Consider the following 115,343-nt stretch of genomic DNA (forward strand, 5'->3'; position numbering starts at 1 on the left):
ACGGTGTTCTGCAAGTGCGGCTCCAGGGCCACACCCTGACGGAACAGGCAATACAGCACGCCGCCGAGCATCCGGGCGGCATAGGCATCCAGCCAGTTCAGCGTGGCGTGCTCCATGCTCAAACCGGCGCGGTCGGCATAGCGCTGTACCTGCTCACGGCACACGCTGCGACCTTGCTGGTCCCAGGTGAACAGGGCCATTGCCACTTGCGGCTGATAGCGCTCGCGGTCAGCGGCGCTAAGGTTTTCCCGGTACACGATGCCGAAGCATTCTGTGACTTCCCGGGCCTGTTCAAGGGTGCCCAAAGCACTGAGGTCCAGGCTGGTGGCACTGGGTTCGGGCATCAGCCTGAAGCCAGGTTGCTGCGTCGCCAGCTCGTTCATGACAGGGCCGAGCAGCCGGGTCAGAGCGACGGCACTGTCCAGCTCATACCAGGCGTTCTTGCGCACGCAGTTGGTCAGCCGCACGTGCATCGAGAATTTCATGAAATACGGCAGCTGCGGATGATAGAGCGTGCGCACCGACGACGTCGGGTACATGGACTGGCCCAGAACGCCGAGGTAGGCAATCAGCCCCTGTTGCTGGGCCCGCTGAACCAGCGGATCGGCGAGAATGCGCGCGACTTCCCAGGGGTGGCATGGATAGGCGTCGTCGCGCCCCGACAGTTCGCGCAAGGTGCTGCGCGGGTCTTCGCCCTGATGCCTGATCAGCGCCGGATCGACCTTGAACCAGTGCAACTGAAAACGCGCACCGACTTCCGGCGAGCAGGCCAGCAAATCCTCATGGGAAATACCCTCGCGGCTCTTCGGGGTCGGGTGCAGTGCGTGGCCCCACAGCTGATGTTGCTCGGATGCCAGCAGGCTGTCGGCCGCTTGATTGGCAGGACGGGAATGGCGCAGAAAAGTACGGGTGATCTGCAGGCTGTTGGCGACTTGCTGCAACATCTCGCCGACGCGTTCGGCGCCACTTAGCGGGGTACACAGCAGGCGTGCCAGTTCATGGGCGTCCAGCGGGCGCCAGCTCTGGTTATTGCCTTTGAAATAAGGGGCGCTGGTGTAGTGACAACGACCCAGCAGGCTGGCGCGGTCGATGCGTACAACCAACCGGCCGCCTGACAGGCGAATGCTGATGCAACGGCCATTGCCCTGGCGCAGGCTCATCGGCAAGTCCTGTGCCTGATAGTCCAGGCTGGCTTCATTGCGTGGCAATGCGTATTCGCGCAAATAGCAATTGAGCAGGCACTCGATGGCATGTCGCTGCGCTTCGCCATCAAGGGCATGATCATGCAGGGATACGGTGTTCAGGGATGGGGGGCTGCTAGCGAACGTCATGCCGGAATCTCCCGGGAAGTCATCAATAGAGGTCGCGCCAGGACCATGGCCGTCATGGCCGCCAGGCACGCAACAAGAAACGGAGAAGCAATGCCGCAGGTCTGGCTGACCACGGCGGCGGTGACGCCGGCAGCGGTTCCGGCCCATTTGCCGCTGGAGTCGAACCAACCGAACAGGCGCCCTGCACTGCCCTGGCGGCTGCGCTGGCTCAGACAGCGGTGCAACCCGACAAAACTGAGCAACATGCCCGCCCCGCTGAGCAGTCGCAGGGCGAATAAAGGCTCGGCCTGCACACTCCAGAACTGCAGTGCGTTACTGATTGCCAGCAGCGCCAGCCCCGGCAACAGCAGGTTGCCCTGATGCCTGTGCACCCAGGGCAAGGCCAGCAAGTACACCAGGTGCGGCAGGCTGTAGAGCACGCCGATCAAGGTGTCGCTGCCAATTCCCAATTGCTCGCCGAACGGCATGAAGTAGGGAAAGGTGACGACCATCGCGAAGCTGAATAAAAACTGCACCGCCAGCAACCGCGCCATATCGGGCGGCAGCTCGCCCAACACCTCGGCTTTTTTGCTGTCCAGGGCCCGCCCGGGCTTGTCGTTGGGCAATGCCAGCACCAGCACAAAGGCCAGCAGCGGCAACCAGGCCAGATAGCTGTAAAGGCTCAACCCCAGACCTTTGGAGGTCATCAGCCCGAGCAAAATCGGACCACTGATCATCGCCAGGCGTGCGGAGTACTGCGTCCAGTTCAGGGCTCGGGACAGGTCCCCGCCCTTGAGCTGGGTCGACAGGTAGGCGTTGGACGCTGCCATCGCACCTCCGAAGGTGCCCTGGATGATCAACGCCAGGACGAACACGGTCAGGTTGGGACTAAAGCCTGCCAGCAGAAACCCCGCAAACAGCCCGGCATGAGCGCGCAGCAACGACAGGCGACAGCCGTTGCGGTCGGCCCAGCGCCCCCAGATCGGCGCTGCCAGTGCGGTGCAGAGTGTCGGCAATACAAACAGCACGCCAATGGCCCAGCCGGGGGTGTTGGGCGCCAGATCGGCGAGGATGCGCGGCAGGTACAGCGGAATCCCCAGCGCCGTAAACGCCGACAGGAAATGCCCCAGCAGGACGCTGATGATCAGACGGCGTTGCATGGCGCCTCCGCCAGCAGGAAGTTCGCCGCGCTGTAGCCATAGAACTTGTTGATGTCACTGGCACCGGAATGCGCCTTGCTGAACAGACTGCCTGCGCTGAGCAGGTATTTGACCGGCAGCCTAGGGCTGTCGAGCAGCCACAGGCGTGCATCGTCACAGTTGATGCCTTCTGCTTCGAGCTGCTCCAGACAGTGCGTCAGACGCTGACGCAACGCACCGTACAGGCTGGACCGGGAGGCCAGCCCCGCGACCGCAATGGCCTCGACAATGGCCACGATGTTCAACTGCAAGGTGATGGTGCAGAACATCTCGGCCAAGGGCTGGGTGCTGTCGACCCGAATGCGCTCATCCAGCAGCGTCGTCGGCAGGTCGGCGAGATCCGGACAGGCAGCAGCGAAGCGCAGAGGCCACAGGCGCGCGGCGTCGTTGTCCTTCATCAACAGACGCAATGGCTGACCTTCTTCGAAAATCAGCACGGCGTTCTGCTGATTGGCCTCCAGTGCGATGCCGTAGTGCAACCACAGCCTCAGATGGACCTGCAGCAGCAGGTCGAAATAATCGTTGAGCCAGTGGTGCAATGAACCTGCGTAGAAACCCTCGACCAGTTGTTCGAGAAACAGTCGCCCATCGGGTAGCGGACTGGCCAGCGCAGCGACAGGCACGAGCGTGGTGTTTTCCAGCCCCTCGGGGTAGCGGCGCACGATATAGGCCAGATGACGGCTCTGGTCGGCATGTCCGCCATGCTTTTCATCAACGTGCAGATACCGCGATGCAAGCGCCGTATCGCGCTCGGTCAAGCCCAGCAAGGTGGTTTGAAACCAGTGGCCGTCATACAGGGTGCTCGGTTTGATCAGGCGCAAATTGCGCGCCCCTAGGGTGCTGACCAGCAATGGCAGCTTGATGTGCCACTGCGGTTGGTCGATGCACACCACCGTTCGCACGGACAGCGTGGGCTCCACCTGCATGGCGGTGCGTGGAGCCTTGAGTGTGCCTTCAGGCAAGCCATGGTGCTCAAGCTCGGCCCAGGTCAGCGGATGAACCGGCAACAGTGAATGGCTGTTGTGCAAGGTCGGTGACAGGCCGACCTCCTCGAAGTCCGGCCAGTGCGGCGGTTGCGGGCTGGTGAGGGTCAGTGCCTGGTTGGGAATCGCCAGCCAGTTGAGTTCGAAACACGGTGCAAACTCCGGGGCGTAGCCTTTGAGCGCAGCCCCGTCGAAGCCGCTTTTGGCCCGCGCCGTCGGATAGAACGGGTGATCCAGATAGCTCGCCAGCTGGTCAATCTTCAGCAGCCGCCGGGACCAGTCCTTGAGTGCAATCACATGACCTAGCTCGGGTGCAAAGCGCAGGTAAGCCTGATTGCACAGGGTCCGATGTTCAGTGGCGCAATCCGCTTCTTTCAGATACGCCGCGAACAGCGTCAGGCTCTCTTCATCCAGCCCCTGGCTCAGATGCCCCAGCCAGAGCGAATAGCCGCGCTGGACCTCGACCGGGTGTTGCGACGAAACCTTGATCCAGGCGTCGCCTGTACCGATCCAGTCCTGCAACGGATAGGCCCTGACAACGGGCAGCCATAGCTCGTCGGCGCCCAAATGGGCGATACGCAGCCAGTGGGCGCCGGGCTGGTGATCCAGACAGGGGATCAACGCTTCGGGCAGCGGGCCAACCTGCCCCTGGCTGACAACCCCGCGAATGTCTTCGCGCAGGCAACAATCGATGATGCGCCGGGTGATGAAGCCCTGATCGGCGACCTCTGGTTGCAGGCTCATGCCACCACCCATTTCAGGTCATTCAGGGTCGAATTCAGTTGCGCATCGAGGCTGACATCATCCGGCGCGATCAGGCGCAGCACACCGACATAGTCCTTGTTGGAATGGCTGATGGTTACCGTATCCCCCGCATGCTGCAACGCCCGGTAATCACACCAGTGCCCTTCTCGCTCGACGTTGAAACTGGCGCTGGCCTGGTCCAGACGCCCGCTGCGGTCGGCTACCAGATAATGCACGGTGGCCTGGGCTTGCGCCGGTTGCGCAGCGCTCAGGGCGTGCCCCAAATGCACCGCGACAATACGATCGAACCACCCTTGCGGCAGCAGGCGGTCAAGCAGGAACTCCCGGCCATCCCCGATACTGCGATAGTTGATTTCAACCAGTACCGGACCTTGGGCGGTCAGAATGAACTCGCTGTGGCACACACCGAAATTGACCCCGAATGCAGCCACTTGTGCCAGCGCCGCAGAACGCTGCGCGCAACTGAGGTGGCCGTTCCAGCGTGCGGCGAGCTCCACAAAATGCGGCGGCGCAGATAGGGTCACGTCGAAGCCGCCAATGGCTTGCAGATGACGCCCGTCGCCCAGGGTTTCGAGGGTGAACAGCGGCCCCTCCATGTAGGCTTCAAGCAACAGCGCCCGGTCCGGTTGCTGTTGCCAGAACTGCTCGCAGTAAGCGCTTAGTTCGGCCGCGTTGTGACAGAGCCTGACGTCCAGGCTGGCGACGCCTTCACGAGGCTTGGCGACCACTGGCCATGGCGCATCGCTCGGCACCCGGGTGTTCGATGTCAGTACCTGAAACCACGGTCCGGGCAAACCCAGTCGCTGCATGCGCTCGCGCATGGCTGCCTTGTTCTTCGCCGCATAACACAGTCGCCAGTCCTTGCCCGGGCATTCGAACGCCTCGGCCACCACTGCCGTTGCGGTTTGCAGGTGATCACTGTTGGAGAACACGGCAACCGGGCGAAGACCCTGGGCGTTGAGCGTCTCGATCACAGCCAGCGGATTGAACACATCACACTCGATAACGTGCAGTTGGTCCGGTGCAATGGGCGAGGTGGCGAGCAGGCGCCGGTGTTCCTGGGCGTGGTCAGTGATCACCACGATCGGCAGCCCGCGCTTGTGGGCTGCAGGCAAGAAACCCTCGAGAATGGCTGGATGTGCGACGTGGGCAAGGATGACGAATGGACGTTGCATGGCAGTTTCCTGGAGGCAGCAGTTGCCCGTCCCTGAGGATCGGGCAACTGGTTGACGTAGGCGCGTGTGCGCGGTTTAGAAGCGGTAATTGACGCCTAGGGTGAGCGAACGCTCGGGCGCGGCTTGACGACCCCAAGGGGCGGTATCGATACCGCGGAAATAGTATTCGCGGTTGAACAGGTTGCTGATGCCCGCAGAAGCGGTCAGGACGCTCTTGTCTGCCAGCGGGAACTCGCGCTCCACGGCCGTGTTCCAGACCCAGTAAGCAGGCAGCTCACCCACACTGGCCGAGGCATTTTCATCGCGGGTATTCGCGGCATCGGTGTAGGCCTTGCTGATGTACAGGCCGTCAAGGTTGTAGGTCCAGTGCTCGGCAAAACGGTAGCGGGCGTCAACCATGAACTGGTTACGCGAGGAGTACGGTACTTCGTTGTCCTTGAATGTTCCGTTGCGTTGCTTGGCATCGAGGTAGGCATAACCGGCATGCAGGTCCAGATCACGCATGGCTTGCGGGGTCCAGAAGATATCGGTCTCGAAACCCTGGTGACGGGTGCTGCCAAGGTTGTCGAAGCGGTCGGTCGTGGCGTTGTAAGCGATCTGGTCATCAAAGTCGATGCGGTACAGGTTGAAGTCGACGCGCATGCCGTCCCACGGGGTATAGCGCACACCGGTCTCGTAGTTCCACGCCAGTTCGGCACCTACAGCACCTTCCTTGACGATCTGCGTGACCTGGGGCGGACGCAGGGACTTCTGGGCGTTGGCGTAGACATACCAGGCGTCGTTTGCCTGATACCCCACGGTCAGGCCCGGCAGCCATTCCTCGGATTTGTTCTCGCGCTCGAACCCGGTGATGCCGTCGCTGTAATTCATGCGGGCGTTTTCATAGCGCACGCCCGGCGTGATGGTCAGGCGGTGATCGAGCAGGCTGATGGCGTTGCTGATGTAGAAGGCACGGGCGTTGTCATCGAACTTCCAGTCGCGGAACGGCGCCGTCACGCCGGTCGCGAGGCTCTGGCGGTTGACCTTGTAATCGATGTCTTCGCTGACATAGCGGGCGCCGAGCAGCCAGGTCTGGCCGACGTTGTCGCCATCGACCGTGGCACTGATGCGCGGCTCCGTACCCCAGACCTTGAAGTCACGGGGACCGTCCTGTTTGGTGACTGCCGTTCCGTCCGGGGTGAACGGCAGGCCGACCACGAAGTTGCGGTAACTGTTGTGAGCGAAGTTGGTCCAGCTCACTTCCACGGAATCGAATGGCCCCATCGCACCCAGGCGCTGGGTGTAGGTGCCCCACACGCGATCGGTATCGCCTTCGAAGCGGTCCAGCGGACGCGTCGACTGGCGCGGATCAGCCTTGTAATCCTTCACGCTGAGTGCCCCGGCCAGGTCCATGTCGGCCTTGTAGTGCTGCACACCGAAACTCAGGTCACGATCGTCGTCGATGTTCCACTGGCCGCGCAGGCGGTAGTTCTGGACATCGGTGTCGGAGTGTTCGCGACCGTATTCGCCGCTCAGGGTGTTGATATCCAGTTGCAGGCCGAAGTTGTCGGTCAGGTAGCCGCCGGTGCCCAGATAGGTGTCCCACAACTGGCGCCCGCCAGGGTTGAAGGTGGTTTTCTCCTGCAACGTGGTTTCCCACTCGCGGGGAATCGGCTTGCTGATGAAGTTGATGACCCCGCCAACGTTGTTCGGGCCGTATTGCACCGCTGCGCCCCCGCGCACGATATCAATACGATCGACCGTGGCCATGGTCATCGGAAACAGCGAAAGACCGGTCTGGCCATAGGGCGCCAAGGCCAGGGGGATACCATCGGACAAGGCCTGGATCCGGCCGCTGCGGCTCTCATAGAGCCCGCGCACGGAAATCTGCGGCAAGGCGCCGGTGCCGGTCTCGTCAAAGATCTTGATTCCGGGTACCCGTTGCAGGGCGTCGTCCAGGCCACGGGCGCTGGCTTTTTTCAAGTCGCTTGCATCGACCACGCTGCGACTGCCGGCGTAAGTACGCACGTCCTGATCGCTGGCAGCACCGAGCACGTCACCCTGAATCGTCATGGGCGCCAGCTCCAGACTGCTGGCAGGGGGTTGATCGGCAGCCAGGGCGGCGTGGCAAATGCCAAGCGTGATGAGACTGAGTGAAAAGTGTAGGTATGTTGTTGTTTTCATTGATCTACGTCGACTCTTTATTGCTGTTGGAGAGAATGCAGGCGGGCTTTCAATGCGTTGTGCAATAAGCCGCGGTCTTCACCGGCCAGAAAACTGCGTACACCCCGGGCTCGCCAGAACGCGTTCTGTTCAGCGGTGCGGGGGTTTGCGCAAAAAGGCACTTCAGCGGCGAGGCAGGCGTCAGCCATGTCTTGCAGCATTTGCCAGACGTGAGGGTTGAGAGGGTCGGGCCCCAGACCGAGATCAAGGGACAGGTCCAGCGCGCCTTCCATGACCATGCCGACCCCCGGCAATTGCAGGATGTCGCCCAGGGCATCGACCCCGGCGCGGCTTTCGATCATGGGAATGATGGGAGTCTGGCGGTTGGCCAGTTCGATGTATTCGGGTAATGGCACACGACCGAATCCGGTGATGCGCCCGCCGGTGATTCCGCGCTTGCCCAAGGGCGGGAAACGGGCGGCTTCGATGGCGCGCTGAACGTGCGCTGCACTTTCGGTACGTGAAAGGACGATCCCTTCGATACCGGCATCCAGTGCCCTGCCGATCAGCTTTTCGTCAACCTGGGGCAGGCGCAGCCAGGGAGAAATACCGGCCGCCTCACACGCCCGAATGCAATGCATGAGGTCTTCTTCGGAGCGCAGCAAGTGCTCAAGATCGAGGATTAAAAAGTCATACCCGGCAAACGCGAGCATTTCACAGAGCATGGGTGAAGGCAGGGAGTTGAGCATGCCGTAGACGCTCTTCCCGTCTTGAAGTCGGGAAAATACCGGAGAAGTTCTGATCACTGACACAGGTCCTTTGAGCGAGCAAACACTGAAGCCAATAATAATCATTCTCAGATAGGTGTAAACGATTTTTATTATCGAATAGCGATATTCGTGATGGAGCGCATAAAAAAACGGTGCTGGCCGCAAATAGCTGGCTAAACGCCAGTGCTTTCTTGATACCCGGGAGCTTGAGCTATGGAGTGTTGAGGTGGGTGGCTGCTAGAAACATAAGGCCATTCTGGATCCTTGCGATCCAAAAGCCCTGCTGAGGGATATTGAGGGCGCGCATGAGAACAGTGGGCCGGGCTCAGCCTGAGGGGTATCTACCCCCCACACACCAAATTTCAGGCAAAAAAAAGCCGCTATCGCTAGCGGCTTTTTTACTATCTGGCTCCACGACCTGGACTCGAACCAGGGACCCAATGATTAACAGTCATTTGCTCTACCAACTGAGCTATCGCGGAATGGCGTCTATCTTACTGATATAAATAGAGAAGTCAACACTTTCGATGACTTCTCCATGGATTTTTCAGATGACCTGAACAATGGCGTCGGTTACGGCTTCAATGTTGCGCTGATTCAAGGAAGCAACGCAGATTCGGCCGGTGTCCAGGGCGTAGATGCCGAACTCGGTACGCAGGCGCGTCACTTGTTCAACAGTCAGGCCGGAGTACGAGAACATGCCGCGCTGACGCGCCACAAAGCTGAAATCATGCCCAGGGGCCTTTTTCGACAGCAGCTCCACCATTTGCAGACGCATGCCGCGAATGCGCAGGCGCATTTCGGCCAGTTCTTCTTCCCACATGGCACGCAGCTCTGGGCTGTTGAGCACTGCAGCGGCGATGGTTGCACCGTGGGTTGGCGGGTTGGAGTAGTTGGTGCGGATCACACGCTTGACCTGGGACAGAACGCGAGCGCTCTCTTCCTTGGACTCGGTGATGATCGACAGTGCGCCTACACGCTCGCCATACAGCGAGAACGACTTGGAGAACGAGCTGGAAACAAAGAAGCTCAGGCCCGACTCAGCGAACAGGCGCACTGCCGCGGCGTCTTCGTCGATGCCGTCGCCAAAGCCCTGGTACGCCATGTCCAGGAACGGGATCAGGCCCTTGGCCTTGACCACGTCCAGCACGTTCTGCCAGTCGGCCGGGGTCAGGTCGACACCGGTCGGGTTGTGGCAGCACGCGTGCAGCACAACGATGGAACCGGCTGGCAAGGCATTGAGGTCTTCGAGCATGCCGGCACGGTTGACGTCATGGCTGGCAGCGTCGTAGTAGCGATAGTTCTGAACCGGGAAGCCCGCGGTTTCGAACAGGGCACGGTGGTTTTCCCAGCTTGGATCGCTGATAGCGACCACAGCATTTGGCTGCAGTTGCTTGAGGAAGTCAGCACCGATTTTCAGCGCGCCAGTACCGCCCACGGCTTGAGTGGTGATCACCCGGCCAGCAGCCAGCAGTGGCGACTCGGCGCCAAACAGCAGTTTCTGAACAGCTTGGTCGTAGGCAGCAATACCGTCGATCGGCAAGTAGCCGCGCGACGCATGCTGAGCAACCCGAATCGTTTCGGCTTCGACAACGGCACGCAAGAGCGGAATTCGTCCCTCTTCGTTGCAGTAAACACCAACCCCCAGATTCACTTTGCTGGTACGGGTATCGGCGTTAAATGCTTCGTTGAGGCCCAGGATAGGATCGCGTGGTGCCATTTCGACAGCGGAGAACAGGCTCATTATTACGGCGGCTCTGAATGGAGAATGGAGGGGGTGACAACGCTCCAGCCGATTGCACTAGAGCGGTGCACAAACGGGGAGCAAGTATAAGCCCGATCACGATTCGGGCAACAGGCTATTACCGGTTTTGGCCAAGAATTTGAGTTTATTTTCAGGCCACTGGTCCAATTGCAATCTTTGCCAGGATGGCCGTGTCAGAGCAGCGCCTTGAAACAGTCAGGCATCACCTCCATATTTACCCATATCCTGTTTTTTCCTGCGGCTTGAGTCGCATGCGCTTATAAGGGCCACTGCCTTTATAGAAGCAAACCCCGAGGTCCTTCATGTCCGATTTCCAGCTTGTTACCCGCTTCGAGCCTGCGGGTGATCAACCCGAAGCCATTCGTCAGATGATCGAAGGCATCGAAGCCGGTCTGTCGCACCAGACCCTGCTCGGGGTAACGGGCTCAGGCAAAACCTTCAGCATCGCCAACGTGATCGCCCACGTGAATCGCCCCACGCTGGTACTGGCGCCCAACAAAACCCTGGCAGCTCAGCTGTATGGTGAGTTCAAGTCGTTCTTTCCGAACAACGCCGTGGAGTACTTCGTTTCGTACTACGACTACTACCAGCCCGAAGCCTACGTGCCCTCCTCCGATACCTTTATCGAGAAAGACGCCTCGATCAACGACCACATCGAACAGATGCGCCTGTCCGCGACCAAGGCGCTGCTGGAGCGCAAGGACGCGATTATCGTGACCACGGTGTCGTGCATTTATGGTTTGGGCAGCCCTGAAACCTATCTGAAGATGGTGTTGCACGTCGATCGCGGGGACAAACTGGACCAGCGCGAGCTGTTGCGCCGCCTGGCCGACCTGCAATACACCCGCAATGACATGGATTTCGCCCGCTCGACGTTTCGGGTGCGTGGCGATGTGATCGACATTTACCCGGCAGAGTCGGACCTGGAAGCCGTGCGCATCGAGCTGTTCGATGATGAAGTCGAAAGCATCAGCGCCTTTGACCCGCTGACCGGCGAAGTCATCCGCAAAATGCCGCGCTTTACCTTCTATCCCAAAAGCCACTATGTGACCCCGCGCGAAACCCTGCTGGACGCCGTCGAAGGCATCAAGGAGGAACTCAAGGAGCGTCTTGAGTACCTGCGCGCCAATAATAAGCTGGTTGAAGCCCAGCGACTGGAACAGCGCACCCGATTCGATCTGGAAATGATCATGGAGCTGGGTTACTGCAACGGTATCGAAAACTACTCGCGCTACCTTTCGGGCCGCGAATCCGGTGCGCCGCCACCGACCCTGTTCGACTACCTGCCGGCGGATGCCTTGCTGGTCATCGACGAGTCCCACGTCAGCGTGCCGCAGGTAGGCGCCATGTACAAAGGCGACCGCTCGCGTAAAGAGACTCTGGTGGAGTACGGCTTCCGCCTGCCTTCGGCACTGGACAACCGGCCGATGCGCTTTGATGAATGGGAGCGCATCAGCCCGCAAACGATTTTCGTCTCGGCCACCCCCGGCAATTACGAAGCTGAGCACGCGGGCCGTGTGGTCGAGCAAGTGGTGCGTCCGACCGGCCTGGTCGACCCGCAAATTGAAATTCGCCCTGCACTGACCCAGGTGGACGACTTGCTGTCCGAGATTGCCAAGCGGGTCGCGCTGGAAGAGCGGGTACTGGTCACCACGTTGACCAAACGCATGTCTGAAGACCTGACCGACTACCTGGCCGACCACGGCGTGCGCGTGCGTTACCTACACTCGGACATCGACACCGTGGAACGGGTCGAGATCATTCGCGACCTGCGCCTGGGCGTGTTTGATGTGCTGGTGGGCATCAACCTGCTGCGTGAAGGCCTGGACATGCCCGAAGTGTCGCTGGTAGCGATTCTCGATGCCGACAAGGAAGGCTTCCTGCGTTCAGAGCGCTCATTGATCCAGACCATTGGCCGCGCGGCGCGCAACCTCAATGGCCGGGCGATTCTCTATGCGGACCGGATCACCGGGTCGATGGAGCGGGCCATTGGCGAAACCGAGCGTCGTCGCGAGAAACAGATCGCCTTCAACCTCGCCAACGGCATCACCCCCAAAGGTGTGTTCAAGGACGTTGCCGACATTATGGAAGGTGCGGTCGTACCGGGTTCGCGCAGTAAAAAGCGCAAAGGTATGGCCAAAGCCGCCGAAGAAAACGCCAAGTACGAAAACGAACTGCGCTCGCCGAGCGAGATCAGCAAGCGCATACGCCAGCTGGAAGAAAAAATGTATGCCCTGGCCCGAGACCTGGAGTTCGAGGCCGCCGCGCAAATGCGCGATGAAATCGGCAAGCTCAGGGAGCGCTTGTTGCAGGTGTGACCCTCCTGCGGGAGCGGGCTTGGTGTACCTGAATCACCGAGGTGCTGCTATCACGAGCAAGCCCGCTCCCACATGTGAACATCTCACACGGCTACTGCCGCCACGGCCTCAACCTCGAACAACATCTCGTCCAGCGCCAACCGCGGCACCGGGATCAAGGTGCAGGCCGGTGCTGGCCGCGCGCCCCACACCCGCGCCACTTCAGCGCCCAGAATCTGCAACCTCTCCATGCTGTGATCCACGATCAGTACGGTGATCTTGGCCACGTCCTTGATCTGCGCATCAGCTGCTGCCAGGGCAATCTGCAGGTTGGCAAATGCCTGGCGCACCTGTTCGGCGAAGTCGGGTGACAACTGGCTGTCGGCGTTCTCACCACCCTGGCCTGCGGTGTACACCAGGCGCACATTGGGTGCCAGGCGGGCAACATGGGAATAGCCGTTGGGTGCAGGGTCATACAGGCCGGCCGGGTTGAGCAATTGCACTGCAGGGTTAGAGTTCTTATCCATAAAATACGCACCATAGGCAGTTGAGTGAGCAGCGCGCTATTCAACCACTCTCGCAAACCCCTGTGCCAGCGCCCTCGCGACACCGGCTGCAAATATGCAAGGATGTCACGCCGCACCGCACCACAGCCCGTATTCCAAGGATGACCATGACCGCCATCAACACCCAAATGCCCCTTGTGCCGGGGCGTCTCGAACAAATGTCGACCCGCATTGCCTTTTTTATCGCCGGTTTCGGGCTCGCGGCCTGGGCGCCACTGGTGCCCTATGCCAAAGCGCGGGCCGGGCTGGATGAGGCCACCCTGGGGCTGTTACTGCTGTGTCTGGGCGCAGGCTCCATCCTGGCCATGCCCATCGCCGGAATTCTGGCCACGCGCTTTGGCTGCAGGCGGGTATTGATCGGTGGAACCCTGCTGATCTGCCTCGCGCTGCCGCTCTTGGCGACTGCCAGTTCCCTGGCGCTGCTGATCGCGACGCTGTTTGTATTTGGTGCAGGGCTGGGCGCCGTCGACTCTACCGTCAACCTGCAGGCCGTAATCGTTGAACGCGCCAGCGGACGCAACATGATGTCTGGCTTTCATGGCTTGTTCAGTGTGGGCGGGATTGCCGGTGCTGCCGGTGTCAGCGCGCTGCTTGCGTTGGGCCTGTCACCCCTGTGGGCGATTGTCGTGGTGATTGTGCTGATCCTCGCAGCCCTGCTCAAAGCCGCCCCTCACCTGCTGGCGTATGGCAGCGAAAGCACCGGCCCGGCGTTTGCCGTGCCCCACGGCGTGGTGCTGTTTATCGGGTTGCTGTGCTTTACGGTGTTTCTGGCCGAAGGCGCAATGCTCGACTGGAGCGCGGTATTCCTGACCACCGAAAAAAACATCGGCGAAGCCTACGCCGGGCTCGGCTATGCCGCGTTCGCCCTGACCATGACCGCAGGTCGATTGATGGGCGACACCATCGTCAAGCGTCTGGGTGCCAGAAGGGTGATTGTGCTGGGCGGAATGTTCGCCGCAGCCGGCATGGCCCTGGCAACACTGGGGACCGGCTGGGAAGTGGCGCTGCTGGGGTATGCATTGGTGGGCGTGGGGTGTTCAAACATCGTCCCGGTGCTGTACACCGCCGTTGGCAAACAGACCGTGATGCCGGAAAACATCGCCGTGCCGGCCATCACCACCCTGGGTTATGCCGGGATTCTGGCAGGGCCTGCGGCCATCGGCTTTATAGCCCATGCCAGCAGCCTGAGCATTGCCTTTTTGCTGATCACCGCCATGCTGATGGCCGTGGCCATCAGCGGGCGGATCTTGCGCGTCTAGGTCAAGCATCCCCCCTGTACCGGCCTCTTAGAACCCTACACTCGCCTGCACGAAGAATGTACGCGGCTCACCCAGGTAGATGCCTGAGTTGTTGTCGCTGGAGCGGGTGTAGTACGTCTGGTTGAACAGGTTCTTGATGCCCGCACCGACCTTCAGGTTCGACGCCTCTGGCCCGAAGTCGTAGCCCACCCGGGTGCTCCAGGTGGCATAACCCGGAATATCACCGTACTGGCCATCCGGCGTCGGGTCAGTGATATATACCCCGCCCGTGCCGGGCGCGTGCTGCTGGGACTGGGCAAACATGTCCAGGTTGTAGGTCCAGCGGTTGACCACATAACGCGCCCCCAGGTTGACCACTTGACGCGAATACAGCGGCAGGTCACGGCCCTTGAAGTTCGGGATGTCACCCTCGGATGTCGCCTTGGTGTAGGTAAAGCCCGCATTCAGCGACAACCCGTCAAGGCGCGCGTCCAGTGCCGACATGTCGTAGTGGACCGAGGTTTCAAGGCCCTGGTGCTTGGTGGCCCCCAGGTTGGTCCAGCCCACATCGTTGCTGACGTATTGCAACTCGTCGGCAAAATCGATGTAGAACAGCGTCACTTCACCGCCCCACACGCCATTGTCGTAGCGCGTACCCAGTTCGTAGGTCTTGGCCTTTTCAGGGCGCAGGCCTGCCGCTGTCGCATCGCCGACACCGCCCTGCCCCAGCTGGAAGTATTGCAGGCTGCCGAACGAGGTTTCGTAGTTGGCAAACAGCTTCCAGGCGTCCGAGAGGTGATACATCACGCTCAGGGCCGGCAGGGCTTCGCTGCTGTCGATGCTGCGCTTCTTCTCAAGCACGGGCACACCGTTGTTACCCAGCACCGGGCGGTCGTGCCATTGGGTGCTGATGCGTTCGAAACGGATACCCGGAGTGACTGTCCAGTTACCCACATCGATCTTGTCATCGATATAGAAGGCGTTGGCCTCGGTGCCTCCGGTGCGATCCTGGTACACATGACCGTCAGCTCCCGGCCCCGGCACTGGCACGTTATTCACCAGCAAGACCTGGCTGGCCTCCTCGTGCATCGCCTCCTTGAGGTAGCGATAGCCCACACCCACTTCCTGTGTCACGGGCCCCAGCGTGAACACATGGGACACCCGCGGCTCGATGCCGAAGGTGTGGTAACTGCGCGGATACGAGGCCAGCGTCTGCAGGTTTCGTGCAGCAATCGTGCTGCCACGGAAGCTGTCGGTGTAATAGGTCAGGACTTCAAACTGGGTCTGGTCGTCAATCTGGCGCAGGTACTTGAAGGACACGTCCTTGCGCCGCCCGGTGAAGCTGTCGTAGTCGCGCAACGATTGGTACGGATCGGCATCGAACTGCTTCTGGGTCAGGCCGCCGGGCATGTCTGCGGTGGCATCGTAGTAGTGAAAGTTGAGCGTGAAGTCATCCTGATCAGTGGGCGCCCAGTGGGTTTTAAGCAACACATCATCGATATCGTTGTCATTGTTGCGCGCCCGGTAGCCATCGCCCTTGACCCCCGAGTACAGCAGCGCGGCACCCATGCCGTTGTCTGCCGTGCCGCCCAGAAACGCCGACTCAATGTGCTTCCAGCCACCGCGCTCGGACGTTTCCAGCGTCGTGCCCACTTCGCCCTGGAAAGTTTCAGGAATGGCCCGGGTGACAAAGTTGATCACCCCGCCCACGTTTTGCGGTCCATAGCGCACCGAACCGGCACCGCGCACCACATCGATGCTGTCCAGGTTGCCCGACGAGATCGGGGCCATCGACAACTGTGGCTGGCCATAGGGCGCAAACGCCGCCGGAATACCGTCGATCAACACGGTGGAGCGCGGCGACAGCCGTGAAGTCAAACCGCGTACGCCTACGTTCAGCGAGATATCGCTGCCGCCGGTACCGTTGGATGCCTGCACCTGCACCCCCGGAATACGCTTGAGCGCGTCACTGACGTTCATCGCGCCCTGCTCGACCATTGCCTCGCGACGCACCACCGTCCGGGCGCCCGGATGATTCTGCACCACCGCGTCATTGGCATCGCTCAGCCAGTTACCGACCACCTTCACATCCACCGGCCCCAGTTCCAGCGGGCCGGATGGTGCGGCACTGACCGTTGGTGCCACCCCCAGGGTCACCGCATCGCCATCCAGCGCGTAGCTCAAGCCACTGCCTTGCAGCAGCTGCGCCAGGGCCTGCTCGGGCGACAGGTTGCCATCGACTGCAGGCGCCTGCTTGCCCGCCACCAGTTGCGGGTTGAAAAACACCTGCAGCGAGGTCTGTTGAGCCAACTGGCTCAATGCGCCACCCAAGGGCTGGGACTGAATGTGGATGGCATTCGACCGGGATTGCCCGGCAAAGGCACCCGGCATCGCTGCGCTGACCGCCAGGGCCAACGCCAGCGGCAGCAAGCGCGTTCGGGGAACAGAAGCTGGAGTGCTCAAAGGTGTTTCAAGCGAAAAAAGTCGCCCACGAAGATTGTTGTTTTTCACGTCGAGTCTTGCCCTGTGGATCGCACTTGAGAGCGACTGTTAATGCAAACCAGTTGCAGTTGTTCAAGAAGACGAAGAACTCGAAAAAAACCTGAATCGATTGCCCAATTATTTTCTGGCAGTGATTTCCTGGCTGCCGTCTGCCCGCGCCCTGACAGCGACCGGCAGGATCTGTGGCAAGGCCTTGAGCAGCGCATCGGTGTCATCGGTTTTGAACACGCTGGACAACCTCAACCGGGCAATCGCCGGGGAACTCACGTGCACAGGCTTGTCGCGATAACGGGACACTTGCGCGGCCACTTCACCCAGGGTGGCGTCCTGAAACACCAGTTGCCCCCTGCGCCAGGCCGTCAGCGTTCGAGTGTTGACCGGCTGCACGGCAGCCACCTGCCCCTGTGCGTCGACGACCGTACCCAGCCCCGCCGTCAGGTTGACCGCTGCGTCCGGATTGGCACCCTGCACCCGCACATGCCCTGACTCCACCGCGATCCGAGCCTGGTCCCCCTCACGCAACACATCAAAACGGGTACCGGTCACCGTCACCTGCCCGGCTCCGGCCTGAACCACAAACGGCCTGTCGGCATCCCGGGCCACGCTGAACATTCCCTCGCCCTGTTGCAGCTCGACAGTGCGCTGGCGGCGTTCGAAATTGACCCGTATCTGGCTGCGGCCATTGAGTTCAATGGATGAACCATCGGGCAAGGTCACTGTGCGCCGCTCGCCCATCGCCGTGGCGAACTCTGCCTGGTAGCCCGCTGAGGAGTGCAGCTGCATCCAGAGACCCGCCCCGGCCACTGCTGCCACAACACTCGCGGCCAGCCCGTAAGCCAGGAACGAGCGACGCTCAAGCCTGGGTGCCGGCGCTTCGCACAACGCCTGCAGTCGGGCCTTGGGCAACAGGTCGGCAGCGGACCACAGGCGGGCCAGCCATTGGTATTCCACTTCATGGCTGGTGTGCTGAGCAAGCCAGGCCTCAAATTCGGCCTGCTCTGCCACGCTCAGGGTTTGCGCCTGCACCCGCGCAAACCAGGTCGCGGCAGCATCGCGCACGCTCGCGCTGTCACACGTACAGTTACGTGTATCCATCATGCAATCCTTTACCGATGTCATCACGCAGACCCCACACGTTCACGCAGATGGCGCAGGGTGCGGATCATATACTTTTCCACCATGTTCCTGGACAGCCCCAGGCGCTCGGCAATTTCGGCCTGGGTGAGGCCTTCGATCTTCTGCCAGACAAAGACTTTACGGCAATTGATCGGGAGTTCCTGCAGTGCCCTTTCGACCGACTCAGCCAACTGCAGGGCGCGCATGTACTGCTCCGGATCGCCCGTTTCGCCCGCCCCTGAAGCAGCACATGCCTGCTCCTTGGCGTCGCGCAGTTCTTCACGACGAAAACCGTCCACCGCGATATTGCGTGCTGTCTGGTGCAAATACGCACGCGGCTGCTCGACCGCATCCAGATTGGATTCGAGCACGCGGACAAAAGTGTCATGGGCGAGGTCTTGGGCCTGCTGTCGGTTGCGCAGGCGCCGGGTCCAGGTTCCGATCAACTCTTCGTAATGGTCAAAGAAGCCCGTTTTACGGGGCACTTTCTGAGTCATCGCAGGGGACTACACAGGTGGGGCGCGAAAAGTAATGCTTCCTATTAAAGCCAGCAATCACTGCGATGACAGAAGGTCAAAGCCTTACATCTCGGCCTTGGCCAACAAGCGCTGTTCGACCTGAGTGGCACCGCTGGAACCATAGCGCCGGGCCGTGAGCAACCCGACCACCCCCATCACCCCGCAGAACGCTACGCACACCCACGGACTCCACGGCATCAGCGCGATCAGCAGCAACGGCGTGGTGCTGGCCCAGAGTGCGTAGGCGATGTTGTAGGTAAATGAAATGCCCGAGACGCGGATCGGCGCAGGAAACAGGCCAACCATCACCGACGGCACCACCCCGACAATCCCGCAGGTCAAACCGGCGAATGCATAGGCCAGGCCTGGAAGTGCCCACTGATCTACCAGGCTGGCGTACAACAGGCCGATACCCAGTGGCAGCAAAACGCTGTACAGCGCAATGCTGCGCCAGACGCCGATACGGTCGACGATCAGACCGGCCAGCACACAGCCGATATTCAAAAACACAATGCCCAGGCTGCTCAACGCAAAGGTGTGACTGGCAGTCATGCCAAAGCGCTGCTGCATCACGGTCGGCGTGATCACCACAAACACCACCACGGCGCTGGTAAGGACGCAGGTCAGCAACGCCGCCGGCAGCAAAGACCCACGGTGATCACGTAAAACCGTGCGCAACGGGAACTCTGCCCGGCCTTCCTTGCGCTCGCGCAGGGCCAAAAACACCGGGGTTTCACTGAGCCAGCGACGCAGCCACACACCAATCACACCGAATACGCCACCGAGCAGGAAGGGAAAGCGCCAGGCGTAATCGAGGATTTCTGCTGGTGTGAACATCTGGGCGAGAAGCGTCGCGGTCAAGGCGCCAATCAAATAGCCAAAGGTCAGCCCGGCTTGCAGGAAACCCAGAGCAAAGCCCCGGCGACCGGCCGGAGCGTGCTCGGCCACAAATACCCAGGCACTGGGCACCTCCCCCCCTACCGCCGCGCCCTGAAGGATGCGCAGCGCCAACAGGATCAGCGGCGCGAAGTAACCGATATCCGCGTAAGTGGGCATGATCCCGATCAGCAGGCAGGGCAGCGCCATCATCAGGATGCTCAGGCTGAAGACCCGCTTGCGTCCCAGATGGTCGGCAAAGTGCGCCATCAGAATCCCGCCCAACGGACGCGCCAGATAACCGGTCACGAAAATCCCGAAGCTTTGCAGCAAACGCAGCCATTCGGGCATGTCCGGCGGAAAAAACAGCTGGCTGAGGGTCAGGGCGAAGAATACGAAAATGATGAAGTCGTAAATTTCCAGCGCCCCGCCCAGGGCGGCAAGGCCCAGGGTTCTGTAGTCGGAACGGGAAAAACGCACCGTTGTGGCTTGAGTATCAGCAGACATAAATAGGCTCAATGTGAACTGGACACGCCTATGTTGGCGCTTGCGGTCGAGGGCGCGAGCATAGCAAATCCTGTAGAAACCACTGCAAAACCTGTGGGCTGGCTCGCGATGGCACTCAGGCGAAGTCATAGCAAAGCCGCTAATTGAACACGATCTGAACTGATGTACGGGGCGTTGCTCGGCTTGACATAGGTGAGGTAAATACTAAAAATGTGTTTTGAGGACTGCAATCGCGCATTCGTCGGGACTGGGAACCCGCTTTATCCCCCCCGCATTTTGGCAGCAGAGAAAACGGGTTTCTCTGAAGTAGTGACGGTCAGCCTGCTGACCGGATTCTGAACCCAAGGCATTCGTGCCGGAGCTAAAGAATCGCTGCGACTACTCCTTGATAACATCTGAAAGGCGTCCACTGGACGCCTTTTTTTATTTCAGCGCGGGCTGTTGGGCACGCGTACCACCTGGCCCACAAGTGTCCCGCTGGCTTTACGCTTGGGGTACCAGGTCACAATGTAGTAGCCAAAGCCGCTGCGCTCTTCTCGTGGTTCCAGCACCAAGGAGCCTGCCGGTGTTTTCATGACCGTTAGCCGGTGATTGCCGCGCATCTCGCGAAACTCGCAATAAATCGGCGCTTTATGCACGATCATGTTCGCGATGTGGAACGCAACCCGATCGATGCTCACACAGCCGCACTTGGCCAGTTCCGCTTGGTGAGCCTCCCAGATATGGCGAATGCCAAACCCGCGGCCTTCGCCTTTGTGAACCCCCACACGCAAAAAGATCTCCCCGCCTTTCAAGCCGAAGGTGGGCATGCACGGGATGGTTCCAAAGCTGTATGAGCCTGAGGGGTGAGCAATCAAGACATTCTGTTTTAGATTCAGCAGTTCAGACAAAACACATACCTGGCCAAAGCAAGTGATAAGCGGGCCAGGTAATTGTGGCCTCTAAAATCAACGTCTGAACGACTGCTTATATACCAAGTAATACGGCAAACGAGATTGCTAAAGTCGCGGGGGTTTAGCAGCAACCTGTATCTGCCTCACTCCTGAACACCCAATAGCCTCATCAGGCAACTACCCCTGCCACCCTCCGCCCAATGCACCAAACACATCCACCAGCGACAGCGACACCTGCGCGGTGCTGTCTACCAGTGCAGCTTCGTTGGCCAGCAGCGCGTTTTGCACGGTCAACACGTTCAGGAAGTCCACCGTGCCCTGGGCATACTGTTGATGAACGCTATCCAGCGCACGCTGGCTGTGCATCACCGCCTGCTGCAGGCTGTCACGTCGACGCTGGCTGGCCTGGTACGCTACCAGCGCATCGTCCACCTCATGCCAGGCCCGCAACACGGTTTTTTGATAGGCAATGCCCGCCTCTTGCTGTCGCCCTTCCCGCAATTGCAAGGCCCCCTGCAAACGCCCACCCTCAAACACCGGTACGCTCAACCCCGGCCCGAACGCAAAGTTGCGCGCCCCCCAACTGCCCAGGTCCGATAGCTGCATGGCCTGCACTCCCAGGCTTCCAGACAAGGTAATACGGGGATAAAAGTCAGCCTTGGCCATGCCGATCGCTGCCGTCGCCGCATGCAGTTGCGCCTCGGCACGGCGGATATCGGGACGACGCCGGGCCAACTCGCTGGGCAAGCCAATCGGCACATCCGCGCCATAGGCCGGCACCGGCGCCACTGCGCTCAATTGCTGCTGCAAGGCCCGTGGCTCGCGGGCCAGCAGCAGGCTCAGGGCATTGATCAATTGCGCACTTTGCTGCTGCAACGGTGCCATGCGCGCTTCAATCTCGGCCACCTGGGCGGCGGCTTCCGAGACTTGCAGGTCGGTGGCCACTCCCTCCTTGAGCTGCAATCGGGTCAGCTCCAGGCTACGGCGGGCAATCTGCAGGTTTTGCTCCACCACCGCCAGTGCCTGCTGCGTACCGCGCAGCTGAATGTAGTGCTGCGCGGTCTGCACGATCACCAGCAACTGCACCCCGTGACGATCCTCTGCTGCCACTTGCACCGAAGCATCAGCCGCTTCGACCGAGCGCTTGACCCTGCCCCACAGATCAGCCTCCCAACTGAAACCCAGGCCACCATTCCACAGGTTGAACGCCTGCTTGCCGCTGTACCCCGAAGGATCACCCAAGCCCTGCTGGCTGTTACGGCTGCGACTGTAAGCAGCCGTACCGTCCACCTTGGGCAAGGTGTCGGCGTTAATCTGACGGCGAATCGCAAGGCTTTGCTCCAGACGGCTGGCCGCCAGCTGCACATCAAAGTTGCTGTGTTGCGCCTCGCGCACCAGGGCCGACAATTGACGATCGCCAAAGCGGTCCCACCAACGCGGGTCTATTGCCGACTCGACGGCCCGGCTATGTCCCGCCTGGGTGGCAACGGGCGCCCAGTTTTTTGCCAGCGCGGGCACGGGCGCCTCAAAATCCGGGCCCACCACGCAACCACTTAAAGTCAGCACGCTGTAACAGGCCACAGCCCAGGCCAATGCAGTGTTTTTCATCGTGTGCTGACCTGCTGGTCGTGCGCAGTCGCCGTATCGATGGACGCATTCACCGACATCCCGAGGCGCAATTGACTGGCCAGCAACTGCCCTTGATCCAGAGTCACTTTCACCGCAATGCGCTGCGCCACCTTGGTGAAGTTGCCCGTTGCGTTATCCGGGGCAATGGCGGAGAACGTCACACCGGTTGCCGGCGCAATACTGTCGACGGTGCCTTGCAAGGTCTGGCCGGGAAAACTGTCGACCTGGATCGTCACACGCTGCCCCGCCTGCATATTCGTAAGCTGATGCTCCAGAAAATTGGCAACCACGAAGGCATCCGCCAGCGGTACAACCGCCAGCACGGTATCGCCGGGTTTGACGTAGGCGCCAAGACGCACGCTGCGTCGTCCCACCACACCGTCAAAAGGGGCCGTCAGTTGGGTGTGGGACAGGTCCAGTTCGGCCCGCGCCTGCAAGGCCTCGGCATACTGAACCGACGCTTGCGCTGCGGTGGCCTGGGCGGCCAGCACGCGGGTTTGCTGGCGGGCGGCTTCCAGGGCGGCCTTGTGCTGGGCCAGCTCGGCCCGGGCGGTCAGCGAGCGGTTTTTTGCCTGCTGGGAATTTTGCAGCGTGCCTGCACCCTGTCCCGCCAGATGTTGATAGCGTTGCAACTCATGTTCGGCGAACTCGACCTGTGCCAGATCTGCATCGACCGTGGCCTTGGCCTGTTCGATCAGCGAACGCTGACGTTCCAGCATCGCCAGTGCATTGACCCGTTGTGCCTGCGCCGTCGCGACGCTGGCTTGCGCCGCCTGCACGGCAGCCTGGTAGTCCTGCGGATCGATCCGCGCCAGCAACTGCCCGGCCTTCACCGGCTGGTTGTCCTGCACCAGCACCTCGTCGATAAACCCCGCGACTTTTGGCGCAATCAGGGTGTAATCGGCGCTGACAAAGGCATCGTTGGTGTTCTGCACCGTGCCCGTGGCAAATACCAGCCGCCACAACCCGTACAGCACGATAAAGGCCGCCAGACCCGCGCCGGCCACGATCAAAGGCTTGCGCCCGCTTGCTGTACTCATTTCACTGCTCCAACAGGTGTGCCCGGCGCGTAGATCCGCGTGGGGCCAAAAGGGATTAACACAATCAATAAAAGCGCCAGGACGGCCATGTACAGATAAAGATCGGCAGACGTCAGCACCACCGCTTGCTGATGAACCCGGCGCGCCAGATCTGTCCCGGTACTGACCAGCGGCGAGTTGCCCAGGCGATCGAGCAACATCGTTGAATGGAAGTGCTCGCGATTGAGGGTCAACACGCCCAGCACACTGCTTGCTGCGACCGCTGAAAAGCCTTTGACGGTGTTGAACCAGGCCGATGCAAACGGGCCGTCTGCCGGATTCAGGCCACCCGTGGCCAGCATCAACAGAGGAATCACGGCCATTGGCTGGGCGATGATTTGAATCGCCTGCAACCCGTAAAAATTCTCGCGAGTCCACATCGAAGTCACCTGCGAACCAATCCCGCACGCCAGCGCCAGCAGCGCCAGACCAATGGCCAGCACCCAGCGGCAATCGACCCAGCGCAGGTTGCACAGCGCGACCACCAGCGGTAGGGCTATCAGTTGTGGCAACGCCACCATCAACATGACCGGCGCGGTTTCAAGGGGACGATAACCCTGCACCTGAGCCAGGTAACTGGACGGGATCTTGATCACCGCCAGCAACACAAACAGCACCCCGCCCAACGTCAGCAAGGCATGGGCAAGGTTGCGGATTTTCAGCAACTGCAACTTGAAAAACGGCAGCGGGTGCGACCATTCATTGATAAAAAACAACACCATCAGGGCCGAGCCCCCGACAATAAAAAACTGAATCATCGGCGATTCGAACCAGTTCATCCGCTGGCCCAGTTCCAGCCCCAGCACCAGCATGACCAGGCCCGGAAAACCCAGAAGCAGACCGCGCCAGTCAAACTGCTTGAAGCGCTCCAGCCGCAATGGGTCCTGGGGCAAACCCCAGGCCACGCAGGCCATCGCCAACAGGCCCAGCGGGATGATTTGCCAGAACGCCCATTGCCACCCGGCGTACTCCACCCACCAGGCAGACAGTGGCGTACCAAAACTGGGACCAAAGGTTGCCGTCAGCGCATAACTGCCCAGCCCGTACAGACGAATGCCCGGCGGCAAAAAACGCAGCGCCACCGACATCAGCATTGGCGGCAAGGCACCACCGGCAAAACCCTGCAAGGTGCGCAGCAGCATCAGCACATCAACATTGGGAGCCAACGGACAGAGGATGCCCAACAGCAAAAAGGCGCCTATGGCACACAGGGTAAAACGTCGCAAAGAGAAGGTTGCCGCACACCAGGGCGCAAAGGCCATGGCGCTGATGGACGTGGCCGAATACACCGCCAGCAACCAGGTACTTTCGTCAAAACCGATGCCCATTGCCCCACGAATATCGGGCATGGCCACCTTGGTGACATTCTCGTTGAACCCCGATACCAGCACCGCCAGCAAGACGCCCAACAGACCGGTAAAAATCCGCAGGCCAAATGCCGCACTGACAGCCGGGGACGGTGCCGGGGCCGCGACGCCTGCGACCAGCGCCGTCACACCCCTGCTCCAGGCGCCAGACTGCGCCCATGATCAAACCGCCAATACATGGCTCACTCCGTCGACTTGATAGATGACGGACAGTTTAATCAGGCGAAATAGCTATAAAAATTGATAAATAACTAACTCTGGAGTGCGCCAGACGCAACAATCTGCGCCTACGAGCATCCACCCTGTGGGAGCGGGCTTGCCCGAATCGCGAGCAAGCCCGCTCCCACAAGGGCGGCCAACTCCTAAGTCAGCGCATTGTCACAGAAGGTTTTGAGGGTGCGACGCAGCCAGCGATGGGCATGATCGTTGTCCAGGCGCGGGTGCCAGGCCTGGACGATATCGACCGGCTGCAACGTGAGCGGCAACTCGAACGGACGCAGTTTGAGGCCCAGTGGCTCAAGGGTTTTGAGCAACATCTGGGGCATCAAAGGCAAGATCAGATCACCCCCCGTCAAGGCAAAGATCGCCGAGTAAAACGTCGGCGTAGTGAACGACACCCGGCGCTCCAGCCCCAGCTCGGCCAGCAGCGTATCGATCGGTCCACGGGCATGTCCCCTGCGTGACACGCTGATATGGTCGAAACCGGCAAACCGCCCGGCCGTAATGGGCTCATCGAAAATCGGATGCCCCTCCCGGGCCAGCCCTACAAAGGGGCAGGTAAACAATCTTTGCACCTTGATATCCGAGCTGAAGCGGTTGGTGGCGCAGATGGTCAGGTCAATGCGGCCTTCATTCAACGCCTCATCATCGGTAAACCCCTCAGGCACGACCCGCAACGTAGCCTTGGGCATTTCCAGGGCCATTTGCTGACGCAACGCTGCGCCATAAACTCCAAAGAACACGTCATTGGCGCGAATGCTGAACGTGCGCTCCAGCTCACGTAAATCACTGTTCTGGCTTTGGGTGAACACCCCGTGCGCCAGCTCAACCACACCCCTCACCTGCTCACGCAACTCCAGTGCCCTGGGAGTGGGGACAAGCCCACGGCCTGAACGCACCAAAATAGGGTCATTCAAGACTTCACGAATTCGGGTCAAGGTGCGGCTCATGGCCGGAGCGCTCAGGTTCATGCGCCGGGCAGCGCCCACCACCGAGCCTTCTTCGAGCAAGACGTTCAAGGTCACAAGCAGATTCAAGTCAGGTATTTGCATGGCGCAAAGGGTATCGGGTAACGCTTGGCGTGCCTAGCCGGCTCGCCATGCACCATTGTTGCGCATCAGGTAAAACAGTTTCGCGCACACTTAGCTAGCTAACTAAGTTTGACCTTGATACATTGCCGCCCGTCAGGTTGATGCCTGACGCTCTCTTTGGTTGAGAATTTTTGGTCATTACCGGATCCCCATGAAGGTAATGGCCTTTTTTACGCCTGCCATTTCTCTGCGCCCCAAAGCAGAGCCATCCCAAGTGGTGGACCCTCCCATCCTGAACTACGCTGGCAGCCCAATCCATTACAACGATTGGGGACTCTATGCAGCTGGGTAAAAAGATTTCAAATCTGGAAAAACTGGCCTGCAAATACAACCACTGGATCCATGCCACCCGTATCAGCCTGGCGTTCCTGATTACTTTTGTTGTCATCCGTTACTTCAAACTCGACGGCGCCTCCTATGCCCTGATCACCATGCTCATTGTGATGGGGCCGCAGCCTTATTGGGGCAATGTGTCCTCCCGGGCCGTGCAACGTACCGGCGGCACCATCATTGGTGCGCTGTCGGGGCTGGTGGGGTTGTACCTGGAAACCTATTCGTTCTCCCTCATGCTGGTGTGGTCCGGCGTCATGATGTTCATCGCCGGCTACCTGACCCTCGGCAAACACCCTTACATGGCCCTGCTGATCGGCGCAACACTGGCGGTGGTCAGTTGCGCCCCGCCCAATGACATGGAGTCCGCACTCACCCGCAGTGGCTACGTACTGGCAGGTTCCTTGCTGGCCATGCTCTATACCAGCATTTACCCCCTGCGGGCCTACACCGACCTGCGGATCAAACTCAGCGAAAGCCTGGGCAAGATCAATGAGCTGTACGCGGCGTACTTCTCCCCCCGGATCGCCGAGCGCCCCGACCTGGAAGACCAGTTGAAGGATGAACTGGATGCGATTATCAAGTTACGCAACTACATCGCTCCCGCGAGCAAAGAAACCAACCTCAAGCCACAAGTGTTCGAGGCCGTGCAAACCCTGCACCGCAACATGCTGGCGACCATGAGCCTGATGATCGATGCGTACTGGTCTTCGCGCGAGAGCCATCTGCTGATTGAGAGCGAACCGGCGTTGAGTGACCTTCACCAACTGATTCCACAAGCCCTCGAATCACTCCAGAACAAATTGTGCCTGGGCATCGCAAACAATCAGATCAGTGGCGAACTGCGCCAGAAAACCCACGATTTGCATGAGCTTGTTCTCAAGAGCCTTGATGGCAAGATCAGCGAAACACCCTTTTACGCCTATGTCTGGCTGAGCCTGGAAATGCTCAGGCAACTGACTGAATTCAATGACCAACTACACAGCGCGCTCTATCAAAACACCCATAGGCACTTGTTTAAAAACGACAAACTTCCAAATGAAAAATAGCGTTTTGGCATCGACCTGAACGGTTCGTCGACCGGGCGCAGTGCAAAAGTCACCTGTGCTGCTCTCGCCATTCAGGTCCCTGCCTTGCGCGCTGAGGACAGCTATTAATCGAGCGCGCACATCAATTTCGATGACTTAAAGCACAAAAGATAAGGTTTTTTCGTACTCAGAAAACGCTTTTTTAGCTAAAAAACACGATTCAAGAACACACAAATAATCAAATAAGCCTTTGTTTTATAACGAAATATATCAAAAAACATTGATTTCAGCATGTGTCAACTCCCCCCGGTGTCAGGATAGTTGTCGCCTCTCCGATTTTTCCTGAAAAAGCATATCGGGGGCGGAAAGAGACTGGTCGTGCCGTATTATTCATCTGAACGTAGAGCCGCATTGCTCAAGATGCTGCTTCCCCCGCTGAGCCTGACGATGGCCGAGGTTTCCCGGCGCGAAGGGGTCAGCGAAATGTCTTTGTCCAACTGGCGCAAACAGTTCAGATCCGAAGGGAATGTAGTGTCCGAAACCAAGCCGTCATCCCAGAACTGGTCAGCCGAAACCAAGTTCGCCATTGTCCTTGAAGCCGCCGGTTTGGCCGAAATCGACCTGGGAGAATATTGCCGCCGCAAAGGACTTTATCCCGAACAGATCGCCACCTGGCGACAGTCATTTATCAGCGGCCAAAAGTCTGAAAAGTCCCAGCAAAAAGACGACCGCGAACAAGCGCGTAAAGACAAGAAACGCATCCAGGAACTTGAGCGTGAACTGCGCCGCAAAGACAAGGCGCTGGCCGAAACCGCCGCGCTGTTGGTGCTGCGAAAAAAGCTCAACGATTACTGGGGGATCGACAGCGAGGACAACTGACCTCTTTGCCGGAACGGCAGTTGCTCGTAGCTTGGCTGGTCGAAGCAGTGGTGGCCGGAGCCCGAAAAGTCCTGGCATGCCGAGAGGTAGGGCTGTCGCTCAGAACCTTGCAACGGTGGACCGAAACGCAGGTGCTTCAAGCCGATGCCCGCACGACCACCGTGCGGCCTACGCCGCGTAATGCCTTGAGCGAGATCGAGCGGCAAGCCATCGTGACGCTGTGCAACAGCCCGGCATACGCCCATCTGCCTCCGAGCCAGATCGTTCCGCGTCTGGCTGACGAAGCACGTTATCTGGCGTCGGAGGCCACGTTTTATCGCATCTTGCGAGCGGCGGGCCAGCAACAGCATCGAGGCCGTAGCCAGCGTCCCCGGCGCTACGCAGCACCGACAACGCACGCTGCGCAAGCGCCCAACCAGGTGTGGTCGTGGGACATCACGTACTTGCCGTCGCCGATACGGGGCAAGTATTACTACCTGTATTTGATCGAGGATATTTACAGCCGCAAGGCCGTGGGCTGGGAAGTTTACGAAGAAGAAAGCGGCGAAAAAGCCGCTGCGCTGCTGCAGCGCAGCGTGATCGGCGAGCAGTGTTTATACGAGCCGCTGGTGCTGCACTCGGACAATGGAGCACCGATGAAATCGCTGACGCTGTTGAGCAAGATGTACGACCTGGGCATTACGCCGTCCCGTGGTCGGCCGCGAGTGAGCAATGACAATCCGTACTCGGAGTCACTGTTTAGAACGCTGAAATATTGCCCGCAATGGCCGCAGGCAGGCTTCGCCAGCCTGGATGCCGCACGGGTCTGGGTGAGGGATTTTATGCGCTGGTATAACAACGAGCATCGGCATAGCCGGATCCGCTTCGTCACGCCGTCAGAGCGCCATCGTGGGTTGGATCATCAGATCCTGGCTCGGCGGCATGACCTGTACGAACGAGCTCGGAAGAAAAGCCCGGAACGCTGGTCAGGTCAGACGCGTAACTGGGAGCCAATAGGGACGGTGATGCTGAACCCGGATCGGGAGCAGCAGGCCGAGAAAAGAGCGGCATAGTTGGATGGTTGACGCGACAAGTACCTTGAAAAACGCCGACTCCCTCTTGGCCACCCTCCTGCTTCGCCTGGCCTGCTGGAAATTATGGTCTAGCCTCTGTCTCGCACCCGTATTAATGGATTTGAACGGTTGAGCCTATGAAACGACCACCTGCACCCAAAAACCACCCGAACCTCAACCCGCCTTTGCACGCTCCCGACGTGTGGAGTGTTGGGCATGCGCGCACGCCTGACCTGCACTCCAGAACTTTAATTCCTACCGCACTGTAAATAGGAGGGCTTATGCAGCTCACCCCCAGAGAAGTCGAAAAACTGATGGTTTACACCCTCTCGGACGTCGCATTCCGGCGCAAGGCTCGCGGCTTGAAATTGAACTATCCAGAGGCTGTTTCAATTATCACCGTGACCGCACTGGAAGGCGCGCGGGACGGCAAGTCGGTTGAAGATGTCATGACCGAGGCCAGCAAGGTGCTGACCAAAGATGACGTGATGGAAGGTGTCAGCGACCTGATTCCCAATGTTCAGGTTGAGGCGATTTTCACCGACGGCAGCCGTCTGGTCACGGTCCATGACCCGATCAAGTAACCGCTGTTCCACACCCGGTTAACGCAAAACTTCCACGTTTTGAGGAATCAGTCATGAGCACCAAAGAGACCGCAGGACCGCACCAGGATACCCATCCCAAGCACACTATCCCCCACGCCAAAAATCCAGGTGGCGTAAACAAGGGCAATGAGGCCGATGTACCCCTGGGCGGCACCGTTTACGCCAGCACACCGATCACCTTCAACGAAGACCGCCCTGTCACCAAAGTCAAAGTGCGTAACACCGGTGACCGTCCTATCCAGATCGGTTCTCACTTTCATTTCTTCGAAGTCAACCGTGCCCTTGAGTTCGATCGTGCCGCAGCTTTTGGCAAGCGCCTGAATATTTCAGCCACCACCGCTATCCGCTTCGAGCCGGGTGACGAAATTGAGGTGCCGCTGATCCCTTACGGTGGCAAGCAAACCCTTTACGGCTTCAACAACCTGGTGGATGGCTGGGCACCGGACAAAATGACCAGCAACCATGAACGCCCGGAAAAACTCCAGGCCATTCAGCGCGCAGTCGATCACGGGTTCAAGTTCTCCAAGCCTGCCAAGCCCGTCAACGACAAGTAACCACAGCATTTTCATATTTTGCACACGCGCCGTTGAGTCATTGACGCCCGCGCGGCATTAGAAAAGGAGCCACCGATGCCAACCATTTCACGCAAAGAATATGCAGGCCTGTTCGGCCCTACCACGGGCGACAAAATCCGCCTGGGTGACACCAACCTGTTTGTCGAGATTGAAAAGGACTTACGTGGTTACGGCGAAGAATCCGTCTACGGCGGCGGCAAATCCCTGCGAGACGGCATGGGGGCCGACAACACCCTGACCCGCGACAACGGTGTGCTGGATCTGGTGATCACCAACGTCACCATCATCGACGCGATCCAGGGCGTGATCAAAGCCGACGTGGGCGTGCGTGACGGCAAGATTGTCGGTATCGGCAAAAGCGGCAACCCGGGCACCATGAGCGGAGTGACCCCCGGCCTGGTGGTGGGTGTGAGCACCGACGCCATTTCCGGTGAGCACCTGATCCTGACCGCCGCCGGGATCGACACCCACGTTCACCTGATCTCGCCACAACAGGCCTACCACGCGCTGTCCAACGGCGTGACCACCTTCTTCGGCGGCGGCATCGGCCCTACCGACGGCACCAACGGCACCACCGTGACCGCAGGCCCGTGGAACATCCGCCAGATGCTGCGCTCGCTCGAAGGGCTGCCGGTCAACGTCGGCATGCTCGGCAAGGGCAACTCCTTCGGCCGCGACCCGCTGGCCGAGCAAATCATCGCCGGTGTCGCCGGTCTGAAGGTTCACGAGGACTGGGGCGCAACCTCAAACGCCATACGCCATGCGCTGCGTACTGCCGATGAAATGGACGTCCAGGTGTCGGTGCACACCGACAGTCTCAACGAATGTGGCTACGTCGAAGACACCATTGATGCCTTCGAAGGTCGTACCATCCACACCTTCCACACTGAAGGCGCCGGTGGCGGTCACGCCCCCGACATCATCAGGGTGGCAAGCCAGAACAACGTGCTGCCGAGCTCGACCAACCCGACCCTGCCCTATGGTGTCAACAGCCAGGCCGAGTTGTTCGACATGATCATGGTCTGTCACAACCTCAACCCGAACGTGCCGGCCGACGTGTCGTTTGCCGAAAGTCGGGTACGCCCGGAAACCATCGCCGCCGAAAACGTGCTGCAGGACATGGGCGTTATCTCCATGTTCTCCAGTGACTCCCAGGCCATGGGCCGTGTCGGTGAAAACTGGTTGCGCGTGATGCAGACCGCCCATGCGATGAAGGCTTCGCGCGGCAAACTGCCGGAAGACAGTGCCGACAACGACAACTTCCGTGTACTGCGGTACGTGGCCAAGATCACCATCAACCCGGCCCTGGCCCAAGGTATCAGCCACGTGCTGGGCTCGGTCGAAGTCGGCAAGATGGCCGACCTGGTGCTCTGGGATCCGCGCTTCTTCGGTGCCAAGCCGAAGATGGTGATCAAGGGCGGCATGATCAACTGGGCCGCAATGGGTGACCCGAACGCCTCCCTGCCAACCCCGCAGCCGGTGTTCTACCGTCCGATGTTTGGCGCGTTCGGCAAAACCGTGCAGGACACCTGCGTGACCTTCGTGTCGCAAGCGGCCCTTGAAGACGGCGTGAAAGAAAAAGCCGGGCTGGAACGTCAGGTCGTGGCAGTACGGGGCTGTCGCACCGTCTCCAAGAAAGACCTGGTACGCAACGACCAGACGCCGCATATCGAAGTTGACCCTGAAACCTTCGCCGTAAAAGTCGACGGTGTGCACGCCACGTGCAAACCCATCGACGTGGCCACCATGAACCAGCGTTATTTCTTTGGCTAAAGTCTGAACGGGCAGCCGCCGGGGACGCATTCATCCCCGGCGGCAAACGCCCGGCAAATGATTCGGGGAAGGAGTTTGCGACGTGATTTTGATTGAACACATTCTGGGCAACGCCAAGAAAGACCCGCACTGGAAACAGAAACTGGAAAGCGCCAATGTCGACCTTCTGGTACTGGACCAGCGTGAAGCGCAAAAAAGCCGCTGCCGGCGCACCAGTCTCGGCGGGCTGGACCTGGGTATCTCACTGGAGCGCAACGTCGTGCTGTCCGACGGTGATGTGCTGATGTGGGATGACGCCACCAACACCGCCGTCGTGGTGCAACTGAATCTGCGCGACGTGATGGTGATTGATCTCAAGGAACTCAAACAGCAACCCCTGGACGTCCTGATCAAGACCAGCTTCGAACTGGGCCATGCCCTGGGCAACCAGCACTGGAAAGCCGTGACCAAACACAACGAGGTGTACATCCCACTCACAGTCGAAACCAAAATGATGGATTCGGTGATGCGCACCCACGGTTTTCAACACTTGCCGTATGCCTTTGTCGGCGGTGCTGAAGTCCTGCCACTGCTGACCACTTCAGAGGCACGCCTGCTGTTTGGCGGCGCCGAAGAAACCGACACCCACGTTCACGTGGCCAGCCCGCAAGACAAGCTGGACGCGGCAGCCCTCAAGATCCAGGGCCTGCACAGTCACGACTCGCACAGTCACAGCCACGACAATGGCCATACGTTTCACAGCCATAAGCACTGAATCCGGCAAGAAGGCGCTTTGATGAACGCATCAGATCTAATTCGCATCATGCAGTTTGGCGATTCCGTATTGCCAGTGGGTGCCTTTTCGTTCTCGAACGGCGTGGAATCCGCCATTCAGAAAGGCATCGTTCACGATGTCGCGACCCTCAAGGGCTTTGTCCTCACGGCGCTCAAACAAGCGGCCAGTTGTGACGGCATGGGCGTCGTCGCCGCGCACCGGGCCTGCGTCGCGGAAGACCGCGACGGGATCCTGCGCGCGGACTGGGCGGTCAATAACCGCAAGCTCAACGAAGAAAGCCGGTTGATGGCGACGCGCATGGGTAAAAAACTGGCCGAAATGTCGATCCATGTCGTCGAAAAACCCTTGGTCCGCTGGTGGCTGGAGCAGATCAAGGCCGGCAACGCGGCGGGCACCTACCCCGTCACCCAGGCCGTGGTGATGTCGACGCAGGGCATTGGCGCCAGGGAAGTGGTGGTGATGCACCAGTACGGTGTCGCCATGACCATCCTCAGCGCCGCCATGCGCCTCATGCGGGTCACGCACCTGGACACCCAGCACATTCTGTTCGAACTCAACCACGACATTGAAGCCTTCTGCGACATCGCTGAAATCGGTGATATCGAACAGATGTCGTCCTATGTACCCATCGTCGATGTGCTCGCCGCCGCTCACGTCAAAGCACACGTGCGGCTGTTCATGAACTGATACCCCAGGATTGCGTTGACGTGGTCGACGCTCAATCAGCTCCCCTATCTGGTAAGGAAATAACCGTGAAAAAGATTACTCGTATTGGTATTGGCGGCCCGGTCGGTTCAGGTAAAACCGCGATCATCGAAGTGATCACTCCGATTCTGATCAACCGTGGCTACAAGCCATTGATCATCACCAACGACATCGTCACCACCGAAGACGCCAAGCAGGTAAAGCGCACCCTCAAAGGGATCCTGGACGAAGACAAGATCCTGGGTGTCGAGACCGGTGCCTGCCCGCACACCGCAGTGCGTGAAGATCCGAGCATGAACATTGCAGCGGTCGAGGAAATGGAAGAGAAGTTCCCCGACAGCGACCTGATCATGATCGAGAGCGGCGGCGACAACCTGACCCTGACCTTCAGCCCCGCTCTGGCCGACTTTTACATCTACGTGATCGACGTGGCTGAAGGCGAAAAAATTCCGCGTAAAAATGGCCCGGGCCTGGTGCAGGCAGACATTCTGATCATCAACAAGATCGACCTTGCACCCTATGTCGGCGCCAGCCTGGATGTCATGGAGAGCGACACCAAGGTGGTGCGCGGCAACCGTCCGTACATCCTCACCAACTGCAAGACCGGCCACGGCATTGAAGAACTGGTGGACATGATCGAGCACATGTTCCTGTTCGCCCAAAAACCGGCGGTCAAGAGCGAGGTCACTGCATGACAGCGCAGAGCCAGATCGTGAACACTCCGTCACGGCTGCGCGCTCACGCACTGGGCAATGATGCGCCGGAGCTGTCGCAGTACCAGGACGAACCTCCACAAATGCAAAGCGGTGCCGTGGGAAAAAGCGGCTACCTGCGACTGGGTTTTGAAAAGCGCGGCAATCGCAGCGTGCTGGCGGACATGGAGCGGCGCGTGCCGTCGCTGGTGCAGCGGGCCCTGTATTGGGACGAGGTGATGCCCGAGCTGCCCTGTGTGACCATGATCTCGACTTCTGGCTGCGTGCTGCAGGGCGACCGTCTGGCCACTGACGTCAATGTAGGGGTGGGTGCCTGCGGGCACGTCACCACCCAGTCAGCGACCAAAGTGCATTCAATGGATGCCAACTACGCCACGCAAATCCAGCACTTGCGAATCGAGGAAGGCGGTTATCTGGAGTTTATGCCAGACCCGCTGATCCCCCATCGCAATGCGCGGTTTATCACCAGCACCCAGATCAAGATCCACCCCACGGCAACGGCGATCTACTGCGAAGTGTTGATGTCGGGGCGCAAATACCACCATGTCGATGAGCGTTTCGGTTTTGACGTTTACTCCTCGCGAGTGAGCGCTGAAAACCTTGAGGGCCGCGAACTGTTTGTCGAGAAATACATTCTTGAACCGAAAAAGGAGAGCCTGGACGCCATTGGTGTCATGCAGACCTTCGACGTGTTCGGCAACGTGGTGCTGCTCACGCCCAAGGAGCATCACGACCGGATTGTGGAGCGCATCCCGGCGCTCTTCGACATGAGCGCAGGGCTGGCCAGCGGCGTTACCCGCCTGCCGAACGACTGCGGGCTGATTTTCAAGGTACTGGGCAACGACAGCGGTGAGGTCAAGGCGCAAATTCGCGAGTTCTGGAAAGTCGCCCGCGAAGAGATCCTGGGCCTGACACTTCAGCCGCAGTTTTTGTGGAAGTAGCTGTGTAGCAGCTGTCGAAGGAACGAGGCTGCGTCCGACGGCGCAGCCATCGTAATCCCTGAGGACAGGGTTTGACTGGCACACCGCAGTGCCTGATTTTGCGACGGCTGCGCCGCCAGACGCAGCCTCGTTCCTACGGCAGCTGCTACGTAATATCCGGACATATCAGGACGGCTCTTGGCCGAATGCACAATTGGGAGAGTCAATATGGAAACTGCATCCAAGTGGTCAAAAGTGGCGGATGGTAACGTCGTCCTTGAGTTTATCGACGTCACTCTGCGCGGTTGCGCTCAAGTCATGTTCCAGAACAACCCCCTGACCGGCTTGCTGTTCTTTGCCGCGATCTTTGTCGGGGCTTTTGCCGAAGGCAATCCGGCAGTGGCCTACGGCAGTGTACTGGGTACCGTGGTGGCAACCCTCACCGGCATGCACCTCAAGGACCACACCTCCTGGAAAGCTGGCCTGTACGGCTATAACGGCTGCCTGGTGGGTGTCGCCCTGCCGACCTTTCTTGCCGTCACCCCCATCCTGTGGCTGTGCATCATCCTGGGCAGCGCGGTCTCGGTGATCGTCACGATCTGCATCGCCGACATCCTGAAAACCTGGAAAGTCGCTGCGCTGACCGCCCCCTTCGTACTGGTGACTTGGACCATGCTGCTGGCCAGCTATGCCTTTGGCGGCCTGGAAAACAGCTCCCTGCCCGTGCCCAACCTGCCCCATGATCTGGTCGCCTACAACACCAGCCTGTTCGACGGCATCGACCTGTTCAAAAGTACGTTCTACGGTGTGTCTGAAGTGTTCCTGATCAGCACGGTGATTGGCAGCGTGCTATTTCTCGCAGGGCTGGCGGTGTCATCGTTGTGGGCCGCCGTGTTCGGCATTCTCGGATCGCTGCTGGCCGTCCTGACCGCCGTGGTCCTGCAGGCCGAACACAGCAGTATCAATAACGGCCTGTATGCATTCAGCGCCGTGCTGACGGCCATCGCCCTGGGTTCGACCTTCAACAAGCCAAGCTGGCGGGTACTGATCTACACCGTGATCGGGGTGATTTTCACTGTCTTTGTGCAAGGCGCCTTGAATACAGTATTGGGCCCGGCAGGCATCCCGACCCTGACCATGCCCTTTGTGCTGGCTTCCTGGTTGTTCCTGGTGCCCAACAAAGACGTCATGCCGGCCCACCGCCAATAATTTCCGATCCCTGCCGGAGCCTTCCCATGACCGTGATTGCCCAACCCCTGGTCAATGCCGAACCGTCGAACACCACGCGTCGTGCCATTTACCTGCTGGCCGGATTGATTCTGGCCAACCTCCTCGCCTGGGCCTGGGCCTTTATCGAGTTTGGCAACAACCCGGTACTGATGGGCACCGCATTACTGGCGTACGGCTTCGGCCTGCGCCACGCCGTGGATGCCGACCACATCGCAGCCATCGACAATGTCACCCGCAAACTGATGCAGCAGGGCAAACGACCGATTGCCGTAGGCACCTGGTTCTCCCTGGGGCATTCCACCATCGTGGTCCTGGCATCCTTTGCCATCGCCGTCACGGCGTTGGCTTTCAAGGACGACATGGAGTGGTTCCATGAAACCGGCGGATTGATCGGCACCCTGGTGTCATCGGTGTTCCTGCTGCTGTTCGGCGTGCTCAACCTGGTGATCCTGATCTCGGTGTACAAGAAGTTCAGGCTGGTCAAGGCCGGCCACAGCCTGCCACCCGAAGAGCTGGACCTGATCACCACCCACAAAGGTGGCCTGATGGCGCGCATCTTTGGCCGGGTGTTCAACCTGGTCAATAGAAGCTGGCACATGTACCCGGTGGGCTTTCTGTTCGGCCTGGGCTTTGACACCGCCACCGAAATCGGCCTGCTGGGCATCAGCGCCACCAGCGCATCCCACGGCATCAGTCTGTGGTCGATCATGGTCTTCCCGATACTGTTCGCCGTGGGCATGGCCCTGATCGATTCACTGGACAACTTCGTGATGATCGGTGCCTACGGCTGGGCGTTTTCCAAACCGGTGCGCAAGCTCTACTACAACATCACCATCACGGCCGCCTCGGTGGTGGTTGCGTTGTTCATTGGAGGCGTCGAGGCATTGGGACTGATTGCCGACAAACTTGAGCTAACCGGCGGAATATGGACGCCGATCAATGCCATCAGTGAAAACTTCGGCGAAATTGGCTACTGGATCATCGGCATGTTTGTGCTGTGCTGGTTGATCTCGGCTCTCAACTACTACCTGCGCGGTTATGACCAACTGGCAGCCAATACCTGAAAAAGCCCCAGCACCCGAGACCCCGTGTGGCAGCCAGGAAAACCTGGCCTACACTCCCTTCACCCCTTAACAGACGCGTCGTAGGTGCCATGACTTTATTACAGGACGTAAAAAATCGTATCTCCTTTGCCTATGGAGTCGCTTTGCTGGTGGCGATCAATGGCTTTCTATTATTTATGCCGGTGTTGCACCGTGGCATTGCTCACGCCAATACCGTCTCCGGCTCGTTTGACTCATGGAAGGAGGCCCTGAGCTTTTTAGCCTTGCTGGAAATCCCCGGTTTTGTAGTGGGTTTCGTACTGGTACTGATGTCACTGGGGCTGTTGATCAAGTCGCGTATCAGCTGGTTTTTTGCATTATTGCTGTTGGTAGCCACCGTCTGCGTTGATTTTTTCATCCTTAAAAAAACCGACGCAGTGACCTTTTTTTCACTCTTCACGATTGCGGTCCTGGTCTTCTACTGGCGCCGCTTTGACCACTACAGCCTGGCCACGGGCAGCTTCTTTGCAGTGGTCAGCATCGCCTCGCTGATCGTCTACAGCACCCTGGGCACACTCTACATCGGTGAAGGATTCGCTCCCCCCGTCACCGACCTGCCGTCAGCGTTCTACTTCGCCATTGTGGTGATGTCGACCGTTGGGTTTGGCGACATCGTGCCCCATACCACCGATGCGCGGTTTTTCACCCTGACGGTGATCATCCTGGGCATCACCATCTTCGCGATCTCGGTGGCGTCCATTGCCGGCCCGCTGATCAGCAACAACATCCAACGAATCGTTAAAGGCAGGATTACCCACATGGCCCGTAAAAATCACTACATCCTCGTCGGCGTCGGTTCACTGGCACAAAACGTCTACAAAGGCCTGACCGATCGCGGCGAGCACGTCACGGTCGTGTGCGCCACCGGCAGTCAGCACGACTTGCCCGAAAAGGCCGACATTATCGAAGGTGATCCATCGGCCGCTTCAACCCTGAAATTGGCCGGTGCCGAGGACGCCAAATACATCGTGACCCTGTGCGACAGCGACGCCGAAAACGTGTTCACCATTCTGGCGGCCAAGGAAGTTGCGGGGGATGACACCCAGATCATCGCGCTGGTCAACGAAACGCGGAACATGCCCAAGGTCAAACGCGTCAACCCGACCATGGTGCTGTCGCTGCCGTTGCTGGGCAGTGAGCTGCTGGTGCGCACATTGCAGGGTGATGAGATCAACAATGACCTGATCACCGAGATGTTCTTCGGCAAGTGTACATCACTGGCCTGAGCCTTTGGCCTGGATACAAAAAAAGCCCTCTGACGAGGGCTTTTTCATGGCCGTTGCAACCTTGGTTACGGGTTGTCTGATGCGGGTAGCGGCGTGACCTTTGCTCCGGCAACCAGGCCCAGCTCAACGGCGACAAAGCCGATTACCAGGCTGAGTACCAGATAGCAGAGGGAGACAAATACACCGCTTGGGTCTTTCATCATTTCGACGGCGCCGAACACGAAGCTGGAGAACGTGGACAACCCGCCCATGATCCCGGTGCCGACCATCACGTGTACGTATTGATTGATCCGGTTGCTCTTGAACAGCGACGTAGCCACTCCCAGCAGGAAGGCGGCGACGATATTGACGACAAAAATATCCATCGGAAAACCGTCGGCCAGGCGCGGCACCGACAGCATGACAAATTCGCGGCACATGGCGCCAAACGCGCCGCCGACGAAAATCAGAATAATCATGTTCAACATGGTGTTTGCTCCTGTGTCAGCGCGCCAGCCAGGCGCCGAATGCGGCGGCGGCCAGACCGACCAGTACCGAGATGATCAGATAACCTGCCGCCCATGCACGGTCCCTGGCCTTGGCCAGCTTGGAAGCATCGAGCTGCATGCTGCTGAACGTGGTGTAGCCGCCAAGAATACCGGTGAGCACGGCAGCACTCAGGAAGTCGCCATAGCGGTCACGCCAGTCCACGGTAAACAGGATGCTCAAGTAACCGATGACAAAGGCGCCGCTGACGTTGATCAAAAACGTGCCCAGGGGCAAGGAGCCCTTATACAACTGCCCCACCCGCAGTCCGATCCACCAGCGCAGCAACGACCCCAGCCCGCCCCCCAGCCCGACCCAAAAAACATCCAGCGCAGTCATGAAAGTCCCTCTCGTGTCTGTTGGTAAGTGAGGGGAACTCTAGTTCAGAAATACCAGGCGGCACGTGATTTGGAGCATGAGGGGCACCACACACTTTCTTGAACTTTGTGCCTGGCATTTACGGGAGTTGCTTGGTATTTGAATAGCCGCTTTGAAATGGAAGTCACTTGCTAAAGTCCCACCGGCAGAGTCGTTTTCAACATCAAAGGTAATGAGTATCGGCTCGTGGTCGCGGTGGCTTACCGCTTCAGCGCCCTTTACATCAAGTTCGTCGGCACCCATAAACAGTACGACGCCATTGATGCCGATACCGTTGAACTGGAGTAACCCATGAATATTCGCCCAATCCGTACTGAACAAGACTACCAGGACGCCCTGAAGGCTGTTTCCCCTCTGTTCGACAATGAGCCGGAACCAGGTACCCCGCAGGGCGACTACCTCGATGTCATTATTACCTTGATTGAAGCCTATGAAGCGAAGCACTTCCCGATGGACCTGCCCAACCCGATAGAGGCCATACGCTTCAGGATGGAGCAGTCCGGGCTGTCACCTGCCGACCTGGTGCCCGCTATCGGCAGGCAGAACCGGGTTTACGAGGTGCTCAATGGCAAGCGGGCGCTGACGCTGCCCATGATCTGGAAACTGCATGAGATGTTTGGCATCCCGGCAGAGAGTTTGATCAGGCCGGCAAAACCCTAGCCGCCAGGTATCCCGTCAGCCCGGTGGTTTAAATACAGGCGATTGCGATGAAAAGGAGTACCCTGCCCTCCGGCTTTATCCCCACGCTTATGGACCCCCTATGTTTCCCAACGCTGAACGCTACAACCACTCCACCGAATACGCCAACAAACTGGTAGACCGCATCGGCCAGACCCCGGCCTGGATTGCCCAGCGCATCGGCGTGACCGAAAAGCGCATGCGCTACATCCTCGCAGGCTCGCGCACGATCAAGGGTGATACCACAGAAATCATCATGAGCTACGCCGAGCAGTTCTGCCTGGAGTGCCTGGCCGCTGAAGCCAAGGCCGCCAAGGATCGCGCCAAATCCAAGGCCACCACACCCGCCAGCGACGCTTAAAACAACCCCATCTGCCCGCCCACCAGCGCGCTGAAGTCGTCGTCGACAAATACCAGAATCGCGTCCGCCACCGGTTGTAGCTGACGCGTCAGGTAGTGGTCGTAGTCCACCTGCGCGGTGCGGTTCTCCAACGGCTGGGGACCGGCCACGGTCATCACATAGCTGATGGTGCCGCCGTTCTGGTACTGCCGGGGCCGTCCCTGCTGGTCGTTGTACTCATCGGCCAGCCGCGCCGCCCGCACATGGGGCGGGACGTTGCGTTCGTAATCACTGAGTTGACGACGCAGGCGCTTGCGGTAAATCAGCAGCTCGTCATGCTCCCCAGCCAGGGTGCCGCGCACAAAATCCCGTACGTAGTCCTGATAGGGCTGGCGATTGAAGATACGCAGGTACAACGCCTGCTGAAACTGCTGGGCCAGCGGCGACCAGTCGCTGCGCACAGTCTCAAGCCCCTTGTAGACCATCTCCCGACGCCCGTCTGCATGGGCCACCAACCCTGCATAGCGCTTTTTACTGCCCTCTTCGGCGCCGCGGATCGTGGGCATCAGGAACCGGCTGTAATGGGTTTCGAACTGGAGTTCCAACGCACTGGTGAGCCCGTATTCGTCACGCACATGGGCCTGCCACCACTGGTTGACGTGCCGCACCAGGTCATGGCCGATACGGGCAGCGTCTTGTTCGCTGTGTTCACTGCGCAGCCAGACGAAGGTGGAGTCGGTGTCGCCATAGATCACGCTGTAACCCTTGGACTCGATCAATGCCCGGGTCTTGAGCATGATCTCGTGTCCCCGCAAGGTGATCGACGACGCCAGTCGCGTGTCGAAAAAACGGCAGCCACTGGAACCCAGTACCCCATAGAACGCATTCATGATGATCTTCAGGGCTTGGGACAAGGGTGCGTTTTTTTCCCGCTTGGCGACTTCGCGCCCATTGGCCACCCGCTCAATAATGGCAGGCAGACAATGCCGGGTTCGGGAAAAGCGCGCCCCGCGAAAGCCTGGCACCGAGGCCTCGTCACTCGGCTCGCGAAGCCCTTCCACCAGCCCCAGCGGATCGATCAGGAAGGTGCGGATAATCGACGGGTAAAGGCTTTTGTAATCGAGTACCAGCACCGACTCGTAAAGCCCCGGCTGGGACTCCATCACAAAGCCGCCGGGGCTGGCCTGGGGTGGCTTGTCGCCAAGATTGGGGGCGACAAAGCCCTGGCGGTGCATCAGTGGCATGTACAAATGGTAAAACGCTGCCACCGAACCACCGCTGCGGTCTGCCTCAAGGCCCGTGACCGAGGCCCGTTCCAGCAGAAAGGTCAGCAACTCGGTTTTCGCGAATATCCGCGTCACCAGCTCGCAGTCCTTGAGGTTGTAGCGCGCCAGCGCAGGCTTGTCATGGGCAAACATGCGGTTGATTTCGTCCATGCGCTGATACGGCGTGCTGATGTCCTTGCCTTCACCCAGCAGGGTCTGGGCGACGTTTTCCAGGCTGAAGGAGGGAAACGACCAGGTTGCCGAACGCAACGACTCAATGCCGTCGATGATCAGACGCCCCGCCGCGCTGGCGAAAAAATGGTTGTTTCGGGTGCCGTGCTCGCGCCACTGCATTTCACTACCACCACGTCCCAGCAGCAACGGGATACCCAGCCGGCGGGCATGCTCGTGCAATACCCGCAGGTCAAATTGCACAACGTTCCAGCCAATGATTGCATCGGGATCATGCAGCGCCAGCCACTGGTTCAGGCGCAGCAACAGGTCGCCCCGGGTCGCACAGAACTCAAGATCGAAATCGACCGCAGTGTCAGCCTCGGTGGCCTTGCCCAGCATATACACCTGACGCTGGCCACAGCCCTCCAGGGCAATGGAATACAGGTCACCCTGGGCGCTGGTCTCGATATCCAGCGAGACCAGTTTCAAGCGCGGCCGGTAATCGGGATGGGGCTTTAGCCGGGCATCCAGCAACGAACCATCGTCCTGGGCCCGGCCGCCGAAACTCACCGGGGCGGTGATAAAACGCTCCATCAGGAAACGCTCCGGCGGGCGCACATCAGCCTCATACACATCGACCCCGGCGCGCCGCAGACGCTGGGCAACGTCCATCAACTGGGTATGCTGGCGGCAGTAAAGGCCCGTGACCGGTCGCGATTGAAAATCGCAGAGTTGCAGCTCGCGAAACGCCACACCCCGTTCATCCTGCAACAGCGTCTGCGCCTGAGCGAGCTGCACCGTCGGGATGAACGCGGTCGAGGTCTGACAAGGCAGGCGCACGTGCTGCGGCCCGTCATCGGTCGCCAACCAGAAGTCGACTTCGATACCCGACGGCGTATCGCGCCAGTGCCGGGTCAGGACAAACCCCTGCCTCAATTCCACCGCCGCAGCCTCACGAATTTACAAGCATGTCGCCAGCATCGCCAAACGGCGCATGGCGCTAGCGTCGCCGGGTTGCTTGGCGTAATAGCTCACCGAAGTGCCCGTACCCTGGGGCACCAGATCGGCAAAGGACTCTGCGCCACGGGTATACACCGTCAGTGGGCCGGTCTTGTCGTTGTTGACATAGGCACTGGCATCCACCCCGAAGACGCTTTCGTCCTCCCAGGAAAACTTGATGCATTCGGCGACCAGCGCCGTGGCTTTATCCGAAGCCAGCACCCGGACCGGGGCTTTGCTACGGGCAGTGTCCATCGCAGGAGACACACAACCGGCCAGCAAGGCCAGGCTCAAAACGCCAATCAGCATTCGCATTGGAAATCCCCTTGATAAAGGCCAATACGATATCACGCAGCCAGCTCGAACAGGTGGCTAAATAACCAGTACTCAACCCCCAGGCCAGAGCCAGCAAAGTCTGCGGGGCAGATAACCGTTGGTCATTTAACAGTGACCCAGACCACAGAATCGGCAGTTTTAAGCAACCACGACAGCGAATCCCGGGGTTAGTGCTAGCGTCAATAAAAATAAATTCGCCGCGCATCGGACGATAGAGCGCCATGGGCTATTGAAGGAGCAATACGATGGGATCAAGCACCGCCCGCAAAGCCAGTGTCACGGCACTCACGCTGGCCCTGATGCCGCTGGCAAGCTGGGCCGACAATGCCCGCGACTGGCAAAACACGCCCACCGACCTGAACATGCTGTTCGGGTATTACAACCGCGTCGACAGCAACACCCCCATCGACACATCACTGCCCATCGACGGCCTGTCGCTCAATGCTGATGTCTACATCCTGCGCTATGCCCGATCGTTCTCCGTAGAAGGTCGCAACACCGCGATCCAGTTCCTGCAACCCTATGCCGACCTCTCGGCGTCTTTTGACAACGCCCGCTTTTTCACCGGCACCAAGCACAACGGCGGCATGGGCGACGCCCAAGTGGTGCTGGCGCATAACATCTTCGGCGGCCCGGCCCTGAGCAAGGAGGAATTTGCCACATGGACCCCGGAAACCTTTCTCACCGGCGCCCTGTGGGTAACGACGCCCACCGGTGACTACGACAAAAACCGGGTGATCAATATCGGTGCCAACCGCTGGGTCTTCAAACCGGAAATCGGCTTTGGCACGCCCATCGGCCCTACCTGGCTTGAACTCAACACCTGGGTTTCGCTGTTCGGTGACAACGACGAATACCAGGGCGACAGCAAGCTTGAGCAAAAGCCGCTGTATGCCATTGAAGGCCATTACAGCTACACCATCAATCGCGCCCTCTGGGCCTCGCTGGACGCCACTTACACCCGAGGCGGCGAGACCAAGATCGACGGCGACTGGCAGGACAACAAACAGGAGAGCACCCTGGCAGGCGCCAGTCTGGGCTTTATGCTCACGCCCCAGTTCGGCGGCCTGCTGGCTTACTCCGACACCGTGACCGAACGCAAAGGTTCGCCGGATATCACCACCTGGACCCTGCGCATGCAGTACGTCTGGTAGAGCCGCCAATCTGTAGCGGGGGGTGATCCCGCACCCTGGGCCATCGTACTCAAGCAAGGAATGCTTTATGACCGCGCTCAATGATCTGAACGCCCTGCAAGCCAGCATCGCCGAAGCGGTACTGGGCCAGGACGAGGTTATCCGCCAAATCATCGTCGGCCTGTTGGCCAATGGTCACCTGCTGCTCGAAAGCCTGCCGGGGCTGGCCAAGACCCGCACCGTCAAGGCGCTGGCCAGGCACCTGGATGCAAGGATGAGCCGTATCCAGTTCACCCCTGACCTGCTGCCCTCGGACATCACCGGCGCCGAAGTACTGCATCAGGTCGATGGGCAAAATCAGATCATGTTTCAGCCAGGCCCCCTCTTCGGCAACCTGATCCTGGCCGACGAGATCAACCGTGCGCCTGCCAAAGTCCAGGCCGCCTTGCTCGAAGCCATGGAAGAACGCCAGATCACCGTTGCCGGCAACAGCCATCAATTGCCCGGGCTGTTTATTGTTCTGGCCACCCAGAACCCTATCGAACAAGAAGGCACCTACCCGCTGCCCGAGGCGCAGATGGACCGCTTTCTGATGAAAGTGCTGCTCGACTACCCCAGCCCTGCAAACGAGTCTCAAGTGCTGCGCATGCTGCGCGCCGAAGAACAGACGCAACACGCAGCGATCGACAGCGAACCGGGGTTTGCCCTGGGTCAGGAGGCGATTTTTGCGGCCCGCGCAGAAGTCAGCGCGGTCACCGTCGCCCCCGCCATTGACCGCTACCTGATCGACCTGATCAACGCCACCCGGCATCCAGCCGACTACGACCCCGACCTGGCCCGCTGGATAACCATTGGCGCCAGCCCCCGGGGCGGTATCGGCCTGGACCGTTGCGCCCGCGCCGATGCCTGGCTGCGCGGTCAGGCATTCGTTTCACCCGATAATGTGCGCGCCATGGTCCATCCGGTACTGCGCCATCGACTGCAACTCAGCTACGACGCCGTGGCCGATGGCATCAATGCCGATCAGGTGCTCGACAGACTGCTCGACAAAGTCGCTTTCCCTGCCTGAGGAACTGGCCGATGCATGCTCCACAGCAGACCCCCGATGGGCGGGTGTACGTGTCTCTGGCGCAATTGATGGCGCTGGAGTTCAAGGCGCGGGCGTTGAGTTTTGTCGCGCGCCAGCCTCAGGGCAGCATCCTCTCGGGCAACCACGCGTCGCGCTTGCGCGGCCGTGGTCTGAATTTTGACGAGTTGCGCCGCTATCAGCCCGGTGACGACCTGCGCCACCTCGACTGGCGGGCCTCGTTGCGCACCGGCAAACCGGTGGTGCGCACATTTACCGAAGAGCGCGACCGCCCGGCATTAATCGTGGTCGATCAGCGCATGTCGATGTTTTTTGGTTCAAGCCGCAGTTTCAAATCCGCCACCGCCGCCGAGCTGGGCGCACTGGCAGCGTGGATGGTGTTCAACGCCGGCGACCGGGTCGGCGCCCTGGTGTTCAACGACCAGCGCATCGACAGCATCGCCCCGCTGCGCAGCCGCAAGCGGGTCGAAGCGCTGTGCAGCAAGATCGTGGGGCAAAACCATGAACTCAATGCCACGCAACCCGACTGCGAAGAGGCCACCCAGCTGGACAAGGTCCTGAAGCACTGCCTCGCCGTAGCCGGGCACGACCACCTGATTTGCCTGATCAGCGATTTCGCCGGGGCCGGAGCGCACACCCTGCAGTTGATGCGCCAACTGGCTGTCCACAACGATGTCATCGCGATGCAGGTCTACGATCCCTTGGCGCTCAACCTGCCAAAAGCCGGGCGCCTGCTGGTTACCCAAGGCCAGTTACAGGTTGAGTTGGCGGTACAGCACGCGTACGTGCGCCAGCCCCTGGGCGACTTCTTCAGCGGGCGCTTCAAGGACATCGCCAGCCTGCTGCGCCGCAGCCAGGTGCCGCTGATGATGTTCAGCACCGCGCTGGATGCCCACAGCCAATTGCGTACCGAGCTGGGCAAACTGGGTGGGGGGCGTCGATGACCACCCCTATCCCCAGCATTGACCAACTGCAAACCCTGGCCCTGCCTGCGCCCGTCAGCTACATGCCGCAGACTTGGGGCTGGTGGGCCTTGCTCGGGGTTGTGCTGACCGGCCTGGCGGCCTGGGGCGTACGCGCCGTCTGGCAGTGGCGACGCAACCGCTACCGGCGCGAGGCCTTGCAACGCCTGGCGCAACTGCGCGCGGCCAACGACCCGTTGGGCACCTTGCGCGAGCTGCCCACGCTGCTTAAACGGGTGGCCCTGTCCATGCCCGGCCCGCAGGTCGCAGGCCCGTTGCAGGGTGACGCCTGGCAGGATTTTTTGCGCAGCCACAGCCCCCGGCCCGTGCCCGAGGATTTCAGTCAGCAACTGGCGTTTCTGGCCTACGCCCCGGATGAACAACTGCTCGCCCTGCCCGACACACAACGCCAGCAGTTGGTCGAGACCTGCACTCGCTGGGTGGAGCAACACCATGTGGCAGTTTGATTACCCCTGGCTGCTGCTGTTGCTGCCCTTGCCGTGGTTCGGCTACCGCTGGTTGCCCGCCTATCGCGAAGCCCGCAGTGCCGTGCGCGTACCGTTTTTCAACGCCATGAGCCGCGCCGTCGACCAGACACCCCAGGTGTCAGGCGCGCAGAACAACCGCTGGCAATTGCTGCTCAACCTGCTGGTGTGGGCATTACTGGTGGTGGCCGTGGCCAGGCCGGTCTGGATCGAAAAACCCATCGAACGCCAGCAACCGGTGCGCGACCTGATGCTCGCCATCGACATCTCGCAGTCCATGGAAACCACGGATTTCACTGATGCCAGCGGGCAGAAAATCAACCGTCTGGAGGCAGTCAAGCAGGTGGTCCAGGACTTTATCCAGCGGCGCAAGGACGACCGCATCGGCCTGATCGTGTTTGGCAGCGGTGCCTACCCGCAAGCACCGCTGACCCTCGACCACGTCAGCCTGTCGCTGCTGCTGGACGACACCGCAATCGGCATGGCCGGGCCCAACACCGCCATAGGCGACGCCATTGGCTTGAGCCTCAAACTGCTCGACCAGGCCCATGAACCGGAAAAAGTGCTGATTCTGCTCACCGATGGCAACGACACCAGCAGCGCCATTCCCGTGAGCCGTGCAGCCTCGATGGCAGCGGCCAAAGGCGTGGTGATCCACACCATAGGGATTGGCGACCCGAGTGCCGAAGGCGAGGCCAAGGTCAACCTGACCGCACTGCAAGGCATCGCCAAAAGCACCGGTGGCCAGTACTTTCGCGCCGAAGATCGCGACAGCCTGAATCAGGTGTACGCCACCCTCGACAGCATCACCCCCCATCAGGTGAAAACGTTCAGCCACCAGCCAAAGCGTGATCTGTTCTGGCTGCCGGTGGCGGGCGCCATCAGCCTGTTGGCGCTGTATCACCTGTTTGCGCTACTGGCCTCTCGCTTCAACCAGCGCTCAGCACGGCAGGAGGCTTGAGATGGAAATCAACCTCGGCGACTTCCACTTTCTGCGCCCGGCCTGGCTGCTGCTGGCGGTTTTCGGCGCCCTGCTGCCGGTCGTGTGGCGACGCAGCCATGACCAGCAACGACGCCTGCGGGCGATCATTGCCCCGCACCTGTTGCCGCACCTGTTGATCACCCCCCGGGACCCGCACCGCCTGCGCCCTGTGCACTTGACCGGCGCCTTGCTGATCATCGGCGCCATGGCTGCGGCAGGCCCCACCTGGGAGCAGGACCGCCCGGCGTTCCTGCAAAACCGCGCCCCGTTGATCATCGCCCTCGACCTGTCACCGTCGATGGATGCCAGCGATGTGCAGCCCACCCGGTTGCAAGCGGCCAAACACAAACTCCATGACCTGATTGCCCGACGCAGCGGTGCCCGCACGGCCCTGATTGCCTATGCGGGCAGCGCCCATCTGGTATTACCCGCCACCGACGATCCGCAACTGCTCGACAGTTTTATCCAGGCCCTGGGCACGGATCTGATCGCACGACCCGGCAAGAACGTGGCAGCCGTGATCGAACAGGCCAGGCGCCTGTTGCAGGCTGAAAACGCCCCCGGCACCTTGTTGTTGATCACCGACGGTGCCGACACGGCACAGCTGGACAGCCTCAAACCCCTGCTGCAGGGCAGCGCCTTGCAAGTGCTGGTACTGGCGGCAGGCAGCACCCATGGCGGAATAATCCGCGATGCCAGCGGCCAGCCGCGCACGGACAGCAATGGCCGCCCGCAACTGGGCTCTTTCGACGGTGCCGCCCTCAAGCAATTGGCCACAGCGACCGACGCGCCACTGGGCAGTCTGACCCTCAACGATGATGACCTGGACTGGATCGAAGGCCACGCCCGTCAGCACTTTCAGGCCGCCAGCGATGAGCAGCGCGAACTGCAGTGGAAAGACGCGGGCTACTGGCTCTGCGGGCCACTGCTGTTGATAGCGTTTTTTTCCGTGCGTCGCGGCTGGAGCCTGAACTGGAACGCCGTGCTGGTGATCGGCGTGGGCATGGCCCTGCAGCCGGCACCGGCGCAAGCCAATGCCTTGACCGATGCGTTCTTCACCCGTGACCAGCAAGGACGCTGGGCCTTTGAACATCAGCACTATCCGGTGGCCGCCGACCTCTTCGTCGACCCCTGCTGGAAAGGCATCGCCGCCTATAACGCTGCCGACTTCGATCTGGCACTGGCCAGCTTCGCGCAGCTGAACACCCCCCAGGCGTACTTCTATCTGGGCAACATTTACGTGCGTCGCTTCAAGTTCGATCAGGCAATTGCTGCCTACCGCCAGGCGTTGATCCTGCAACCACAGTTCCCCGAAGCCAGTGCCAACCTGGCCCTGGCAATTGCACTGCAAAAAGACACTGACAGTGCCGAACAGAACACCCCCGAGGTCAAACCCGACGCCATCAAATTCGACAAGCAACCGGGCAAGGGTCAGAGCAAGCTGCTGCAAACCCGACAGGCTGCCAGCGATGAGCAATGGCTGGAAAACCTGACCACCTCCCCGGCCAATTTCTTGCGCCAAAAATTCAGCCTGCAAGACCAGAAGGTGGCGCCATGAAGCGCTATGCGTTGACGCTCATGCTGTTTACCGGTCTGGTGCTGGCCGATGAGCCTCAACTGCTGGTGCAAACCCGCCTGGTGCCGGGCGATACCGTCATGGTCGGCGAAGCGTTGCAGTTACAGGTCGATGTCCTGACCAACACCTGGTTCACCAGCGGTGCAACGCTGGCGCAATTGAGCCTTCCCGGCGCCGATATCACACAGCCCGATGGCGAAGCCGAACACCTCTCGCAAACCGTTCAAGGGCAGCCGTTCAGCGGCCTGCGCTACACCTACCGAATCACCCCGACGCTGGCCCAGAACTTCACTGTTGCGCCGCTGACCGTCCGCGCCACACCCGCCCAGGCCAGCCATGAGCTGTCGGGGCAAACCCCGGCACTGACTTTTCGCGCCAACCTGCCCGCGGGCTTCAGCCCCGGCGAACCGATACTGGTGGCCAGCGCCCTGCGCTTGAGTCAGACCTTCACTGCCCACAGCGGTCCGTTCAAGGTGGGTGACAGCCTCACCCGCACCCTGACGCTGCAGGCTGACGACACCCAGGGCCTGTCGCTGCCCGCCCCCAGCCTGATCGGCGTGGCAGGGCTCAGTGCCTACCCGCAAACCCCGCAGGTGAGCAATCGGGATGACGGTCGTGGCCGCTTCATCGGCGGACAACGCATCGATGCCGTGAGTTATCGGATTGAGCGCGAGGGCGACTTCAACCTGCCGGCGATCAGCGTCAAATGGTGGGACAGCGTCAAACGCACGGTGCACACCAGCCAGGTCCCGGCAATCACCTTCAAGGCCACCGCCAACAGTAGCTACACCCCGGTGTTTTCCGTCGTTGAAGACCTCAGGCAACTGGGGCAACCGACCCGGCTGTACCTGCCCGGATCCGTGCTGGCTGCGGGTTCGGTCCTGCTGCTGGCGGCCCTCGTCTATCTGAACCGGCGCAGGATGCAACAGGGCATCACCACGGCACGACACTGGCTACGCTCCCGCCCCCCGCGCAAAACCTGGGGCTTGCGGCCCCTTAACCCCGTTCATGAAAAGGACTTCCCGAAATGAACACATCCACACCTGCCTCCTCAGTGGCTACACGGACGGTAGCGGCGCTGTTGTTTGCCCTGCCCCTGTTCGCCCTGGCCGCCGATCCATTGCCGTCCTGGAACGAAGGCCCCACCAAAACAGGCATCCTGGAGTTCGTGCAGACGGTCACCACACCCGACAGCAAGGGGTTTGTAGCACCCGAAGCGCGCATCGCCGTATTCGACAACGATGGCACCTTGTGGAGCGAGCAGCCGGGCTATTTTGAAGCGCTGTACGCTTTCGACGAAATCAGGCGCATGGCCGACCAGCACCCGGAGTGGAAAGACCGGCAACCGTTCAAGGCAGTCATCGAAAACGACCACAAGGCCCTGGCCGAAGCAGGCATGGAGGGCCTGCTGGCAATTTTCATGGCCACCCACGCCGGGCTCACCACCGATGAGTTTCGCGACAACGTCCAGCGCTGGCTGAGCACTGCCCGCCACCCCACCAGCGGCAAGCCCTACACCGAGATGGTCTACCAGCCGATGCTGGAAGTACTTGCTTACCTGCGCAGCCAGGGCTTCAAACCCTACATCGTGTCCGGCGGTGACACCGGCTTTATGCGTGTGTTCGCCGAAGAGGTGTACGGCATCCCGCCTGAGCAGGTGATCGGCTCCTCATTCGTCACGCAGTACCAGGTCAAGGACGGCAAACCGTCCATTTTGCGCACCGCCAAAATCGCCCACAACGATGACGGCCCCGGCAAGCCGGTCAGCATCGACAGCGTGATTGGCCGTCGGCCGATCCTGGCGTTCGGCAACTCCGACGGCGACCTGCAAATGCTCCAGTGGACCGCTGCAGGCACAGGCCCGCGCTTTATGGGCCTGGTGCACCACACCGACGCCAAGCGCGAATGGGCTTATGACAGGGACTCAAAAATCGGCCGCCTGGACAAGGCGCTCGATCAGGCAAAACAGCAGAACTGGACTATCGTCGATATGGCGTCGCAATGGCGGCACATCTATCCATTCGAGTCCGGCGTGAACGAGCAACAGCCATAAGAAAAACAGCCGTCTGCAGTGCACTAACCCAGTCAACAAGGAGCAAGTTGCATGACTCGAATAGCCAAGTGGTTACCTCCGCTAGCCTTGGTGGCGGCTTCAGTGATGGCGCTGTCTGCCACCGCTGTTGGCGCTGAGAAGCCCAACATTCTGGTGATTTTTGGCGATGACATTGGCCAGTCCAATATCAGTGCCTATTCCATGGGTGTGGTGGGCTACAAGACCCCCAACATCGACCGGATTGCCAAAGAAGGCATGATGTTCACCGACTATTACGCGGAGAACAGCTGCACCGCCGGACGATCATCATTTATCACCGGCCAGACTCCGTTGCGAACCGGCCTGTCCAAGGTCGGCATACCGGGGGCGCCGGTGGGCCTGCAAAAACGCGATATCACCATCGCCCAAGCACTCAAGTCCCAGGGCTACGCCACTGCACAGTTCGGTAAAAACCACTTGGGCGACCGCGACGAATACTTGCCGACCAATCATGGTTTTGACGAGTTTTTCGGCAACCTGTACCACCTCAATGCCGAGGAAGAACCCGAGCGCCCATACTGGCCCAAAGATGATCCTGCCTTCGTCAAGGCCACCTCGCCACGGGGTGTGATCCACAGTTTCGCCGACGGCAAGATTGAAGACACCGGCGCCCTGACCGCCAAGCGCATGGAAACCATCGACGACGAAACCACCGCGGCGGCGCAAGCGTTCATCGAAAAGCAGGCCAAGGCCGACAAGCCTTTTTTTGTGTGGATGAACACCACCCGCATGCACGTCTTTACCCACGTGCGCGACTCGATGAAGGGCCAGAGTGGTATGCCCGGCAACGAGTACGCCGATGGCATGCTTGAGCATGACGGCGACGTCGGCAAACTGCTGAAAACCCTCGACGATCTCAAGCTCGCCGACAACACCATCGTGGTCTACACCACCGACAACGGGCCGAACCAGTTCTCCTGGCCCGACGCGGCTACCACGCCGTTCCGTAACGAGAAGAACTCCAACTGGGAAGGTGCATTCCGCGTCCCGGCGATCGTGCGCTGGCCGGGCAAGATCAAGGCCGGTGAAGTGAGCAACGAAATGTTCTCGGGACTGGACTGGTTCCCGACCCTGCTGGCAGTGGCGGGCGATGCCGATGTCAAAGACAAGTTGCTCAAGGGCTGGGCCCCGGTGGCAGGCGGCACCGACTTCAAGGTGCACCTGGACGGTTTCAACCAGCTGCCGTACCTGACCGGCCAGCAACCCAAGGGCAATCGCAACGAGTTCTACTACTTCAACGATGACGGCATGCTGGTCTCGATGCGTTTCGACAACTGGAAAGTAGTGTTCTGCGAACAGCGCGAACCGGGCGGTTTCAAGGTCTGGAGCGAGCCTTTCGTGTGCCTGCGGGTGCCGAAAATCTTCAACCTGCGCATGGACCCGTTCGAACGGGCTGACGTGGTCTCCGATCAGTATTACGACTGGAACACCAAAAACGTCTACTTGAACGAAGTGGCAATCATGAAGGCTGCCAACTTCCTCGAAACCTTCGTCGATTACCCGCCTAGCCAGAAGCCGCCCAGCTTCAGTATCGATCAGGTACGCGCAGCGGTAGACGCCAAGATTGCGGAAAAAATGAAACATCAGCCAGCACAGTAAACCTGCCTCTGTGGGAGCGGGCTTGCCCGCTCCCGCACGGGATCACGACTCATCCCCGAACTCCTTCCGCACAAGGCCCCCGCGCAATGCCGTCACCCTCCCCGACCCGCCGCACGACGCCGTTAATGCCTGCCTTGCTGCTCTTTATCTCTGGAACTGCAGCCCTGATTTACCAGGTGCTGTGGATCAAGCAACTGTCCCTGGTGATCGGTGTCGAGGTGTACGCGATCACCACCGGCATCAGTGCCTTCTTCGCAGGCCTGGCCCTGGGTGGGCTGCTGTTCGGGCGCTTTGCCGACCGGCTGGCCAAACCTTTGCTGCTCTATGCAGGGCTTGAGGTGGGCGTGGCGCTACTGGGGATTGCAACCACCCTGGGGCTGAGCCTTGCAGCAGCCCCCTTCGCCTGGCTTGAGCAAAAAGTCGGCCTGCTGGCCTGGCTGCTGCCCCTGTTGCTGGTAGGCCTGCCCGCATTGCTGATGGGCGGCACCCTGCCGGTACTGGTCCGCGCACTGGCGGCTGAGCCCCGGCATCTGGGCCAGGCCGGTGGCCGCCTGTACGCCGCCAATACCGCCGGGGCAATTGTCGGCACGCTGCTTACCGCCTTTGTGCTGATAGCCACCCTGGGCGTGCGGGGCAGTGCCTGTGCCGCTGCCTTGCTAAACGTGACAGCCGCCATTGGCGCATTGATCGTACAGCGTCGTTATCCGGCTCCCCTTGCCACCACCCCGTCGACGCAACCGTCACCGGCCCGGTTGGCGATGGTGCTGTACGCGATTGCAGGCGGTGTGGCGCTGGGCTACGAAGTGGTCTGGTCGCAATCGATCGTGCAATTCATGAGTACTCGCACCTACGCCTTTGCCGTGGTGCTGGCGACCTATCTGACCGGCTTGTTTGTCGGCAGCTGCCTGATGGCGCGCCGGGTCGATCGCCTGCGCGATCCCTGGGGCATTTTTGCCTTGCTGATCGCCGGGGCCGGGCTGGTCGCCCTGCTGGAAGTCGCCCTGCTCGGGCGCTGGCTGATCCTGCTGCAAACCCGGGTCGAAACCCTGGTGCTGGAGTTGGGCTTCACTGCGCTGGTGGGCATGAGCGCCCGTTTTGCGGTGGCGGCGCTGAGCATCGTGTTTGTCCCCACAGTGCTATTGGGCGCAGCCTTCCCGGTGGCGTTACGCCTGTGTGTGGGCCCGGACCGGGTCGGGCGAGATGTCGGCGCGGTCGTCGCCTTCAATACCCTGGGCGGGATTGTCGGCGTTGCACTCTGCGGCTTTGTGCTGATCCCTTTGCTGGGGCTGGTGCGTACGCTGGGCCTGCTGGCACTCATCGCTGCAGCGGTTGGGTTTATCGCGGTACGCCAGGGTCACGGGGTCAAAAAAGGTCATCGCCAAGGGGTCATTACGCTAAGCATGGCAGCGCTGCTGGTGGCCTGGCTGACCCCGGTCGACCGCATCGCCGATCTGTTGCCGGGAGCACGCAACGGCGCGCTGGCGTTTTATGAAGAAGGCCGTGGCGGCACCGTCGCCGTGGTGACTCAAGGTAAAGGCGAACGCCTCTTCCACCGCCTGTATATCCAGGGCGTATCCAACACCGGCGATGCCATGCCGTCCCTGCGCTACATGCGCATCCAGGCCCTGCTGCCATTACTGATCCACAACGGCGAGCCACGCTCGGCGCTGGTGATCGGTTTCGGCACAGGGATTACCGCCGGTGCCCTGCTGAGTTATCCGGCACTGGAACACCGGGTGGTGGCCGAGTTGCTGCCTTCGGTGGTCAACGCCTCTACGTTGTTCAAGGGCAACTTCGGTGCTGCTGCCAGCCCCGGCCTGCAGGTGCGTTTGCGCGACGGGCGCCAGGAACTCCTGCGCAGCAACCAGCGTTACGACCTGATCACCCTGGAGCCGCCACCACCGTCCGCTGCGGGGGTGGTCAACCTGTATTCCCGGGACTTCTATCAACTGGCCGCACAGCGCCTGGAACCTCAGGGGATCGTCGCGCAATGGCTGCCGCTGCCGACCCAGAACATAGAGGACTCGCGCTCGCTGGTGCGCAGTTTTCTTGACGTGTTCCCGTACGCGACGCTCTGGAGCAGCGAGTTTCACGAAATGCTGCTGGTCGGCTCCCTGCAGCCGATTGAACTGGACGCCGCACGCATCAACGCCCGCTTCGAGCAGCCAGGGGTGCGCAGCGCCCTGCAGGATGTGGGCGTCGCTTCGGCGGCGGCCCTGCTGGCGACCTGGGTGACAGATCGTCAGGGGCTGGAACGTTTTGCTGCAGATGCGCCTGCCGTCACGGACGATCAACCACGCATCGAGTACGCTCCCTGGGTACGCTCCAAGGAAATCAGCCGGGTACTCCCGGCGTTGCTCGATCTGCGTCGCCCCGCACTTTTGCTCAACGCCGAGCCCGGATTTGTCGCGCGCATGAATGACCATCAGCAACGTCTGATGCAGTTTTACCGCTCAAGCCTGCATGCCTACGATGGCGACCGCGAGGCATGGGCCAGGGACATCCGCGAAGTGATGCGCGGTGATGGCGCCAACCCCTATTACCGCTGGTTTGTCGGTGAACGCTAAAGCCATTTGGATACGGAAGTCGCAATGCCCAAAACTAAAACTATAAAAGCTGCAAACCAACCTGATTCGCGCCCTACCTTGATGAGCCGTTACCTGTTACCCGTCAGCGCGGTCCTGTTGCTGTTGGTGCTGGGCGGGCTGTGGTTTTATCTCAACCGCCCGGCCCCGGTCGTGACGCCGGTGCTTGAGCCCAAGGCGGTGGCCACGGCCCCCGTAGTCAGGCACATGCCCCCTGCGCAGATGGTCGACGAACAACAGTGCCAGGGCTGTCACAGCGCCCAGGCCAAGGACTGGCAAGGTTCCCATCACCAGTTGGCCATGCAGGGAGCCGACCCGCAGACCGTGCTGGCCGATTTCAACAATGCCACGTTCAAGGGCGAAGGCGAAAACACCCGGTTCTTTCGCAAGGGCGATGAGTTCTGGGTCAATACGCCGGGACCTGAAGGCAAGGCTGGCGACTTCAAGGTCGCCTACACCTTCGGCATTGCGCCGTTGCAGCAATATCTGATCGAAGTCAGCGACGGCAGGTTGCAAGCCCTGGGCGTGGCCTGGGATACCGAGAAAAACCGCTGGTTTCACCTTTATCCGGGCCAGGGGGTGGACTTCAAGAATCCATTGCACTGGAGCAAGCCCAGCCAGAACGCCAATTTTATGTGTGTGGAGTGCCACACCACCGGCTACAAGCGCAATTTTGACGCCGCGACCAACCGCTTCAACAGCCAGTGGAACAGCCTCGGCGTCGGTTGCCAGGCCTGCCACGGTCCGGCCTCCAATCACCTGCTGGCAGTGACTGACAACACCGGACTGCCCCACAGCGGGTTTGACGTCGACCTTAAAAACAAGGACGCCACCAGCGAGATCGAAACCTGCGCCCGCTGCCACGCCCGACGTGCCCCGCTGGGGGATGGTTTTACCGTGGGCAAACGCCTGATGGACGACTATCTGCCCAGCGTGTTGAACCGCGAACTGTATGCACTGGACGGCAAGATCAAGGATGAAGTGTTTGAACACGGCTCCTTCGCGCAAAGCAAAATGTTCGACAAGGGTGTGCGTTGCAGCAATTGCCACAACCCTCACAGCACTCAATTGAAAGCGCCGGGCAATGGCGTGTGCCTGCAATGTCACAACAGCGCAGGCAAGGCAGCGGTTGCCGGGATTGACGACAAGGGACTGCAAGCCAAGCGCTACGACTCGATCGAACACCATCGCCATACCGAAGGCCAGCCGGGCTCGCAGTGCGTGGATTGCCATATGCCCGGCAAGCTCTACATGGGCAACGATTTCAGGCATGACCACAGCTTCAGCATCCCCAACCCGGTACGGGCCAAAACCCTCGGCACCCCGGACGCCTGCCTGACCTGCCATCAGGGCAAAGTGCAAGACACGGTGACTGAACAATTCAAGCTCTGGACTGCCCATGAAGGGCCACAGGCCGCCCGTTACGACGAAAGTTTAGGATTGATTCGCGGCGGCAAGCCCGGTGCGGCACAAGCGTTGTACGAGCAATTGCGGCGCGGCAACCTGCCGGCCATTCAACGGGCAACCCTGTTGACAGAACTGGCTAACTACCCCAGTGAGTCCGCCTTGAAACTGGCCACCAGGGACTTGAACAACCCGGCACCTCAAGTGCGTGAAAGTGCAGTGCGGGCGGTCAGCGCCTTTTTGCCTGCAACCGAACGCGTCACCTTGCTCGGCCCGCTATTGAGTGACAGCGTGCGGGCGGTGCGCATCATCGCCGCCCGTAACGTACAAGGGGCGGCGCGTAACGGCCTGGGGGCATATCAAGGGGCCTGGGACAACGCCATCGCTGAATACGAAACGGTGCAATTGAGCCTGGCCGAACGGGCCGAGTCCAACCTCAACCTGGCCATGCTGTATCAGGCCAGTGGTCGCAATGCCGAGGTTGAACCCAAACTGCGCGCCGCGCTGCTGCGTGACCCTGACTTTTTCCCTGCGGTGGTCACGCTGGCCCAGTGGCTGGAAGCCAGTGGCCGCAGTGCCGAGGCGATGGCCTTGCTCAGCGACACGATCAAGACACACCCGCAAACAGCACTGCTGCAACACAGCCAGGGGCTGGCGTTGATTCGGGCGGGCCAGCCCAAGCAAGCCATGTCAGCCTTGCAGCAGGCCGTGACACTGGAACCTGACAACGCCCAATACCGTTATGTGCTGGCAGTGGCGTTGCACCAGAACGGTCAGGTCGGGCCGGCGTGTGAGCACATGGAAGAACTGCTCAAACGCCAACCGGCATTTCGCGATGCGCGGCTGGCGTTGATCCAGTTTTACCTCGACAGCGGCCAGGAGCCCAAGGCACAGGCGGTGCTGCAGGCATGGAAAAAGATCAACCCTGAGGACGTGGCGTTGAAATGAGTCGTCGTAAACTCAGGCGTTAAACCTGGCTATGTTCCTCAGCGGCTACAGTGCGCCAATCCTGTAGATACTCTGTTGCCAGCCGACCTGTTCAGAGAAATGTGCTTCGCTAAAGAGGTCGGCCTGAAGGTCGCCTCGGCGGGCAGTTGATCTTGTTTATGCACTGTTTTTTTGATCGGCCTGCCCTTCTTGGCGTCCGCTGCAAGGAGTCAGGTCCAGTTTTAGCGCCAACATACAAGATGGTTGTGACATGTTGAATGTGTTGGGTTGGCGATTGCAGCCTGCATAGAAAAACACCCCAGTGCAGGGTTTTACGACGGCTGCGTCTACAGGATTCGTCGTCCATCCCTCTACGTAGCAGTTGACGAGTAGAACGAGGCTACGTTCGATCGCGCAGCGGTCGCAAAACAGGTACACGCGCAGTGCCTGATTAACTGTGCAAGCTGATTTCACGACTGCTGCATCGCAGTGGCGCACCAAGCCGAACGCAGCCTCGCACGGCTCGTCAGCGACTACAGGACTCGCCAACAACTCCGTGTTGTAGCCGCTGACGAGTAGAACGAGGCTGCGATCGAGCGCGCAGCGGTCGCAAAACAGGTACACGCGCAGTACCTGATTAACCGTGCAAGCCGATTCCACGAGTGCTACGTCGCAGTGGCGCACCAAGCCGAACGCAGCCTCGCACGGCTCGTCAGCGACTACAGAATTCGCCAACAACTCGGTGTTGTAGCCGCTGACGAGTAGAACGAGGCTGCGTTCGAGCGCGCAGCAGTCGCAAAACAGGTACACGTGCAGTACCTGATTAACCGTGCAAGCCGATTCCACGAGTGCTACGTCGCAGTGGCTCACCAAACCCAACGCAGCCTCGCACGGCTCGTCAGCGACTACAGATCGTAAATGCAACCCACCAACCAGGTCGGCCGCCTCGGCGTGCACTGCTTTTGATCTGCCCGCCCCTTCGGGAGGCCGAGAGGAGGTTCTGCGCAGTGGGTCGACCGGCATGGATGCCGGGAGAACCGTGTTGGGCCATGGAGCGGGACCGGAGCGAAGGCCGTACGCAGGGGCGAAAGCGCTTTGGTTACTTTGCCGCTTTTGCAAAGTGACTCGCTGTAAGAGCGAAACCATCATTTCAGTTAACCGCGGATGCCGGATATGTACCCCGTGTGCCAGTTGTTTTGCGAAGCGCCCTTACGGCCGCCTAGCCCAGGCTCGGTGGTTCCCTCACTCCGGCACTGTCATGGGGGCACGCCGCGACGGCTACAGCATGTATGCATGATTCACCTCCCCGCCATCCGCTCCAGGCTGTTGCTCAAGTGCAGCAGCATGGCGGCGCGGGCGGCGTCGGGGTCCTGTCGGCGAATGGCACGCAAGATCGCCTCATGCTCCAGCACCGCCATTTGACCCAGTTTCATCAAATCGGTGTCGCCACGCTCCTCGGCGTCAATCCGTGTGCGGGGGATCACGGAACGCCCGAGCTGGGAAATGATGTCGGTGAAATAGGTATTGCCCGTGGCCTGGGCGATCAGGTTGTGAAATCGCTGATCGGGTTCGACGCTGCTGTCGTTATTGGCCAGTGAACTCTGGTAGTCATCCAGCGCCTGACGCATTTGCAGCAGTTGGCCCTCTGTTCGGCGCACGGCCGCCAACGCTGCAGCTTGTGTCTCCAGCCCCATGCGCAACTCGATGATGCCGCGCACGCTGTGCGCAGTATCGCGCTTGAGGTGAATGCCCTGGCGCTGATCGCGCTCCAGCACGAAGGTGCCGATCCCGTGCCGGGTTTCAACCAGTCCCGAAGCCTGCAATTTCGAGATCGCCTCGCGCACGACGGTGCGGCTGACACCATGCTCACGCACGATGATGGATTCGGAAGGCAGCTTCTCTCCGGGAGCCAGTTGGCCCAGCAGGATTCGCTGAGTGAGCTCGGCCACGATGTCGTGGGCCAGGCCAGGGGAACGCTTGCGGGTCGATGCGCCTTGCGGGTCTTGCATGGGAAACCCCCTTCAGAGATGGCAGCCTGATATTAGCAGGCTCACACACCTCAACATGTATGACAACCTATCTTTTGATCGGTAAATACCGCCACACAAAACCTAGCGTTTGCTTCGGTTCGCCTCAAAAAACCTCCAGCAAACAGCTCTAAAAGCGCTCTAAACAGGGAAAAAACCTGTTAAATGCATTTAAAACCTGTTTTTTATAACTTATCGGTTTGTTACGAGGCATTGCGATGACAAAAGTCAACTCGTATGATGTCCGTCAACCGAAGGCGCATCCTCCGGCACATATCACCCGCATAACAATAATCAGTGGGGCTTCGACTTGTGAACACTTCCAGCAATCCGTCTGCTGCGCACGCCAACGACCCCGTACTGGCGCGCGCGATCCAAAAGGTGAAGAGGCATGTGCTGCCGCTCTTCGTCATCATGTTTATCGTTAACTACATTGACCGCGTAAACATCGGCTTTGTGCGCACCCACATGGAGCACGACCTGGGTATTGGCGCAGCCGCCTATGGCTTCGGTGCCGGTCTGTTCTTCATCGGCTACGCGCTGTTTGAAGTGCCGTCCAACATGCTGCTGCAAAAAGTCGGCGCCCGTATCTGGCTGACCCGGATCATGTTCACCTGGGGCATCACCGCAACCCTGATGGCCTTTATCCAGAACGAAACCCACTTTTATATCCTGCGCTTTCTGCTCGGCGTGGCCGAAGCGGGATTCTTTCCAGGAGTGATTTACTACTTCACCCGCTGGCTGCCTGGCGCCGAGCGTGGCAAGGCGATTGCCATCTTCCTCAGCGGTTCGGCACTGGCGTCCCTGATCTCGGGCCCGTTGTCCGGCCTGCTATTGCAAATCACCGGCATGGGCCTGCATGGCTGGCAGTGGATGTACATCATCGAAGGCATGGCCTCGGTGTTTTTGTGCGGCTTTGTCTGGTACTGGCTGGACTCAAAGCCCCATGACGCCAAATGGCTCAGCCGTGAGGAACAAGATGCCCTGGTGAACGAGATTGACCGCGAGCAGCGCGAGCGGGATGCCGTCAACATCGTCAAACCGAGCATGCTCAAGCTGCTCAAGGACCGCCAGATCATGCTGTTCTGCGCGATCTATTTCTGCATCCAGCTGACCATTTACGCCGCGACCTTCTGGCTGCCCAGCATCATCAAGAAAATGGGTGACTTGAGCGACATGCAGGTGGGCTTTTTCAACTCGATCCCGTGGCTGATTTCCATTATTGCCATGTATGCGTTTGCGTCACTGGCCAGCCGCTTCAAATACCAGCAGGCCTGGATTGCGACGGCCCTGCTGATTGCTGCCCTGGGCATGTTCCTGTCGACCACCGGCGGCCCGATATTTGCGTTTATTGCCATCTGCTTCGCCGCCATCGGTTTCAAATCGGCATCGGCGCTGTTCTGGCCCATCCCCCAGGGTTATCTGGATGCACGCATCGCGGCAGCCGTGATCGCACTGATCAACTCCATCGGCAACCTCGGCGGATTCGTTGCGCCCACCACTTTCGGTTTCCTGGAGCAAACCACCGGTTCGATCCAGGGCGGGCTCTATGGCCTGGCCGGTACATCGATCATTGCGGCAATCATCGTGTTCTTTGCCAAGACCAAACCCACCCCCGCTGCTGCGACCCCCGCCGCCCTGCAACCTGCCTGACAAGGAACAGACAATGAACGCCGAACATCAACACCACGCCACAAAAGCCCCGATCGTCACCAGCCTGCAGGTTATCCCGGTGGCCGGTCATGACAGCATGCTGCTCAACCTCAGCGGCGCCCACGGCCCTTTCTTTACTCGCAATATCGTTATCCTCAAGGACAGCAGCGGCAATGTCGGCGTTGGCGAAGTGCCTGGCGGTGAACGCATCCGCGAGACCCTGGAAGACGCACGCAATCTGGTCGTGGGCCAGCCCATCGGCAACTACCAGAGCATTCTCAACGCCATGCGTACCACCTTCGCCGCCCGTGACTCGGCGGGTCGTGGCCTGCAGACTTTTGACCTGCGCATCACCATCCACGCCGTCACGGCAATGGAGGCAGCCCTGCTCGACTTGCTCGGTCAGTTCCTGGAAGTGCCAGTGGCAGCCCTGCTCGGCGAAGGCCAGCAACGGGATGCGGTAAAGATGCTCGGCTACCTGTTTTACATTGGCGATCGCCAGCAGACCGATCTGGCCTACCGCGATGAAGCCGAGGCTGATGACTGGTTCCGTCTGCGCCATGAAAAAGCCCTGACCCCGCAAGCCATCGTCCGCCTGGCAGAAGCGGCTCAGGCCAAATATGGCTTTAACGACTTCAAGCTTAAAGGCGGCGTGCTGCGCGGTGCCGAAGAGATCGAAGCGGTCACCGCACTGGCCGAACGCTTCCCCACTGCCCGCATCACCCTGGACCCCAATGGCGCCTGGTCACTCAAGGAGGCCGTGGCCCTGTGCCGCGATCAACACCGCGTACTGGCCTATGCCGAAGACCCCTGCGGTGCCGAAAACGGTTACTCGGGACGCGAGGTGATGGCCGAGTTCCGTCGCGCTACCGGGTTGCCCACCGCCACCAACATGATTGCCACGGACTGGCGCGAGATGGGTCACGCCATTCAATCCCAGGCCGTGGATATTCCCCTGGCCGACCCGCACTTCTGGACCATGCAAGGTTCGGTACGCGTCGCGCAAATGTGCCACGAGTGGGGCCTGACCTGGGGCTCGCACTCCAACAACCACTTTGATATTTCCCTGGCCATGTTCACCCAGGTCGCAGCCGCCGCACCGGGAGAAATCACCGCCATTGATACTCACTGGATCTGGCAGGATGGTCAGCGCCTGACCCGCGAGCCGCTGAAAATTGTCGACGGTCACATCAAGGTTCCGGCCAGACCCGGCCTGGGCGTGGACATCGACATGGACGCCGTGGCCAAGGCCCACGAACTGTACAAAGGCATGGGCCTTGGCGCACGGGATGATAGCGTCGCCATGCAGTACATTGTTCCGGGCTGGAAATACGACAACAAAAAACCCTGTCTTGTGCGCTGAGCACCCCACAGCGCATTTATCACTCTAGCGAGGATCGAAACGATGTCGACCGTAACTGGCCACAACTTTATCGGCGGCAGCCGCAGCGCTGCCGGAACCGTCACGGTACAAAGCCTGGATGCCAGCACCGGAGAAGCACTGCCAGTGCTCTTTTATCAGGCCACGCCAGAAGAAGTGGACCGTGCCGCCAACGCCGCCGCCGAGGCCTTTGTACCGTTTCGCCAACTGTCTCCTGAACGCCGCGCCGAATTCCTGGACGCCATTGCTGACGAAATAGATCAGCTGGGCGACGACTTTGTCGCCCTGGTGTGCAGGGAAACCGCCCTGCCCGCAGGACGCATTCAAGGTGAGCGCGGCCGTACCAGCGGGCAAATGCGCCTGTTCGCAACCGTGCTGCGCCGTGGCGACTTTTTAGGCGCACGAATCGATCTGGCCCTGCCGGATCGCAAACCGCTGCCACGGGTGGATCTGCGTCAGTACCGGATCGGCGTCGGGCCTGTGGCCGTCTTCGGTGCCAGCAACTTTCCACTGGCCTTTTCCACTGCCGGTGGCGACACCGCGGCCGCCTTTGCAGCGGGCTGCCCGGTGGTTTTCAAGGCACACAGCGGGCACATGGCAACCGCCGACCAGGTGGGCTGCGCAATTATTCGTGCGGCTGAAAAGACCGGCATGCCCAAGGGTGTGTTCAACATGATCTTCGGCGCCGGAGTCGGCGAACAGCTGGTCAAGCACCCGGCCATTCAGGCCGTGGGCTTTACCGGGTCGCTGCACGGCGGCAACGCACTGAGCAAAATGGCCGCCGAACGCGAGCAACCCATCCCGGTATTCGCCGAGATGTCGAGCATCAACCCGGTGATCCTGCTGCCTCAGGCCCTGGCCTCACGCAGCGAGGCTGTCGCCAAAGACCTGTCGGCATCGGTCACTCAGGGCGGCGGACAGTTCTGCACCAATCCCGGCCTGGTGATCGGCCTGCGTAGCGCCCAGTTCTCTGCCTTTGTCGAGCAACTGACCCGGCACATGGCCGAACAGGCGCCGCACACCCTGCTCAACGCAGGCGGGCTGCGCAACTACGCCAAGGGCGTGGAGCATCTGCTCAGCCATCCGGGCATCACCCACCTGGCCGGCCACACCCAGTCGGGATCGCAAGCGCAACCACAATTGTTCAAGGCCGATGTCAGCCTGCTGCTGGACAAGGATCCGCTGTTGCAGGAGGAGGTGTTTGGTCCCACGACCATCCTTATCGAAGTCGACAGCGATGCGCAGTTAAAAGCGGCCCTGCTGGCCTTGCGCGGCCAATTGACCGCCACCCTGATCGGCGAACAGGATGACCTTGCGCAGTATCAGTGGCTGGTGCCGATCCTTGAGCAAAAGGTCGGGCGGATTCTGGTCAATGGCTACCCTACCGGCGTCGAAGTGTGCGACGCGATGGTTCACGGCGGCCCATACCCGGCGACTTCCGACTCACGCGGTACGTCGGTTGGCTCATTGGCGATTGACCGTTTCCTGCGTCCGGTCTGCTACCAGAACTATCCCGACGCCCAACTGCCCGAAGCGTTGCAAAACAGCAACCCGTTGGGTTTGAAGCGTCTGGTGAACGGCGAGTGGAGTTCCCTGGCGATCAAATAGGGCTCGGTATTGGCCTGGAGGCGCCAGCATATGGCGCCTTTTTTATGCCTGCAAATTGGATCCAATATCAAATTTCAGACAAAAAAAAGCCCAAGTAGCTGATGGAAACTTGGGGCTTAAAAATGCATAAACCGTGGTAGGTGAACGCAGGGCGATCTTACCCTATCGTAACAATCAGTAACAAGTGATTCTGCACAATTTATTTCAAACCAATACTGACCTAAGTCATTAAATAGCCACGTTTTTTATTTGTTTTTTGGATCCAGTCTTATTCAAAATTGCTATCACCGCGCTATTTATGGGTATTTTTTACCCATATCTCGCAGCCCTGTGCTCAACCTGGAAAATTGCTTCGCAGCGCCGTCAGCCCGCCCTGATAGATGCCTGAAAACAGCTCTTGGGCCTCGTCATCGCTTACCCCGCTCGGGGTAAACCGCCCCGACCAGGTCACCCGGGCACCTGCGCCGTGGGCTTCCACACGCAGAGTGGCCAGGTAATCCGTCACCGGGAACGGCGCCTGAGTAATGGAGTAGCTGTAGGCCTTGCTCCCGTTGTCGAAGCTTTCAAGCCGTTCGACAATCACCGTACCGTCCTCGGTACGCAGAGTACGCAAGCGCCCGCCTTCACTCAGTTCGCTTTTTACAACAAACGACAACCAGTCCGGCAGCGAGCCAAAGCCGCCGATCAATTGCCAGACCTGATCGGCTGGAGCGGGAATATCGATAGTTGCGGATGCGGTTGCCATGTGGGGATTCTCCATCAGTCAGTGATTTGTCGTCGGCACTTGGTTTGCGGGTTGAACCAAACCGAAACGACGTGTGCCAACAGCAACGGCCCCTGTGAGACCCGCTCGGGTCACTCAAATACCGGTTTAAAGAAGCTTCGCTCGTAACTCAGGATGCAGCGATTGTCTTCAGCCAGTTTGAAGGCGGCAATGCATTCGGCATCGGTTTTTGAGCGCTCGCGGTAGTCTTCATAGGCCGCAAGGCTGGGGAAGGTAAACATGGCCAGGGCAATGTTGTTGGCGCCTTCCGAGGGCAGGAAGTAGCCGTGGTGCTGACCGCCGAATTTCTCGACCAGGGGTATCCAGATTCGCCCGTACGCTTCAAATTCGGCCAGCTTGTAAGGGTCAATGACATAACGCAGATAGCACGTGATCATGTGTTCACTCCATGAGGCGAAAGGAGATCGAGACTAGTCTCCAGCCGCCCCACGGGTCAACAGACTCAAAGAGGATGCAGACGATCATCCTCGGCATAGATCGCCGTGTGCAAACCACCCTCGGCATCGCGCCAGGCGCGGTACATGCCGGGCGTATTGAAGCTCAACACGGTCTCGCCGGACGGTGACACCGCCACCACGCCGCCGTTGCCTCCCAAGGTCTTGAGCTCGCCCTGCACAACCTGCTCACAGGCATCCGCAAGGGTTGATCCCACCAGCCGGATACGCGACGCAATATTGTGCGCCACCACGGTACGCATGAAGAATTCGCCGTGGCCGGTCGCCGAGATCGCGGCACTGCGGTCATCCGCCCAGGTGCCGGAGCCGATCAGCGGCGAGTCACCCACGCGTCCGTAGCGTTTGTTGGTAATGCCGCCGGTAGAGGTGGCCGCCGCAACATGCCCCTGTCGGTCCAGTGCCACGGCCCCCACGGTGCCAAACTTTTTCTCCACGCCTCCCGGTTCCAGCAGCACCGTCTCCGGTTGTTGCTGCTGGGCAGCCCACTGACGACGACGCAAGGGGGTGTCGTACCAGTCGTTGCTGACGTGCTCCAGGTCAGGTTGCTCGGACAGGAACAGATCCGCCCCCGCGCCTGCCAGCAGCACATGTTCGCTGTGTTCCAGGACTGCCCGGGCGCCGCAAATGGGGTTGCGCACGTGGTGCACCCCAGCCACCGCACCGGCTTCGAGGTTAGCGCCGTTCATGATCGCCGCGTCCAGTTCGTGGTCTCCGGCATGGGTAAATACCGCACCTTTACCCGCGTTGAACCACGGACACTCTTCCAGTTCGACTACGCTTGCCTGCACGGCGTCCAGGCTGCTGCCGCCCTGCTCCAGCACATCAACGCCGGCCCTGAGGGCCTGCAGCAGCGCGGCGTGGATTGCCTGTTCGTCATCCTGGGTCAATACACCGGGCATCAGGACACCGGCGCCGCCATGCAGGGCCATCGCTATGGATTGAGTCATTGCGCATGCACTCCGTGATTAATTATCTGGCTCAAAAAGCGTTGGGTACGCGGTGATTCCGGGGCCGAGAAAAACCGCTCGGGGGGGGCTTCTTCGACGATTTCGCCCTGGTCCATGAATACGATCCGGTCTGCGACCTTACGGGCAAAACCCATTTCATGGGTCACGCAAATCATGGTCATGCCTTCCTGGGCGAGGCTGGTCATCACGTCCAGTACTTCGGCGATCATTTCCGGGTCCAGGGCCGAAGTCGGTTCGTCGAACAGCATAACCTTGGGTTGCATGCACAATGCCCGGGCAATGGCGATACGTTGTTGCTGGCCACCGGACAACTGCGAGGGAAACTTGTTGGCGTGGTCGCGCATCTTGACCTTGTCCAGCAAGCCCAGCGCACGCTCGATGGCTTCAGCCTCGGGTACGCCCAGATTAGACGTCTGGGGCAAGGTGCAGTTTTTCAGTACCGTGAGGTGCGGGAACAGGTTGAAGTGCTGGAAACACATGCCCACCTGCCGGCGAATACGCTCCAGGCCCTTGACGCTGCCATTGAGCTCCTCGCCCAGCACTTCGACCAGGCCCTGCTGGTGTTGCTCAAGTTGATTGATGCAGCGGATCAGGGTCGATTTGCCGGAGCCCGACGGCCCGCAGATCACCACCTTTTCTCCGGCGTGCACATTCAGCGAGATGTTTTTCAGCACGTGGGCATTGCCGAACCACTTGTTCAATTGTTCGATACGCACCATCGCGGCGGCATCTGCCTTGGGTTTCATGATCATGAGCGGCTTTGCTCCATACGAAGTTCAAGATGTCGGGCATAGCGCGACAGTGCAAAACAGATGACAAAGAAATAGATCGCCAGGAAGACGTAAATTTCATGGCCGTACTCAACCCATTCAGGTGCGACGGCGGTGCTCATGGCGATGCCGACGATGTCCAGCACGCCGACGATCATCACCAGCGTGGTTTCCTTGAACAGGCCGATAAATTGCGTGAGCAACGGCGCAATGGACTGCTTGAGCACTTGCGGCAGGATGATCTGGCCCATGGTTTTCCAGTAGCCAAAACCCAGGGCCATTGCCGCTTCGTACTGCCCCTTGGGCAGGTTCTGCAGACCGCCGCGCAGGGTCTCGGCCATATAGGCGGCGGTAAACAGGATCAGCACCAGTTGCACCCGCAACAGGATGTCGAATGCCGAATCCGGCGGCAGAAACAGCTGGATCATCAGCGACGCCATAAACAGCAGCGAGATCACCGGCACCGAGCGCACCAGCTCGATGTAGAGCACGCACAGCATACGGACAACCGGCAGCTTTGAACGTCGGCCCAAGGCCAGCAGGATCCCCAGAGGCAAGGCGAAAATCATCCCTGCCGTACCCAGAAAGACCGTCACCAGCATCCCGGCAAACTTGGTCGAAGACACCTCGGGCAAACCGGCCCCACCCTTGAGCAGCCACCACATCACGATCGGCAGCAAGGCCAGGTACGCCAGCAGCAGGCGCCGGTCCAGACGCTTGAAAAACAGCAGGACAAACGCAGCGCCCGCCAGTATCAGCGACAGGGTCACCCGCCACTGCTCGGCTTGCGGGTAGAAGCCATACACAAACAGGTTCCAGCGCTGGGTGATCGGCAGCCAGCACGCCCCGCCGGGGTTGCAGTCCTTGGCGCTGTCGCCCACGAACGTCGCGTCAAACACCAGCCAGTTGAGTGCCGCAGGAATGCACCAGCACAACAGTGCAATCACGCTGAGCGTCAGCAGGCTGTGGCCCACACTGGGGAACAGCTGACTACGGCTCCAGGCCAGCGCCCGCTGTGCCCAGGGCAATCTTGGAGGTGCCAGCGGGATAGACAGTGATTGATTCATGGCGGTCATGTTCAGTGCCCCCTCTGGCCAATGCGGTGGTTGTAGATGTTCATTCCCAGGGAGATCACCAGACTGATCGCACAGTAAGTCCCCATGACCAGCGCGATGCATTCAATGGCCTGGCCCGTCTGGTTCAGGGTGGTGCCGCCGGTAGACGACACCAGCTCCATGAAGCCGATGACCACACCCAGCGAGGAGTTCTTGACGATGTTCAGGTACGTGTTGGTGATCTGCGGGATCATCGGGTAGATCGCTTGCGGCACGATCAGTTGGCGCAGGGTTGACCCGGATTTGAAGCCGAGCGCTTTGGCCGCTTCGTACTGGCCGCGATGCACCGACTCAATGGCGCCCCTGACGATTTCTGCAATGTAGCTTGCGCTGTAGAACGACAAGGCCAGGCACAGGGCAAGCATCTCCGGAACCAGGGTAATCCCGCCCTTGAACCCGAAACCGCGCTGCACGGGCACTTCCCATTGCAAATGGGCATCGCTCAGAACGTACACCAGCAACGGCAGCAACACCGCACCGGCCAACAGCAGAGGCCAGCGCCTGGAGGCAAAACCGCGCCACGGCGTTCGGGCTTCCCTGACGCGACAAAACACATAGGCCAGCAGCGTGCCCAGCAGCATCAGGGCCAGGCCCCAACCGACCTGACTGCCTTGGGCAAGCCACGGCAGGTTCAGGCCGTTGTTGTTCAAAAACACCACGCCAAACAGCGAAGCCGAATGCTTGACCCCTGGCAACGCCAGTACCAGGCCGTACCACCAGACCAGATGCACCACCAGCGGCACGTTGCGCAGGAACTCGATGCACGTCCCGCTCAGGCGCTTGATCAGCCAGTTGTCCGACACGCGAGCCATGCCCAGTGCGCCCCCCAGCAGGGTTGCCAGCACAATGCTCAATACCGACACCAGCAAGGTGTTGAGCAACCCCACCAGATAGGCCCGGGCATAGCTCGCGTCCGGGGTGTAATCGATCAGCGAAAAACTGATGTCGTAGCCAGCGCGCTGGGATAAAAACCCGAAGCCCGAGGCAATATTCAGATTTTTCAGGTTCAGCGCGGCGTTGCTGGAAAGCAGATAAAAGACCGCCGCAACCAGAGCCAGGACCAGCCCTTGCTGCAACACACTCGACAGGCGCAGGTTGTGCGAACGAAAAGTCGACATGACAGTAATTCCCTTAACGAATCGGCGGTGCGTACATCAAGCCATTGTCTTTCCAGCTGCGGTTCAGCCCGCGCGGGATGTTCAGTGCCGTCTGCTGGCCGAGGTTGCGGTCATAGATCTGCGCGTAGTTGCCGACTTGCTTGAGGGCGCGGTATGCCCAGTCACTGTCCAGTCCAAAGGACTTGCCGATCGTGCCTTCAGTGCCCAGCAAACGGGCGATATCGGTCGACGCCGTTTTGTCACTGTGCAGTTGGTCGACGTTTTCAGACGTCACCCCCAGTTCTTCGCCCGTCATCAGGGCATAGGCGGTCCAGGTCACGATATTGCGCCAGGTGGTGTCACCTTGGGCGACGAAGGCGCCCAGGGGCTCCTTGGAAATCACTTCCGGCAAAAGCACGTAGTCCTGAGGGTTGTTCATCAGCGCCAATCGGGCAGCCAGGCCGGAGGAGTCATTGGAGATGGCGTTGCAGCGCCCGCGCTGAAACGCGGCGTACAGCTCGGGGCTTTTCTCGATGACGACCGTCTTGTACGTCAGGCCGCGCCGACCGAAATAGTCTTCGAGGTTCTGCTCCGACGTGGTGCCCGGCGACAGGCAGAAAGTTGCACCGTCCAGATCCGTCAGCTTTTTGATGCCATCCGCGGCGTGGGTCATGAAACCCTGGCCGTCGTAAAACCAGACCGTGGTGAAGTCCACCCCCAGGTTGGCCACCCGCTCGGCGGTCCAGGATGCGGCCCGGGACAGAATGTCGATTTCCCCTGAAGCCAGGGCGGTAAAGCGGTTTTTTGCGGTGGTGGTCAGGTATTCGACCTTGTCCGCATCGCCCAGCACGGCGGCGGCAACGGCACGGCACAGATCAACGTCCATGCCGGTCCAGCGACCTTTGTCGTCGATCAGGGAAAACCCCGGCTTGTCGCCGGCCACACCGCAACGCACGCTGCCATGGGCCTTGACCTTGTCCAGCACACCTGCCTGGGCAACTTGAGCACCGGTCACCAGCAGCGCCAGCAGTGGTGCCCCAAGTAAAAGCTTCACCCTATTCAATTTGTGCATATCATTGCCCCTTCAAAATTCTTCTTGTTATGCCTGACAACCACAATCCAACGGCAGGTGGCGGTTGAGACGCACAATAAAGACAGAGGCATGGGCCGGATAGCGACTATTGATCCACTAAGCTGGACGCGCTATCGAATATTGGAATAACACGATGAACATCGACTGGTATGAAGACTTTCTCGCCCTGGCCGATACCGGCAAGTTCACGGCGGCGGCCAGCATGCGCGGCTCTTCGCAATCGGCGCTGAGCCGGCGAATTCAATTGCTGGAAGCGCACCTGGGAGCCACCCTGATCGACCGCGAACGCAACCCGGTACGCCTGACGGCCGCCGGTGAAGCCTTGCTGCCCAATGCCGTGGAATTGGTGCGCATGGCCCGCGACTGTGAACAGAGCGTAAAAGTGCTTAATCGGCCGTTGACCTTTGCCTCGTTGCACACCCTGGCGTGCAACTTCTTCCCGGACTGGATCAGCCAGTTGAACAGCGCGCGATCGCCGCTGTTCACCCGGATCGACACTGGCTATCGAAGCACCGACGATTACTACATGGCGCTGATGTCCGGGCGTTGCGATTTCATCCTGTTCTACCGTGATACCAAGACGGCGCCCTACTCGCGCCAGAGCGAATTCGAGGTCAAGTCCCTGGGCCATGACGAGCTGTACTGGGTGGCCACCCCGGCACTGGCGGCGCATTGCGCGCAGACCGATGAGCCGATCCCGCTGCTCAGTTACTCGCGCAGTGCCCAACTGCATGAATTGTCCCGTATCCAGATCAACCGTCACCCTCAACCCCATCGCCTGCTGCAAGTGTTTGAGGCCACCGTGTCCGAAGCCCTCAAGCCGATGGTTGCCAGCGGCCAGGGCGTGGCCTGCATGCCTCACAGCATGGTTGCGCCGCTGATTGAGCGCGGGGAACTGGTACGTTTGTATCCGGATATGGAGTCTGACCATCTGGAAGTGATTCTGGTGCGCTGGCGGGACAACCGTAACCCCCAGGCCGATGCCTTTTGGCAACGGTTGTAGACAAAGAACGTGTAAAGATCCCGGGACCGCTGCGCACCGGCGACAGGCGTACGCAGGGGCGAAAGCGCTTTGGTTACTTTGCCGTTTTTGCAAAGTGACTCGCTGTAAGAGCGAAACCCATATTCCAGTTAGACATGCATGCCGGATATCACCAAAGCCCCCCCATCGCGGCCCCGCACAACACCAGCCCCACTACGAACTTTCAGGATTTTTCGCACAGGTTTGCCAATTGCTGAGGTATCGGCACGACGCCTATAGTCAGCCCTCGCCGATAAGGCGACCGGGTTTGGCGACCTGGAACTTGAACAATGGTTACGTTGGGCTGTTGTGATATATGGCAGAGCGTGTATTTTGCATCGCGATGCTTTATGGCAGCTGTACGTGGGAGATCTTCGGGTCTGCCGGTGTTCCTTGTTCTACCGGTTCGCCAACCCGCGTACAACGGCCACCTGTTTTCGTTTGGCGACGTTAGCGTGTGGCTCCAACCAAGCAACAAGGAGCATCACTTATGACGCAACATCCATTTATTCCGCTAACCGCCATCGACTGCACCATCCCCGCCTTATTTATCGACCGCAATACGCCCCTCGATGTGCTTCACGCCAACGCCGTGGCCCGCATGCTGGCGGCAACCCAACTTATGGAAAGACTCTCCAGCCGCGAATTGCAGCAGGCAGATTCGGTTGATCTCAAACATCTGGCCACGGCTGCTGCGCTGCTACTGCGAGATGGTTGTGACGTGTTGAATGTGTTGGGTTGGCGATTGCAGCCTGCATAGAAAAACACCCCAGTGCAGGGTTTTACGACGGCTGCGTCTACAGGATTCGCCAACAACTCCGTGTTGTAGCCGCTGACGAGTAGAACGAGGCTGCGATCGAGCGCGCAGCGGTCGCAAAACCAGTACACGCGGTATGCCTGATTAACCGAGGAAGCTGACTTTACGACTGCTACGTCGCAGTGGCTCACCAAACCCAACGCAGCCTCGCACGGCTCGTCAGCGACTACAGATCGTGAATGCAACCCACCAACCAGGCCGGCCGGTCGGCCGCCTCGGCGTGCACTGTTTTTGATCTGCCCGCCCCTTCGGGAGGCCGAGAGGAGGTTCTGCGCAGTGGGTCGACCGGCATGGATGCCGGGAGAGCCGTGTTGGGCCAGGGATGGCCCGTCACGGCGGGCCCACGGAGCGGGACCGGAACGAGGGAACCTAAGCGCAGCGAAGGCCGTACGCAGGGGCGAAAGCGCTTTGGTTACTTTGCCGCTTTTGCAAAGTGACTCGCTGTAAGAGCGAAACCATCATTTCAGTTAACCGCGGATGCCGGATATGTACCCCGTGTGCCAGTTGTTTTGCGATGCGCCCGCACCTATGCCGAGTACATATCCATTCAATACGTCACGACTTTCTACGGGTTCCGCCCTCACTCCGGCACTGTCATGGGGGCACGCCGCGCTCGCAAACCCTGCACACCCGGTCTGTCTGAGAATGCGAGGGCTGCCCATCGCAGCCTCGCTGCGCTCCTCAGCGGCTACAGTTTGTCTGCGTCCAGCCCCGCCTGAATTTTTCCCACCACCTCCTGCATCGCCGGTAAAAAGCGCCGTGCAGCTTCCTCGACCGGCATGGCCTTGGCGATATACACCAGGTTCAGGCAACCCATCACACGCTCCTCGTGCATCACCGGGATCGCAATCGCCGCGATCTTGCGCTCTTCTCCCCAGTGCGCGTTGTTTTCGCCATAGCCCTTGCTGCGCGTGTGCTCCACCAGTCGCTCGACGAATCGGCGATCCGTCGCCAGCGCCGACTGCGAGTCGTCCCGACTGATCATCAACTCGATCAATTCTTCCCGCTCGGCCGGCGGGCAGAACGCAAAGTACGCCCGCCCGGTCGCCGTCATCAGCAAGGGCAAGCGGCGCCCCACCATCGAACGGTGAAACGACAGGCGACTGAAACGGTGAGTGGTTTCGCGAATCACCATCGCGTCGCCATCCAGGGTGCACAGGTCGGTGGGCCAGGCCACTTGCTGGAGCAACTGGCCAAGCAAGGGCGCTGCAATTGAAGAAATCCACTGCTCATCGCGAAAGCCTTCGCTCAGCTCACGCACCTTCAGGGTCAACCGGTAGCTGTCATCCGATTCACTGCGGCGCACGTAGCCTTCAGCCTGCAATGTCTCCAGCAAACGACGCACGGTCGTGCGGTGCAAACCGCTCTGCTCGGCCAACTGAGCGGTACTGGCGCCCCCGTCGAAACGGTTGAGACCGTTGATCAGTAATAGCCCGCGCATCAGGCCCCGCACGGCCTTGTATTCGGTTTCGCTCATGTGTTTTCCATTATTTTTATCGGTAAATCAACGATGTGCACTGAGTGCACCCTAACAAGGGTTGTCGTTGTTCACCAGCTTCGCGATTTCCATACTGCGCCCAACAAGAAATCCAAAAAAAGCGCTGTACGGAGATACCCATGAGTTCTGCACCCACTGCTTCCCCCTTGGACCTGAGCACCGATATCGCCATTGTCGGGGCTGGTCCTGTCGGGCTGATGATCGCCAATTACCTGGGCCAATGTGGTGTAAACGTCACCTTGGTGGAAAAGCTCGACAGCCTGATCGACTACCCGCGCGCCATTGGCCTGGACGACGAAAGCCTGCGCACATTCCAGGCCGTCGGCCTTGCCGATAACGTGCTGCCGCACACCACGCCCTGGCATGCGATGCGCTTCATGACACCCAAAGGTCGCTGCTTTGCAGACATCCAGCCCAAGACCGATGAGTTTGGCTGGTCCCGCCGTAACGCCTTTATTCAGCCGCTGGCTGACCGCGTGCTGTTCGAAGGCCTGCAACGCTTTGACAACGTCAAGGTGCTGTTCGGCCGCGAACTCGAAGGCTTCGAACAAAGCGACAGCGGTGTGCAACTCACACTGAAAAACGCCGAGGGTCGCAGCGAACGCCTGCAGGCCAAGTACCTGATTGGGTGCGATGGCGGCAACAGCCTGGTGCGCCGCAGCCTGGACATCAGTTTTGAGGGCAAGACCGCGCCCAATCAATGGATCGTGGTGGATATCGCCAACGACCCCCTGAGCACGCCCCATGTGTACCTGTGCTGCGACCCGGTGCGCCCGTACGTGTCCGCCGCCCTGCCCCACGGCGTGCGCCGCTTTGAGTTTATGGTGATGCCCGGCGAGACCGAAGCCGAGCTGAGCAAGCCCGAAAACATGCGCAAACTGCTGGCCAAGGTCCTGCCGGACCCGGACCGCATCGAGCTGATTCGCAGTCGCGTCTATACCCACAACGCCCGCCTCGCAGGCCGCTTCCGCCAGGGCCGGGTACTGCTGGCCGGGGATGCCGCGCATATCATGCCGGTCTGGCAAGGCCAGGGTTACAACAGCGGCATGCGCGATGCCTCCAACCTGGCCTGGAAACTGTCACTGGTGATCAAGGGCCTGGCCAGTGACCGCCTGCTCGACAGCTATGAGCTGGAGCGCCGGGATCACGCCAAGGCCATGATCGACCTCTCGGTACTGGCCGGCCACGTACTGGCCCCCCCCAAGCGCTGGCAGGGCACCCTGCGCGATGGCGTGTCGTGGCTGCTCAACTATGTGCCGCCGGTCAAACGCTACTTCGTCGAGATGCGCTTCAAGCCCATGCCGCAATACACCCGTGGCGCCCTGATCGTGCCGAGCGAAAAAGGCTCGCCGGTGGGCAAGATGTTCATTCAGCCCAAGGTGCTGACCGACGCCGGTGCGACCGTGCTCCTCGATGAAGTGATCGGCGAGAATTTCGCCATTATCGCCTGGGGCTGCGACCCGACCTGGGGCCTTACGGCGGCGCAGATTGCGCAATGGAAAACCCTGGGCACGCGGTTTATTCAAGTGCTGCCGGATGTCCAGCTCAGGGCTCCGAGCGACGCCGGCAACGACGTGATTCGGGTCGGCGACAGCACTGGCCGCCTGCGCGAGTGGTTCGCCCGCGGCTCATCGTCCATTGCCCTGCTGCGCCCTGATCGCTTCCTCGCCGGGCTGGCCACACCGCAAACCCTCGGCAAGGCCTGCAATGAACTGGCCCTGGCGCTCAACGCGCAACCACACATCCAGGTGACGCCAGCCGTCAGCAAGGTGGCTTGAGATGAGCGCCTATTTGCACTGTTTGTCACACACGCCGCTGGTGGGCTACGTCGACCCGGCCCCCGAAGTGCTGGCCGAAGTGGACAGCATGATCCGCGATGCCCGCGAGCGCATCGCCCGCTTCGACCCGCAGCTGATCGTGCTCCTGGGGCCCGATCACTACAACGGCTTTTTCTACGACGTCATGCCGCCCTTTTGCATTGGCATGGCCGCCGATGCCATTGGTGATTTCGATACCGCCGCCGGCCCTCTCGACGTACCCAAAGCCCTGGCCGAAGCCTGCGCCCAAGCCGTCATGGAGGCTGGTATCGACACCGCCGTGTCCTACCGAATGCAAGTCGATCATGCCTTTGCCCAACCGCTGGAACTGTTGCTGGGCGGGTTGCGCACCTGCCCGGTGATTCCGGTCTTCATCAATTCGGTGGCCGTGCCCCTGCCCGGCTTCAAGCGGGCACGACTGCTGGGCGAGGCCATCGGCCAGTGGGCCAGATCACTGGACCTGCGCGTGCTGTTCCTGGCCTCCGGAGGCCTGTCCCATCAGCCCCCGGTGCCAGAGCTGGCCAAGGTCGATGCCCGCATGGCCGACCGCTTGATGGGCAGCGGCCGCCAGTTGCCCGCCGATGAACGCGCCGCACGCCAGCAACGGGTCATCCAGGCCGCCCGGCACTTCGTCGAAGACCAGAACACCCTGCATCCCCTCAATCCGGTCTGGGACCAGCAGTTTCTCGACACGCTGGAGCAGGGCCGCTTGAGCGACCTCGATGCACTGGGCAATGACGCGCTGTCGGCGCTCGCCGGTAAATCGACCCATGAGGTGAAAACCTGGGTCGCCGCATTCGCCGCATTGTCCGCCTTTGGCCCCTACCAAACCGAAGGCCGCTACTACCGCCCGATTCCCGAATGGATTGCAGGCTTCGGCGCCCTTGGCGCGCAGCCGCTGACCCACCCCCTTTGAATTCAAGGAACTCTGCCATGACTGCCACTGCCAGCGTATTCACTGAAGCCTCGACCAGCCGCTTTGCCCGCATCAAGGAAGGCGACCTGGACCTGCAATTGCACTACAACGACGTCGGCCAGGGTGCCGAGACCGTGGTCATGCTCCACGGCTCCGGGCCCGGCGCCAGCGGCTGGGCCAACTTCAACCGCAACATCGAACCGCTGGTGACTGCCGGTTACCGGGTGATCCTGCTCGATTGCCCGGGCTGGAGCAAAAGCGACCCGGTGGTGAGCGAAGGCTCACGCTCCAACCTCAATGCGTCGGCGCTCAAGGGCCTGCTCGATGTGCTGGACCTTGACCGGGTGCACATCATCGGCAACTCGATGGGTGCCCACAGCACCGTGGCCTTCGCTCTGGAAAACCCCGAGCGCATCGGCAAACTGATCCTCATGGGCGGCGGCACCGGCGGCCCGAGCGCGTTTGTGCCCCAGCCCACCGAAGGCATCAAGCTGATCGGTGCGCTGTACCGCGAGCCGACCATCGAGAACCTGAAGAAGATGATGAGCGTCTTCGTTTTCGACACCAGCAGCCTGACCGAAGAACTGTTCCAGACCCGTCTGGATAACCTCCTGGCGCGCCGCGACCACCTGGAAAACTTCGTCAAAAGCAGCACCCTCAATCCCAAGCAGTTCCCCGACTTCAGCCATCGCCTGCACGAAATCAGCGCCGAAACCCTGCTGGTCTGGGGGCGCGAAGACCGCTTTGTACCGATGGACACCGGCTTGCGCCTGCTGGCAGGGCTGCCCAAGGCGCAGCTGCACGTGTTCAACCGCTGCGGCCACTGGGCGCAATGGGAACACGCCGACACCTTCAACCGCATGGTGCTGGACTTCCTGACCCACTGATGACCGAGACCGCCATGAACCCGACTCCCGAAACACTGGCCCGACTGGCCGCCGACCTGCGCCACGCCGAAACCCACGGCAGCGCCATCGCTCCCCTGCGCGAGCTGATCGGTGAAGACAACGCGACAGCCGCCTACACCATCCAGCAACTCAATGTCGCCCACGGCGTCGCCAACGGACGCCGGGTAGTGGGCCGAAAAATCGGCCTGACCAACCCCAAGGTGCAGGCGCAGCTGGGCGTGGACCAACCGGACTTCGGCACCCTGTTCGCCGACATGTGCTACGGCGACAACCAGACCGTACCCATCGATCGCGTGTTGCAACCCAAGATCGAGGCGGAAATCGCCTTGATCCTCAAACATGACCTGCCCCACTCCGACACCACCTTCGACGAAGTCATGGCCGCCACCGGCTGGGTGGTCCCGGCCCTGGAAATCGTCGGCAGCCGCGTGCAGCAGTGGAACATCCGCTTTGTCGACACGGTGGCCGATAACGCCTCCAGCGGCTGCTACGTACTCGGCGGCCCGGCCCGCAGCCTAGAGGGGCTGGACTTGCGCAATGCGGGCATGCGCATGACCCGCAATGGTGAAGAAGTTTCCAGTGGCAGCGGCGCGCAATGCCTGGGCCACCCGCTCAATGCGGCCGTGTGGCTGGCTTGCACCATGGCGCGCCTGGGCAATCCGCTGCAAGCGGGCGACATCATCCTGACCGGCGCACTGGGGCCGATGGTGGCCGTGGCCGCCGGTGATCGTTTCGACGCCCATATCGAAGGCATCGGCAGTGTCGGTGTGGACTTCTCGCAACACAGCAGCGCCGAGTAATCGGCGACTTGCGTGCAACTGAGGCAACAATAATGAACAAGAAACTCAAGGTCGCCATCATCGGCTCCGGCAATATCGGCACCGACCTGATGATCAAAATTCTGCGCAATGCCCGGCACCTGGAAATGGGCGCAATGGTCGGCATCGACCCGGCCTCCGACGGTCTGGCCCGTGCTGCCCGCATGGGTGTTGCAATCACCCACGAAGGGGTAGAAGGCCTGACGCGCATGGACGTGTTCAAGGACATCGACTTCGTGTTCGATGCCACCTCCGCCGGTGCCCATGTCAAGAACGACGCCTTTCTGCGGGCCATCAAACCCGGCATCCGCCTGATTGACCTCACCCCGGCCGCCATCGGTCCGTACTGCGTACCGGTGGTCAACCTGGAACAGAACCTCGACCAGCTCAACGTCAACATGGTGACCTGCGGCGGGCAGGCGACCATTCCGATGGTCGCCGCCGTGTCCCGTGTTGCCAAGGTGCATTACGCCGAAATCGTCGCGTCGATTGCCAGCAAATCTGCCGGGCCGGGCACCCGCGCCAATATTGACGAGTTCACCGAAACCACCTCCAGGGCCATCGAAGTGATTGGCGGAGCAACCAAGGGCAAGGCGATCATCGTGATGAACCCGGCCGAGCCGCCGCTGATGATGCGCGACACCGTTTTTGTGCTCAGCGAAGCCGCAGACCAGGCACTGGTCGAGGCGTCTGTCGTCGAAATGGCGGCAGCCGTGCAAGCCTATGTGCCGGGCTATCGCCTCAAGCAACGCGTGCAGTTTGACGTAATCCCTGAAGACAGGCCGCTGACCATTCCCGGACTGGGCAGGTTTTCCGGCCTCAAGACGTCGGTGTTTCTTGAAGTCGAAGGCGCCGCCCACTACCTGCCGGCCTACGCCGGAAATCTCGACATCATGACCTCCGCAGCCTTGGCCACCGCCGAGCGCATGGCGCTGTCGATGCTCAACGCCTGAGGGGAAAACCATGAACGGTAAAAAGATCTACATCAGCGACGTCACCCTGCGCGACGGCAGCCACGCGGTACGCCATCAGTACTCGTTGCAAAACGTGCAAGACATCGCCCGCGCCCTGGACAAGGCCCGCGTCGACGCCATCGAAGTGGCCCACGGCGACGGTCTGCAAGGTTCAAGCTTCAACTACGGCTTTGCCTCCCATACCGATCTGGAATGGATCGAAGCGGCGGCGGACGTGATCAGCCACGCAAAAATCACCACCCTGCTGCTACCCGGCATCGGCACGGTTCACGACCTCAAGGCCGCGTACAACGCCGGGGCCCGGGTGGTGCGCATTGCCACCCACTGCACCGAAGCCGACGTATCGAAGCAGCACATCGAATACGCCCGTGAACTGGGCATGGACACCGTGGGCTTCCTGATGATGAGCCACATGATCCCGGCCGAGCAGCTGGCGGCCCAGGCCAAACTGATGGAGAGCTACGGCGCGACCTGCGTGTACATGGCCGACTCGGGCGGAGCGATGAACATGCAGGACATTCGCGATCGCTTCCGCGCGTTCAAGGCCGTGCTCAAGCCTGAAACCGAAACCGGCATGCATGCCCACCACAACCTGTCGCTGGGCGTGGCCAACTCGATTACGGCGGTGGAAGAAGGCTGCGACCGGATCGATGCCAGCCTCGCAGGCATGGGGGCCGGGGCCGGCAATGCCCCGCTGGAAGTGTTTATCGCCGCCGCCGAGCGCCTGGGCTGGAACCACGGCACAGACCTTTACACGCTGATGGATGCCGCGGATGACATCGTCCGACCGTTGCAGGATCGCCCGGTGCGGGTTGACCGCGAGACCTTGGCGCTGGGTTATGCCGGGGTGTATTCGAGCTTCTTGCGCCACGCCGAAATCGCTGCGGCCAAGTACGGCCTCAAGACCCTGGACATCCTGGTTGAACTGGGCAAGCGGCGGATGGTGGGCGGTCAGGAAGACATGATCGTCGACGTGGCGCTGGACCTGCTCAAACGCTAAGGCCTTCCTTACCCCCTTGTGGGGGCGGGCTTGCTCGCGATGCAGGCAACGCGGTTTACCTGACGAACCGCATTGATCCGATCGCGAGCAAGCCCGCTCCCACAGAAACAGGGGTTATCGCTGCTTCATCCATAACAACAATAAAACGGGTACAGCCCATGACTTCACTCAATCTGCAAATGGCCCGCACCATCGGCCTGTGTTTTCTCGTTGCCCTCATGGAAGGCCTCGATCTACAGGCTGCAGGGATCGCTGCTCAAGGCATGGCTGCCGCGTTCGAACTGGATAAATTACACATGAGCTGGGTGTTCAGCGCCGGAATTTTCGGCCTGTTGCCCGGTGCGTTCGCGGGTGGATGGCTGGCTGACCGCATTGGCCGCAAACGCGTGCTGATGGCCTCGGTGGGGCTGTTCGGGGTGTTCTCCCTTGCCACCGCATTGGCCTGGGACTTTAACAGCCTGCTGGTCGCACGTTGCCTCACCGGCGTAGGCCTTGGCGCCGCCCTGCCCAACCTGATCGCCCTCACCAGCGAAGTGGCTGGCCCGCGCTTGCGCGGTACGGCGGTAAGCCTGATGTATTGCGGCGTGCCTTTGGGCGCCGCGCTGGCCGCCCTGATCGGCATCGCCGACCTGGCCGGTGGCTGGCAAGTGGTGTTCTACGTCGGTGGCGTGGTGCCGCTGTTGATCGTGCCGCTGCTGGGGCTCTACCTTCCCGAATCACAGCAGTTTCGCAACGTTCAGGGCGAAGCGCCCATCGGTGTGGTTCAGGGTTTGTTTCGCGAGGGCGCGGCACTGCCGACTGCGCTGATCTGGATCAGCTATTTCTTTACCTTGATGGTGGTCTACATCCTGATCAACTGGCTGCCCAGCCTGGTGATCGGCCAGGGTTTCACCGGGCGCCAGGCCAGCTGGGTGATGCTTGCCCTGCAAATTGGCGCAGCGGCCGGCACCCTGTTTCTGGGCTGGGTCATGGACCGCCTGCCCGCCTGGGCCCTGTCGGCACTGATCTATGTGGGCATCCTGGTGTCACTGACCGCCCTTGGGTTGGCGAGCCATCTGCCGGCCATGCTGGCGGCGGGCTTTATTGCCGGTTTTTTTGCCACTGGAGGCCAATGCGTGCTCTACGCCCTGGCACCGCATTTCTATCGCCCCTCGATACGCGCCACAGGCGTGGGCAGCGCGGTGGCCATCGGTCGCCTCGGAGCCATGAGCGGCCCCTTGGTGGCCGGCAAGATGCTCGCGCTGGGCACCGGCACCGCCGGGGTGATGCTGGCATCGGCGCCAGGCATCGTGATTGCGGCCGTGGCCATGTTTTACCTGTCGGTGCGGCGCAACGCAGCAGCACCAGACTGACAACCTGCGCGCCGAAAGGTGCGCAGTGCTCCACCCCCCCCCATAACAATAAAAGTGAACCTGCCATGCTCAAGACTGTTCTTCGGGCGCTCAGCGCCTGCACCTGCGTTTTATCCATGGGGCCTGCGTTGGCCAGCGGCTTTGTCGATGACAGCCACGCTGACCTGGTGATGCGCAACTATTACTTCGATCGCAACTACGTCAATGCAACGCCCCAGGCCGCTGCCCGGGAATGGGCACAGGGGTTTATCCTCAACCTGCGCTCGGGCTACACCGAAGGTCCGGTCGGGTTTGGCCTGGACGCCCAGGGCTTGCTCGGTGTGCGCCTGGACTCCTCACGCGCACGCACCGGCACCGGCCTGCTGCCCTACAACGCCACCACCCGCGAACCTGCCGATGAGTACTCGGAACTGGGGCTGACAGCCAAGGCCCGCGTCTCGAAAAGCGAGCTGCAACTGGGCACCATCAGCACCTTTTTGCCGATCGCATTCGCCAGCCCTACCCGCCTGCTGCCGCAAACGTTTCGCGGTGCGTATCTGAAGTCCCAGGAAATTGATCAACTGACGCTGCACGTCGGCTGGCTGGACCGCATCAACCTGCGCGACTCAACCGACTACCAGAAAATGTCGGTCGGTTCCCCCAATGGCCGCTTCAATGGTGCTGCCGAGTCGAACCGCTTCATGTTTATCGGCGGTGACTACGCCTGGTCACCGCACCTGACCCTCAAGTACTACCACGCTGAACTGGCGCAGCTGTACCGCAAGGATTTTTACGGCTTTGTCGACAATCGCCCGATGGGCCCCGGCAGCCTGAAAAGTGATTTTCGTTTGTTTATCACTGGCGAAGACGGCGCAGCCAAAGCCGGGACGGTGGACAACCGCAATGCGGCACTGATGCTGACCTACAGCCTGGGCGCCCATAAATTTGGCGCCGGTTACATGCAACTGACCGGCAAGACCGGCATGCCGTATCTGTTTGGCACCGAACCGCTGGTGATCACCGAAGGCACCCTGAGTTCGGAGTTCCTCAACCCCAAGGAACGCAGCTGGCAGGTGCGCTATGACTACAACTTTGCCGGGATGGGCGCGCCGGGCCTCAACGGCATGCTGCGCTACGTGAGTGGCGACAATATCGAGCTGGCCCGGTTCGGCGGTTCGAACCTGAGCGAGAGCGAAAAGGACATCGAGGTCTCTTACGTGCTGCAGAGCGGACCGCTCAAGGACCTCTCCCTGCGGTTGCGCAACGCCTGGTACCGCAACGATTTCACGGCACAGGCCAGCCACCGGGATGACAACGAGTTGCGGGTCAATATCGATTACACCTGGAAGCTGTGGTGACGATTTACGACAACAAATGCGACATGGGCTGGCTGAGCAGGCAGGACTTTAGATAAGCTCTGCCACCCCCATCAGCAACCAGCGGTAAGCGCATGATTGAAGTCACCGAGGTTTCCATAGCCCAACTGCGCGCCGCGCTCGAATCCGGCCAAACCACGGCGGTCGAACTGGTGCAGGCCTATCTCGCACGGATCGACGCCTACGACACCCCGAACACTCCCACCGCACTCAATGCGGTGGTAGTGCGCAACCCGCAGGTGCTGACCGAGGCCCGGGCATCCGATGCCCGCCGGGCCAAAGGCCAGACCCTTGGCCCGCTGGATGGCATCCCTTACACCGCCAAGGACAGTTACCTGGTCAAGGGCCTGACGGCGGCGTCGGGCAGCCCGGCCTTCAAGGACCTGGTGGCGTACCGCGATGCGTTCACCATTGAACGCCTGCGCGGCGCCGGTGCCATCTGCCTGGGCAAGACCAACATGCCGCCCATGGCCAACGGCGGGATGCAACGCGGTGTTTATGGCCGCGCCGAAAGCCCGTACAACGCTGACTACCTCACGGCCCCCTTCGCTTCCGGCTCGTCCAACGGCGCAGGCACTGCCACGGCGGCCAGCTTCTCGGCATTCGGCCTGGCAGAAGAAACCTGGTCGAGCGGACGCGGCCCGGCTTCCAACAATGGTTTGTGTGCCTACACCCCGTCACGGGGTGTGATCTCGGTGCGCGGCAACTGGCCACTGACACCGACCATGGACGTGGTGGTGCCGTTTGCCCGAACCATGGGTGATCTTCTGGAAGTGCTCGATGTGGTGGTGGCTGAAGACCCGGACACCCGCGGCGATTTGTGGCGCCTGCAACCCTGGGTGTCCATCCCGAGTGTCGCTTCGGTGCGCCCGGCTTCATATGCCGAGCTCAATGCCAATGGCGCCGCACTGGCGGGCAAGCGCTTTGGTGTGCCGCGCATGTACATCAATGCCGACCCTGAGGCCGGCACCAGCGAGTCACCGGGTATCGGCGGCCCTACGGGGCAGCGCATCATCACCCGCGCCTCGGTCATTGATCTGTGGCAAGCCGCGCGCAAGGCCATCGAAGCCCAGGGCGGAGAAGTGATCGAAGTCGACTTCCCGCTGGTATCCAACTGCGAGGGCGACCGCCCTGGTGCCCCGACAGTGTTTACCCGTGGGCTGGTGTCCAAAGCGTTTTTGCATGATGAGTTGTGGGAGTTGTCGGCCTGGGCGTTTGACGACTTCCTGCGGGCCAACGGCGATCCAAAACTGAACCGGTTGGCCGATGTCGATGGCCCGCAGATTTTCCCTCACGACCCGGGCACCCTGCCCAATCGCGAAGACGAACTGGCGGCGGGCATGGACGAATACGTGCGCATGGCCGAGCGCGGGATTACCCCGTGGGACCAGATCAGCACCGTTCCGGACGGCCTGCGCGGTCTTGAGCAGACACGTCGAATCGACCTGGAAGACTGGATGGACCGGTTGGGGCTCGATGCCGTGCTGTTCCCGACCGTGGCCGACGTGGGTCCGGCGGATGCGGATGTCAATCCGGCCTCGGCGGACATCGCCTGGAGCAATGGCGTGTGGGTGGCCAACGGCAACCTGGCGATTCGGCATTTGGGCGTGCCTACGGTCACGGTGCCAATGGGCGTAATGGCGGATATCGGCATGCCGGTGGGGCTGACCTTTGCGGGCCGTGCGTATGACGATTCGGCGTTACTGCGTTTTGCTTCGGCGTTTGAGGCTACGGGCTCCAAGCGAGTGATCCCGCCGCGTACACCGCCGTTGTCGGGTCGTTAACTGGAGGATCTCGTCAGCGGTCGTAAATCCGGAATACGCGGTATGCCTGATTAACCGTGGATGCTGATCTTACGACTGCTTCGCAGCCGATCGCAGCCTCGCACGGCTCGTCAGCGACTACAGTTCGCCATCTACCCTTGTAGTCGCTGACGAGTAGAACGAGGCTGCGATCGATCGCGAAGCGGTCGCAAATCCGGTAAACGCGGCATGCCTGATTAACCGTGAACGCTGATCTTACGACTGCTGCACAGCCGATCGCAGCCTCGCACGGCTCGTCAGCGACTACAGTTCGCCATCTACCCTTGTAGTCGCTGACGAGTAGAACGAGGCTGCGATCGATCGCGAAGCGGTCGCAAAACCGGTAAACGCGGTAAGCCTGATTAACCGTGGAAGCTGATCTTACGACTGCTTCGCAGCCGATCGCAGCCTCGCACGGCTCGTCAGCGACTACAGTTCGCCACCTACCTCTTGTAGTCGCTGACGAGTAGAACGAGGCTGCGATCGATCGCGAAGCGGTCGCAAATCCGGTACACGCAGTATGCCTGGTTAACCGTGAACGCTGATCTTACGACTGCTTCGCAGCCATCGCCGTCACTTCTACCCGCATCCCTTCAACCGCCAACGAGGCCACTCCCACCGCCGCACGCACCGGCCACGGCTTGGCAAAAAACCGTTTGTACACTTCGTTAAACGCTGCACGATCAGCCATGTCGGTCAGGTAGATAGTCAGGTGCAACACCCGGTCCATCGAACTGCCCGCCTTCTCCAGCGCTACCTTGAGCGCCTGCAGCGTGCATTCGCTCTGCTCGACAATCCCGCCCAGCTCAAGGCTGCCGTCAGCACGGGTCGGGATCTGGGTGGACATCAGGATGCCGCCGAAACCGGCAACATCCGATGAGATGGAGTCAGCATCAGGATCGGGAACAAACGTCAGGTCGTGATTACTCATGGGAGTCTCTTGTTTGAGTCAAACAAGGATTGTCGCGTGTGCCAGCACCGCCGACAACCCTTGCCAGGATCACACTCCCCCGACGCTACAACGGCCCGGGCTCCACACCCTTGAAGCTCAACCCCTGGCTGTCGCTCACTTGCCAGGGATTGGTCCCGCCCGTATCGGTAAACACCACCTCTGCAAACTGCGAGTCTTTCAAGCCGTCAATCCGCGCTTTGGCCGGGCCGCTGAAACGCACTCGCTCGAAGACCAACCCTTGGTGGTAAGCGTTGTTTTTACTGTCGCCCTTGACCTCGATAGCCGCTCCCCGGGCGTTCTCGACACTCACGTCGGTGACGCGAATATCCCGGAACTGCCCCGGCACCGTCGAGCGCCGGTAGTCGAGCTTGGCATTCGGGTCGTTGTAGTCGAGGGTGAAAATAAACGCCTGCTTGACGGTGTTGCGAATCGCAGAATCGCGGAAGGTGACGTTGCGCGCACCGCCATCCATAAAGTTGGTGCTCTTCATGCGCAGCCCCGCATCGGTGCCGTCCGAGACGTTGTCTTCTGCAAGGATGTTTTGAATCCAGGCGCCGGTATGGCTGCCCGCAACGACCATGCCGTGGCCCTTGCGGAAGAAGTTGTTGAAGATCCAGGCATCTTCCTGGGGCTTCTGATGCACCGCATCGGCCCCGGTGCCCGCGGCGAAGTTGACGCAGTCATCACCGGTGTCGAAAAAGTTGTTGAACACCATGGCGCCCTTGCTGTTCGCAAATTCGATGCCATCGCCATTGTTGGCGTCGTAGGTCTTGTGCGTGGTGTTGGCCAGCACCACGTTTTCGGTCTCCAGGTTCATGATCCCGTGGTAGGCCGGATTGAGCACGGTGAAGCCGCCATAAAACACATTCTTCACGTCACGCAAAGTGATCAATGAGGAACGCATCTGCCCATACGCATCCTTGACGTTCATGCCGCGAGCAACGGCTTGCTCCACCTGGGCCTTGGCCAAAACGCCGTCCAGCATGTAGCGGGTGTTATCGCTGGGCAGGTAGAACGGCAGCGCCTGACCCGTCTCGTCCTGCACATCGGCCTGGCGCTTCCAGCCATTGCCGTCAATGGTCCCCGGGCCGACGATGCGAATATTTTCGAAGCGCTGGTGCTGCTTCGGATCTCTGGGCAACGCGTTGATCAAGGACGCCGGCCGCACAGTGGTGGAATACGGATACTGGATATAACCCGCCAGCGGATAGTCTTCGGCCCGCTCGGAGCCCAGCAACGTGGCGCCTTCAGCCATTTGCAGGGTCATGTTGCTCTTGAGGTAAAGCGCCCCGCTTTTGTAGATGCCCTTGGGCAGCAGCACTTTGCAGCCGACGGTACAGGCGTCGATGGCGCTCTGGATGGCCTGCGTATCGAGGCTGCTGCCGTCACCCCTGGCGCCGTACTGCATGACGTCAAAGACCACAGGCACAGGGGTGGTGCGTTGCTCCACGGCCGGGCTGTCGACCGATTCCTGGCCATCAGCCCCTACCGAACGCACGGTAAAACGGTACGGGGTGTCCGGCTTGAGGCCCTGTGCGGTGTAGCTGTGGATGCCGATGCGGTGGTGAAAGTTGGCCTTGTCCTGCTCGTAGAAGCGGTTGATGTAAGGCTTGGCGGGCGACACCCGGTCATTGTTGGCGTTGCTGCTGCCCAGCAGCACGCCGTTGGCGTAAACCCGGTAATCCTTGACGGCAGCATGGTCTGCCGGTTTTTCCCAGACCAGAATGATCTCCTGATCATCAAAGGCCAGGGTCGGCACTTGCACCTTCACTGGCGCCTGCAACGCGGCCCACAGCGGCAGGCTGAACCCCAGCGCCAGGGTGGCCACCGCCGACCGGGTCAGCACCCGCCTGGGTAAAGCAGTCGTCGTGTTTTGATCCAACATATTGTCTTCCTTATTGTTGTGAATCGTCACGCCAGAGCCGTTTAAGCCGATGCCTGACTGAAATCGCGACTGGCCTGCACCAGCATTTGGGTATAGGCATGGACCGCCGAGTCCTGACTCAGGGCCTTGCTGTCCAGCAGTTCAACGATTTTGCCCTGCTGCATCACGGCCACCCGATCACACAGGTGCGTCACCACCCCCAGGTCGTGAGTCACCATCAAGTACGTGAGCTTTTCCTGCTCACGCAGGTCCGTGAGCAGGTTGAGGATTTCGGCTTGCACCGAAACATCCAGGGCCGAGGTCGGCTCATCCAGCAGCAGCACCCGTGGCTCCAGAATCAGGGCCCGGGCAATGGCCACCCGCTGACGCTGACCACCGGACAGTTGATGGGGATAGCGATAACGGAAACTGTCATTCAGACCGACCTTGAGCAGGATTTCATTGATCCGGTCATCCTTGTCCCCTACCCCGTGAATGATCAGCGGCTCGCGCAGGGCGGTGTCAATGGTGTGGCGCGGATGCAGGGAGCCGTAGGGGTCCTGGAAGACCATCTGCACCTTGCGAAAATGCTCCTTGGACAGTTTGTGCTGCAACGGCACGCCAGCAATGCTCAGCTCGCCACTCCAGTGCCGGTACTGGCCGGCCAGGCAGCGCAGGACCGTGGTCTTGCCCGAGCCGGACTCCCCCACCAGACCAAAGGATTCGCCATCGGCGACACTCAGATTGACATCCTGCAACACGTGGTTATGAGCCGCGCCTGCACCAAAGCTCAGGTTCAGCGAACGGGCTTGAATCATGGACATGACGGGTTTCCTCAGTGGGTCAGCCAAAGCGGGTCACGCTGCAGCACCGGCAGGCGCACACGGCGATTATCCATACTGGGCAGCGCAGCCAGCAGGCCACGGGTATAGGGGTGCTGGGCATTTTGCAGGTCGCAGGCAGCAAGAGACTCCACCACCCGCCCGGCATACATCACCAGCACACGGTCGCAGTAGTTGCGCACCAGATTCAGGTCGTGGCTGACAAAGATCAGTCCCATCTCCTGCTCCTCGACCAACTCCTCGAGCACGCTGAGTACCTGCTGGCGAACGGAAACATCAAGGGCGGAAGTCGGCTCGTCGGCGATGATCACTTCCGGTCGCGTGATGACCATCATCGCGATCATGATGCGTTGCCCCATGCCCCCGGACACTTCGTGGGGGTACAGGCCGTAGACCCTTTTTGGATCACGGATATGCACTTTTTCGAGCATTTCCATGACCCGTTCCCGGGCCTCGCTGCGGCTGGCCTTGTGATGGGCCAGGTAGGCTTCAGCGATCTGGTCGCCGACTTTGACCACCGGGTTCAACGAGTACTTGGGGTCTTGCATGACCATGGAAATGCGCTGCCCGCGAATCTTCTGCATGGCCTTTTCACTGGCACTGAGCAGATCGACTTCGCAGAATTGCAGGGTGTTGGCGGTGATCCGGGTGCTGCTCGGGTGCAACTTGAGCAGGCTGCGCCCGACCGTCGACTTGCCCGAACCGGACTCGCCGACAATGGCCAGCTTTTCCCGACCCAGGGTGAAGGACACATCGCGCACGGCATGGGTTTCTTTCTGGCCGTTGACGAAGCGCACATTGAGCCCTTCGACGACCAGTTTATGGGTGGACACGGTATTCGCAGACATAGGGCCTCCAGTTACTCGCTACGCGGATCGAGAATGTCCCGCAGGCCATCGCCCAACAGGTTGAATGCCAGGCTGACCAGCATGATCGCGGCCCCTGGAACTGCGACCAGCCACCAGCACTCGAGCATGTAGCGCCGACCCGTGGAGATCATCGCGCCCCACTCCGGCGACGGCGCCTGGGCCCCAAGCCCAAGGAAACCCAGGGCGGCGGCCGTGAGGATGATCCCGGCCATGTTCATGGTCAGGCGGATGATCACCGACGACAGGCACATCGGCACGATGTGACGCAGGATGATCCGCGCAGGCGAGGCGCCTTGCAGCTCGACGGCGACCACAAAGTCGGCCTTGCGCAAGGACAGGGTTTCAGCCCGCGCCAGCCGTGCGATAGGCGGCCAGGACGTCAGTGCAATAGCGACCACCGCGTGCTCCAGGCCAGGGCCCAGTGCCGCGATAAAGGCCAGTGCCAGTACCAGGCTTGGAAAGGAGATGAATATATCGGTCAGGCGCATGAACACCGTGTCGACGATGCCACCGAAATAACCGGAGACGGTGCCGATAAACAGGCCGATAGGCCCGACGATCACCGTCACCAGGGTGATGATGTACAGGGTGATGCGCGAGCCGTAGACAAGCCGGCTGAACACATCGCGGCCGTATTCATCGGTGCCGAACCAGTGGGCGGCACCCGGCGGCTGCAGGGCGTCGGCCAGGTTCTGCGCGACGGGGTCATGGGTGGCAATCCAGGGTGCGAACGTCGCCACCACAATCAGCAAGAGTGCGACCAGCAGCCCGGCCAGTGTCATGGGGTTGCGCAGCAGATGGCGCAGCACCCGCAGACCGTTCTTGCACAGGGCATCGAAGCTGGATGCCGGAGCATGGTGCAACGGCTGTTTGAGGCTGGAATCGGTAGAAGACATGGTGGGAATCATCGGCATGTTCTCGGATTGAAATCAGGTTCACCGGATACGCCCGCAGGCGCGTCCGGCAGCACTTCGCGGGTGAACACTCAGCGTTCCTTGTAGACCCCCAGATAACGGGTGGCCTCGGCGTCATCACCCGTAAACCCCTTGATATCGGAAGCGCTCACGACGGTGTCGGTCATCTGCGAAATCATCATGATCGGGCCCACTTCCTGGTCGTAGAGGTTCTGCGCCTGGTGGTACAGGCTCACCCGCTGGCTGGCGTCACGCTCCACCCCGGCCTTGTCGATCAGGCCATTGATCTGCGGGCTGAAAAACGAAGCACGCCAGCCCTGGAAATTCGGCAAGCCTGCGTCATCGCTGTTGTCGGGGTTGTAGACGAAGGTGCGCAAGCTGAAGTACGGATGCGGGTAACGCTCGGCGCCACGGGCGACGATGATGTCGAAGTTGCGCGCACGCATCGCGCCATACACCTGGTTGCCCGTACCGGTGACGATGCTGGCGTTGATCCCGCCTTCGGCCAGGGTTGATTGCAGGCGCGCAGCGATGTCAATAAAGGGTGGCTCGGACAAGGTGCGGATCGTGGTGGTGAAACCCTGGGGATACCCGGCTTCGGCCAGCAGTTTTTTCGCCGCCGCCACGTCCATGTGATACCCCGGATCCGGCAAGCGTGCTTCCAGGCTCAGTTGCATCGGTTGCTGGTTGAGCTTGCCGTAGTAAGGCATCACCTGCTCATCCAGGCCCTTGTAGTCGATGAGGTTGCGCACCGCTTCGCGGACCTTGGGTTTGGCAAACTCGGGCTGCTTCATGCTCATGGCCACGTAGTACATGGTGCCCCGGGGTAACGATTGCACCTGAAGCTTCGGTGAACCGTCGATGGCGCGAATGTCCGGCGCCGCCATGCCGTAGGCCAGGTCCAGATCCCCACGCTCAAGCATCAGGCGCAAGGACTGGGACTCGGTCATGTGCCGCACCACCACACGCTTGAGCTTGGCCGCGCCACCCCAGTAACCATCGAAGCGGGTCAACAACAGGGAGTCATTGGCGCTCCACTTGGTCAGCACGAAAGGCCCGCTGCCCGCTTCGTTGGTCACCAGCCAGCCTGCGCCCAGATCACCGTTCTTTTCATGGGCCAGGGCAGTCACGCGGTCCACCACCACGGCACTGGGCGAGATCGCCAGGGAGTCCACCAGCAGTTGCGGGTCCATGACCTGCGGCAGATCAATGACCAGGGTGTGGGCATCCGTGGCACGGATCAGCGACTGGATGTTGTCGACGTTGTAGCCGTAAGCCTTCCAGGTCGTGGCCAGGCCAAAGTTGAGTTTCATCACCCGGTACAGCGACCAGGCCACATCTTCGGCGGTCAGGGGATTGCCGGAGTGGAACTTCACGTCCTGACGCAAATGAAAGGTCACCTGCTTGCCATCTTCACTGACCTCCCAGCGCTCGGCCAATTGCGGCACGTGACGCTCGGGGTTGCCCTGGTCACGCTTGATCAGGGTGTCGTAGAGGTTGGCATTGACGCCCGAGGCGTCAAGGCCGGGCGCATTGGCCGGATCGATGGAGAACAGATTGACCATGCTCATGCCCACAATCAGCTGGTCGGTCGGGGTCTTGGCATTGACCGCGCCCGTCGCGCCCAACGCCAGAACAGCCGCCAGCAGACTCATATGCACTGTCGAAAATGCAGTCTTCATTCAAAATTCCTTCTTCTTATAGTTATTAAGGGGCTGACGTCGGATTAGCGGGTGCGCGGATCAAACACCTTGTACAAGGCATCACTGATCAGGTTGAGCGCGACGAAGATCAAGCCGATCACCAGTACACATCCCATCACGGCATTCATGTCGCCGAGCATCAGGCTGCTGGTCAGGTACTGGCCGAAACCGGGCCAGGCAAACACCATCTCGATCAATACCGCGCCTTCAAGCAGCGAGCCGTAAGCCAGGGCCACGACCGTCAGCAGTTGCACCAGGATGTTGCGAAAGGCATGCCCCCAGACCACCTGGCGCCGGGACAGACCCTTGACCCGCGCCGTAATGATGTATTCCTGGGAGAGCTGTTCGAGCATGAAGCTGCGTGTCATGCGGCTGATGTAGGCCACCGAGTTGAGGCCCAGGATCAGTGCAGGCAACAGGATGTGGCGCATGGCGCTGGCAAACGCATCCCAGTCCCGGGCCAGGCTGGTGTCGATCAGCAACAGCCCGGTCACTTCAGGCACCATGCCGTCGTAGGCCAGGTCGATGCGCCCTGCCCCACCCGCCCATCCAAGCCAGGCGTAGAACACCAGGAGGCCCATCATGCCCAGCCAGAAGATCGGCGTGGAGTAACCGAACAGTGTGATGACCCGGGCAATATGGTCCCCCATGCGCCCCTGGTTACTGGCAGCGCAGACCCCCAGCGGCAACCCGATCAGGACCCCGAACAGGATCGCCAGCGTTGCCAGTTCGATGGTTGCCGGGAAGACCCGCAGGATGTCTTCAAGCACCGGATGACCGGTTAACAGCGCGTTACCGAAATTGCCGTGCAGCAGGTCATTGAGGTACAGGCCGAACTGGGTCCAGATCGGCTTGTCCAGGCCCATTGCCCGGTAGACCTGGTCATAGGTGGAACTGTCCGCGTCCGGCCCGACCACCGCCAGGACCGGGTCCAGCGGCATGACCCGGCCAATGACGAACGTCAGAGCCAGCAGGCCGAGCAAGGTCACCAGGACCGTGCTGACCCGCCGGGCGGCGTTGGAAGTACGTGCTCCCAACACAGAGGCTGTCGAAACAAACATAGTGAACTCCTGATCTATCGGGCACCGGTGCACCAAGGACGCGGGCGTTTACCCGCGCCACTTTCAGCGATTTTTGTAGACGTCTTTGTAGCGCGTGGTCGCCGCCGTATGGCCCTGGAAATCAACCACATCGCCGTACACCAGCACCGTGTCAGTCATCTGCGAGACAGGCAGGATGGCGCCGACCTGCTGGTCGAGCTGCTCCTGAATCTCGCGGTACTGAGCCAGTTGCCTGGCGGCATCGGGCTCCACTTCGGCGCTTTCGATCAGGGTGTTCAGTTCAGGGCTGTAGAACGATGTACGCCAGCCCTGGAAGTTGCTGAGCTTGGCTTCATCGCGGTTGTCGGGGTTGTAGACCAGCGTGCGCAGGCTGGAATGGGGATGGCGTTCAGCACCGCCGCCGCCACGGCCGACGATGATGTCAAAGGACCTGTCGCGCATGGCGCCATAAACCTGGTTGCCGGTGCCGGTGATGATGCTGGCCTCGATCCCGGCCTGGGCCAGGGTCGATTGAAGGCTGGAGGCGATGTTGATAAACGGCGGCTCGGTCAGTACCCGGATAGACGTCTTGAAGCCGTTGGGATAGCCCGCTTCGGCCAGGAGTTTCCTGGCTTGCTCGACGTTCAACTGGTAGCCCGGATCGGGCAGCCGTGCGGGAAGCCCCAAGGGCAAAGGCCGCTGATTGATCACGCCGTAGTGCGGCATCACGGTCTGGTTGATGCCCTGATAATCGATCAGCGAACGCACGGCCTGGCGAACCCGGGCATCGGCAAACATCGGCTGCTTCACGCTCAAGGCCACGTAGTAAAGCGTGCCGCGCTGCAGGCTCTGGGTACGAATATTGGGGTTTTTTTGCAGGGCCTGGATATCCGGAGCTGACATGCCTTTGGCGATATCCAGATCACCGCGCTCGATCATCAGCCGCAAGGACTGCGACTCGGTCATGTTGCGCATGACGATACGCTTGAGCTTGGCCGGGCCACCCCAATAGCCATCGAAACGGGTCATCAGAATCACGTCATTGGCGCGCCAGTCGTTGAGCACGAAGGCTCCGCTGCCAGCTGCGTGGGTCACCAGCCAGGCTGCGCCCATATCATTGTTCTTTTCGTGCTCCAGGACTTTTTTACGGTCCAGGATAAAGGCGCTGGGAGACGTCGCCAGCGTGTTGAGCACCAGCATCGGGTCGGTAGGCCGCGCCAGTTCAATCACAACGGTGTTGGGGTCAGTGGCGCGGATCAGGCGGTCAACGTTGTCGGCACTGAAACCGTATGCCTTCCAGGTCGAGGCCAGGGCCAGATTGAGTTTGAGTACCCGCTGCAGCGACCACACAACATCCTCGCTGCTTAAAGGATTGCCCGACTGGAACTTCACATCGGGGCGCAGGTTAAAGGTCAGCGTCTTGCGGTCATCGCTGACCTGCCAGCGTTCCGCCAGCGCGGGCAACAGGCGATCGGGCTGTGCCACGTCCTGCACCAGCAGCATGTCGTAGAGATTGGCATTGATCTCCGACACATCCAGGCCAGTGGCTGCCGCCGGATCCAGGGACAACAGGTTGATCATGCTCATGCCGACAATCAGCTGGTCGGCCGGGGTCTTGGCATAAGTCACAGGTACTGCAGTGACCGCCAGGGCCATCGCCAATACCCGCGCCCAAAGCAAAGGGGAAATGCTCATGGTGAGAGTGCCTTTCTTATAGTTATAGGGCGCTCGGACAACCCGGTTTTCACCGGGTTAGCCGGGTACACATCAGAAGCTTTTGAGCGTGTTGGTCTCGATGAAATCGAAATCGATTTCTTCGCCCAGCCCTGGCAAATCGGAGAGATGAACAAAGCCATCGCTGTCCATCGGATCCACCAGGCGCTTGAGATACGCGGGCACTTCGTCGTAATCCAGGTACGGGTGCAGCAACCCGCGCTCATACCAGGTGCAGTTCTTGATGGCCCCGACCACCGCCAGGTTGGCGGCACCGTTGCCGTGGATCTCGCAATCCATGCCGAACGACTCCGCCATGTGCGCAACCTTCAGGCACGGCGCAATACCACCGACCCCGGCCACGCCTGCGCGCAAAATATCGCACACGTCGTTCTTGACCCAACTGGCACGGCTCAGGTGCTTGCCGCCCAGGCTTTCCGGGCCCAGCACCGGAATATCCAATTGCCCCGCCAACCAGGCGTAGGACTCTGCCGAGTCTTCCATCATGGGTTCTTCAAACCAGGCGAAATTCAGTTTTTCCAGTTCGCGGCCGATGTACAGCGCGTCAGTGCGGCTGTACCAGTGATAACCATCGAGCATCAGGGCGATGTCCGGCCCCACTGCCTCACGCACGGCGGCGCAGGCTTTGACATCCATACTCGGGCTCGGGGCGAAGGACACCGGCGGCATCCAGGTGTGCAGCTTGATCGCCTTGTAGCCACGCTCGACCAGCGTCTGGGCAAACCGGCCGTAATCTTCTGGCGTCGCCAGACCACCCGGTAATTCATCACCGCACATGGTTGAGCCATACGCAGGCACCTTGTCGCGGAAACCACCAATGAGTTTGTGCACCGGCACGCCCAGCTTGCGGCCTGCCCAATCCCACAACGCCTGCTCGACCAGTGCCAGTGCGCGGTCGGTCAACTGGCTGGCGCTGCCACGTTGCCAGTGCGCCAGCTCATGCCAGATCTTTTCGCGATCAAATGCGTTTTGCCCCACCAGCACTTTGCGCACAAAGCCATCGAGCACATACGGCCTGATCAATTCGGGAGCACCGAAGGCATACCCCTCGTTGCCGTCTTCGGTCTGGATCCGCAGCAGCGCCATTTGGGCCTGGGCGACATCACCGGGATGGGCATGGCCGGCGCTGTCCACAGCGCGGCGAGTGGGATAGGAAAAAACCTGGACGTTGACTGCGGTAATTCTCATGGACGTGGTTCGCCTTTTTATTGGGTGTGTATCAGAGCAATCGCCTGTCGAAATGATCATAAGTCATCGTACAACGATTGAAAAGACACTGATAAACATCCTTTAAAAATGCACGCCGCCCCTGAAAATCGCACGAAAGCCCCAATTTACTGGGGCTTAAAGGACAACATCGAGATAACTCATCCAGCATGAAGGCTGCGTAAAACGCAGACATATGTAACAAGATGTTACTAAAGCACCTATAACCCATAGACTCGTTACATGTCGTACGATAACGTATGTCAGCGCGCAAAATTTGATCCAGCCGTAGCAACTGATTGGTAGTAGCCGTTTCAAACGAACCCCAAAAAAAACAATAAAAGAAGGCCGTATGAACAACCCTCTACGTACGCTCGTTACCGTCGCGACCCTGTGCCTGCCCTTCTACGTCAGTGCCGATTCCGCCAGCATCAATTACCGGCACCAGATGACTGAGGAAGACAGCGCCCACGCCGACAGAATCAAGCTGGGCTACCGCATGGACAGTGGTCTGGGCTTTGAAGCAGAAATGAAATACCGCACGGCTGGCGATCGCAAAGACGTCGCCTACGACAACATGGTCAACAACGGCCATGAGTTCACCGTCAGCTACAACTACAAGTTGAGCCCGCAATCGACGCTGACACCGGCTTTCCAGATGGACAGTTCGAAGGACTCGACCTCTTACAAGTTCGGCCTCAAGTACAACTACAAAATCAACGACACCTTCTACGTCGCGACGCGCTATCGCATCGACATGAAGAAACTGGACCGTGATCAGGTCAACAGCGACATGCCCGACAACCTCAAGGACAACCAGGACACCCACCGTATCGAAGGCTGGCTGGGCTACACCCCGGCCAGCAAGTGGGCGCTTGAGTACCAGGCCATCTACTTCAAGACCAACTACATCCGCTACGACAACGAGAAGAGCGATTACGAGCAGAACCTGATCGTCAAATACAAGATCAACAAGCAGTGGGCGCCGTTCATGGAGGTGGGTGACGTCAAGGTCAGCTCAACTTCCGACGACCGTCAGGCGCGCTGGCGTCTTGGGGTCCAATACAACTTCATGTAATGCCAGGCAGGCCTGGCGTTCGCGCATCGTGCGCCAGGCAAGCCCCTGTTACCCAGACCTGAATACCCATCGATGGATGACCTGACCATGACAACACCGCTTGCTTCGAATAAACCCTTCAACCGTATTTTGCTGACCGGTGCCGCGGGTGGCCTGGGCCAGATACTCAGGGACACCCTGCAGGCCCACGCCACCACCGTTCGCCTCTCGGACATCAGCCCAATGGCGCCTAGCCGTGGTGAACATGAGGAAGTCATCACCTGCAACCTGGCCGACAAGGCCGCCATTACGGCGCTTGCCAAGGATGTCGACACGATTGTTCATTTGGGCGGGATTTCAGTCGAACGCCCCTTTGAAGAAATTCTCGAGGCCAATATTCGCGGCACCTTTCACATTTACGAGGCCGCACGCATCCACGGGATCAAGCGGATCGTCTTTGCCAGTTCCAACCACGTGACGGGTTTCTATCCCCAGGACACGCCGCTGGATGCCCACTCCCAACGCCGTCCCGACGGCTATTACGCGCTGTCCAAGTCTTACGGTGAAGACATGGCAACCTTCTACTTGCACCGGTATGGCATCGAGACGGTGAGCCTGCGTATTGGTTCTTCGTTTACCGCGCCCCGCAATACCCGAATGCTGTCGACCTGGCTCAGCTACTCCGACCTTGAACACCTGGTAGAGCGCGCCTTGCTGGCACACGACGTCGGCCACAGTGTGGTCTACGGTGTTTCCGACAACAGGGATGTGTGGTGGAGCAACCGCCATGCCTCGCACCTGGGCTTTGCGCCGCAGGACACTTCAGAACCGTTTCGCCCACAGTTCGAACAACAGCCCGAACTGGCGGCTGATGACCCAAACCGGCTGTATCAGGGCGGGGCCTTTGCGGTCGCCGGGCCTTTCGGCGAGTGAAGCGCCAGCACTCATCCCTTCAGGCTTGACTCATACGCCTTGCGCATACGCTCACGGCTGTTGGAGAGGTGCAGACGCATCGCCGCACGGGCCGCATCGGAGTCGCGGCGGACAATGGCCTTGTAAATGTCCTCATGCTCGCGGCTCAACCGCTCCAGATACGGGCCCGCATCACTGGTATGGCGCGTTGAGTGCAGCCGGGTGCGCGGGATGATGCTGAGCCCCAGGTGCAACATGATGTCGGTGAAGTAACGATTACCCGTGGCCAACGCGATCTGCTGGTGAAACTGGAAGTCCGCAGACACGGCGTAATCGACACTGACTGCCGGTGAATTCAGGGCATCCAGCGAATCGCGCATCAGTTGCAGCTGTTGATCCGTTCGCCGCGAGCACGCCAGGCCTGCAGCCTCCACTTCCAGGCTGATGCGCAACTCAAGCACAGCCAGCACGTCGTGCAGCGTCACAATGCTGTCGGGGTCGATATAAAAACCGCTGGCGCTCGGGATGTCCCGCACAAAGGTGCCAATGCCATGCCGGGTTTCTACCAGCCCGCTGGCCTGCAATCGGGAAATAGCCTCGCGCACCACTGTACGGCTGACACCGTGTTCCTGCATGACCTGCGACTCGGTCGGCAGTTTTGCAGCACGTGCCAACTCACCCTCTCGAATCCGCCGGGAAAGCTCAGTAACCAGATCCTCGGCCAGGCTGCGATGCTTTTGGCGAGCTCGGGGTTGGACGTTCGGGTTGCCCATCAAGTGCCTTTACTTCTGCTGGCGAATGAACCGCCATCATAGCTCAAGCAGTTGTACGACAACATGCCTAAGCACTGAGACCTGCTCCATCCGTGTCTTGCGCGGCCTTTTTTCCGCTGATAGGGTCTGCTGACAATACCTGCCCAAGCAGGAACACGAGGAAGCAAGCCATGCAGATTCAATCCCACAACACGGCGGACGTGGATCAGCAACTGGTGATTGCAGGCTGGCAGGAACACTACCAACAAATGTCGGCCGGGTATTTCCAGGGCAAGGTGGTGCACCTGCAACTCAACGGCATCGAGGTGTTTGAGGAGCAGATGAACACTCGCATCGAGCAGCATTTCCATGCACCCGCCGCCTCGCTGGTGTTCAGTTTTGACACGCAAAACGGCTCGCTCTATCTGCTCAACGAAGAAACCCAGAACACCTGGATCACCCCGGAAAACTACAAGGAAGTCTCGGTCGTCATCGGCCCCCGCTACCTCAGGCAACTGGAAAACCTGAGCAACCTCGACGGCCTGTTCCTCACGCCGCTGGTGTCCCAGCAAAGCCGCATTTTTGGCCGCTGGTTAAGCAGCACCTTGCAGCAACTGGCCGTCGATGATTCGCCGCTGCCCGACGAAAGCCTGGCCCAGCAACTGGTCGACGACTGCCTGTATATCCTCGACTGCCCGCGCCAGACCCTCGATCACAGCCAGCAAAAACACCTGGCCCATGACCGCCGCCTGATCCAGCGCGTATTCGACCTGGTCATGACCGCCCCGCAAGAACACTTCAACGTGCTGCAACTGGCCAATGCCGCCGGGGTGTCCGTGCGCCAGTTGCAACACAGTTTCACGTCCTTTACCGGCGTCTCGCCCAGCCAGTGGCAACGTTTGCGCCGACTGAATTTTGCCCGCCGCGACTTGCTGCGCCTTTGCCCCGCCCAAACCACCGTGGCAGAAATCGCCATGCGCTGGTCGTTCTGGCACCTGGGCCGGTTCTCGGAAACCTACCGCACACTGTTCGGCGAACTGCCCAGCAGCACCCTGTTGCGCCTCCGCTAGCGCACCAAAACAGGGCATTAATTAAAGCGCAAATCGGATAGAAGCCTGCCGTCCCACGATTGCACTATCACCTCGCAACACGGAACTGAGCAGCCAGGGGGCGCTCAGGCATTTCCCTGCAAGAGGCGTTATGAAAGGCAATCTGGATCGACTGAGCCATTGGCTCAAAGAAAACAAAATCACTGAAGTCGAGTGCCTGATCTCTGATCTGAGCGGCATCGCCCGGGGCAAAATCTCTCCCACCAACAAGTTTCTCAACGAGCAAGGCATGCGCCTGCCAGAGAGTGTCTTGTTGCAGACAGTGACCGGCGATTACGTAGAAGACGATATCTACTACGAACTGCTGGACGCGGCGGATATCGACATGCACTGCCGCCCGGATCAGGACGCAGTGTTCATCGTGCCCTGGGCAACCGAACCCACGGCACAGGTCATTCACGACACCTATGACAAACAGGGCAATGCGATTGAACTGTCGCCGCGCAACCTGCTGAAAAAGGTCTTGAGCCTGTACACGGCGCGCGGCTGGAAACCGATTGTCGCCCCCGAAATGGAGTTCTACCTGACTCAGCGCAGCCCCGACCCTGACTATCCGCTGAAACCACCGGTGGGGCGCTCCGGCCGCCAGGAAACCGGGCGCCAGTCGTATTCGATTGAAGCCACCAACGAATTCGACCCGTTGTTTGAAGACATGTACGACTGGAGCGAAGCCCAGGGGCTGGATCTGGACACCCTGATCCACGAAGAAGGCACGGCGCAGATGGAGATCAACTTCCGTCACGGCGCGGCGCTGTCCCTGGCTGACCAGATCATTATTTTCAAGCGCACCATGCGCGAAGCGGCGCTCAAGCATGACGTGAGCGCAACCTTCATGGCCAAGCCCATGACCGGCGAGCCAGGCAGCGCGATGCACGTGCACCAGAGCGTGGTGGACCTGGAGACAGGCGAGTCGGTGTTCTCCAACCCCGATGGCAGCATGAGCGAGCTGTTTATGCACCACATCGGCGGCCTGCAAAAGTACATCCCCGAAACCCTGCCGCTGTTCGCCCCTAACGTGAATTCGTTCCGCCGTTTCCTTCCCGACACCTCGGCCCCGGTCAACGTCGAGTGGGGCGAAGAAAACCGCACCGTGGGCCTGCGCGTACCGGACTCGGATCCGCAAAACCGTCGTGTTGAAAACCGACTGGCCGGTGCCGATGCCAACCCTTACCTGGCCCTGGCCGCCAGCCTGCTCTGCGGTTACGCTGGGATGGTCGAAGGCATTGAACCGAGCGCGGCGGTCGTTGGCCGTGGCTATGAACGTCGCAACCTGCGCCTGCCCCTGACCCTGGAGGCCGCGCTGGAGTGCATGGAACAGTCGGATATGGCCATGAAGTACCTTGGCGAGCGCTTCACCAAAGGCTTTGTGGCCGTCAAACGGGTCGAGCACGAGAACTACAAGCAGGTCATCAGCTCGTGGGAGCGGGAGTTCCTGCTGTTTAGCGTGTAGCACTCAACGCCTTCCAAAATGGACTCACAGAAAGGACATGTGGATGAAACCTATAGCCAGAAAACTGATGTTCATGAGCCTGTTCGCCCTCGCCGGCCAGGCCTCGGCGCAAGACACGGTCAATATCTATAACTGGACGGACTACATCGCCGAAGACACCCTGGCCAACTTCCAGCGCGACACCGGCATCAAGCCGATTTATGACGTGTTTGATTCCAACGAAACCCTTGAGGGCAAGTTGCTTGCCGGACGGACCGGCTATGACGTGGTTGTGCCCAGCAACCACTTTTTGGGACGACAGATCAAGGCCGGGGTATTCCAGAAGCTCGACAAGTCGCAGATCCCCAACTGGAAGAATCTGGACCCCACCTTATTGGCCCGACTGCAGGCCAACGACCCGGGCAATGAGTACGCCGTGCCCTACCTGTGGGGTACCAACGGCATTGGCTACAACGTCGACAAGGTCAAGCAGGTGCTGGGCATCGACACCATCGATTCCTGGAGCGTGCTGTTCGAACCGGAAAACCTCAAAAAGCTGAAAAGCTGCGGCGTTGCCTTTATGGACTCTGCGGACGAAATAATGCCCTCGATGCTCAACTATATGGGGCTCAACCCCCGCAGCCTGGAACTCAAGGACTACAAGGCAGCCGAGAAAAAACTGGAGCCCCTGCGCCCCTATATCAGCTACTTCCATTCCTCCAAGTACGTGACGGACCTGGCCAACGGCGACATCTGTATTGCCTTCGGTTATTCGGGTGATGTGTATCAGGCGATCCATCGCGCGCAAGAGGCCGGGAACGGGGTGAATGTTGCCTACGTGGTGCCCAAGGAAGGCGGCAACCTGTGGTTCGACATGCTGACCATCCCGGCAGATGCCAAGAACCCCGAGCAGGCCCATGCCTTTATCAACTACATGCTCAAACCTGAAGTGATTGCCGGTATCAGCGAGTACGTGGGTTACGCCAACGCCAACACCGCGGCCACGGCCTTGATGGAAGACGAAATCACCCACAACCCGTCGATTTATCCGCCCGAGTCAGTGCAGGCCAAGCTCTATGTGTCATCGGAGCTGCCGCCAGACCTGATGCGCTGGATGACCCGTTCGTGGAACAAGTTCAAGTCCGGTCGTTAATCCTGTGCCGGGCATCAATGGATGCCCGGCAACTCAGTAGGCAGTTTTTTATGACGTCCATGATGTCTTTACCGCACACCTATTACAGCGCCACGCGCAACCAGACGCTCAACTGCCCGCCCCTTGAGGGTCATGTGCAGGCGGACGTCTGCATTATTGGCGCAGGCTTTACCGGCTTGAACACCGCCATTGAGCTGGCGGAACGTGGTCACTCGGTGATTGTGCTTGAGGCGCAGCACATCGCCTGGGGGGCCACCGGGCGCAACGGCGGCCAACTGATTCGCGGGGTGGGTCACGACCTGGACGCCCACGAAAAAACCATCGGCCGTGAAGGCGTCACGGTACTCGAACGACTGGGCCTGGACGCGGTGGATCTGGTGCGTCAGCGCGTAGAAAAACACGGCATCGACTGTGATTTGCGCTGGGGCTTTTGCGAGTTGGCCAACACCCCGCGCCATGTTGAAAACCTTGTCGCCGAGCAGGCATCCCTGCAACGGCTGGGCTATCGGCACAAGGTCGAGCTGGTAGCGCGCGCAGACATGCACCGCGTGGTCGCGTCGGACCGCTACCTCGGCGGGTTGATCGATGAAGGCTCGGGGCATTTGCACCCGCTCAACCTGGCCTTGGGCGAAGCCGCCGTCGCGCAACAACTGGGGGTCAGGATTTACGAAAACAGCGCCGCGACCCGTATCGAATACGGCAGTCAAGTTCGCGTGCACACGGCCAACGGCGTGGTTCATGCCAAAACCCTGGTGCTCGCGGGCAATGCCCATCTGGGTGATCTGGAGCCTGCGCTCAGCGGCAAAGTGTTGGCCGCTGGCAGCTACGTGATTGCCACTGAGCCCTTGAGCGAGGATCTGGCGCACACCCTGATCCCTGAAAACCGGGCCCTGTGCGATCAACGTGTGGGGCTTGATTACTATCGTCTGTCGGCCGACCGGCGCTTGCTGTTTGGCGGCGCGTGTCACTACTCCGGGCGAACGCTCAAGGATATTGCGGGGTATATGCGCCCCAAAATGCTTGAAGTGTTTCCGCAGCTGGCAGGCAAAACCATCGACTTTCAGTGGAGCGGCATGATCGGCATTGGCGCCAACCGGCTGCCACAGATTGGCCGCCTGCAGGCCCATCCCAACGTGTTTTATGCCCAGGCCTATGCCGGGCATGGCATCAACACCACCCATATGGCAGCGCGGCTGGTTGCACAGGCCATCAGCCTTGAACACAGCCAGGGTTTTGACCTGTTCTCCCGCGTACCGCACCTGACATTCCCCGGGGGCAAGCACCTGCGCTCGCCACTGTTGGCGCTGGGCATGCTCTGGTACCGACTCAAGGAAATCGCTGCCCGCTAATACGAGATGCAGCACTGTGGTCATTCAGATACACCGCGCCGCGAGTATCGCGAGCAAGCCCGCTCCCACAGGAATTGGGACTGTGGGAGCGGGCTTGCTCGCGAGGCAGGCGCCGCGGTTTATCCGTTAGTTCCAACACTTTGAAACAAGCCAACAACAATAAAAAGGACGTTCACATGAAGCGTTTTACCCCGTGTGTGCTTGCAGCATTGTTTACCCTGCCCTCGCTGCAGGCCATGGCCGCTGCGACCTGGTCTTCACCAACGGCAAAGTGTTTACCGGCGTGCCCGGCCAGGCGCTGGTAAACGCCGTGGCCGTCGAAAACGGCAAGATCATGAAAGTGGGCAGCGATGACGAGGTCAACGCCTTGGCCGATGCCAAAACCCGGCGCATTGACCTGGCAGGCAAGGTACTGATGCCCGGCATGATCGACACCCATAGCCATCCGGTACTCGCCGGTTTGGCCAGCCTGGGGGCGAACCTGCTGGATGAAGAAAAACCCCTGCCCGAACTCGAACAATGGATCATCGAGCAGGAGCAGGCAGGCAATACCGGGGACGGCGCCATCGTCAATATTGCGGGCGTCAGTTCGGCCTATTGGGAACAAAGCAGCGAGTTGGGCAAGCGTTTCAATCAGGGCCGCTGGACTGACAAACCGCTGGTATTGAACGGCATCGACGGGCATACCGGCTGGGCCAACAACGCCATGCTCAAGCACGCCAACATTGATGCCGCCTTTATAAAGAACCTGCCGAGCAAAGAGCGCGGTTATATCGGTCACGGGACAGACTTCACCCCGACCGGTTTTGTTGCCGAGTCCATGTGGGATCAGGTACGCGGCCAGGTCCCGCCGCCAAGCGCGCAGGTGATGCTCAAGGCTGCCCGTGAAGCCGTAAGAATAAATAACCAGTATGGGGTTACGGGCTGGATGGACGCGGCCTCGAACGCAGGCCATTCCGACTCGCTGTTCGATTTCACCGCCACTGAACAGAGCGTGGGCGTATTGCCGCTGTATCGTCAATTGGCAGAGAACGGAGAGCTTTCTGCCCACGTCGCGGCTCTGATGCTGACCAACTCCAAAAGCAAACCCGCCGACCTTGAAGTGCTGGCCAAGGTGATGAAGCAGTTCGAAGGCGTGCCCAACCTGACCTTCCCCGGCATCAAGGTGTTTGCCGACGGTGTTCTGGAATACCCGGGGCAAACGGCGGCAGTCATCGTGCCGTACAAGAACAATAATAAAAACGGCGAACTGCTGATTGACCCTGCGCACTTTGGCGAGCTGGTGGTGGCCGCCGAAAAGCGCGGCTGGATCGTACACATGCATGCGGTCGGCGACCGTGCGGTACGTGAGTCCCTGAACGGTTTTGAATATGCGCGCACGCTCAGCCCGGCACCGGTGACCCACAGCATCAGCCACTTGCAACTGGTCAACCCCAAGGAGTTCCCGCGGTTTGCGCAACTGGGGGTAGTGGCATCCATGCAACTGCTGTGGGCGACGGAAGAAAGCTACACCGTCGACCTTGTGAAGCCTTACATCAGTGCATTTGCCTATGGCTATCAGTACCCGGCCAAATCCCTGAAAGATGCCGGGGCCATGATCGCCGGCGCCAGCGACTGGCCGGTTTCCAGCCCGAACCCGTGGAACGCCATCGCCCAGGCAGCCACCCGCAAAGGCCCTCTGGGTGTGCTCAATGCCAAGGAAAGCCTTGATCGCCAGAGCATGTTTTATGCCTACACCAGCAATGCCGCCAAAACCCTGGGGCTGGATGCCCAAATCGGCTCTCTGGTACCCGGCAAGCAGGCTGACCTGATCATCCTCGACCGTGATGTGTTCAGCGTCGATGACGAGGCCCTTTCAGACACCAAAGTCCTGAAGACCTTCTTCGCCGGTAAGCAGGTGTACGCACCTGACGCCTGATTGACCCGCATGGCCCATGGCGCCTTATAAAAACAAGAGAATCGATATGAATGCATTGTCTGCCTGCATGCTCACGGGCCTGGCCCTGGCCCCCTTGCTCAGCGCCCGGGCGCTGGAGCTCAACGATGATTTCCAATTGGCGATCACCCCCACACTGATCAGCGACTACCGGGCCAACGGCCTGTCGCAAACCCTGGGCGACCCCGCCGCCCAGCTGGCGATCACCCTCAACCATGTCAGCGGTCTGTATGCTGGCCTGTGGACCTCCAATGTCGACTTTGGCCATGACTCCAAAGCCCGACAGGAGATCGAATACTTCGCCGGTTACTTCTGGCAAATCAACGACAACATCAGCCTGGAGACTTTCTACACACGCTACGAGTTCCCCCGTGAAAGCGGGTACAACCAGAGCGATATCCAGACCACCCTCGACCTGTACGGCGTGTTGCTCGGGGGCAAGTACGTCAACAACATGAAAGGCCCGGACTACGAGGATGACAACGGCGAGTTCCACGAGGGCAAAAAAGACGAGGATTTATCCACGGTCTTTATCGGCTATCACACCGTGCTGCCCGCCGAGATCGGCTTGGCCCTGCGCTATGAATACGTCGACTACAAGGACGACGTATTTTTCAGCAACAGCGGCAAAGGACGGGGTGATTACTACGACTGGGAGGTCAAGCTCAGCCGCCAGCTGATCGGTATTGACTGGGCGCTGAGCTATATCGATACCGACCTGTCGAAGGCCGAGTGCACCAGCTTCACCGGCTATGACGATGTGTGCGGTGCAACGCTGGTGGCCAGCGCCAGCAAAACCTTCTGATTAAACCTGCGATCAGGCGTCACCCATTATCCTGTGATCCATTACCATGAGCCTCGCCAAGACGTCGTTACGTAGCCTGGAGTGCTCAGTGGAAATCAAACACCTGCGATCATTTGTGACCCTGGCGGAGGAGCTGCACTTCGGCCGCGCTGCACAACGGTTATCCATCGTGCAACCGGCCCTGAGCATGCAGATAAAGATGCTCGAAGAAGAGCTGGGGGTGCGCCTGTTCGAGCGTAACCGGCACTCGGTCACGCTGACAGAAGTGGGCACCCTCTTCCTGCCCGAAGCCCGGGCCACGCTGTATCAGTCTGCCCATGCGGCGGATGTGGCCAGGGCTTGCGGGCGCGGAGAAATCGGGCGCGTACGCTTGGGGTTTGTGTCATCGGTCCTGCCTGAGCTGCTGCCCTCACTGATCCGCTCGTTGCATGCACGATTCCCGCGTATTGAACTGGAACTCAAGGACATGCCCGGCCCGGATCAGGCGGTGGCACTCAAGAACGGCCAGCTCGATTTCGGCCTGATGCGCTTGCCAGCCGCCATCCCCGGTATCCAGACCCGCGAAGTGCTGCAGGAAACCTTTATTGTTGCCCTGCCCGGCGATCACCCGCTGGTTGCCTGCGACACCCTGCACCCGACGGACCTCGACCAACTGCCCGTGTTTATCCTGGCCAGACGTTACGCCCCCGGCTTTTACGATGAGCTGATGCAAGCGGTCACACGCCAGGGCGGGCAGTTGCAAATTGCGGCGGAGCTGGGCGAGTTCACCACCATGCTCGCGCTGGTGTCGGCCGGGCTGGGCGTTGGCTTGCTGCCCGCCAATGCCGGACGCGCATTACCCGCCAACGTCATTTCCAGGCCCCTGGAGCTGGGAAGCTACCGTGCAACCACAGGGCTGGCATGGACGGATCTGAACAGCGCCGTCAAAAGCACCGTGTTCAACTTGATGAGCGAGTTACTGCCGTTTGGGCAACAAGCGCTCAAGGAGTGATGCGCGGGCACGTTGCCCTGCCCCACGACTTTTGTGCGCCGCACCCAAAAGTTAATGATAAACATTCCCGTCAGCTGATACGATTCAGCCCTACTGACGAGTCTGAAACGCCCGTAATAGACGTTTCACCCGGAGTACCTGGAACCTTGTCCAGCGTGTGTCCGGTGCTCGACAGCGAATTCAGTTATCTGCCGTCAATGGTGTGGAGTGTTACGGATGTTGCAAAGGAAGCATGGATTCAAACGGGCAGGCATTGTGCCGCTGGGTGTGTGTACCAGCCTGGTGATCAGTTGCACAGTGCTGGCGAGCGAAGTCGCCCCGCTGCAACTGCCCAGTACTCAGGTCGACGGTGTGCAATCCAGCGCAGACGACACGGACTACCGTGCAGGCTACAGCTCGACGGCAGACAAGACTGAAACGGCCTTCCTGCAGCAATCACAGACCGTGGACACGGTGACCCCGCAACAGCTCAAGGATCAAGCGCCTCAAACCCTCGAAGACGTGATCAAGTTTATGCCGGGGGTCGTGGTCAGTAATAATTTCGGTGGCACGCAGGACAGTTTCATCAAGCGCGGTTTCGGCAACTCCGACGATGGCGGCGTGCTGCGCGACGGGGTGCGCATGCCCATTGGGCGCAATTTCCAGCGCGTCACCACCGAGCGCGTCGAGATGCTCAAGGGCCCGGCGTCATTGCTCTACGGCATGCAGGAACCGGGCGGCGTAATCAACGTGATCACCAAAAAGCCGCAGTACCAGTGGAACAGCACACTGGGCGGCACCCTGAGCGATCAGGGCGGTGGCGATGGCTGGTTCGATGTGACCGGGCCGCTGGGTGATACCGGGTTTGCATTTCGACTGATCGGGCAAAACCGGGACGAAAATTACTGGCGCAACTTTGGCCAGAACACGTCCAAACTGGTCGCTCCCTCGCTCGCCTACGAGTCTGACGATCTTTCATTTCTCGCCGCCTATGAATACAACGACTACAGCAACACCCTGGACCGGGGCGCCGTGTTTTACAACGGCCATCACGTGGGCAGCCGCGACAAGCGCCTGGATGAAAAATGGACCCGTGCCCAAGGCCAGCGCCAGTCGTTCAACACCACCACCGAGTACCGTCTGGATCCCGCTTCACGGGTACGCCTGACAACGGGTTGGGTGTATGACCACTACAACGATTACCAGGCCGACCCCAGCGAATATCGCCCCGCGACTGGCGAGCTGACCCGGCGTTTTCGGCGCAATGTGGGCGCCAACCGGGAGAACGCTTACCTGTCCCTGGACTGGATCGGCAGCAGGACCTGGTACGGTATCGACCATGACCTGGTCACGGGTGTCGACTATGAAACACGTCGCGAAGCCAACGGGGATTTCCTGCAGAGTCGAAACGTCGGCGGCTTCTACCCGGCCGACCCGCAGTATGGCTTGCTGCCCCCGACAGGCACCGTCAACCCGTCGAACACCAACGGCAAAAGCCATATCAAGGGCCAGTCGCTGTACGTCAAAGACACGGTACACCTGGGGGAAAAATGGATTCTGGCGCCGGGCCTGCGCTATCAGCACTACTCGATAGACTCGGGCGCGGGTCTGGACTTCAAGGAAACCACCGACGAGGGCGAGTCCAGGCTCCTGCCCTTTCTGGGGCTGGTGTATCAGATGCGCGATGACCTCTCTGTCTATGCCAACTACAGCCAGTCGTTCGCACCCAATGAGATGGATTCCGGCACCACCTTCGAAGGCACTTACAAGTCAGAGACCGGGCGCCAATACGAGGTGGGGCTCAAGTATGACAACGGTGACTGGACCAGCCAGCTGGCGCTGTATGACATCCTGAAAAAGAACGTGCAGCAGAACACCGGCGAGCTGGACGAATTCGGCAACATGGTGCAGCGCCTGGCGGGTGAAGTGCAGTCCCGTGGCCTGGAATGGAGCATGACCGGACGCCTGAACGCGCAGTGGAGCGTGATAGCCAACTACGCCTACACCGATGCCCGGATCAAGAAGGACACCGAGCAAACCGAGGGCAATCGCCTGTTCAACGTGGCACGTCATGTAGGCGGTGCCTACCTCACCTACGAAGTCCCGGCCGATATTTTCTCGGGACGTTTGCGTCTGGGCTCCGGTGCTCGCTATGTGGGCAAGCGCGCGGGCGATATCAGCAACTCTTTCGAGCTGCCTGACTACACCACGGTAGACGCTTTCGTGTCCTGGAAATCCAGCCATCTGCTGGGCAAGGAAACCTCGCTGCAACTCAATGCCGGCAACCTGACCGATCGCAGCTACTTCGTGGCGTCGGGTGGCAACACCCGGCGAGTCAGTTGGGGAGAAGGACGCACGCTGCGCCTGACCGGGGAAGTCAGCTTCTGATCAGACGTGCGGGCGCCATAAAGCCTGAGCATGGCGCCCTCAGAGTGGCCTGTTCCCCCGCTTGTGACGGGTAACTTCTGCTACGTTGATCCGGCGCTAGCGCAATGAGTGCTTGATGCAGGCCTGCCTGAGTTTCACAATCCGAGATTACGCCCTGAAGTGAGCCGGGCGCTGAGCTTTTCAGCTGTTACAAAACCGTCCATGGCAATGGATTGAACTGACCAAAAAGGACTTTATGGATGTCATTTTCACTGGAAGAAAGAACCGCCTTGTTAGCGCTCAAGGGCGTTGGACCCACCGTCATCACGCGACTTGAACAAATGGGCATCGGGTCCCTGGCTCAACTCAGCAAAGCGAGTGTGTGTGACATTCTGGCCCAGGCATCTGCAGCAACAGGATCGACTTGCTGGAAAAACAGCCCTCAGGCCCGGGCTGCCATTACTGCGGCTTTCGAGCTCGCCAGAGCCTCGACAGAGCCTGAAGCAACCCGGTAGACACCTTCAAAAACCGCCCTTTCGAACTGCCTGGTCGTCACGAATCGACTAAGGCTCACTGACGCCCGGGCGCTGAACTTTTTAAACAAGGGCCCGGTCAGACTTCAATCAATACTGTGTGTGAACATCTGCGTGCTTGACCTTACCGATAGCAATAGAACGTTTTTGAAAAAAATATACTCACTCTCCACCGACCTGAGCGACAGGGAGGTCTTGGTGGGACTCACCCATGAAGAGTCAGAGCGCTACCTGGCCCTGAGCGATCCAGTGAGAAACGCCACGCCTGAGGAAATGCAAGAGCACTCAGCGTTAAAGGAGAGACACATCCTGACTCGCGTGCAGGTTCTGGAGGCGGAGTTGTGTCTTCGAACCGAGAACCCTTCTGTACACTGAGAGACTAACGTCGGTGGAGTCGGTCATAACCCGGCAGAATGACCTGCCGTAAGACAGATTCTCAGGAGAGCTCATGAGACGCATCGAGCACAATCAGGAGCTTAGTCGCAAGCTCGAAATAATAGGCGCCAAGCTCGAGCAGGCCGCTGATGATGCCCTTGGCCAAGTGAAGGAATATCAAGGCGCAGAACTGATAGAGGTCCTCAAGCTGATCACGAAGCTTTACGAAGACGTCGCTCGGCTTAAAGTGATTTCAGACGAGCTGAAACAGCGATACAGCGCAGACTCAGGCGCTTGATTTTCCGGTTTTCACCCGAAAAGCGTGGACGGCCAGCGACCTTGGCAGCATGGCCGTCCGATCACCTCGGTTACTGACCTTTTTGTGAATTCACAACATCCTGCAGCGCTTTATTGGTGAGGCTGATGCACTTCTGTATGTCGCCTTCAGCCTGTGCTTTTTGTGCCTCAACCCGCGCGTCGTGGATCTGCCCAAGCAGCGGTTGTCCAAGGGTGCTGGCGGTGGCCTTGTAGTCAGAAAGCTTCTGCAGATTGATGGTGCACAAATCATCGGCAGCAAAAACCGGAGTAGCTGCCAGTCCTACTAAAACAAACAACACTGATCGTTTCATAACGCTCTCTCTTATTGAGGCAGTGGGCTTTTACTATAGTCCCGGATCATTATGGACACCGAAATAAGCGACCTGGCGCCTATCCGTAATGTTCCCCTCCTCGCCCAATGGCGCCCCCCTGCAAATAAATCTGCTGAAAACAGTGCAGATTGACGCAATCAAGCTTCACTTGAATATAAAGGTTTTCAATGAACAACCAGCGCCAACGACAGCCTGTCGGTAACTGCCCGATCCCTCACGGGAGGTCGCATCGGAGTGTGATCTGAGTAGCACCTGACAGACCCCACTCCAATGCAGAACATTCAAGCGCCGCGCAATGTGGCCATCGGCATCAGAGCCTGTAACCACCCTTGATGACTTATCCCCTTCCTGACTCGTTTTCCTGACCCGCGCCAGCCCTGCGCGAGCATTTTTGGTGGGAGCCCGAATGATGGCAATGTAGAATCACTCTCTTAACCCTAAAATGGAATTTACTCATGCTGTATCTCCGCGTCCTTGCAATCCTGTGCGCCTTCACGGCTCTGGGTGGCTGCGCCTTCGGCCAAAAAATCGACTACCGACAATCCAGCCCCGCGCTTCACGCACGCTCTGACACGCCCGTGGAATTAAACGTCATTGATGAGCGGCCTTACGTGCTCAAAGATGAAAAAGCCCCTGACTTTGTTGGGCGCATCAGGGGCCTTTATTACAACCCCTTCAATGTCAATACGCTGACGGGCGACCCTTTATCGGCCGATATCAGAGAAGCGGTGCGTGGCGCACTGGAGAAATCCTCCATCAAGGCGCAGCCCGCTTATTCAGCCGCCAGCGCGAAACCCGGGCAGAAACTTTTGAAGCTCACCCTGCGCGAATGGAAGATTGATGCCTACATGCGCACCCGGTTCGACTACGACATTACGGCTTCTGTGTTCGATGAACACGGGAATCAACTGGCTACAAAGAACGCGAAAAACAGCGGTGAGGTAACGAACGTCATTACCGCCGGCACTGACGTATTGAGTGCCGTACTCAACTCAGATGAAATTGTCTCTGCGCTTTCATCGACACCAAAAACGACTGTGCCCTTCGCGTCCAAGTAACGCTCCCAAAGCCTGACGGGCTCAGCCGGCTCGTCAGGGCTGTGGCGTAAAGTGAAACGCCAGACCGCTTCCGGGAGTCACCACTCTGCTATGGTGGTGACCCAAAAATGCAGTGCAGACATTGCAGCATGGAGTGTTGGAAGATTCCGGCAACCCTTGGTGGTGCCCGTAAGTGCGCAAGGAAGAGACAAGAATGAAGTCATGGAAAATACTGGTGCTGGCCTTTGTGGCGTCGACTGGCAATCAGGCAGTGGCGGCCGAAAACAACAACCCATTCCAGGCAGCACTCATGATCACCACCGTTGTACCGTGCGTGATCATCTCCGGAGCCACAGCAGCAACTGCGAGCATTCCAGACCTCTTCAAATCCGCCAAGAGCGACGCACTGACGTTCATTGGTTCGGATGGCGAGATTCGGGGCGCTGAGTTTGAGCAGGCGTCCCGGTATTACAAAGCCAGCTACCCTCAGCCATTGATGTCGGATCAGCAACTCGCAGAGGCGATTGCGGCGTCTTTCTAGCCCAATGACTCGCAAGAGCCAGCCTTGACGATCTTGAGGAAGAAAACCGGGTGAACCCCCGCAAAAGTCACTGGGCATGAAAAAGCCACGGCCTCCTGCCGACCTAACCCTCCTCCCCATGACCATGAAATATCCGATACCGCGTGTAGAAGCCACCGCCAAATACTTACTATCTAACCGATCTTGAACCTGTGGAAGCTTTGCTCTTCACCTCCCTTGAGTTCATTTTTGCTTTTCTGCCCATCGTATTTGTAGGATTTTTCTTACTTACACCTATGTATTACGGATCCCCGCAAAAGTCTATTTATCCCGGCGTACTAACCCTCCCTCCTCAAAACCAAGATATTTCCGCTGTCTGCTTGTAGAATCCGCAGCCAAACACTTACTATCCAACGATCTTTAACCTATAGATAGACAGTGGAAGCTATGCTATTCACCTCCTTTGAGTTCATTTTTGCTTTTCTGCCCATCGTATTTGTAGGATTTTTCTTACTCGCACGCATTGCCGGTAAAGAGGCCGCAGCCATATGGCTAGCCGCCGCATCCGTATTTTTCTACGGTTACTGGAGCACCACCTATATCCCTCTTTTGCTGGCATCCATCGTATTCAATTACACCATTGGGTATATCATCGCCAAGAATCAGGAGCACAATAGGACCAAGGCAAAGATCGCTCTGTATTTAGGGGTTATCAGCAATTTGTTGCTGCTCTGCTATTACAAGTACTCCAATTTTTTCTTGAGCGAGGTTGCGAGGTCAACCGGCGTACATATGCCGACCCTGGAATTGGTTCTGCCACTCGGCATATCTTTCTTTACCTTCACGCAGATCGCCTTTTTGGTAGATGCATGGAAAGGCAAAGCCAAGGAGTACAATTTCTGGCACTACCTGTTGTTTGTCACATGGTTCCCACACCTGATCGCCGGCCCGATCTTGCACCACAGCCAGATGATGCCGCAGTTTCGCGACCCGGATATTTACCGCATCCGATCTAAAAACATCTCTATTGGCATCGCGCTGTTTGCAGTTGGCCTGAGTAAAAAGCTATTAATCGCAGACCCCATCAGTGTGTATGCGGACCCCGTGTTTCATGCCGCAGCAGCAGGGCAGGCAATTAGCTTTATGATCGCCTGGACAGGAGCGATGGCATACACGATTCAAATCTACTTTGACTTCTCGGGTTATTCCGATATGGCTGTGGGCCTGTCGATGTTGTTCGGGATTAAACTGCCGATCAACTTCAACTCTCCTTACAAGGCACAGAACATTATTGAGTTCTGGCGCCGCTGGCACATGACGTTGTCGCATTTCCTGAGGGACTACCTATACATCCCGCTCGGTGGCAATCGGAACGGTGAAACTCGCCGACTGATCAACCTGGCGCTGACCATGCTGCTCGGAGGCCTGTGGCATGGTGCAAACTGGACCTTCGTTGTTTGGGGTGCGCTGCACGGTACGTATTTATGCATAAACCACATGTTCCAAAAGCTCCCGCCAGTCATGCGTCTGTCAGGGGTGCTGCCAAAGGCCTTGACTGCGCCACTCGGTGTGCTGCTGACGTTCACCC

Annotated in this window: 96 protein-coding genes, 1 tRNA gene and 3 pseudogenes (2 of these 100 running past the window's edge); 57 read left to right on the top strand and 43 right to left on the bottom strand. The window is 59.9% G+C overall.

Annotated elements, in window-relative coordinates; genetic code table 11:
- The 8 genes from VSQ83_RS14360 to VSQ83_RS14395 all read right to left on the bottom strand — a co-directional run.
- On the bottom strand, positions 1–1,331 hold the 5' portion of the coding sequence (locus VSQ83_RS14360; RefSeq protein ID WP_326427081.1) for an IucA/IucC family protein. Its footprint begins 445 nt before the window's first position; the window shows 1,331 of its 1,776 coding nt (coding positions 1–1,331); the start codon lies at positions 1,329–1,331; its stop codon lies off the left edge, out of view.
- Positions 1,328–2,470 carry an MFS transporter gene (locus tag VSQ83_RS14365; RefSeq protein ID WP_219261251.1) on the bottom strand — a complete coding sequence of 381 codons (1,143 nt, stop codon included), beginning with the start codon at positions 2,468–2,470 and terminating at the stop codon, positions 1,328–1,330. Before VSQ83_RS14365 ends, VSQ83_RS14360 begins: the two co-directional genes overlap by 4 nt.
- Positions 2,455–4,236: an IucA/IucC family protein gene (locus tag VSQ83_RS14370; protein ID WP_326427082.1), complete on the bottom strand. Its 1,782-nt coding sequence runs from the start codon at positions 4,234–4,236 to the stop codon at positions 2,455–2,457. Before VSQ83_RS14370 ends, VSQ83_RS14365 begins: the two co-directional genes overlap by 16 nt.
- The gene (locus tag VSQ83_RS14375) at positions 4,233–5,432 is read right to left on the bottom strand and encodes an ATP-grasp domain-containing protein (RefSeq protein ID WP_219261249.1); all 1,200 of its coding nucleotides are present in this window, start codon (positions 5,430–5,432) and stop codon (positions 4,233–4,235) included. The genes VSQ83_RS14370 and VSQ83_RS14375 overlap by 4 nt, the downstream gene beginning before the upstream one ends.
- 75 nt (positions 5,433–5,507) lie before the next feature.
- Positions 5,508–7,595 (bottom strand): TonB-dependent receptor family protein, encoded by a 2,088-nt coding sequence (locus tag VSQ83_RS14380; RefSeq protein WP_219261248.1) that lies wholly within the window; start codon positions 7,593–7,595, stop codon positions 5,508–5,510.
- 17 nt (positions 7,596–7,612) lie between these two features.
- Positions 7,613–8,380 (bottom strand): HpcH/HpaI aldolase family protein, encoded by a 768-nt coding sequence (locus VSQ83_RS14385; RefSeq protein ID WP_326427083.1) that lies wholly within the window; start codon positions 8,378–8,380, stop codon positions 7,613–7,615.
- 370 nt (positions 8,381–8,750) lie between these two features.
- Positions 8,751–8,826, bottom strand: a tRNA-Asn gene (locus VSQ83_RS14390).
- A 65-nt stretch (positions 8,827–8,891) separates the two neighbouring features.
- Positions 8,892–10,088, bottom strand: coding sequence for an amino acid aminotransferase (locus VSQ83_RS14395; protein WP_219261244.1), 1,197 nt, complete (start codon positions 10,086–10,088; stop codon positions 8,892–8,894).
- 323 nt (positions 10,089–10,411) lie between these two features.
- Between VSQ83_RS14395 and uvrB the strand changes: the two genes are divergently transcribed.
- A complete protein-coding gene (uvrB, locus tag VSQ83_RS14400; protein ID WP_133077615.1) occupies positions 10,412–12,427 on the top strand; it encodes an excinuclease ABC subunit UvrB in 2,016 nt (671 codons plus the stop codon).
- 83 nt (positions 12,428–12,510) lie between these two features.
- On the opposite strand, the gene VSQ83_RS14405 is transcribed toward uvrB, so the two are convergent.
- Positions 12,511–12,933 (bottom strand): RidA family protein, encoded by a 423-nt coding sequence (locus tag VSQ83_RS14405; protein WP_326427084.1) that lies wholly within the window; start codon positions 12,931–12,933, stop codon positions 12,511–12,513.
- 146 nt (positions 12,934–13,079) lie between these two features.
- On the opposite strand from VSQ83_RS14405, the gene VSQ83_RS14410 reads away from it, so the two are divergent.
- Positions 13,080–14,231: an MFS transporter gene (locus tag VSQ83_RS14410; protein WP_326427085.1), complete on the top strand. Its 1,152-nt coding sequence runs from the start codon at positions 13,080–13,082 to the stop codon at positions 14,229–14,231.
- Positions 14,232–14,258: 27 nt separating this feature from the next.
- Here VSQ83_RS14410 and VSQ83_RS14415 read toward each other — a convergent pair whose 3' ends face one another.
- The 9 genes from VSQ83_RS14415 to VSQ83_RS14455 form a co-directional block, all read right to left on the bottom strand.
- A complete protein-coding gene (locus VSQ83_RS14415) occupies positions 14,259–16,601 on the bottom strand; it encodes a TonB-dependent siderophore receptor (protein WP_257622800.1) in 2,343 nt (780 codons plus the stop codon).
- A 228-nt stretch (positions 16,602–16,829) separates the two neighbouring features.
- Positions 16,830–17,807 (bottom strand): FecR family protein, encoded by a 978-nt coding sequence (locus VSQ83_RS14420; RefSeq protein ID WP_326427086.1) that lies wholly within the window; start codon positions 17,805–17,807, stop codon positions 16,830–16,832.
- Positions 17,808–17,830: 23 nt separating this feature from the next.
- Positions 17,831–18,325 (bottom strand): sigma-70 family RNA polymerase sigma factor, encoded by a 495-nt coding sequence (locus VSQ83_RS14425; RefSeq protein ID WP_219261239.1) that lies wholly within the window; start codon positions 18,323–18,325, stop codon positions 17,831–17,833.
- An 84-nt stretch (positions 18,326–18,409) separates the two neighbouring features.
- The gene (locus VSQ83_RS14430) at positions 18,410–19,729 is read right to left on the bottom strand and encodes an MFS transporter (protein WP_326427087.1); all 1,320 of its coding nucleotides are present in this window, start codon (positions 19,727–19,729) and stop codon (positions 18,410–18,412) included.
- 428 nt (positions 19,730–20,157) lie between these two features.
- Positions 20,158–20,538 carry a hypothetical protein gene (locus VSQ83_RS14435; RefSeq protein ID WP_257622773.1) on the bottom strand — a complete coding sequence of 127 codons (381 nt, stop codon included), beginning with the start codon at positions 20,536–20,538 and terminating at the stop codon, positions 20,158–20,160.
- A 261-nt stretch (positions 20,539–20,799) separates the two neighbouring features.
- Positions 20,800–22,230, bottom strand: a complete 1,431-nt coding sequence (locus VSQ83_RS14440; RefSeq protein WP_326427088.1) for an efflux transporter outer membrane subunit — start codon at positions 22,228–22,230, stop codon at positions 20,800–20,802.
- Positions 22,227–23,291, bottom strand: a complete 1,065-nt coding sequence (locus VSQ83_RS14445; RefSeq protein WP_326427089.1) for an HlyD family secretion protein — start codon at positions 23,289–23,291, stop codon at positions 22,227–22,229. Before VSQ83_RS14445 ends, VSQ83_RS14440 begins: the two co-directional genes overlap by 4 nt.
- Positions 23,288–24,826 (bottom strand): MFS transporter, encoded by a 1,539-nt coding sequence (locus VSQ83_RS14450; protein WP_326427090.1) that lies wholly within the window; start codon positions 24,824–24,826, stop codon positions 23,288–23,290. Before VSQ83_RS14450 ends, VSQ83_RS14445 begins: the two co-directional genes overlap by 4 nt.
- A 233-nt stretch (positions 24,827–25,059) precedes the next feature.
- A complete protein-coding gene (locus tag VSQ83_RS14455) occupies positions 25,060–25,968 on the bottom strand; it encodes a LysR family transcriptional regulator (RefSeq protein WP_219261233.1) in 909 nt (302 codons plus the stop codon).
- 317 nt (positions 25,969–26,285) lie between these two features.
- Here VSQ83_RS14455 and VSQ83_RS14460 point away from each other — a divergent pair, with 317 nt between their 5' ends.
- The 12 genes and pseudogenes from VSQ83_RS14460 (at position 26,286) to kch (ending at position 38,921) form a co-directional block, all read left to right on the top strand.
- Positions 26,286–27,386 (top strand): FUSC family protein, encoded by a 1,101-nt coding sequence (locus tag VSQ83_RS14460; RefSeq protein WP_219261232.1) that lies wholly within the window; start codon positions 26,286–26,288, stop codon positions 27,384–27,386.
- A gap of 357 nt (positions 27,387–27,743) precedes the next feature.
- Positions 27,744–29,296 (top strand): IS3 family transposase gene (locus VSQ83_RS14465; protein WP_326397640.1). Its coding sequence is split into 2 segments (ribosomal slippage): positions 27,744–28,206 and positions 28,206–29,296, totalling 1,554 coding nucleotides; the frame shifts between segments, so codons are not numbered across the junction.
- A gap of 281 nt (positions 29,297–29,577) precedes the next feature.
- Positions 29,578–29,880, top strand: coding sequence for an urease subunit gamma (locus tag VSQ83_RS14470; protein WP_016781195.1), 303 nt, complete (start codon positions 29,578–29,580; stop codon positions 29,878–29,880).
- Positions 29,881–29,933: 53 nt separating this feature from the next.
- A pseudogene (locus tag VSQ83_RS14475) lies at positions 29,934–30,335 on the top strand (urease subunit beta); the annotation flags it as partial.
- A 195-nt stretch (positions 30,336–30,530) separates the two neighbouring features.
- Positions 30,531–32,249, top strand: a complete 1,719-nt coding sequence (locus tag VSQ83_RS14480; RefSeq protein ID WP_219261230.1) for an urease subunit alpha — start codon at positions 30,531–30,533, stop codon at positions 32,247–32,249.
- 82 nt (positions 32,250–32,331) lie between these two features.
- A complete protein-coding gene (gene ureE, locus VSQ83_RS14485) occupies positions 32,332–33,003 on the top strand; it encodes an urease accessory protein UreE (RefSeq protein ID WP_133077602.1) in 672 nt (223 codons plus the stop codon).
- Between the two features lie 21 nt (positions 33,004–33,024).
- Complete coding sequence (locus tag VSQ83_RS14490) at positions 33,025–33,711, top strand: urease accessory protein UreF (RefSeq protein ID WP_133077601.1); 687 nt, start codon at positions 33,025–33,027, stop codon at positions 33,709–33,711.
- Between the two features lie 65 nt (positions 33,712–33,776).
- Positions 33,777–34,424: an urease accessory protein UreG gene (gene ureG, locus VSQ83_RS14495; protein WP_019828475.1), complete on the top strand. Its 648-nt coding sequence runs from the start codon at positions 33,777–33,779 to the stop codon at positions 34,422–34,424.
- Entirely contained in the window at positions 34,421–35,383 is a 963-nt protein-coding gene (locus VSQ83_RS14500) for an urease accessory protein UreD (RefSeq protein WP_133077600.1), read from the top strand. Before ureG ends, VSQ83_RS14500 begins: the two co-directional genes overlap by 4 nt.
- Positions 35,384–35,590: 207 nt before the next feature.
- Entirely contained in the window at positions 35,591–36,571 is a 981-nt protein-coding gene (yut, locus tag VSQ83_RS14505; RefSeq protein WP_219261229.1) for an urea transporter, read from the top strand.
- A gap of 26 nt (positions 36,572–36,597) precedes the next feature.
- Positions 36,598–37,656: a HoxN/HupN/NixA family nickel/cobalt transporter gene (locus VSQ83_RS14510; protein WP_326427091.1), complete on the top strand. Its 1,059-nt coding sequence runs from the start codon at positions 36,598–36,600 to the stop codon at positions 37,654–37,656.
- Positions 37,657–37,745: 89 nt separating this feature from the next.
- Positions 37,746–38,921, top strand: coding sequence for a voltage-gated potassium channel protein (gene kch, locus VSQ83_RS14515; RefSeq protein ID WP_326427092.1), 1,176 nt, complete (start codon positions 37,746–37,748; stop codon positions 38,919–38,921).
- Positions 38,922–38,986: 65 nt separating this feature from the next.
- Here the strand turns inward: kch and crcB (VSQ83_RS14520) are convergent, their stop codons facing one another.
- Together crcB (VSQ83_RS14520) and crcB (VSQ83_RS14525) are read right to left on the bottom strand one after the other, a co-directional pair.
- Complete coding sequence (crcB, locus tag VSQ83_RS14520; RefSeq protein WP_133077596.1) at positions 38,987–39,388, bottom strand: fluoride efflux transporter CrcB; 402 nt, start codon at positions 39,386–39,388, stop codon at positions 38,987–38,989.
- A 16-nt stretch (positions 39,389–39,404) separates the two neighbouring features.
- Positions 39,405–39,785 (bottom strand): fluoride efflux transporter CrcB, encoded by a 381-nt coding sequence (gene crcB / locus VSQ83_RS14525; RefSeq protein ID WP_133077595.1) that lies wholly within the window; start codon positions 39,783–39,785, stop codon positions 39,405–39,407.
- A 186-nt stretch (positions 39,786–39,971) separates the two neighbouring features.
- Here crcB (VSQ83_RS14525) and VSQ83_RS14530 point away from each other — a divergent pair.
- From VSQ83_RS14530 to VSQ83_RS14540, 3 genes and pseudogenes are all read left to right on the top strand, one after another.
- A pseudogene (locus VSQ83_RS14530) lies at positions 39,972–40,112 on the top strand (type II toxin-antitoxin system HigB family toxin); the annotation flags it as partial.
- Positions 40,113–40,115: 3 nt separating this feature from the next.
- On the top strand, positions 40,116–40,484 hold the full coding sequence (locus tag VSQ83_RS14535) for a helix-turn-helix domain-containing protein (RefSeq protein ID WP_219261226.1): 369 nt from the start codon (positions 40,116–40,118) through the stop codon (positions 40,482–40,484).
- Positions 40,485–40,584: 100 nt separating this feature from the next.
- Positions 40,585–40,863 carry a hypothetical protein gene (locus VSQ83_RS14540; RefSeq protein ID WP_219261225.1) on the top strand — a complete coding sequence of 93 codons (279 nt, stop codon included), beginning with the start codon at positions 40,585–40,587 and terminating at the stop codon, positions 40,861–40,863.
- On the opposite strand, the gene VSQ83_RS14545 is transcribed toward VSQ83_RS14540, so the two are convergent.
- Positions 40,860–43,223: a DNA polymerase II gene (locus VSQ83_RS14545; protein WP_219261224.1), complete on the bottom strand. Its 2,364-nt coding sequence runs from the start codon at positions 43,221–43,223 to the stop codon at positions 40,860–40,862. The two genes, VSQ83_RS14540 and VSQ83_RS14545, sit on opposite strands and share 4 nt — an antisense overlap.
- Positions 43,224–43,241: 18 nt before the next feature.
- Entirely contained in the window at positions 43,242–43,595 is a 354-nt protein-coding gene (locus tag VSQ83_RS14550; protein WP_219261223.1) for a hypothetical protein, read from the bottom strand.
- Positions 43,596–43,861: 266 nt separating this feature from the next.
- On the opposite strand from VSQ83_RS14550, the gene VSQ83_RS14555 reads away from it, so the two are divergent.
- The 11 genes from VSQ83_RS14555 (at position 43,862) to VSQ83_RS14605 (ending at position 58,469) form a co-directional block, all read left to right on the top strand.
- The gene (locus VSQ83_RS14555; protein ID WP_219261222.1) at positions 43,862–44,770 is read left to right on the top strand and encodes a transporter; all 909 of its coding nucleotides are present in this window, start codon (positions 43,862–43,864) and stop codon (positions 44,768–44,770) included.
- A 67-nt stretch (positions 44,771–44,837) separates the two neighbouring features.
- Complete coding sequence (locus tag VSQ83_RS14560; RefSeq protein ID WP_219261221.1) at positions 44,838–45,818, top strand: AAA family ATPase; 981 nt, start codon at positions 44,838–44,840, stop codon at positions 45,816–45,818.
- 11 nt (positions 45,819–45,829) lie between these two features.
- Positions 45,830–46,780 carry a DUF58 domain-containing protein gene (locus tag VSQ83_RS14565; protein WP_219261220.1) on the top strand — a complete coding sequence of 317 codons (951 nt, stop codon included), beginning with the start codon at positions 45,830–45,832 and terminating at the stop codon, positions 46,778–46,780.
- A complete protein-coding gene (locus VSQ83_RS14570) occupies positions 46,777–47,265 on the top strand; it encodes a DUF4381 domain-containing protein (protein WP_326427093.1) in 489 nt (162 codons plus the stop codon). The genes VSQ83_RS14565 and VSQ83_RS14570 overlap by 4 nt, the downstream gene beginning before the upstream one ends.
- The gene (locus tag VSQ83_RS14575) at positions 47,252–48,244 is read left to right on the top strand and encodes a vWA domain-containing protein (protein ID WP_326427094.1); all 993 of its coding nucleotides are present in this window, start codon (positions 47,252–47,254) and stop codon (positions 48,242–48,244) included. Before VSQ83_RS14570 ends, VSQ83_RS14575 begins: the two co-directional genes overlap by 14 nt.
- A gap of 1 nt (position 48,245) precedes the next feature.
- Positions 48,246–49,823, top strand: coding sequence for a VWA domain-containing protein (locus VSQ83_RS14580; RefSeq protein ID WP_326427095.1), 1,578 nt, complete (start codon positions 48,246–48,248; stop codon positions 49,821–49,823).
- Positions 49,820–50,872 (top strand): hypothetical protein, encoded by a 1,053-nt coding sequence (locus tag VSQ83_RS14585; RefSeq protein WP_326427096.1) that lies wholly within the window; start codon positions 49,820–49,822, stop codon positions 50,870–50,872. The genes VSQ83_RS14580 and VSQ83_RS14585 overlap by 4 nt, the downstream gene beginning before the upstream one ends.
- Positions 50,869–51,894 carry an HAD family hydrolase gene (locus VSQ83_RS14590; RefSeq protein WP_326427097.1) on the top strand — a complete coding sequence of 342 codons (1,026 nt, stop codon included), beginning with the start codon at positions 50,869–50,871 and terminating at the stop codon, positions 51,892–51,894. Before VSQ83_RS14585 ends, VSQ83_RS14590 begins: the two co-directional genes overlap by 4 nt.
- 51 nt (positions 51,895–51,945) lie before the next feature.
- Positions 51,946–53,532, top strand: a complete 1,587-nt coding sequence (locus VSQ83_RS14595) for an arylsulfatase (RefSeq protein ID WP_326427098.1) — start codon at positions 51,946–51,948, stop codon at positions 53,530–53,532.
- Between the two features lie 86 nt (positions 53,533–53,618).
- Positions 53,619–56,099: a fused MFS/spermidine synthase gene (locus tag VSQ83_RS14600; RefSeq protein ID WP_326427099.1), complete on the top strand. Its 2,481-nt coding sequence runs from the start codon at positions 53,619–53,621 to the stop codon at positions 56,097–56,099.
- Positions 56,100–56,123: 24 nt separating this feature from the next.
- Positions 56,124–58,469 (top strand): tetratricopeptide repeat protein, encoded by a 2,346-nt coding sequence (locus VSQ83_RS14605; protein WP_219261212.1) that lies wholly within the window; start codon positions 56,124–56,126, stop codon positions 58,467–58,469.
- A 156-nt stretch (positions 58,470–58,625) separates the two neighbouring features.
- Here VSQ83_RS14605 and VSQ83_RS14610 read toward each other — a convergent pair whose 3' ends face one another.
- Positions 58,626–59,258, bottom strand: coding sequence for a hypothetical protein (locus VSQ83_RS14610; RefSeq protein ID WP_326427100.1), 633 nt, complete (start codon positions 59,256–59,258; stop codon positions 58,626–58,628).
- Between the two features lie 488 nt (positions 59,259–59,746).
- The gene (locus VSQ83_RS14615; RefSeq protein ID WP_219261210.1) at positions 59,747–60,457 is read right to left on the bottom strand and encodes a FadR/GntR family transcriptional regulator; all 711 of its coding nucleotides are present in this window, start codon (positions 60,455–60,457) and stop codon (positions 59,747–59,749) included.
- A 330-nt stretch (positions 60,458–60,787) separates the two neighbouring features.
- Between VSQ83_RS14615 and VSQ83_RS14620 the strand changes: the two genes are divergently transcribed.
- Genes VSQ83_RS14620 through VSQ83_RS14630 form a run of 3 tightly spaced genes read left to right on the top strand, consistent with a single transcriptional unit; the run spans position 60,788 to position 65,117 of the window.
- Positions 60,788–62,128 (top strand): MFS transporter, encoded by a 1,341-nt coding sequence (locus VSQ83_RS14620; protein WP_133077589.1) that lies wholly within the window; start codon positions 60,788–60,790, stop codon positions 62,126–62,128.
- A gap of 13 nt (positions 62,129–62,141) precedes the next feature.
- The gene (gene gudD, locus VSQ83_RS14625; protein ID WP_133077588.1) at positions 62,142–63,491 is read left to right on the top strand and encodes a glucarate dehydratase; all 1,350 of its coding nucleotides are present in this window, start codon (positions 62,142–62,144) and stop codon (positions 63,489–63,491) included.
- 42 nt (positions 63,492–63,533) lie between these two features.
- Positions 63,534–65,117 (top strand): aldehyde dehydrogenase (NADP(+)), encoded by a 1,584-nt coding sequence (locus VSQ83_RS14630; protein ID WP_326427101.1) that lies wholly within the window; start codon positions 63,534–63,536, stop codon positions 65,115–65,117.
- Positions 65,118–65,451: 334 nt separating this feature from the next.
- Here VSQ83_RS14630 and VSQ83_RS14635 read toward each other — a convergent pair whose 3' ends face one another.
- From VSQ83_RS14635 to VSQ83_RS14665, 7 genes are all read right to left on the bottom strand, one after another.
- Positions 65,452–65,862: an SRPBCC family protein gene (locus VSQ83_RS14635; RefSeq protein WP_326397737.1), complete on the bottom strand. Its 411-nt coding sequence runs from the start codon at positions 65,860–65,862 to the stop codon at positions 65,452–65,454.
- Positions 65,863–65,972: 110 nt separating this feature from the next.
- Positions 65,973–66,278 carry an NIPSNAP family protein gene (locus tag VSQ83_RS14640; protein WP_048351632.1) on the bottom strand — a complete coding sequence of 102 codons (306 nt, stop codon included), beginning with the start codon at positions 66,276–66,278 and terminating at the stop codon, positions 65,973–65,975.
- Positions 66,279–66,343: 65 nt separating this feature from the next.
- Complete coding sequence (locus tag VSQ83_RS14645; RefSeq protein ID WP_219261206.1) at positions 66,344–67,303, bottom strand: isoaspartyl peptidase/L-asparaginase family protein; 960 nt, start codon at positions 67,301–67,303, stop codon at positions 66,344–66,346.
- The gene (locus VSQ83_RS14650; protein WP_133077584.1) at positions 67,300–68,076 is read right to left on the bottom strand and encodes an amino acid ABC transporter ATP-binding protein; all 777 of its coding nucleotides are present in this window, start codon (positions 68,074–68,076) and stop codon (positions 67,300–67,302) included. The genes VSQ83_RS14645 and VSQ83_RS14650 overlap by 4 nt, the downstream gene beginning before the upstream one ends.
- Positions 68,073–69,170: an amino acid ABC transporter permease gene (locus tag VSQ83_RS14655; RefSeq protein ID WP_133077583.1), complete on the bottom strand. Its 1,098-nt coding sequence runs from the start codon at positions 69,168–69,170 to the stop codon at positions 68,073–68,075. The genes VSQ83_RS14650 and VSQ83_RS14655 overlap by 4 nt, the downstream gene beginning before the upstream one ends.
- Before the next feature lie 2 nt (positions 69,171–69,172).
- On the bottom strand, positions 69,173–70,327 hold the full coding sequence (locus VSQ83_RS14660; RefSeq protein WP_326397736.1) for an amino acid ABC transporter permease: 1,155 nt from the start codon (positions 70,325–70,327) through the stop codon (positions 69,173–69,175).
- A gap of 13 nt (positions 70,328–70,340) precedes the next feature.
- On the bottom strand, positions 70,341–71,378 hold the full coding sequence (locus VSQ83_RS14665) for an amino acid ABC transporter substrate-binding protein (protein ID WP_133077581.1): 1,038 nt from the start codon (positions 71,376–71,378) through the stop codon (positions 70,341–70,343).
- 154 nt (positions 71,379–71,532) lie between these two features.
- Here VSQ83_RS14665 and VSQ83_RS14670 point away from each other — a divergent pair, with 154 nt between their 5' ends.
- Together VSQ83_RS14670 and VSQ83_RS14675 are read left to right on the top strand one after the other, a co-directional pair.
- Positions 71,533–72,402 (top strand): LysR family transcriptional regulator, encoded by an 870-nt coding sequence (locus VSQ83_RS14670; RefSeq protein ID WP_219261203.1) that lies wholly within the window; start codon positions 71,533–71,535, stop codon positions 72,400–72,402.
- A 508-nt stretch (positions 72,403–72,910) separates the two neighbouring features.
- Positions 72,911–73,180 (top strand): short-chain dehydrogenase, encoded by a 270-nt coding sequence (locus tag VSQ83_RS14675; RefSeq protein ID WP_326427102.1) that lies wholly within the window; start codon positions 72,911–72,913, stop codon positions 73,178–73,180.
- A 745-nt stretch (positions 73,181–73,925) separates the two neighbouring features.
- On the opposite strand, the gene VSQ83_RS14680 is transcribed toward VSQ83_RS14675, so the two are convergent.
- Positions 73,926–74,714, bottom strand: coding sequence for a DNA-binding transcriptional regulator (locus VSQ83_RS14680; RefSeq protein ID WP_326427103.1), 789 nt, complete (start codon positions 74,712–74,714; stop codon positions 73,926–73,928).
- A 140-nt stretch (positions 74,715–74,854) separates the two neighbouring features.
- On the opposite strand from VSQ83_RS14680, the gene VSQ83_RS14685 reads away from it, so the two are divergent.
- From VSQ83_RS14685 to VSQ83_RS14725, 9 genes are all read left to right on the top strand, one after another.
- Positions 74,855–76,513, top strand: a complete 1,659-nt coding sequence (locus tag VSQ83_RS14685) for a bifunctional 3-(3-hydroxy-phenyl)propionate/3-hydroxycinnamic acid hydroxylase (RefSeq protein WP_133077578.1) — start codon at positions 74,855–74,857, stop codon at positions 76,511–76,513.
- A 1-nt stretch (position 76,514) separates the two neighbouring features.
- On the top strand, positions 76,515–77,468 hold the full coding sequence (gene mhpB, locus VSQ83_RS14690) for a 3-carboxyethylcatechol 2,3-dioxygenase (protein ID WP_133077577.1): 954 nt from the start codon (positions 76,515–76,517) through the stop codon (positions 77,466–77,468).
- A gap of 17 nt (positions 77,469–77,485) precedes the next feature.
- Positions 77,486–78,355, top strand: coding sequence for an alpha/beta fold hydrolase (locus VSQ83_RS14695; RefSeq protein ID WP_219261200.1), 870 nt, complete (start codon positions 77,486–77,488; stop codon positions 78,353–78,355).
- A gap of 14 nt (positions 78,356–78,369) precedes the next feature.
- Positions 78,370–79,176, top strand: a complete 807-nt coding sequence (mhpD, locus tag VSQ83_RS14700; RefSeq protein ID WP_219261270.1) for a 2-keto-4-pentenoate hydratase — start codon at positions 78,370–78,372, stop codon at positions 79,174–79,176.
- A gap of 32 nt (positions 79,177–79,208) precedes the next feature.
- On the top strand, positions 79,209–80,147 hold the full coding sequence (locus VSQ83_RS14705) for an acetaldehyde dehydrogenase (acetylating) (protein WP_219261199.1): 939 nt from the start codon (positions 79,209–79,211) through the stop codon (positions 80,145–80,147).
- Positions 80,148–80,157: 10 nt separating this feature from the next.
- Positions 80,158–81,168 carry a 4-hydroxy-2-oxovalerate aldolase gene (gene dmpG / locus VSQ83_RS14710; protein ID WP_046808984.1) on the top strand — a complete coding sequence of 337 codons (1,011 nt, stop codon included), beginning with the start codon at positions 80,158–80,160 and terminating at the stop codon, positions 81,166–81,168.
- A 158-nt stretch (positions 81,169–81,326) separates the two neighbouring features.
- Positions 81,327–82,520, top strand: a complete 1,194-nt coding sequence (mhpT, locus tag VSQ83_RS14715; RefSeq protein ID WP_326427104.1) for a 3-(3-hydroxy-phenyl)propionate transporter MhpT — start codon at positions 81,327–81,329, stop codon at positions 82,518–82,520.
- Between the two features lie 65 nt (positions 82,521–82,585).
- Entirely contained in the window at positions 82,586–83,857 is a 1,272-nt protein-coding gene (locus tag VSQ83_RS14720; protein WP_133077574.1) for an OprD family porin, read from the top strand.
- Positions 83,858–83,949: 92 nt separating this feature from the next.
- Positions 83,950–85,659, top strand: coding sequence for an amidase (locus VSQ83_RS14725; protein ID WP_326427105.1), 1,710 nt, complete (start codon positions 83,950–83,952; stop codon positions 85,657–85,659).
- Positions 85,660–86,224: 565 nt separating this feature from the next.
- On the opposite strand, the gene VSQ83_RS14730 is transcribed toward VSQ83_RS14725, so the two are convergent.
- The 9 genes from VSQ83_RS14730 to VSQ83_RS14770 all read right to left on the bottom strand — a co-directional run bounded on the left by VSQ83_RS14730 (position 86,225) and on the right by VSQ83_RS14770 (position 96,783).
- Positions 86,225–86,608, bottom strand: coding sequence for a RidA family protein (locus VSQ83_RS14730; RefSeq protein ID WP_048351613.1), 384 nt, complete (start codon positions 86,606–86,608; stop codon positions 86,225–86,227).
- Between the two features lie 85 nt (positions 86,609–86,693).
- Entirely contained in the window at positions 86,694–88,514 is a 1,821-nt protein-coding gene (locus tag VSQ83_RS14735) for a glycoside hydrolase family 28 protein (protein ID WP_326427106.1), read from the bottom strand.
- A gap of 41 nt (positions 88,515–88,555) precedes the next feature.
- Positions 88,556–89,317: an ABC transporter ATP-binding protein gene (locus VSQ83_RS14740; RefSeq protein WP_326427107.1), complete on the bottom strand. Its 762-nt coding sequence runs from the start codon at positions 89,315–89,317 to the stop codon at positions 88,556–88,558.
- An 11-nt stretch (positions 89,318–89,328) separates the two neighbouring features.
- Positions 89,329–90,168 (bottom strand): ABC transporter ATP-binding protein, encoded by an 840-nt coding sequence (locus VSQ83_RS14745; RefSeq protein ID WP_046808990.1) that lies wholly within the window; start codon positions 90,166–90,168, stop codon positions 89,329–89,331.
- A gap of 26 nt (positions 90,169–90,194) precedes the next feature.
- On the bottom strand, positions 90,195–91,112 hold the full coding sequence (locus VSQ83_RS14750; RefSeq protein WP_019829296.1) for an ABC transporter permease: 918 nt from the start codon (positions 91,110–91,112) through the stop codon (positions 90,195–90,197).
- Positions 91,113–91,189: 77 nt separating this feature from the next.
- Entirely contained in the window at positions 91,190–92,800 is a 1,611-nt protein-coding gene (locus VSQ83_RS14755) for an ABC transporter substrate-binding protein (protein ID WP_326427108.1), read from the bottom strand.
- Positions 92,801–92,844: 44 nt separating this feature from the next.
- Positions 92,845–93,882 (bottom strand): ABC transporter permease, encoded by a 1,038-nt coding sequence (locus VSQ83_RS14760; RefSeq protein ID WP_019829288.1) that lies wholly within the window; start codon positions 93,880–93,882, stop codon positions 92,845–92,847.
- Positions 93,883–93,945: 63 nt separating this feature from the next.
- The gene (locus VSQ83_RS14765; RefSeq protein ID WP_219261194.1) at positions 93,946–95,556 is read right to left on the bottom strand and encodes an ABC transporter substrate-binding protein; all 1,611 of its coding nucleotides are present in this window, start codon (positions 95,554–95,556) and stop codon (positions 93,946–93,948) included.
- Positions 95,557–95,628: 72 nt separating this feature from the next.
- Complete coding sequence (locus VSQ83_RS14770) at positions 95,629–96,783, bottom strand: mandelate racemase family protein (RefSeq protein ID WP_133077568.1); 1,155 nt, start codon at positions 96,781–96,783, stop codon at positions 95,629–95,631.
- Positions 96,784–97,153: 370 nt separating this feature from the next.
- Between VSQ83_RS14770 and VSQ83_RS14775 the strand changes: the two genes are divergently transcribed.
- Together VSQ83_RS14775 and VSQ83_RS14780 are read left to right on the top strand one after the other, a co-directional pair.
- On the top strand, positions 97,154–97,879 hold the full coding sequence (locus VSQ83_RS14775; protein ID WP_133077567.1) for an oligogalacturonate-specific porin KdgM family protein: 726 nt from the start codon (positions 97,154–97,156) through the stop codon (positions 97,877–97,879).
- 87 nt (positions 97,880–97,966) lie between these two features.
- On the top strand, positions 97,967–98,791 hold the full coding sequence (locus VSQ83_RS14780) for an NAD-dependent epimerase/dehydratase family protein (RefSeq protein ID WP_326397730.1): 825 nt from the start codon (positions 97,967–97,969) through the stop codon (positions 98,789–98,791).
- 11 nt (positions 98,792–98,802) lie between these two features.
- Here the strand turns inward: VSQ83_RS14780 and VSQ83_RS14785 are convergent, their stop codons facing one another.
- The gene (locus VSQ83_RS14785) at positions 98,803–99,543 is read right to left on the bottom strand and encodes a FadR/GntR family transcriptional regulator (protein ID WP_326427109.1); all 741 of its coding nucleotides are present in this window, start codon (positions 99,541–99,543) and stop codon (positions 98,803–98,805) included.
- Positions 99,544–99,713: 170 nt separating this feature from the next.
- Here VSQ83_RS14785 and VSQ83_RS14790 point away from each other — a divergent pair, with 170 nt between their 5' ends.
- The 10 genes and pseudogenes from VSQ83_RS14790 (at position 99,714) to VSQ83_RS14835 (ending at position 111,846) form a co-directional block, all read left to right on the top strand.
- On the top strand, positions 99,714–100,592 hold the full coding sequence (locus VSQ83_RS14790; RefSeq protein WP_219261192.1) for a helix-turn-helix domain-containing protein: 879 nt from the start codon (positions 99,714–99,716) through the stop codon (positions 100,590–100,592).
- A 130-nt stretch (positions 100,593–100,722) separates the two neighbouring features.
- Positions 100,723–102,081 carry a glutamine synthetase family protein gene (locus tag VSQ83_RS14795; protein WP_326427110.1) on the top strand — a complete coding sequence of 453 codons (1,359 nt, stop codon included), beginning with the start codon at positions 100,723–100,725 and terminating at the stop codon, positions 102,079–102,081.
- A 43-nt stretch (positions 102,082–102,124) separates the two neighbouring features.
- A complete protein-coding gene (locus VSQ83_RS14800) occupies positions 102,125–103,213 on the top strand; it encodes a polyamine ABC transporter substrate-binding protein (RefSeq protein ID WP_219261191.1) in 1,089 nt (362 codons plus the stop codon).
- A gap of 50 nt (positions 103,214–103,263) precedes the next feature.
- Positions 103,264–104,562, top strand: coding sequence for an NAD(P)/FAD-dependent oxidoreductase (locus VSQ83_RS14805; RefSeq protein ID WP_326427111.1), 1,299 nt, complete (start codon positions 103,264–103,266; stop codon positions 104,560–104,562).
- Between the two features lie 176 nt (positions 104,563–104,738).
- Positions 104,739–106,480: pseudogene (locus VSQ83_RS14810) on the top strand (amidohydrolase).
- A 46-nt stretch (positions 106,481–106,526) separates the two neighbouring features.
- Positions 106,527–107,303, top strand: coding sequence for a TorF family putative porin (locus VSQ83_RS14815; protein ID WP_326427112.1), 777 nt, complete (start codon positions 106,527–106,529; stop codon positions 107,301–107,303).
- 88 nt (positions 107,304–107,391) lie between these two features.
- Positions 107,392–108,294, top strand: a complete 903-nt coding sequence (locus VSQ83_RS14820; RefSeq protein ID WP_133077560.1) for a LysR family transcriptional regulator — start codon at positions 107,392–107,394, stop codon at positions 108,292–108,294.
- 216 nt (positions 108,295–108,510) lie between these two features.
- On the top strand, positions 108,511–110,661 hold the full coding sequence (locus VSQ83_RS14825; RefSeq protein ID WP_326427113.1) for a TonB-dependent siderophore receptor: 2,151 nt from the start codon (positions 108,511–108,513) through the stop codon (positions 110,659–110,661).
- Between the two features lie 239 nt (positions 110,662–110,900).
- Positions 110,901–111,155, top strand: a complete 255-nt coding sequence (locus VSQ83_RS14830) for a helix-hairpin-helix domain-containing protein (protein ID WP_326427114.1) — start codon at positions 110,901–110,903, stop codon at positions 111,153–111,155.
- Positions 111,156–111,621: 466 nt separating this feature from the next.
- Positions 111,622–111,846 carry a hypothetical protein gene (locus VSQ83_RS14835; RefSeq protein ID WP_133077557.1) on the top strand — a complete coding sequence of 75 codons (225 nt, stop codon included), beginning with the start codon at positions 111,622–111,624 and terminating at the stop codon, positions 111,844–111,846.
- Between the two features lie 70 nt (positions 111,847–111,916).
- On the opposite strand, the gene VSQ83_RS14840 is transcribed toward VSQ83_RS14835, so the two are convergent.
- A complete protein-coding gene (locus tag VSQ83_RS14840) occupies positions 111,917–112,177 on the bottom strand; it encodes a hypothetical protein (RefSeq protein WP_326427115.1) in 261 nt (86 codons plus the stop codon).
- A gap of 476 nt (positions 112,178–112,653) precedes the next feature.
- Between VSQ83_RS14840 and VSQ83_RS14845 the strand changes: the two genes are divergently transcribed.
- From VSQ83_RS14845 to VSQ83_RS14855, 3 genes are all read left to right on the top strand, one after another.
- Positions 112,654–113,256: a hypothetical protein gene (locus tag VSQ83_RS14845; protein ID WP_219261186.1), complete on the top strand. Its 603-nt coding sequence runs from the start codon at positions 112,654–112,656 to the stop codon at positions 113,254–113,256.
- Between the two features lie 193 nt (positions 113,257–113,449).
- Positions 113,450–113,776 (top strand): DUF2388 domain-containing protein, encoded by a 327-nt coding sequence (locus VSQ83_RS14850; RefSeq protein WP_219261185.1) that lies wholly within the window; start codon positions 113,450–113,452, stop codon positions 113,774–113,776.
- Positions 113,777–114,202: 426 nt separating this feature from the next.
- On the top strand, positions 114,203–115,343 hold the 5' portion of the coding sequence (locus tag VSQ83_RS14855; protein ID WP_326427724.1) for an MBOAT family O-acyltransferase. 362 nt of this gene lie beyond the right edge of the window; 1,141 of the gene's 1,503 nt are visible here — the first part of the coding sequence; the start codon lies at positions 114,203–114,205; its stop codon lies beyond the right edge, outside the window.

The sequence above is a fragment of the Pseudomonas sp. DSV-1 genome (assembly GCF_035830915.1).
GTDB lineage: Bacteria > Pseudomonadota > Gammaproteobacteria > Pseudomonadales > Pseudomonadaceae > Aquipseudomonas.

Coding starts and splice junctions, on each gene's coding strand:
- VSQ83_RS14365 (WP_219261251.1), bottom strand. CDS start 2,470: ATGCAACGCCGTCTGATCATCAGCGTCCTGCTGGGGCATTTCCTGTCG.
- VSQ83_RS14370 (WP_326427082.1), bottom strand. CDS start 4,236: ATGAGCCTGCAACCAGAGGTCGCCGATCAGGGCTTCATCACCCGGCGC.
- VSQ83_RS14375 (WP_219261249.1), bottom strand. CDS start 5,432: ATGCAACGTCCATTCGTCATCCTTGCCCACGTCGCACATCCAGCCATT.
- VSQ83_RS14380 (WP_219261248.1), bottom strand. CDS start 7,595: ATGAAAACAACAACATACCTACACTTTTCACTCAGTCTCATCACGCTT.
- VSQ83_RS14395 (WP_219261244.1), bottom strand. CDS start 10,088: ATGAGCCTGTTCTCCGCTGTCGAAATGGCACCACGCGATCCTATCCTG.
- uvrB (WP_133077615.1), top strand. CDS start 10,412: ATGTCCGATTTCCAGCTTGTTACCCGCTTCGAGCCTGCGGGTGATCAA.
- VSQ83_RS14405 (WP_326427084.1), bottom strand. CDS start 12,933: ATGGATAAGAACTCTAACCCTGCAGTGCAATTGCTCAACCCGGCCGGC.
- VSQ83_RS14410 (WP_326427085.1), top strand. CDS start 13,080: ATGACCGCCATCAACACCCAAATGCCCCTTGTGCCGGGGCGTCTCGAA.
- VSQ83_RS14415 (WP_257622800.1), bottom strand. CDS start 16,601: ATGCCGGGTGCCTTTGCCGGGCAATCCCGGTCGAATGCCATCCACATT.
- VSQ83_RS14420 (WP_326427086.1), bottom strand. CDS start 17,807: ATGGATACACGTAACTGTACGTGTGACAGCGCGAGCGTGCGCGATGCT.
- VSQ83_RS14425 (WP_219261239.1), bottom strand. CDS start 18,325: ATGACTCAGAAAGTGCCCCGTAAAACGGGCTTCTTTGACCATTACGAA.
- VSQ83_RS14430 (WP_326427087.1), bottom strand. CDS start 19,729: ATGTCTGCTGATACTCAAGCCACAACGGTGCGTTTTTCCCGTTCCGAC.
- VSQ83_RS14435 (WP_257622773.1), bottom strand. CDS start 20,538: ATGCCCACCTTCGGCTTGAAAGGCGGGGAGATCTTTTTGCGTGTGGGG.
- VSQ83_RS14440 (WP_326427088.1), bottom strand. CDS start 22,230: ATGAAAAACACTGCATTGGCCTGGGCTGTGGCCTGTTACAGCGTGCTG.
- VSQ83_RS14445 (WP_326427089.1), bottom strand. CDS start 23,291: ATGAGTACAGCAAGCGGGCGCAAGCCTTTGATCGTGGCCGGCGCGGGT.
- VSQ83_RS14455 (WP_219261233.1), bottom strand. CDS start 25,968: ATGCAAATACCTGACTTGAATCTGCTTGTGACCTTGAACGTCTTGCTC.
- VSQ83_RS14460 (WP_219261232.1), top strand. CDS start 26,286: ATGCAGCTGGGTAAAAAGATTTCAAATCTGGAAAAACTGGCCTGCAAA.
- VSQ83_RS14470 (WP_016781195.1), top strand. CDS start 29,578: ATGCAGCTCACCCCCAGAGAAGTCGAAAAACTGATGGTTTACACCCTC.
- VSQ83_RS14480 (WP_219261230.1), top strand. CDS start 30,531: ATGCCAACCATTTCACGCAAAGAATATGCAGGCCTGTTCGGCCCTACC.
- VSQ83_RS14490 (WP_133077601.1), top strand. CDS start 33,025: ATGAACGCATCAGATCTAATTCGCATCATGCAGTTTGGCGATTCCGTA.
- VSQ83_RS14500 (WP_133077600.1), top strand. CDS start 34,421: ATGACAGCGCAGAGCCAGATCGTGAACACTCCGTCACGGCTGCGCGCT.
- yut (WP_219261229.1), top strand. CDS start 35,591: ATGGAAACTGCATCCAAGTGGTCAAAAGTGGCGGATGGTAACGTCGTC.
- VSQ83_RS14510 (WP_326427091.1), top strand. CDS start 36,598: ATGACCGTGATTGCCCAACCCCTGGTCAATGCCGAACCGTCGAACACC.
- kch (WP_326427092.1), top strand. CDS start 37,746: ATGACTTTATTACAGGACGTAAAAAATCGTATCTCCTTTGCCTATGGA.
- crcB (WP_133077596.1), bottom strand. CDS start 39,388: ATGTTGAACATGATTATTCTGATTTTCGTCGGCGGCGCGTTTGGCGCC.
- crcB (WP_133077595.1), bottom strand. CDS start 39,785: ATGACTGCGCTGGATGTTTTTTGGGTCGGGCTGGGGGGCGGGCTGGGG.
- VSQ83_RS14535 (WP_219261226.1), top strand. CDS start 40,116: ATGAATATTCGCCCAATCCGTACTGAACAAGACTACCAGGACGCCCTG.
- VSQ83_RS14540 (WP_219261225.1), top strand. CDS start 40,585: ATGTTTCCCAACGCTGAACGCTACAACCACTCCACCGAATACGCCAAC.
- VSQ83_RS14550 (WP_219261223.1), bottom strand. CDS start 43,595: ATGCGAATGCTGATTGGCGTTTTGAGCCTGGCCTTGCTGGCCGGTTGT.
- VSQ83_RS14555 (WP_219261222.1), top strand. CDS start 43,862: ATGGGATCAAGCACCGCCCGCAAAGCCAGTGTCACGGCACTCACGCTG.
- VSQ83_RS14560 (WP_219261221.1), top strand. CDS start 44,838: ATGACCGCGCTCAATGATCTGAACGCCCTGCAAGCCAGCATCGCCGAA.
- VSQ83_RS14565 (WP_219261220.1), top strand. CDS start 45,830: ATGCATGCTCCACAGCAGACCCCCGATGGGCGGGTGTACGTGTCTCTG.
- VSQ83_RS14570 (WP_326427093.1), top strand. CDS start 46,777: ATGACCACCCCTATCCCCAGCATTGACCAACTGCAAACCCTGGCCCTG.
- VSQ83_RS14575 (WP_326427094.1), top strand. CDS start 47,252: ATGTGGCAGTTTGATTACCCCTGGCTGCTGCTGTTGCTGCCCTTGCCG.
- VSQ83_RS14580 (WP_326427095.1), top strand. CDS start 48,246: ATGGAAATCAACCTCGGCGACTTCCACTTTCTGCGCCCGGCCTGGCTG.
- VSQ83_RS14585 (WP_326427096.1), top strand. CDS start 49,820: ATGAAGCGCTATGCGTTGACGCTCATGCTGTTTACCGGTCTGGTGCTG.
- VSQ83_RS14590 (WP_326427097.1), top strand. CDS start 50,869: ATGAACACATCCACACCTGCCTCCTCAGTGGCTACACGGACGGTAGCG.
- VSQ83_RS14595 (WP_326427098.1), top strand. CDS start 51,946: ATGACTCGAATAGCCAAGTGGTTACCTCCGCTAGCCTTGGTGGCGGCT.
- VSQ83_RS14600 (WP_326427099.1), top strand. CDS start 53,619: ATGCCGTCACCCTCCCCGACCCGCCGCACGACGCCGTTAATGCCTGCC.
- VSQ83_RS14605 (WP_219261212.1), top strand. CDS start 56,124: ATGCCCAAAACTAAAACTATAAAAGCTGCAAACCAACCTGATTCGCGC.
- VSQ83_RS14615 (WP_219261210.1), bottom strand. CDS start 60,457: ATGCAAGACCCGCAAGGCGCATCGACCCGCAAGCGTTCCCCTGGCCTG.
- gudD (WP_133077588.1), top strand. CDS start 62,142: ATGAACGCCGAACATCAACACCACGCCACAAAAGCCCCGATCGTCACC.
- VSQ83_RS14630 (WP_326427101.1), top strand. CDS start 63,534: ATGTCGACCGTAACTGGCCACAACTTTATCGGCGGCAGCCGCAGCGCT.
- VSQ83_RS14635 (WP_326397737.1), bottom strand. CDS start 65,862: ATGGCAACCGCATCCGCAACTATCGATATTCCCGCTCCAGCCGATCAG.
- VSQ83_RS14640 (WP_048351632.1), bottom strand. CDS start 66,278: ATGATCACGTGCTATCTGCGTTATGTCATTGACCCTTACAAGCTGGCC.
- VSQ83_RS14645 (WP_219261206.1), bottom strand. CDS start 67,303: ATGACTCAATCCATAGCGATGGCCCTGCATGGCGGCGCCGGTGTCCTG.
- VSQ83_RS14650 (WP_133077584.1), bottom strand. CDS start 68,076: ATGATCATGAAACCCAAGGCAGATGCCGCCGCGATGGTGCGTATCGAA.
- VSQ83_RS14655 (WP_133077583.1), bottom strand. CDS start 69,170: ATGACCGCCATGAATCAATCACTGTCTATCCCGCTGGCACCTCCAAGA.
- VSQ83_RS14660 (WP_326397736.1), bottom strand. CDS start 70,327: ATGTCGACTTTTCGTTCGCACAACCTGCGCCTGTCGAGTGTGTTGCAG.
- VSQ83_RS14665 (WP_133077581.1), bottom strand. CDS start 71,378: ATGCACAAATTGAATAGGGTGAAGCTTTTACTTGGGGCACCACTGCTG.
- VSQ83_RS14670 (WP_219261203.1), top strand. CDS start 71,533: ATGAACATCGACTGGTATGAAGACTTTCTCGCCCTGGCCGATACCGGC.
- VSQ83_RS14675 (WP_326427102.1), top strand. CDS start 72,911: ATGACGCAACATCCATTTATTCCGCTAACCGCCATCGACTGCACCATC.
- VSQ83_RS14680 (WP_326427103.1), bottom strand. CDS start 74,714: ATGAGCGAAACCGAATACAAGGCCGTGCGGGGCCTGATGCGCGGGCTA.
- VSQ83_RS14685 (WP_133077578.1), top strand. CDS start 74,855: ATGAGTTCTGCACCCACTGCTTCCCCCTTGGACCTGAGCACCGATATC.
- mhpB (WP_133077577.1), top strand. CDS start 76,515: ATGAGCGCCTATTTGCACTGTTTGTCACACACGCCGCTGGTGGGCTAC.
- VSQ83_RS14695 (WP_219261200.1), top strand. CDS start 77,486: ATGACTGCCACTGCCAGCGTATTCACTGAAGCCTCGACCAGCCGCTTT.
- mhpD (WP_219261270.1), top strand. CDS start 78,370: ATGAACCCGACTCCCGAAACACTGGCCCGACTGGCCGCCGACCTGCGC.
- VSQ83_RS14705 (WP_219261199.1), top strand. CDS start 79,209: ATGAACAAGAAACTCAAGGTCGCCATCATCGGCTCCGGCAATATCGGC.
- dmpG (WP_046808984.1), top strand. CDS start 80,158: ATGAACGGTAAAAAGATCTACATCAGCGACGTCACCCTGCGCGACGGC.
- mhpT (WP_326427104.1), top strand. CDS start 81,327: ATGACTTCACTCAATCTGCAAATGGCCCGCACCATCGGCCTGTGTTTT.
- VSQ83_RS14720 (WP_133077574.1), top strand. CDS start 82,586: ATGCTCAAGACTGTTCTTCGGGCGCTCAGCGCCTGCACCTGCGTTTTA.
- VSQ83_RS14725 (WP_326427105.1), top strand. CDS start 83,950: ATGATTGAAGTCACCGAGGTTTCCATAGCCCAACTGCGCGCCGCGCTC.
- VSQ83_RS14730 (WP_048351613.1), bottom strand. CDS start 86,608: ATGAGTAATCACGACCTGACGTTTGTTCCCGATCCTGATGCTGACTCC.
- VSQ83_RS14735 (WP_326427106.1), bottom strand. CDS start 88,514: ATGTTGGATCAAAACACGACGACTGCTTTACCCAGGCGGGTGCTGACC.
- VSQ83_RS14740 (WP_326427107.1), bottom strand. CDS start 89,317: ATGTCCATGATTCAAGCCCGTTCGCTGAACCTGAGCTTTGGTGCAGGC.
- VSQ83_RS14750 (WP_019829296.1), bottom strand. CDS start 91,112: ATGATTCCCACCATGTCTTCTACCGATTCCAGCCTCAAACAGCCGTTG.
- VSQ83_RS14755 (WP_326427108.1), bottom strand. CDS start 92,800: ATGAAGACTGCATTTTCGACAGTGCATATGAGTCTGCTGGCGGCTGTT.
- VSQ83_RS14760 (WP_019829288.1), bottom strand. CDS start 93,882: ATGTTTGTTTCGACAGCCTCTGTGTTGGGAGCACGTACTTCCAACGCC.
- VSQ83_RS14765 (WP_219261194.1), bottom strand. CDS start 95,556: ATGAGCATTTCCCCTTTGCTTTGGGCGCGGGTATTGGCGATGGCCCTG.
- VSQ83_RS14770 (WP_133077568.1), bottom strand. CDS start 96,783: ATGAGAATTACCGCAGTCAACGTCCAGGTTTTTTCCTATCCCACTCGC.
- VSQ83_RS14775 (WP_133077567.1), top strand. CDS start 97,154: ATGAACAACCCTCTACGTACGCTCGTTACCGTCGCGACCCTGTGCCTG.
- VSQ83_RS14780 (WP_326397730.1), top strand. CDS start 97,967: ATGACAACACCGCTTGCTTCGAATAAACCCTTCAACCGTATTTTGCTG.
- VSQ83_RS14785 (WP_326427109.1), bottom strand. CDS start 99,543: ATGGGCAACCCGAACGTCCAACCCCGAGCTCGCCAAAAGCATCGCAGC.
- VSQ83_RS14790 (WP_219261192.1), top strand. CDS start 99,714: ATGCAGATTCAATCCCACAACACGGCGGACGTGGATCAGCAACTGGTG.
- VSQ83_RS14795 (WP_326427110.1), top strand. CDS start 100,723: ATGAAAGGCAATCTGGATCGACTGAGCCATTGGCTCAAAGAAAACAAA.
- VSQ83_RS14800 (WP_219261191.1), top strand. CDS start 102,125: ATGAAACCTATAGCCAGAAAACTGATGTTCATGAGCCTGTTCGCCCTC.
- VSQ83_RS14805 (WP_326427111.1), top strand. CDS start 103,264: ATGACGTCCATGATGTCTTTACCGCACACCTATTACAGCGCCACGCGC.
- VSQ83_RS14815 (WP_326427112.1), top strand. CDS start 106,527: ATGAATGCATTGTCTGCCTGCATGCTCACGGGCCTGGCCCTGGCCCCC.
- VSQ83_RS14825 (WP_326427113.1), top strand. CDS start 108,511: ATGTTGCAAAGGAAGCATGGATTCAAACGGGCAGGCATTGTGCCGCTG.
- VSQ83_RS14830 (WP_326427114.1), top strand. CDS start 110,901: ATGTCATTTTCACTGGAAGAAAGAACCGCCTTGTTAGCGCTCAAGGGC.
- VSQ83_RS14835 (WP_133077557.1), top strand. CDS start 111,622: ATGAGACGCATCGAGCACAATCAGGAGCTTAGTCGCAAGCTCGAAATA.
- VSQ83_RS14840 (WP_326427115.1), bottom strand. CDS start 112,177: ATGAAACGATCAGTGTTGTTTGTTTTAGTAGGACTGGCAGCTACTCCG.
- VSQ83_RS14845 (WP_219261186.1), top strand. CDS start 112,654: ATGCTGTATCTCCGCGTCCTTGCAATCCTGTGCGCCTTCACGGCTCTG.
- VSQ83_RS14850 (WP_219261185.1), top strand. CDS start 113,450: ATGAAGTCATGGAAAATACTGGTGCTGGCCTTTGTGGCGTCGACTGGC.